We start from the raw sequence: 89,295 nt of genomic DNA, 5'->3' as shown, positions 1-89,295 counted from the left end.
ACCCTGCTCCCGCACCTGCGCACTCATCGCCGCCCGCACCCGAAACCGCGTCCGCAACACCTCCCGCTGCGACTGATGCCCCAACATCAACAACAACGCCCGATGATCCGCACAATCGAGATCGACCGGACCCTCGGCCTCCGGCAGCCACACCTGCACCCCACACACGTGCAGCTGTTCGATCACCCGGCGGGCTTCACCACCGCCGGCGAACGCCCGCTCGAACTCCGCCACCACCACCGCATCAAACCCACGATCCGACGCAGCTACCGCAGCCAGCAAAGCGCCGGCCGCAGGCCGCTTATGCCACGGCAGGCTCCGCGACGCACCCGAATCAAAGAACTCCACCACGATCCGACCCCGCCCAGCCACCAGCCGCTGCGCCGACTCCACCTGCCACGCCCGCGACGACACCGCATCCTGATACTCCGCCGTCGAAATCCGCCCATAAAACGCAAACCGCAGACCACCCCGGGCCAGCGGCCGCATGCGACCTCGCGCCCGCGGTTTCGACGGGTCGGCCTGAAGCCACGCGTCGAACGAACCAGCCGATGGAGTCGAAGACAGGGAAGAAGACGGCATCACAGATCACCTCACACAGAGACGAACCAGCCACTAACCCATCGATACCCGACACCACCGACCACCGTCGCCGCCCGATCGAGCAACCTCACCCCCACCACGCTCACCACAACCACGACACCACTCCCCCGAGCCAGCCAACCGTCTCGGTAACCGTCACGCCGTGCTGCCAGGCGATTTGGTAATGGGATTGGACCGAGACCGACCCGCGGTGAGTGTCGGGCGCGGGGCCGTTTGTGCGTTGAGTAGAGCGTGCCCGGCCGCAGCCCCGAAATCGTCGCCAGGATAGAGGTCTTTCTCGAGCGCATCGACCGCGCGAGTCCAAGACTCAAGGTCCTCCAAAGGAGGCAACGGGTCGGGGTTGCGCCCGTGTAGGACCTCGCAGATCGCTCCGTAGGCCTCCAGTGCGCCAGCAATCACCTGCATGCGCCGTACCTGGCCTTCATGTGAAAGACCGGCTTCACCAATGCTGAGATAGAGGCGCCGCTCGACCATCGAGATGTCGGGCTGGGCCGCGATCACCGTCCGCGGCAGGCGTGCGGCGGCCCGTTCGATTCGGACGCGCAGGACGATTGCTGCGAGAGCTGTCTTCTCGGCGGGTCTGCCCGGCCATCGGTTGTATGCGGCCTGGAGGTCACGGATATGGATCTCGGGATACGTCGCCATGTCAGTGCCTGATCTCCTGGACCGTCTTGATGAGCCGCCTGGTCTGGCGGACCCACAGTTGCGGGTCGCCCTGCGGAGCGCGCCCGTGTGAGGCGCCGTTGAGCGCGTGGACGGTCGGAGTGAAGCTGTCGATGTTGATGGGCCGATGGCCGACTCGGCCGGCGTAGTTGTTGAGCAGTGCCAGTTGGTCCAGGGTCTTTCGGGCTCTCTTCAGGTCGGCCACGACGGTGGCCTCGGGCAGCCCGATGCGGCGCCCGAGGATTTCGATCTGAGCGACGGCTTCCGTGTCGACCGCCTGTCGGCAGATGGCCAGCGTCATGGCGGTGACGGCTTCCGGTGTCCCGATCGACGCACCCCGCTCGGCGCCAAGGATCTTCTGGATGTCATCGAGGCGCTGGATTCCAGGGCTGGCGACGTGCCTGACCCGCACCTGCGGCTGCCCGTCTCCGTGTCGGTCCATCCGGATGTGTGTCGGCAGGGCCCCGTGGGCGCGTAGCTCGCGCCAGAGCCGGTCGTCGTGGGTAAAGACGACCACTTGGAAGCGTTCGGCCAGGGTCATCAGGTGTTTGGCCAGGTACCGCACTCGGCCGGTGTCGAACGCGTGGATGGGGTCATCGAGGATGAGGAAGCCGAATGGGCTTTCCGGTTGGGTAGCCCGGGGCAGGTAGGTGGCGAGTGACAGCGCGTTGCGTTGGCCGGTGCTCAGCACTGCGGAGCTATCCTTGCCTGTGGGTAGTGCCATGCTGCCGTCAGCGAGATCGAGCGTCACGGTCCGCCGGATCTTCGTGCCGCCGGCGAGTGCGATGCCGTTGAGTTTGAGGTCCGCGTCAGGGTTGAGGACCGACCACAGTTCGGTGACCTCCTTGGCGATCGGGGCGAAGATCTCCTCTCGCGCGGTCTTGATCCACTGGCTGACTCGGCGGTCGAGGCGCTCGACGACGTTAAGGCGGGCCAGTGCTGGTCCTTGTGCGTCGCTGGTGTCGAGCCAGGTGCCGATGTGGGTGCGGACGGTTGCTTGAGCGGCGATGAGGTCGTCGCGTCGGGCGAGGAGTCCGTCGCGCACTTGTCCGTACCAGGTAGCCAGCTCGGCGCTTTCATCGAGCAGATTGCTCAGCGTGGTCGCTGAAGGGATGCCGGTGAGGAGGTCGGCCGCTGCGTGAACCAGCCGGTCCCACTGTTTGACTCGGACGGCTGCGACCTCGCCGCCCTCTGATTCAAGGCGTCGGCGTAGAGAGCTGGTCAGCGGGGCGGGTAGACATTGATGCAGGTGTCGGATTGCTGTGCTTGCTGCCGTTCGGGCGTCGCGTAGTTCCTTGGTCGCTCGGGTCAGCCGGCCGGCCTCTTCGATGGCGTGCTGCACCCAGTCCTGTCCGATGGTGCCGCAGACAGGGCACTCGTCCTGGCTTCTCAGTTCGTCGAGCCGGGCATCGTTCTGAACGAGCGCCTTCTGCAGGGCGGTCAGCAGATTGCTGGACATGGCAGCGTCAGACTCGGCGGCGTGAGCCAGCCGTTCGAGGGCCGCGCCGGCCTTCGCCCGGATCTGCTCGTTTACGGTCCAAGAGTCCACGAGGCCGAGCGGTGGCGGAGCGGCTGCCGGCAGGGTTTCGGACAGCGTGATGATCCGCGTGCGGGTTGCCGTGTCGGGGCAGGGTCCGCAGTCTTGCAGGATGGCAGCGAGTTCGTCATGGCCTGCCTTGAGGACTCCGTCGACCGCGGCCTGGTGTGCGGTCTCTACTGTCCGCCGTGACGCCTTGCCCTTGCTGCTCTCGGCCTTGAGGATGTTCTGGAGCTCTTCGAGTGCGGTGAGCTCCAGGGCGTCCTTCAGGAAGGCATGCAGATTGCTCGGGTCCTGAATCACCTGGGACATTTCTGGATACAGAAGCACCGGCATGTAGCGGGCGAATGCCTCCGTCCATTCGGCTGGCGGTTCGCTGAGGATGCCCTCGGGTGAACGCCACTGCACGGTTTCGTTCGGTCCGCAGACGATCTCAATATCACGAGATCCATTGCTCACCGTGACCACAATGTCGCGGTGTGGATAGTGAATGTTTTCAGCCAACACTTGATAGGACCTCTTGCTGCCGCCCCCAATGACGTGCCTAATACCGTCGGCGACACTCGTCTTACCCGTGCCATTACGGGCGGTGACGATGGTGAGACCTTTGGCCTGGCTCAGCGGCAGGTCGACGGCGTCCGCGCCGACACCGATGTGACCTCGTACATGTACCGCACTGACATACCACGGCCCCTCGGCCGTGGTCACACTCGTTGCCGTCGAGGGGTTGTGCGCCTCGACCAGCTCCAGAAGCAGGTCTCGCATGCCCGGTTCGAGCCTCAGCGCCTCGTCGGCGATGTCCGCCCACGTCAGCAGGACACGTTGCGGAGAGTGTTCGGCGACCACAAGAATCCCATCGGTCTATCGGCCGTGGACAGTCGCCGCGTTTGCCTCGTGCCGAACAGCGGGTTAGCGGATCGCGATACGACCCAGCAGCGAGCCGCACAACGTATCGCACAGCGCTGCTACGCAACAACAAGAATCCCCGAAGGGATTAGCACCCGAGACCATACGGGTGTTCTAATTAGCAGGCCAATGGCTAAATATGAGGCTGAAACACATTGGGTAGTTCATCGCGTGTAGCGCCGCCACGCTGCGCTTCCCGGGAAGCATCGAGGGAGCCGTCGGAGGACTGACCCCCGCCTCCCGTGACCTCAGCAGCATCGTCGGAACGCTTCGCTTGTCGTGAGTCAACTGCCATGAGGCACCTGGTCTTGGTAACGACCAGCACGCGCCGGTCCTCGGGCTTGAGTAGGCCGGTGATAGTTCCAGATTAGGATCGCTGGGTGAAGCCGATGACAGATCTCCCTCGCTACTGGATGGAGCGCGAGAACGGCATCCGTGATCCGGAGCTGGCACGCCTTCAGGGTGAGGCTCGGATGGGTCTCGCCGATGCCGTTACCGGTCGCTGCACGGTTCTGCTCGCACCGCCAGGGGCCGGCAAAACAACAGATCTAAACCGGCTGGTTGAACGATTCGGGGAGCGGGGGCGGTGCATCTCGCTCGGATCGTACGGGGATCTTTCCGCCAAGATCGCTCTTGCATCTGGCGAATTGGGGCGAGTTGCCCCTGGCGGGTTGCTGGCGCTGGATGGCGTGGACGAGGCAGCCATGCCGACCACGCAGTTGGTCAGCCTCATTCGGGAGGTCGCGCAGCAGCTACCGGACGGTATTCGCTTGGTCCTTGCTTGTCGTACGGCGGGCTGGCTGCCCGGGGTCGACCGTGCTCTGCGTACTGCTTTCGACGACAAGGTTCGTGTGCTGGACTTGCTGCCCTTGACGGATGGCGACGTGGTCGCCTTCGCCTACGCGGTAGGCGTCGACGGCCAGGCCTTCTTCGAAGCTGTCAGGACGGCCCGAGCATCCGAACTCACGCGCTACCCGAAAGAACTGGAGCTTCTCCTCGCCCAACTCACTGATCCTAACCAACTGGAATGGCCATACGGCCGCTGGCACACCTGGGCCGCCAATAGAAATGACCTGCACCCACATCGCCTGAGCTCACAGCCGGTCAGGCTCTTGAACGGATGAGATTCAGGCGATCTCGGCCAGCCGCTCTCGCCCGGTTGCGCAGCTCGTCCGCGGAAACGCCCTCCGCTAATGCTTTGATGTCCTCGTCCTGACTGCGCTTCTCCCCGCTGAGGAACCGCTGAGCGGGAACGAGGCCTTCCAAATGAAAGGCAGCGTTGCGGGCAGCCATCGAACAATCCTCGAGATTAGCCGGCGTGGGTTCGGCCAGCACACCGAGACCAGAATGAAGGACCAGCACCGAACCCAGCCCATAAAGGGGCAGTCCGCTCAGCTCGTCCGCCATGGTCATCTCATGGGCTTCCTCGAGGCGCGCCATGCGCACACGAACATCCTGCGGATCGACGGCCCCAGGACGCCACAAGAACTCCAGGGTCTCAACATAGATCGCCGCATCGCCGGGTCGGCTATCGAGCGCCGCCGCCCACGAGGCGATATTGATGGCACGCTCCGCGCAGGCCGCGACGAAGATTGCAGCCAGCACCGACGACCCATCAGTCAACAACCTGTCCAGAATCATTTGCAACTATATATCCTCGAGCCGACCCAATAGAAGGTTCTGGTCTGCCAGCCGCTCTCGTTATCGTAAGGGTTTGCCCTGGATCGAACCCTCGGTTCCCAGGATGAGACTGTCGCACAGACCTTTGCCCTTGCAGACACTTCTCGAAGCAGCCCCCGCAATGGGAACTCCTCCGGCATCGTTGATCGCTAGAAGAATGTTGTGCTCGGCATGGGTCAGGCCCTCCCTATTGTGTTCCACGGGGATATGACCGAGCTTCTTCGCGAGCGGCAACTGGGAGACGGTCATGCCCGCGTCGCTGTTACCGACGAAGGTCCTCTCGACCCATCCACCCTGCCCATCGGGAACCCTGGCCGAAATCGTCGCCGCAGTGACCTTTCCATTCTGAACCTGCCACTCACTTCCGCCAATCTTGCCGTAATCCTCAGCAGTGGACCGCATACTGTCGACGAGCTTGAAACAGCTCCATTCCGTCGCCGCAGTTATGAACCAGGACCGGCGTAAGGCCGACGAGTACATAGTACGTGTGCCATATTCACGGCCAAGACGGATAGTTACCTACGTTGGCATGCCGTTAACCTGGATTTTCATCGGCCGGATCCGCATCAACCCTCGACCGAGAGAATCGGCAAGATCGCCGCCGCCGCGCTGGCCGTGCTCCGCATCGAGCACGACCGCACTACATGACGACCGGCAGTAGTCAGAACTTTGCGCGGAATTGATCAATGGGTTATTGAACCAGCAAGATCGACACAAATCAAGTACCTGCAGAACTTTCCGGAAAAATTCGTTGCAGCTCTTCAATCGATGGATAGGTATGAAAAGTTGGATGATTCGAAGGAAAATCCGGCGGAAAGAAAGGCATCCGGAAGCCTTCCAAAAAGACCGCCGTAAGGAACTTCGAAATACCACCCGAGAAATCGATCCATTCACTCCTGCCGGCATTACTCACGGTCAAGTTCCACCTCGCCGGAGAATCGACCGGCTGCATCACCCAGCAGATGACGTCTCCGTCTTCCGTCCTTGCAACCGGCAAAAGATCCTCCGGATCGTATGGCAGATCTCGCCCACTTTCCCGCTGAGCAAAAAGACGCTTTCGATAAGCCAGCGAGAAGGAAACAAGCCGAATGGCCTCAAATCTTGATTTCGGTTGTTGAATATGAATAAATTCGTCAAATACGCCCGGCCCGAAGGTGGCCACGAGTTGCCGATAATCGGGGGGAACCGCCACCCCGAGACGGCGCTCAAGCTCGCTCCATTCCCGAAAAGGAACCAACTCCTCCGATGGCGGCTTGACTGCGCCTCGAAGCCTCTCGACGTCGCTCATCACCAATCCTCATCCCCGACCCCGAACATGCCTGCCGGATTCTTCAACTCAAACGGATCAATCTTGAGGGCGTTAGGTCCGGTCCCGTAGGCACTGATCCGCAGAGCCCTCGGAACAAGCGAATCACCATCATAAAGCGGCTCAACGATGTATTGCACCTTTTGCCCACTCTTAACTGCATCATAGACGGTCTGCTCGATCCCGTCCCGCATGATCGGCGAATTGAGAGGATCTTGCGTGATGGCAGCGAGATTGCTCTTATTACGTTTTCCTCCCAGGCGATCCGCAAGAAGGTGGCCCCTCGCAAGATTCTGAATAGTCCCCTGCCCCTTGGGAAGGCCCTTGATCGTCAGCCCTCTTGCAGGCTGCCCTTGGTCCAGCATGTCTTGTGTAACAGTCGCCCACATGCCGGTGGGACGTCCGAGGTGATCCAGCTTTCCATATCTGACCTGACCACCAGGCCCACTGGTGCTATCCCCGAAATCGTAGAAGTCGAGTTTGCAGTTGTTGTAGTTGTGAACTAAGACTGGGGCGTTGCTGGCGATTACATAGTACGTGTGGATGTCGTCGACGGTGAGGTCGCGCATCACCTCGGCGCCGGTGTGGTTCCGGACCTTGGTGACGTACTGGATCTCGCCGGCTGGGCCGATCAGCGTGGATTCGCCGGGGGTCAGTTTGGCGGCGTTGACCCAGGTGCTGGTGGTGACATCCCAGAAGGGATGGTGTGCCGTGGTCTTCAGTACCGAGGACTCGGTCGGGCCGCGGGTACTGCGGTCGCCCTTGCCCTCGTTCACCTGCTTGGCCTCGGTGTCAGCCGGCGCGGAGGTGACGGTGACGTCGGTCAGTTCCCGGTCGAGGTTGGCGTGCAGCAGCGTGACCTGCCGGGCACCTTCCTCCCCCGTCTCCGGGTCGGTGGCCAGGACCTCGTCGCCGATGGTGATCTCGGAGATCGCGCGGGTACTGCGGTCGGCCATCAGCACCCTGGTGTCCGGGTCGAAGCTGTGTTTCGGGCACCCGGCTTCCACCGGCTGGTTGTTGTCCGGCTCGACGACGTTGCGTTCCGGCCGTTCCAGGTCCTTGCGTTGCTGGCCGCTGTTCTTAGACTCCGGTGACTCCGGCTTGGTGGCGCCCTTCGGCCGGCTCTGCTCCTTCGGATCGGTCCGCGGCGCCTTCTCCCTCGCCTGCTTGGACGCCTGCGGCTTCTCCTCCTGCTTCTGTTTCGACTCCTGGCGTTTTTGTTCCTGCTTCTGCTTCTTCTGTTTCTTCTCCGGCGGCTTGACCTTCTTCTTCGGCATCTTGGGCTTGAACGGCACCTTCGCGACGATGTCGTTGAGGTGCTTACGCGCCGCGTTCAGTACGCCCTGTGCTTGCCGCATCGCGGCCTGCGCGCCCTCGACGATGCGTTTCCACGTGCGGTAGCCCGACAGTGCCCGGTCGACTGCCTTGATCAGCGAGCCGAGCATCTTGGCCGCCTTGAACGGGCCGAGACCGTTCAAGGCCAGATCGACGCAGTCCATCAGGGCGCCGCCGATGCAGCCCATCAGGGAGTTGTAGCCGATCATGTCGAGCAGCATCCCGATGCCGACCTGCAGCAGGATGTCCAGCAGCGGGGTGTTGCTCTCGCGCTCCGCCCGCAGATACTCGGCCTCCTGTGCCGCGATCTCCAGGCCGACGGCCTTCATGTCGCGGTCGCGCTGTTCCATGGCGGCCGTGTACAGCTTCATCGCGGCCTGGTACTTCTTCAGCTCGCAGGCGTAGTCGTACTCGCCGCACTTGCCGTCGACGGCGTTGCCGGTGGTGTCGGTGTTGGTGACCGGGTTGCCCTCGGCGTATGCGAACCGGTTGGACGCACCCGATGTCGGCGTCGGGTTGTTGTTCGCCGTGTCGCGGGTGTCGAAGGCGCCGGTCTCCGGGTCGTACCAGCGCGACCACATGTTGACTTTGCCGGTTCCCTGGTCGGTCCATTCCTGCTGGTAGCCCAGCTTGCCGACCATCCCGCCGCCGGCCAGGATCTTGCCCCACGGGTCGTACGACACCGAGCCGGTCAACGCAGCACCGGTGGCGCCGAACTCGCCGACCACGTCGGTGTGGATGTCGGTCCATGCGTATCGCTTGTTGCTGCCGGAGGCGACACCGACCAGGTCACCCGCCGGATCGCGGACGTAGGCGGTGGTGCCGTCGGCGGCGAGGTCGTTGCCGAGGCCGGTGAAGGTCAGCCCGGGCTGGATCATCCGGCCGAGGCCGTCGTAGCTGTAGGTACTGGTACCGCCGGTCTTGGTGCCTTGGTGGATGACCTGGTTGAACGCGTCGGTGCGAGTTTCGGTGGTCTGGCCGGCGAGCGTCGTCGAGGCCAGGGTGCCGCGTGGCGTGTATTGGTAGACGGTTCCGGCCGAGTCGTCGACGAGCTGGTTGCGTTCGTCGTAGGTGAACGTCTTGGTTCCGGCCTGCAGGCGGTTACCGGATTGGTCGTAGACGTACAGCACCGGGTTGGTGCCGTTGTTCCACTCGGTCAGTCGTCCGGCCCAGTCGTACTTGTAGCTGTTGGACGAGGCTCCGTTGAAACCGGTGGTGACCTTTGAGTTGAGGGTGCCGCTAGTGTTCCAGCCGTAGGCGATCTTCCCGACGGTGGCGCCTGTGCCTCCGTTGGTTTTCAACTCGTCCGACACCAGACGGTGAAGGCCGTCGTAGCCGAACTGGCGGACGTTACCGCCGGTCGCCCCGTACCTGATCGACTTGACCTGATTCAGATTGTTGTATTCATAGGTCATGTCCACGCTGGCGGCCGTGTTAGTGGTCGATTTCAAACGGCCGAACTCGTAGAGGTACGAGGTGGTGCCAGCGCCGTCGGTGCGGCTAGCGAGCGCGCCGTCCTCGTTGTACGTGTACGCCGAGTTGCCGGAGACACCGGTGATTTTCTCGGGAAGACCACGGTCGTTGTATTCGATGGTGTTCGTACCGGCCGAGCCGCTGAACTCGGTCATCCGGCCGGCTTTGTCGAACTTGTAGGTCCGGTCGGTGGTGGCGACCTGCGCGCCGCTGCCGATGCTGCGCTCGAGGCGGCCCATGTTGTCGTATCGCGACTCGATGGAGACGCCGCCGGGTGAGTCGAGGCGGGCCAGTAGCCCGGCCTCGTTGTAGGACATGGTGAACGTGCGATCGGTGGGGTTGGGCGTGGCGGCAGTGGCCGGTTCGATCTGCTTTTCCGGCAGGCCCCAGCTGTTGTACTCGGTGAGGAAGTCGTGGCGCCGGCCGTCGGTGAACTTGGTCCGGTTGCCGGCGGCGTCGTACCTGAACGAGGTATGGATCGTCTCGGATGCGCTGACCGGCTCGTACTGCTCGGTGAGTCGGCCGAGCACGTCGTACTCGAACGTGGTCTCGTGTTTGGCGTCCGGTGATGCCGGGTCGTTCAACCCCGGTTTGTACGCGTTGGTGATCCGCACTGGGCTGCCGGCGATGTCGTAGGTCTGTTCCTTGCGCCGCAGCTCAGCACCGACATCCCCCGCTGTCGCGGGCGCCGCGTGGTCAGACTGCCGGACAGCACGGCCGGCGAAGTCGTAGGTGACGGTGGAGTAGGTGCCGTCGGCCGCGAGTGTGGTGACCGGACGGCCGAGCAGGTCGTAGGTGGTTTTGGTGGAGTTGGTGGCGCCGTCGATCGCCTCGATCGGTTCGCCGGCGCTGTTGAACTTGACGGTGGAGACGACGAGTTTCGGGCTCGTCACCGACATGCGCCAGTCACTGCCGTCGCCGTAGGCGTAGTTGGTGGTGTATCCGGCGTTGTCTTCGCGTACCGCGGTGGTGCTGCTGACGGTGCGGCCCAGGTAGTCGTAGGTTGACGCGGTCACCGCACCGTTGGGGTCGGTGAGCTTCAGCAGGTCCCCGCTGTCGGCGTACTCGTATCTGGTCTTGCCGGTGTCGGGCGCTGTGATCTCGGTGGTGCGGCCGAGTTCGTCGTAGCGGTATTCGGTGGTGTAGCCGCGCGGGTCGGTGCTGGATGTGACCTGTCCGACCTCGTTGTAGACGACGGTCCGTTTCGCCGTAACCGTGACTTTGTCCGGCCTGGTGTACGACGGGGCTTGCGACTCCACCAGGCGGCCCACACCGTCGTACCGGTTGACCGACTTGTTGCCGTTGGGGTCTTCCTGGTCGGTGACCTCCCCGAAGGTGTTGTAGCCGATCTTGGTGGTGGGCAGCACCGAGCCGTGGCCCTCGACGTGGACCTCCGGCTGGAACGTCTTGACGGCCCGGCCGATCGCATCGTTCTCGATCCTGGTGATCCGGCCGTGCGGGTCCGTCACCGAGGTGACCGAACCGTCGGTACTCAGGTCGAAGGTGGTACGGCTGACCTGGCCGGAGGCTTCCAGTGTGCCGGCGCGGACCTGGCCGATCTCGGCGGCGGTCAGGGCGCTCTGATAGAGACGGACGTCGTCGATCGTGCCGAGGAAGGTTCCGGTCGAGTCGGCGGCCGCGCCGATGCGCAGGTCGGTCGCCCGGTTGTTCAGTGGTTCGGTCGTCGAGATGCCCGCCTTACGCACCCCGGCGACGTACAGGTCGGCGGTGCTGGTGGCGCCGGCCTGAGTGGCCGGGTTGACCGCGACGGCCAAATGCGTCCAGGCGCCGGTGGTGGCCGGGACCTTCTCCTGGCTGGTCAGCCAGTCGATGGTGCCGTCGGCCTTGCGGTACGACATGGCGAGCTGCCACGACGCGGAGTCCTTGTGGTACAGCAGCTTCAGTGCCGAACTGCCGGTGTCGCCGTTCATCGACGCCACGTACCGGTCGCTCTGGCCGGTGGTGCTCTCCAGGTTGGCCCAGGCAGTCAGGGTGTAGGGCCGCTGGATGTCCACGGCTGGCTGTCCGATGATTCCGCCGGGCGCGGTGCCGTCGAATCTGGCGGCACGGCTGTTCTGTGCGTCGGCCGCTGTTCCGGCGTGGGCTTCGGACCAGGTGACGCCGCCGGTCACAGTGCCGTGGTTGTTACCGGCGCTGTCCGTAGCCGTGGCACCAGCTGTTTCGTTGAGCTTCCACCGCGCGACCGGGGTCTGCCCGGCGGACAGGTAGGTGGTCTGCTGCTGCCGGCGTCCGAGCCGGTCATACGCGGTGTCGGACCGGCTCAGGAGGGTCTTGTCGTTCCAGGCCTGCGTGCTGAGGACCTCGTCGTCGGGCGAGTAAGTGAAGGTTGTCGTGCGGTAGGTGGTGGGCTTCCCGGGCTCGGTCACCTCGAGGATGGAGCTGATGTTGCGGCCCGCGTTGTCGTACGCGCGGGTGGTCTTCGTCCGGTTGTTGTTGGTGAGCTGGACCTCCACCTTGCCGGTCTTGTCGTAGCTGTTGTGCTCGAGCACGTAGGACTGCGGGGTGCAGGACTGCGGCGATTTGTCGGTGCAGACGCTGGTGCGGGTGGTCGTCACGAGCAGGTTGTTGTCGGTGTATGTGTAGCTGGTGACGCCCATCGTGTCGGTCTCGGAGGCGAGCCGGCCGGCCGGGTCGTAGGCGAGCTTGCGGACGGTCAGGTCTTTCTTGTTACCCAGCTCGTCGCGCGTGCCGTTGACCACGATGGTGGCCGTCTCGTTGCCCGCGGCGTCGAACTCGGTCTTCACCACGCTGTCGTCGGCGTGGATCTGCTCGACCACCCGCCCGTACGCGTCGTATTTGAGCCGGGTCGTGTCGTTGTTCTCGTCGGTCTCGGAGATTCGACGTCCCTTGCCGTCGTAGCCGTAGCTGACGGTGCGGGACGCGTCGCCGCCGCGCGCGTCGGAGACTGTCTCCGACTCCATCAGCCCGTCGACGTTGTAGACGACAGTCGTGACGGGGCGGTGCCTCTCGCCGTTTACAGCGTTCGCCACTTCGGGCGCTCGCACCTCGACGACTCTGTCCAGGGCGTCGTGGGCGTAGGTCGTCGTGGCATCGGTGCTACCGGGGACGCCCGGATCGGCGAGCTGAACCTCCTCGACGGTACGGCCGAGGCCGTCGTACCTGTACCGGGTGACGGCACCTGCCGGGTCGATGACCTCGGCGACGTCACCGTTGCGGTGGTACCGGATCGTCTGCATGCCGCCGTCGGGTTTGACGATCCGCCACGGCAGGCCGGCCACGGTCTGCACACCGTCGAAAGCACCGTTGGCGCTGTTCGCCGTGGTGTAGGTAATGGTGGTTCGGCGGCCGATGGGGTCGGTCTCGGTGAGCCGGTTACCGGTGACGGGGTCGTACGTGTACGTCGTCAGGTAATTCGATTGGGTTGCCGATTCTGAGCCCGGGCCTCGTTGTTCGATCAGTCGGTCGTTGCGGATGTGGGTCGGGTCGCTGGTATCCAGGAAGTACTTGGAGTACGACGTCGAGCAGTTGTCGGCCGACCGGTCCTGACACGTGGTCACCGATACCACGTTGCCGCGGTCGTCGTGCTCGTTGATCGTCATGTTGCCGTTGGCGTCGGTGACCGTACGCAGGTGGCCCTTGCCGCTGTAGCCGTAGCGGGTCTCGTTCCCGCGCCCGTTGACGTCGGCGACCTTCCGCCCGTAAACGAGGTCGTTGACCGTGGTGGTCTTGATGCCGTCCGGCCCGGTGATCGTGTAGTCGACCTGGCCGAAAGGGCCCTTCTTGGCGGCGTCACGTGCCTTGAACTGATACGACGCCTGCGTCGCGTCGATCTCCGAGGAGTAGAACGCAACCTCGGCGATGCTGCCGGAGAAGTAGCTGGTTGCGGCGGAGTCGACGTAGTAGAAGTTCGCCGGTGCACCCTCGACGTATCCGGCACCGAGGGTGTACCTCGCCGTGGTGTTCGGGTTCATATCAGTCGAACCGGTGGACGACTGTGCCTTGGCGCCGTCGACGTACAGCGTCTGGTTCTTACCGTTGGTGGTCAGCACGGCGTGGTGCCATTTGTCGTCGTTCACCTTGGTGTTGCTGGTCAGCGACGGCAGCCAGCCCTGGGCGACGGTGGTGTTGCAATCCCACAGCGTCAGATCGATGCCGTTGTTGCCGGACCCGTTGGGGATGTCGAGGCAACGCTGGGATTTCAGGTTGTAGAGCCGGCCGGCCGACGCCTGCCACTGCTGAGACGTGTCGCCGTTACAGGTCCAGAGCGTCAGCTTGGTGCCGTTCGCGGTGGCGCCACCGGCCGGAGTGAGGCACTTGTTGAACGCCCGGATCGTGTACTTCGAGAAATCCGTGCCGACCGGTACGAGCTGCCAGTTCTGCGCGATGCTGCCGTTGCACGCCCAGCTTTGGACGGCGGTGCCGTCAGCGCTGGCACCGCCGTTAAGGTCGAGGCACTTGCCCGCGACCTGGACGGCGTTGATCGGGCCGGTCGGGGTGTTCGAGGGCGACAGGGCGCGCAGCTTGCCGTCCGGGGAGATCCACATCGTCGGCCGGTCGTAGCGGGTCGCACTCTGGGTGGAGCTGTACTGCATGCCGAGCAGAACGGTGCGGGCGGTGCTGGACGTCTTGAACCACATCGACACCGAGCTGCTGTTCGGTGGTGTCACTCCGGCCGGCAGAGCCAGGTATGAGCTGTCCTCGGCCCTGAAGGTGGGGGCCGGGTTCTTTCGTCGCCCTGGGAATATCGGATCCGGGGCGTCGAACGGGCCGGCCTCGCGGCCGAGCAGGACGTTGTTGTAGTTCGCGTCGCTGCCGTTGATCTCGTTCTTGGCGATCTGAGTACCGGTCTCAGCCATCCGCCAGTAGTTGGTCGGAGCGCCACCGAGGACGGCGCTCTCGTAGACCTGGGTTGTGCCGGTTACCGTCGGAGGCTCTGGCGTCCACTTCTCGCCGTTGCCGTCGGTGACCTCGCTGACCCTGCCTGTGACGGTGTTGTAGGTGATGCTGGCACTTGCCGCCTCGGACGGGCGGGCCACCCGGGTCAGTAGCTTCGTCGCCGGCTTCGTGAATGTCTGGGCGGCCCACAGCTCGGTGACCACCTTCGAGTCGACCGCATTGTCGAAGACGGCCACCTCGCCGATGGAGCCTTTGAAGTGGTTGCGGGTCCCCTTGTTGTCGTGATTGCTTTGGATGCCGCCGTTCGGCCAGCCGCCGCCGAGGAATCCCTTGCCGAGGAAGGCGCTGCGCGGGCCGATGTCCTGGATCGTGATCCCGGTCTGGTAGTCCACCGGCGTGGGATTGCCGTCGAGGTACATCTCCTGCTTGTTGCCCGACGTGGACAACACGACGAAGTGCCACTTGCCGTCCACGATGTTGACGCTGGACGCGAGCGGGTCATGCGTGCGGGGAAGGATCGTCTGGTCGAGCGGGCGGTCCTTACCGCACGCCATGATCCGCATGGCGGCGCCAACGATGTTCTCCAGCTTCACGCTGACCGACGAATCCATGCAGGCGTACGAGTAGAGGTGCACGATCTGACCGTTCGCCCGCACGTCCCAGCGCTGGTACTCGGAGTTCGGGCTGCAGGGCCGGGTGACGATGAGGGTTCCGTTGGTGGTGTTCTGGTCCTCGGGCTCCAGGCACTTCGTCTCGCCGCCGGTGTCGACCTTGAGCTGGCCCACCGTTGTCCAGGTGAACAGCTGGTTGTTTGCGCCGTTGCAGCCGGTGAGCTCGACCATCGTGTCGTTCGCCGCCGAGTTGCCCTTGACTGCGAGGCACTTCCCTGTCGCGGCGACGGTGAGCGGGGTCTTCTGGTCGCGGCTGAGGGCTTTGGGGAATGAGCCCATCAGGCGGCCGTCCCAGCCGACGTACAGGGTCGGGTTGTACGCCCGGTGGGTTGTCGTCGCGGTGGAGTTCGCGTCCTCCCCGGACTGGCTGAGCAGGACACCGGTGCCGGCGGTCGCCTTGAACCACATGGCGACGGCCTGATTCGAGGCGTCGTTGGCGATGCCGGCCGGCAAGCGGACTTGCGAGGAGGTGCCGTCGAAGCCGGCCACGGTGGAGGTGGTCCCGGCCATCGGGCCGGCTTGGCCGAGAGCGACGCTGTTGTTGTAGGTGCCGACGTCGGCACCGCCGTTCTCCAGCGTCGTGCTCTCGGCGCGGGTGCCGGAGGTCTCGTTGAGCCGCCAGTACGAGCTCGGCCGGGTATTGGTGACCGCGGTCGGATACAAGGAGCTGGCGGTGCCGTACTGGTAGGTGTGACACTTGTCCGGGTTCACCGGCGGGCAGACTGCCGTCAGGTTGTCACCGGTGTACCGGTACGTCCACGTGCTGACGCTGCTCGGGTTCTCCGGGAAGGCAGGGTCGGTCGAAACCGTGGACACCCGCGGCGGTGTGGTCGTCGTCCACGCCAGATGCAGCTTGCGTCCCGACGCCGACTCGATCGACGTCAGCCGGTTGCCGGTGTAGTGGAACTTCTGCTGCCTGCCACCGTTGTCGGTGATCGACAGGAGCACGAGCTTGCCCGCAACCGGCTTCCTGGAGAAGCGATAGGTGGTGCCGTCCTTCTCCCGCAGCAGGTATCCGTCCTCCTGGGCGGCTGGAATCGCGGCCAACGTCAGGCTCTTGCCTGCCGGCGAGGAGTACGAGCCGTCGCTGTTACGGCCGAAGGCCAGCTCACGCCCGGTCGGGTAGGTCACCACGACCGTGTTCAGCACTGTCGAACCGCTGGTCGTCTGCGACTTCTCGACGACTTTCGCGTCGGCGACGCTGGACCAGCCGGCACCGAAGGCCTGATCGGTGCGCGGATCGATGCTGTTGTACGAGCGGACGATCTCCAGCGGCGGGCCGACCGTGTTCACCATCGCATCACGGGCGGAGGTCGTGTAGTTGCCGATCACCGGGTCGAATCCCTGCCCCGAGTTCTGTGACAGGCTGGAGGTGACCGAGGGCTGCGGAACCGGCGTCACCAACAGGTGCTTCGTGGCGTACCTGGAATTGTCGGCCAAGCCGTCGCGGACCAGCACGGTCCAGTAGTACGACTCGTTCCACTGCAGTTTCCCGGCCGGTACGACCCAGGATCGCTTCGTGGTCCAGTCAGTCTCGGCGATCGTCGTCTTGTTGTCCTTGGCGTAGACGATGAACTTGTACTGCAACGACTTCGGCCAGTTGTCCGGGTCTAGCGCGTCCGCGATCAGTTCGGGCGTCAGTGTCGTGGTCGCCGCCCCATAACCCGGGTACTGCTCGTTGACCTGCGGTTCGGCGTTGTAGTCGTAGGTCAGTTCCAGGTAGGGGTTGGTCGAGGTGCCGTAGTTGGCCGAGGTGAATCGCTTGAAGCCCGCCGACTGCGTCTCTGACGCGGTGAGGGCCAGTCCGAAGTTGGACAGGGTTCCCAGGGACCAGCCGTTGAAGATGTGGATCGGCAGATCCATCGCCACCCGGGTGCCGTTGCCGGGATTGCTGCCGGTGTTACGGCAGGCGGCGGTGTCGCTGTTGATCGTCTCGGCGGAGATCGGTGTCGAGTACGAGGGGCCGGATGCCAGCGTGCCGCCGGCGGCGACGATGTCCGCGACCGTCCAGCTCTGGGTCACCCGGTGGACGTAGACCGGCTCGGTGTTGGTGCAGTTGTAGGACCACGAGTGCCACAGGCTCAATTTCGCCGACATGATCTGCGTGCCGACGAGCTTGTCGTTGTCGAATCTGTCGAAATGGATGAAGGACCGCGACCGGGTGCTTCCGCCGTCCCAGGTGCCGACCGGTAGATCGTCGCCGTTGTGGTTACCGGTCGTGCTGGTGTCGTCGACAAACACATCTCCGGTGTCGGCCGTCTGCAGCGTGGGGTCCACCCGCACCGGATACTGCCGCACCGGATCGTTGAGCCAGGCAGCGTCGGCCGTCACCTTCAACGCCGGACCACCGTCCACGGTGATCAAGTCGTAGCGCACCTGCGACGACTCCGCCGGGGCGCCCGAGCGCGGGTCGACCTTCGAGTCCTCCATCCAGCCCCGCGGCACCAGCATGGCCACGCTGCCGTCGGCGGCGAGCAGGTGCAACGAGCCGTCGGCCTGCTTCTTCGCGGTCAGGCCCTCGAGTTTGAGCGGGAACACCCACTCGTTGCCCGCCGCCGGCGACTTGAGGATCAGGGTTTCCTTCAGGCCGTTGTTCAGCGACCGCAGTTCGAGGTCGGTGTGCGGCAGGATGTCGCGGTAGGTGGCCGTCTCGCCGTCCACAATGGCGGGGACTGCGGCCGCGCCGGCCAGGTCGTAGGCGATCGTCCGGCCGGACGCCGTCACTGACACCAGCGCCTCGTCGGCGGACTCGACCCGCTCGGCCGCCGGGAGGGACGCGGTTTCCGGCGAGGCATCCGTCGAGGCCGGAGACGGACCAGTGCTGGCCAGAGGCGATTCGGTGGTGGCTGGAGACGGCTCGGTGGTGACTGGAGACGGCTCGGTGGTGGCCGGTGCCGCCGCGTCCGCGCCCACCGCGCTGAGACTGACGTCGATCGAATTGGCACCCGCCTCCAGGCGGTCACCCTGCGGGGTCAGGGTCGCGTCGATCGGCTGATAGGTGCCGTCCGACGCCTTGTAGTTGACCGGCGAGTCATAGATGTGGCGGGTAATCGACCCGTCCTCGTTGCGGAACTCGTCATAGGTCGCCGACGACTTCTCCGGCAACCGCTCACTGGTCGCCTCGTCGAAGCTGCTCTCGTCACCCAGTTTGGGAGGCGTCGTGAACGGCTTGGCCTCCGGACTGGCCGGTTGACCCGGATCGGTCGTCTCCGGCGCCTTGGTGGCGCCCTTGCCCGGGCCGACGTCGGCGCTGGTCGCGGCCGACGACACGGCATCACTGGCATCTGCCGGGTCACCGGCGGTCACCTGCACCGGCAAGCCGGTCACGGCAGCCAGCGCCGGTGGCTGCCGCAGCACCGACACCAGACCCGACAACGGCCATCCGTCGCCCTCCGGGACCACCTCGGGAGGCACACCCAGGGAAAGACCGACAGTAAGCGCAGTGACGACAGCGATCCGCCGCCTCATAGTGAGCCCCGCTCTCACAGAAACTTCATAGGCGAGGCGAAGCCTGCGGGAGAATGATCAATCTCTGCAAGATCTTGATTACCGCCTGTTCACATGCATACCCTCCAGCCGTGTCCAAGAAGTCAGTTTCCGCCGGTCCAAAGTGGCGCGAGTCACAGTCGTCGATGACGACGGCTCAACTCGCCATGCGGCAGACCATCGTCCGGCACCCCTGGCGGGCCGGCACCGCCGCCGGCATCGGACTCGCGGCCGTCACTGGACTCCTGGCCTGGGCACTCTGGCCGGAACAGCCGCGTCAGCGGGAGTACCTCGACGCCACCGCCTGCCTGCTCACCGACAACAACGGCCTCACCACGGCACCCGCGGACTCGGTCTGGCCCACCATGCAAGACATCTCCGCCACCACCCTGGTGCGCGTCCAGCACCAACGCACCGACGGACCGCAGACCACCGAGAACGCCACCACCCACCTGGCCACACTCGCCTACACCGGGTGCCAGACAATTGTCGCCACCGGCAAAGCCCCGATCGACGCCGTCACCGCACGGGCCGGCTCCTACCCCAAGGTCACCTTCATCACGGTCGGGTCCGGAACGCCGGCGGCGAACGTGCAGGTCGTGGACGCCACCGGCGACGCGGTACGCTCAGCCATCACCGATCAGCTGACCGCGCTCGCCGAGGACGCGTCCTAACACGCCCTATCAAACCTATTCCGGGCGCGCCGTCTCACGATGTCGTCGACCATGTTGCGTAGGTCGGCCCGCTCCTCAGCCACGGCAGCATGATGGCACAGCACAGACGAGCCGGTGGTGATCGCTGCATCCAGAGAATGATTTGTCGATCCTTGATCCTGCTGTGATCGGGTGCGCACACATCGGCACGACCGAGCGCCGCCAGCAGCGGTCAGCCGCGGCGCTGGGTTGCGAGCGGATCGCGGCATGAGAATGCGTTGACCAGCGGCTAAGCCGTTGTCTGGTATCAAGGTGGCGTGACGGATCGCGGGCTACTCGACATGATCCATGGCACCCCGTGGATCATTGACCTGCTCACCTGGTTCGACTTCGAGGTGGCACGGGCCGCGGACGGACCGATCCAGCCGGTGACGTTGACGAGCGGAGAGCCGTTGGAGGCGATCGCCGGCGACGGTACCGGCGGATGCTTCCTCCTCGTCGGGACCGGGGATCTGCGGCCAGTGCTCTATGTCGGCTCGGAATGCGAGGGCGGCCTCGTCGCGAGAAGTCTCCGTGACGCCCTGGCTCTCGTCGTCGGGGTCTCCAGCCTGCACGACGCCACCACGATTCCTGCTGAGCAGAACGACGGCCGGGACTTACGCGACTTCCTCGGTCGCACCGACTCCGAGATCCGCGAGGACCACCCGGAACTCGACGCGAACCGTGACCGCCTGCGAAGGGCTCTCGGGCTGCCTCCGGTCGAGGACACTCTTCTCCGATCATTGCAGGCTGCAGCCGCAGACTTCCGCTATCGACCCCTCACCGAGCAGGGCGTCCGACTGCGTCCAATGCTGACCTGGCTGGAGAAAGCCGAGGAAGCAGCACACCCAACGGTTGCAGAACCTCCCGTGGCAGTGGCGCCTTCGTCACCGCCGGACGAGCCGCTACCGGGCCAGATCACGTTGTTTTGAACCCGCCAACACCGGCCTGATCGCGGCCAGAGGGCGCCTCGCGAGCGGCTGGCGTTTCAGGGCGCAAGAAGCGCTTCGTCGCGCCACACATCTTCGTACCCGGGTGCCAGAATCACGCCGAAACCGGGTGGCAGCGTGAGATACGGAAGCAACTCGGGAAAGCGACGTCTCGCGTGCTCGATGTGCATGGGGCTGAAGAAATCATCGTCGTCCTGCGGGATCTGCCCACCTCGCCACACGTACCAGCCGTTGGACTGCCCGACGGGCGGATGGCGAACCGCGTTCAACGGCTCCATGTCCGCCGGCCGCCCCAGCGCGACACCGATCATCGTACCGGGCCGGGGCCGAAGCGAGGCGACGCCGAACCGGCGGCACATCCGACGCTGTGCCAACAAGATCCGCACGCCGAATAATCGCATGGCCGCCGCACGTCCGATGAGGCGCCGGGTGAAAGCGGCCCGGGCATCTGCGGCGATCGGCCACGGGCGCCATCAGCGGCAGATCCGGATGTCGGCTGCGATGATCCAGTCCATGAAAGTTCGAGTCGCTGCTGTGTATGCCGGCGTGCCGACGATGGTGGACGCGATGCTGGCGGGTACCAGGGTGACGGCGGAATGGGTCGGTCCTCGGCCGGCCGCTGGCGATGTCGCTGACGTGGAGCTAGGTATCGATGAGGCTCTGAAATGGGGGCACTCGATCGCCGTTGACGACGATCAGTTGACTCTTCGGGAAGGCCCGCGGCTACGTGGCACCGTCGAGATGCAGAAGCAAGATCTCCTGACGATTCGCATCGCCGAAGGCCTTGCGGAGGTTGAGGTCGATGATCCTTCGATCGACGTGCGTCACGGTACCGCGGTTGCTCTGGTCGTCGGCCCCGTCAAGCTGTACCCGACCGGCACATGACCTTGACGCTCCTGTTGCTTCATCGCGGCAGACATCCCATGTTTTTCGTTGTCAAGTGGTTGGCTGCAGATGGGCCCAGGCGGTGGCTTCGTCGTAGGAGGTCTTGGTCTTGAGGCAGCCGTGCAGAATGCCGACCAGGCGGTTGCCCAGCTGGCGCAGGGCGGCTTGGTGACCGATACCTCGTCCGCGTAGTGCCTGGTAGTAGGCGCGGGCGCCGGGTGAGCCGCGCATGGCGCAGAACGCCCACTGGTGCACGGCGTCGGCCAGGCGCCGGTTGCGGGCGTAGCGGGCCAGCACGACCCGGCGACGGCCCGACGCGCGGGTGATCGGTGAGGTCCCGGCGTAGTTGCGGCGGGCTTTGGCGTCGGTGTAGCGGTGCGGGTCGTCGCCGAACTCGCCGAGGATCCGGGCGCCGAGCACCATGCCGAGGCCGGGCAGGCTCAGATAGCGCTCAGCGTCCCGGTGCCGGCCAAAATGGTCGGCCATCACCCGACCCAACTCGTCGATCTCGATGTTCAAGATATTGATCAGCTGGACCTGGCTGGACACGATCGCGGCGTAGGCCGTCTGGACTGGCCGCGGCTGACGCAGCTGCTGTTGCTTGAAGATCTGCTGGAGTGTGATGGCCCGGCCGTCGAGGTCACGGCGCCCGGCCCGGCGCAGCACGGCGACGACGGTCAACCGGGTGAGCCGGGCGGCCTGGTCCGGGTCCGGCGCCCGGTCCAGCAGTTCGAGGGCATCGCTGGCGGCCAGGTCGTCGAAGGCCTGCAGGGCGGCGGGGAAGAACTCTCGCAGCACCGACCGCAGTCGCAGGACCTGCCGGGTGCGGTCCCAGACCAGACTCTGATGGGCTCTGGCCAGCAGCTTCACCGCTTCGGCCGCAGGGCTGTCGCCGGCGACCTGCCGGTGATGGTCGTGGTCCAGGCGCACGATCTCGGCCAGCACGTGGGCGTCACCGGCGTCGGACTTCGCGCCCGAGGTGGAATGCCGTTCCCGGTATCGGGCCGACGACATCGGATTGATCGCATAAACTTGGTAACCGGCCGCGAGCAGGGCCTGAACCCAGGTGCCGCGATCAGTCTCGATCCCGATCCCGACCTGCCCCGACGCCTGCACCGGGTCCAGATCGGACCACGAATCCGGCAGGTGCTCGGCGATCAACGTGTGCAGCCGGGTGATGCCCTCCAGCCCTTCAGGCAGCCTCGCCCGGGCCAGCCGGTGGCCGCCCTCGTCGAGGATCTCGATGTCGTGGTGGTCTTCGGCCCAGTCGTCACCTATCCAGATCATCTCGCACCTCCGACTCCGGAAACTGCCTGGTAGCAGCGTGGAGGAGACGCCAGCGATCTAATAGTCAAGTGCTCACCACGACCGCGGGGCACGTCATCTCATCAGCTATCTCATCTCCTCACGACCAGCGGGCGCACGGTCTGCCGCAAGACCTCAACAAGGGTCCGAAGAGTGGAGTGCTGACCCGCCAGCCGCTACTGGAGCCATCCTGCACCTACAGGCTGACGAAACCTATTAGGAGAGTGCGTTCGCTGACCGGAAGCAACGCCATGTTCTGGCAGCTATGCTGGGAACTTCCATGAGGTTGCCACCGGTAGAAAGAATCCAAAGCGCTGCGGAGCTGCGGATGTATGGAGCGCTTTGCGCCGTGCGTTTAGCGCAGGTGGGAGCACTGGGCGATTTCGCGTATCGAGAGCCGCTTGATCATTATCTTGATGGGCTGTTCAACGAAATTCCCAGAAGTCCTGATGATCGCGAGTGCCTGATTCGGTCCAGGAGATTTTTCTTTGGAGACGACGTCACGCGGATCAAGTTCTATCAGAGCAAAGCTATCGGAATTGCACTGATGGTCGGCGGTGACGAGCTATCGCGTCCCCTAAGTGCACGTGGCATCATGTTCGCGACCTCCAATGCATGGTCGAGCCTCGATGAACTCTGCCGTAGCTCCACCTCGCTCGCGTTCGAAGAAGATCACTTCCGAGGTCAAGAGATGCAACTACAGGGTGACGATGTCATGGACATCGTCCACCCGCCCCATGGGGTCGATCACTGGACCCCGTTAAGGGACAGGGCGCGAATAACTGGCAAGAGCGTAGCGGCATCGCTACTCAAAGTTTCTCAAGAGCTGCACTGGAAAGACGAACTCGGGATACCTGGATTCCGCGGCAAGACCGCCGAAGAGGAGGAAGGAGATCGGCTATCATCACTCGTCGAGAGTGATGCACCTACCGACCATTGGTAGAAGTCTTATCGTCCCTTAAAACGCACTCAACTCGGCATGACAGTAAGTTGGTTCCGCGCCAACCAGCAATCGTCAGCGGACACAGCCGTTTCCGACGGCCCACCCGAAAAGGCGTTCGCCGCACATAACGTGGAGCATCTGACGCTAGTGGTCCGTCCGCCCCTCGCCCCGCGCCGAGGGCGGAGCGGGTCCGCGCTTCGCGACGGCGTTGGTAGGTCCCTTCCAGGGCATCCGCCGGCCCGAGCCGCGGGCCTACGTGATCAGTGTTCCGCCATGGCCGGCGTCGTCCTCAACACCGACGCCGTGTTCGCCAGCCTCGATTGCTCGGAAGCACGCCGCTGGTTAATCCACTCTCGGCACCCGGGCGCAGCCTAGCCAGTCGACACTCGGCAGGCCCTGACGCACGCTCTTACCGGATGCCTACCACATTGACAGGAGGGACATAACTCTCACTACGGAGCTGGCCGCCCCGGACTCACCCGCATCGCACCTGTTACGCGACCTCTTTCCCAACAACGACGCCATCACCAGCGACTGGCGCTCCCAGGTTCAGGCGCTACGCCCGGTCGTCGCCGGTCTCGCCGGAGACGACCGGACCAAAGTCGGCAGCGCCATCGAGTGGTGCATCAGCCCCAGCCTGGCCGACACCGTGCCGTACGCCGATGTGTTCGAGCTGATCCCCCGCGACGAAGCGGCACGAATACGCCTATCCAAGCTGCCCCTCTGTGACCGCAACATGAAGGAACCCGTCCGGGTGAATTTCTCCCGGACGGGTTCCTCGTGAACTATGCGAGTGGAATAGTGCTAGATAGCAGTATGCTATTGTGGGTATAGGTGCGTGTCGATCCTCGGACACGTAAACCCCTACGGGGTTATGGATTTCTTTTAGTGACCGACCTCGCCGTTATACGGCGAGGTCTTCTTTTTGTCGGGCGGCCTATTTTCGGTAGCGGGAAACGACCAAATCCTATCGGATTGCCTCCCGCATCCCCTGTCACGCCTGCCAGATCTGCGCTGCTGACTCCGATGACGTCCGGAATGACGAGCTGTACGTTTTCAGGCAAAGGCCCGACCAGCGCGACAATGTCGCGTGAACAGCGCAATGTCACCTGCCGTGCCCGCAGGAAGCCGGACAAGGCCACACGGTCCCATAGCGTCTGGGTGTCACCGGTCACCCTCTCCAATTCGCTGGCGGCCGCGGCCAACAGTGCATCTTCGCGCGCGTAGAACGGCAGTGGCGAGTTGGCGGGACGAGCGGTTCGGTAGCCGTGCCGGCAGCGGTACGCGGCTTTGCCGTGTACCCACAGCGGTTCCGCTCGGCGCTCGCAGACATCGCAGATGATGAGACCGGTTATCAGGTAGTGACGTTCCTGCCCGTCGGCTGGCACAGCGAGGGAGGAGATCCGTTGTGCTGCGACGAAAGTCGCCTCGTCGATCAGGGCCGGATGTGCCAGTACACCGGAGATCACCCACTGATCCTTGGTGCTGGCCCGCCGGGTGGTCGTTCCGCCGGTGTCACCGCCGCCGGGCCGGGTCTCATGGTGGAGGATCTTCTGCCGGTCCCACACCTGCCGTCCGGTGTAGCGCGGATTTGCCAGGATGCCGTCCACCGCCCGTGTCGCCCAGCTCTTGCCGTTGCGATGCGGGTTGCGGCCGGGGTCGGCTGCGGAGGGGCAGGCGACGCCGCGGTGGGTGAGCATGGCCGCGATCGTGGCGGGGCTGTTGCCGGCGAGGCGCTGGGTGAAGATCCAGCGGACGTGCGGGGCGGTGGCCGGGTCGGGTTCGAGGCGCTGGAGTCGTCGTCCCCAGCGGGCGTGTGCCGGGTTGGGGTGCGGTCCGGCGTCGGCCAGGTGGTAGCCGTAGGGCGGACGGCCACCGAGGAACCGGCCTCCGTCGCGGGCGAGAGCGCGCATCGCTGTGAGGGTTCGGTGCCGGGCGCGCAGGACCTCGCGGCGGGCGTCGTTGCCGAGGAGGGCGATGAGCGCTCTGTGGGTGGGGTTGCCGGGGTAGAGGGGGCCTCCGAGTTCCGGGAGCCAGAGTGTGATGTTGCTATGGGTCAGGGTGGGGAGGAGTTGCTGAAGTTGGTTGCCGCTGAAGGCGCGGTCGGATTCTCCGACGATGATCGCGTCGAACTCGCGCTTCGGGTTGCGGATGGCATCGAGTAGGCGGCTGGCCTGAGGGCGGTCGTGCCAGGGGAGGCTACGGGAACAGCCGATGTCGAAGTAGTCGCACACGATGGCGCCGGCGGTGCCGACTGCCTGGGTGGCGGCCTCGCGCTGCCACTGGTGTGAGGCGACGGGATCTTGGTGGTTCGCGGTGGAAACGCGGCCGTAGAAGGCGAACCGTAGACGACTTTGTGCAGGCGGGGGCGTCTTGAGGCCGCGACGGCGAGGGCTGGGCTGGTCTTGGAGCCATCGGGCGAGGCCACTGGTGTCGTGCGCTGTGGCCACGATGGAGTTGTACCTTTCGGCCAGGATGTTGGTGAGCACCGTATCGGGCTATTGATCTTGTTCGCGTTGCGGGGTGCTCGTCCTGTCGAGAATTCCGTCGTGTGTGTGCCAGGAGACTTGGTGTGGCCTATAGAGCGGCGTCCTGCTCGCGCGCGCAGCATCATTGGCTGGACTTGCCTTCGGTGTGGTCGGGTGGATGGCGCCTTCGAAGCCCAGGACTCCTTACTTCAGGTTCGTGCCGGGCCACGGGGCGCCGCGGTTATGTGTAGGCCAGAAGGCTGCCAGCGACCGTGACACCCGCCCACGACGTCAGGGAGACGACCGCAGCGGTTCGGGCGGCCGCAGGCGATGGCTTGCCCAAGTCCCAGTCGGACACACTGCGGAAGGTGCGCCGGTGGAAGATCAGGACGTTCAGACCGGCGATCAGCAGGAGGCCGAGCTTGAACGGAGCGCTGCCACGTTCCGCCATGACGCTCGCGCCTGGCACGAACATGAGTACGCCGGTGACGGCCGCTATCCCAAATCCGAAGCGGGACAGCGGGAGGAGATAGCCGGCCACGGTAGTCACCGGCAACTTCTGCTGCCCGAGCCCCAGCAGCCGAAGGTCGAAGGCCGCAGCCGGGCCGATGAGCAGGGCGATACCCAGGATGTGGAGGCTCCCGAGCACCGGATACAGGTACGCCGTGCCACGGATGGCTTCGGCGAGCGGGCCATCCTGGAGCCAGGAGAAGACGTCGTCCATGACTAGCGCTCTCACGCTCGGCGCGAGCGTGAGCGCAGGTACAGCGTTCCGCCCACCACGCCGAGCAGCAAGACGATGCCGGCTGTGCCCCACACCAGGATCGGCGACGTACCGTCGGAGTTCTCCCCAGCCGCTGTCGCATCCTGGTTCCGGTCGGCTGTCGACGCGTCGCTGTCGGGGTACGGGACCGGCAGCGGCCGCGCCGGCAGTTCGCTGCCGAGCACCTGGTTGACCGGCTGTCCGTTGCCGTACCAGAAGACGACGGGACGGAACTCGTCGTCGTGACTCCTGCCGATGTAGCCGACCGCTTCGACCCGTTCGCCGTCGGCGAGCGGGCGGTCGAGACCCCACCGTCCCGTGTAGGCCGGCGGTGCGATGACGACCTCCAGCTCGTCATGGGAGCCGCTGTACGACGGGGCATCGTTGATCGGGCCGCTGTCTTCGGGGGCTTGGAGCTGCTCGGGCAGGGCCAGTTCGGGCGTGTCCGCGGGGCGGTCGCTTTGCAGAGTGAGATTGAAGAAGGAATGCGGGTCGCCCCAACGGACCTCCGAGACGGTGCCCGAGATGTAGTACAGGCGGTCGGTGTCGAAGTCGTCGAATCCGTGGTGGGCCTGCGCGGGAGTCGCGGGAGCCACGATGAGCGTCACAGCGACGGCGAGGGACGCCGCCGCAAGCCTGCCGACGCGGGTGCGTGTGGTGGAGCGCATGTGAAGTCGGTCCTCTCGGGAAGGTTCGGGGAATCCGCAGCCGCGGACCCCATCTCGCTGGGGAACGGGAGTCCCGGCGGCAGGGGTCCTGACAGGGACGTCTTCTTCTGCAGGGGTTGGATCGCGCTCAGCTGAGCGGTATCCCCGTGCGTTCGGTGAAGGCGGAGACCAAGGCGTCCTGCGCTGCCTCGTCGTACACGGCGGTGAACGCGGTCCTCCGGTTTTCTTTGGAAGAGGAATTGCCCGGTGACTTGGCCTCCTGAGTTCCTTCTCTTTTTGCGGGGGGTGTGGCGGGCAGCTGCTGGGCCTGCGCTTGCGGCTGGTGGCCGTGCCGCCCGCTGGTTATCAGCAAACCGCGTCAACCGGCGGGCGGGGAGTTTCTGATGGTGGGTGTACTGGCAGGGCATCCCTGTCTGTCGCGCCGGGCTGGACCGGGCCGCGGAGGTGGTGTCGCCCTCGTGCGCGAACTCACCGGCGGCGGGCCTCCAGGGCGCTGGAAGTGGTCGGGGCACCGGCATGCCTCGATCAGGCCGTCGGCATCATCCGTGGGCGCGGTGTCACCAGTCGCGGCGGCGCACCCCGGTACGAGCAGGCGTCCGTCAGCTTCGCCGGCCTGTTCGGCCGTAACCTCACCTTCGACGGCGGCCTGGCACCCGTGCGGGCCTGCATCGCCGAGCTGCTGCCGGGCGTTGTCGACGCCGCTGCCGCCTCGACGATGTCTTCGCGGTCCACCCGGGTCATGGGCGGCCGCGAAGACATCGAAGCCCTTCATCGAGTTCTGACCCGCGATCTTCGCGGATCTCACCGCTGACACGGCGTGGAAGTTCCCACGCCGGAAATGTCAGTGCGCCACCGGATCGGTAGACCCGTGACTTCGCGTGCTCCGGCGGTGTGCTGTGTTTACCGCAGGGGGTTGCCGGTGGGTGGCGGAGTCGCTGCGGTGGGGTCGGCTGCGGGCAGCCAGAGCACGAAGGTGCTGCCCAGTCCGATCTCGGAGAATGCGGCGATGTGGCCGCCGTGGGATTCGACGATCTGCCGGACGATGGCCAGGCCAAGGCCGGTGCGCCGTTGCTGGGATGTGCCGTTGCCGTTGGGGCCACGCCAGAATCGGTCGAAGACCCGGGTGAGGTCGTCGGGGCCGATTCCGGGGCCTTGGTCGGCGACGGCGAGCCACAGCCAGGATCCGCTGCGGCCGGTGGCGATGGTGATGGTGGAGTCGGTGGGTGCCAGGCGTACGGCGTTGGAGAGCAGGTTGCCGGCCGCGCGGCGCAGCGCGTCGTTGTCACCGATCATTCGCAGCCCGCGGGTGGTCTGGTAGCGCAGGTGCAGTGGCCGGTCCGGCAGGGGTGATTCTTCGCCGGCTTCGTGGGCGACCGTGGTGAGGTCGAGTTCGGTCTCGTTGAGTGCGCCGGCGTCACGGCGGGCGGTGGCGAGCAGGTCTTCGACGAGCCGGGACATGCGAGTGGTGGCCCGGTCGACGACGGCGACGGCGCGGTGGCGTTCCTCGGCGGTGGCGTCCGGGGTGGTCAAGGTGGCGTCGAGGTGGGTGCGGATGATCGCGAGTGGGCTGCGTAGTTCGTGGGAGGCGTCGTCGATGAGTTGGCGTTGGGCGCGGAACGCCTGATCGAGGCGGTCGAGCATGGAGTCGAGGGTGTCGGCGAGGTCGCGTAGTTCGTCGTGCGGGCCGTTCAGGTGGATACGGCGGGTCAGGTCGGTGGCTTGGATGTCGCGGGCGGTGCGGGTGATCGCGCCGACCGGGCGTAGGACGCGCCCGGACAGCACCCAGCCGATGCCGAGGCTGGCGAGGAACAGCCCGCCGAGGGCGATCATCGAGTAGGTGCGCAGGGTCTGCAGGGTGTTGTAGTTGACCGCGGCCTCGATCTGGCTGACGTCGGCGACGGTCATGGTGCCGACGTACTGCCGGTTGTCGTTGTAGACCTTCGCGGTGCGTTCGGTGATCTGCTGCGGTGCGGTCGACTGGGCGACCGCGAGGTAGATGACGGCGAGGGTGAGCGCTGCCAGGGCGAACAGCAGGGTGGAGTAGATGACGGTGAGCCGGAACCGGATGGACCGGAACACTTCGGGGCGTTTCACGGCGTCTCCTGCGACAGCCGGTAGCCGCGGCCGACGACCGTGTCGATCCAGCCGTCGCCGAGTTTGCGGCGCAGGGTGCCGACGGTGACCCGGACCGTCTGGGTGAACGGGTCGGTGTTGGCGTCCCACACGTGCTCGAGTAGTTCCTCGCTGGACACCACATGGCCGGGGCGGGTCATCAGGTATTGCAGGACGCCGAACTCCTTGAGTGTCAGCGCCAGCGGTGCGCCGTCGAGCGTGACCGTGTGGCGGGCGGTGTCCAGCACGAGGCCGTGGACGCTGAGGGTCGCGGTGGTACCGGTGGTGTCACGGCGCAGCAGCGCCCGTACCCGGGCCAGCAGTTCGGCGAGGTGGAACGGTTTGACGAGGTAGTCGTCGGCGCCGCCGTCGAGGCCGCGGACCCGGTCGTCGAGGCCGCTGCGGGCGGTGAGCATGAGTACCCGCAGGTCGCCGTTGCCGGGGGTGTCCACCTCACCGTCGCGTAACTGCCGGCACAGGGTGAAGCCGTCGCCGTCGGGCAGGTTGATGTCGAGCAGCATGAGGTCGTACTCGTTGAGGGTCAGATGGTCGTAGGCCTGGGCGGTGTCGGCGGCGACGTCGACGGCGTAGCCGGTGCGGGTGAGCCCGACGCGCAGGCCTTCGGCCAGGTCTTCTTCGTCTTCCACGACGAGTAGGCGCATCTGTCGACTATCCACGGCTGATCAGGGTGGCGGCCACCTGCCGGGCCCGTTCGATCGGTACGGCGAAGCCGATGCCGATGTTGCCGCCGCCTTCGAGGGTGGCGATCGCGGTGTTCACGCCGATCACCTCGCCGCGGGCGTTGACCAGCGGGCCGCCGGAGTTGCCGGGGTTGATGGAGGCGTCGGTCTGTACCGCGGTCTGCCGGGTGCTGCCGCCGAGGCGTACCGGCCGGTCGGTGGCGCTGACGATGCCGGCGGTGACGGTGCCGGACAGGCCCAGCGGGGAGCCGACGGCCAGGACCGGCTGGCCGACCTGCAGAGTGCGCGGGTCAGCGAGCTCCAGCCGATTCGGTGCTGCCGCGCTGGGTACCCGCAGGACCGCGATGTCGTTGCCGGCGTCGGTGCCGATGATCTCGGCGGTGATCCGGTGTCCGTCGGCGCCCACGATGCTCACCGCGCCGCCGCCGCGGCCTGCCGCGACGACGTGGGCGTTGGTGACGATGTGCCCTCGGTCGTCGAAGACGAACCCGGATCCGGACGCTCCGCCGGAGCCGGTGCGGACCTGTACCGAGACGACGCCGGGCAGGGCGCGGGCCGCGGCGGCGACCAGGTCGGCGGGCACTCCGGCGGGAGCGGGTGCCGGGGCCGCGTACGGGGGCGCCTCGATCGGGTTGTCGCGGCCGGCGGCGTAGCCGGCGACGCCGCCGGTGCCGGCCGAGACGGCGATGACCGCGAGGCCGCCGGCAAGCACCCGTGTCCAGCGCCGGCCGGTTGGGGCTTGGACGGGGTGCGGGTCGGGAGCCGGCTCACCGGGCGGTCGCTGCCCGGGCACGGCAGAAGGCACGGGAGGCTGAGAGGCAGAGATTGACGGCGGCAGCGCTGGAGCCGGTGTGGAGGACAGGGCGGGAGACAGGAATTCGGGGCCGCGAGGTGCCGTACCCAATCCGTTGTTGATCATGGCGGTTGGCCTTTCTATGGCAGGCGGGCGAACCAGAACAGGGAGGCCAGGGCGGCCAGGACCGCGAGGACCAGGCCGATGCCGATGAATCGGGCCGACACGTCTTCGACCTCGGTCTGGTAGCCGACCGAGCTGCCGATGTCGGCGTAGGCGGCGCGCAGCTCATCGGCGCTGCCGGCCTCGAAGTAGTTGCCGCCGGTGGTTTCCGCGACGGCCTGCAGCGTCTGACCGTCGACGGGCACGGCCTGTCCGCCCTCGATCGTCCCGGCGGCGGTGCCGAAGGAGATCGAGTCGACCGGCACGCCGAGTTCGGTGGCCAGCCGGGCCGCCTCGTCCGGGTTCTGGCCGGCGGTGTTGGCGCCGTCGGAGAGCACGACCACCCGCGCCGGTGGCACGTCCTCGCCGGCCTGCGCGTCCAGCGTGCGGATCGCGTCCAAAGACGTGGCGATGGCATCGCCGATCGCGGTGCCGCCCGGCCCGGCGGCGCCTTCGGCGAGCCGGTCGACACCGGCGTTCACGGTGACCCGGTCGGTGGTCGGCGGCACGAACACCGACGCGGAGCCGGCGAACCCGACCAGGCCGACGTTGAACTGCTCGGGTAGTTCGGCGACGAACTGGCGTGCGGCGTCCTTGGCGGCGGTGAGCCGGTCGGGGGCGACGTCGGCGGCGAGCATGGAGCGGGACACGTCCACGGCGACCAGGACGGTGGCGCGTTCCCGCGGCACTTGCACCTCGGCCTGCGGCCGGGCGAAGCCGACGACGAGCAGGCCGAGCATGGCCAGGAACAGCCCGGCGGGGACGTGCCGGCGCCAGCCCGGCCGCTTCGGTGCGACCCGGTCGAGCAGTTTGAGGTTGGTGAAGCGGACGGCGTAGCGGCTGCGGCGGCGCTGGGTGATCACGTAGGCGACGGCGAGGGCGGCGACGGCGGCGAGCAGCCACAGCCGTTCCGGGGAGAGCCAGGTCATGCGGATGCTCCTGGTGGGGTCATGGGTCGGTGGGTGCCGCGGGCGAGGCGGCGCTGGGCGTACACGTGGCGGACGATGTCGGCGATCCAGTCCCGGTCGGTGCTCAGGGCGAGATGGGCGGCACCGGCCCGGCGGACCGCGTCGGTGACGTTCTGCTGCTGGCGGCGGGCGGCTTCGGCGTACCGCTGGCGCAGTTTGCGGCTGGCGGTGTGCACCTCGCGGCGCCGTCCGCTTTCCGGATCGACAAGAGCTAGCAGGCCCACATCGGGGAGCTCCTGTTCGCGCGGGTCGGTGACCTGCACAGCGAGCACCTGGTGCCGGGCCGCCAGCCGGCGTAGCGGACGTTCCCAGTCCGGCGCGCCGGGGCCGAGCCCGTCCTCGTCGAGGCCGTCGAGGAAGTCGGAGACGACCACCATCAGGCCGCGGCGCGGCACGGCCCGAGACAGGCCGTCGATCGCGTCGGCCAGTGGGATCTGATCGGTGGCTTCGGCGGCGCGGGGCGCGGCCAGCAGGGTGCGCAGCATCCCGAGCAGCGGGGTACGCCCCACGCGTGCCGGATGCCGCCGGACACCGTCGGCGGTGAGCAGATGCGCGCCGAGCCGGTTGCCGCCACCGGTGGTGAGGAACCCGACGGCGGCGACCGCGGCGACGGCCAGTTCGCGTTTCTCGTATTCGGCGGTGCCGAAGTCCATGCTGGCGGTGGCGTCGACGAGCACCCAGGTGGACAGTTCCCGGTCGGCGTCGACGGTGCGCACGTGTGGCACGGTGGTCCGGGCGGTGACCGCCCAGTCCATGCGCCGCACCTCGTCCTCGCCGGCCCGGTATTCGCGGCTGCCGGCCCGGTTCGCTGCCCAGTCCGGGTAGCAGTCCCAGATGGGAGCCGTGCAGCAGGCCGTCGAGGCGGCGGGTGACGACGAGTTCGAGGCGCCGCAGCCGGCGTTCCGGTGCGAGTTCGTTGATCGACGCGCCGGTGTTCATGCGGCGGCTCCGAGGCCGAAGCCGGTGTTCTGCTGGGCCGGGGCGATCACCGGTGGCGGCACCGCCTCGAGCAGGCGGTGCACGATCGTTTCGGGTTGCACGCCGTCGGCGACCGCGTCGAAGGCGAGCACCAGCCGGTGGGCCAGCACATCGGGTGCGATGTCGATCACGTCGCCGGGCAGCACGTAGTCGCGGCCGCGCAGTAGCGCGAGCGCGCGGGCGGCGGCGACCAGGCCCAGTGTGGCGCGCGGGCTGGCACCGTACGCGAGTTGCCCGGCGGCCTCCGGCACTCCGAACCGGGCCGGATCGCGGGTGGCGACCACCAGCCGGACCACGTACTCGGCCAGCGCGTGATGGACGAACACGTCCCGGGCGCGCTGCTGCAACGCCTCCAGGCGAGCGGCGTCCAGGATCGGCCGGGCGGTCGGTCGCCGGCCGCCCATCCGGTAGAGGATGCCCAGCTCGTCCTCGTCGCTGGGGTAGCCGACGACGACGCGCATCAGGAACCGGTCGCGTTGCGCTTCCGGCAGCTGGTAGACGCCCTCACTCTCGATCGGGTTCTGGGTGGCCAGTACCAGGAACGGCCTGGGCACCGGGTAGGTGTGGCCACCGATCGAGATGTGGCCCTCGGCCATCACCTCCAGCAGTGCCGACTGCACCTTGGCCGGCGCCCGGTTGATCTCGTCGGCGAGCACCAGGTTCGCCATGATCGGGCCGAGTTCGACGTCGAAGGTCTCCTGGCTGGGCCGGTAGATGCGGGTGCCGAGGATGTCGGAGGGCACCAGGTCCGGGGTGAACTGAATGCGGTGGAAGGCGCCGCCTACCGCGATGGCCAGGGTCTCCGCGGCGAGGGTCTTGGCAACACCCGGCACACCTTCGAGCAGGCAGTGCCCACCGGCGAGCAGCGCGGTCATCAGCCGCTCGACGAGCCGGTCCTGACCGACGATGACCTTCTTGACCTCGAACAGCGTCTGCTCCAGCAGCCGCGTGTCGGTATCTGATGCGGTGGTTGTCATGAGTCTCCCTTGAAGGCTTGCGGCAGAGCTGGCAGGGCGAGCGCCCGGGCTGGGGGGAATGCACCGAGCGCCCGCCCCGGACTCTCATGACAGCAACCGGCACCGAAAGCCGGGCGAAGCCGCGACCGGGTCGAGCTTCGAGGGATTTTCGGTGCCGGCTGGTCTGCTGGTCGCATCCGACAGTGCGAAAGTCAGGAGCGAGAAGATGCGCATGAGAACTGTCATTGGGTTGGCCGTCGCGGCCGGTGCCGCCGCTGTCGCGGCCGGCGTCGGGGGAACCGCGCTGGCCGCGGCACAGACCGAAACGTCGGTGCCGGTTGTTGCCGAGGTGAGCCCAGCCGTGCCGCTGGGCGACGGCGGTACTGCGTCCACGAGCGAGTGGGACTGTCCCGAGAAAAGCGGCAGTTCCGGTTCTGCGGCCGCTGACGAACCGGCCGCAGCAACGCTCTGACGCCATCACAGTGGAACCAGGCCAGGTCGATCACGACCTGGCCTGGTTTTGTTATCGGACGCAGTCGCCCCGCTCCCCCGAGGGCAATGATGGCAATGACTCCCGCATCCCCGCCGTCAGCGAGCGGCGAAACGCAGGATCCGGTCGTCGCCGTCGCGGACGTCCCCGCGGCCGTCGGTGTTGGACGTCGTCACCCACAAGGCGCCGTCGGGGGCGACCTGTGCGGTCCGCAGCCGCCCGTACTGCTGCAGCCGAGCGACCGGCTCCCCGACGCCCGGGCCGTCCAGCGGCAGCGTCCACAGACGTTCCCCGCGCAACGCGGCGACGTAGGCGGTGTTCCCGGCGATCGCCATGCCGGACGGCGACGCGTCACGAACCTGCCAAGTGACCAGCGGATCCGTGAATCGTCCGCCACCAGTGCCACCTCGCCCCTCGACCTCGGGCCAGCCGTAGTTGCGGCCGGCTTCGATCAGATTCACCTCGTCGAGGTCGTTCTGGCCGAACTCGGTGGCGAACAACCTGCCGGCCGCATCCCAGGCCAGTCCCTGCACGTTGCGGTGACCCAGGCTGTAGACCGGCGACCCGGACGTCGGATTGCCGGGCGCGGGATCGCCGTCCACGGTCAGACGCAGAATCTTGCCGTTCGGGCTGGCCGGGTCCTGCGAGCTGGCGGTGTTGCCGGCATCCCCGGTACCGACATAGAGCAGACCGTCGGGGCCGAACGCGATGCGCCCGCCGTTGTGGTAACTCGCGTTGGCGATGCCATCGAAGACGACTTCGAAGTCGCCGCCGTCGAGCCGGAACCGGCCGATGCGGTTGTCCTGTTCGGCGGTGAAGTACACGTACACCAGATTGTCGCGGGCGAAGTCCGGCGAGACCGCCACCCCGAGCAACCCGCCTTCGCCGACGGCAGCCACCCCGGGCACCTGGAACACCGGCCGGGCCTGGCCGGAGCCCGCTGCCAACCGCAGCACCTGGCCGGAGTCGCGTTCGGTGATCAATGCGTCCCCGCCAGGCAGGAACGCCAGACCCCACGGCACGTCCAACCCCTCAGCCATAACCTCGGCCGCGTCGAGGTCGGGGCTGCCGGTGGCAACACTGGAGGCTGGGCTGGTCGCGACGGTGACCGCCGGCACGCTGGTGTCAGATCCGGATCCGCCGGATCCGCAACCAGCGACGGTAGTCACCGCCAGAACAGCTGCCAGCAAGGTCCGTCGTCGACGCATCATCGGTGTCTCTCCTCGGTCACTACGGCCCGTTCGCGATCGCGGGTCGGGTCCAGCGTTGACAGCATCATCTGCCGGCGAAAGCCGACAGAAAGAAGACGCAGCGCTGACCATGACGGTCTTCCGGCAACCCATGCCACTCGATGAAAGAGCGGACGGTCTCCGCCCGGATGCGGCAGTAGTCGTGGAATTTCTTGGCGACCACAGGAGAGGACCGAAAGTGAAGGTCGGCAGGATATAGCCACGTTATCGGTCTCAGCGCCGGTCGACCGTCGCGCCGCCGATCCACAGCCCGGGCTGCGCCGAAGTGCGGCGACGAGTACCCCAGCAGTCACATCATTCGCATTGACATCTGTGGTGGGGTGCCCTGTCAGTACACCTTTCGAGAGTGACTTCTTCGTTCGTCGGCTTGGGCCTTGACTTAATACGAACCGAACGCCAGGTGTTCGCTGAAAGGAACATCCCTCATGCCTCTGCAGTCTGATGGTTACACCTTCGTCCTTTCCGACGGCGTGACCCGTACGCCCGTGCGGTACCGCAACCGCTACGGCATCGAGATCGCCGCGGACCTGTACCGGGCCGCCGACCTCGACGAGTCCGCCACGCACGCGGCGCTGGTTGTCGGCCCGCCGCACGGCGGCGTCAAGGAGCAAGGCCCCGGCGTGTACGCCCACGAGCTCGCCCGCCGCGGCTTCGTCGTCATCGGCTTCGACCCGTCCTACAACGGCGAGAGCAGCGGCGAGCCCCGCCACATCACCTCCCCCGAGATTTTCACCGAGGACTTCAGCGCCGGCGTCGACTTCCTCGGCACCCTCGGCTACGTCGACCGCGAACGTATCGGCGTGATCGGCATCTGCGGCAGCGGCGGCTTCGCGCTGAGCGCCGCCTCCGCCGACCCGCGGATCAAGGCCGTCGCCACCTCGGCGATGTACGACATCAGCGGCGTCAAGCGCAACGGCTGGATCGACAGCGGCACCGCCGAGGACCGGCAGAACACCCTCGCGAGTATCGCCGAGCAGCGCTGGGCCGACGTCGACGCCGGCGAGCCGGCCCTGAGCCCGACGTTCCCGGCCGAGATCCCGGCCGAGGGCCTCGACCCGATCACGGCGGAGTTCTTCGAGTACTACGTCGCCGACCGCGGCCGCCACCCCCGGTCGATCGGCGGATTCACCATCACCAGCGACGCCGCGCACATCAACTTCGGCGAACTGCGGCACCTCGCCGACATCGCGCCCCGGCCGATCCTGCTCGTCACCGGCGACCAGGCGCACTCGAAGTGGTTCAGCGACGCCGTGCACGCCAAGGCCACCGGTCCCAAGGACCTCGTCGTCGTGCCCGGCGCCCGGCACATCGACCTCTACGACCGCACCGACCTGATCCCCTTCGACGCCCTGGACACCTTCTTCACCAAGAACCTCGCGAAGTAACACCGCAGCAGCAGCGACCAGCGCGGTGGGCTTGAGCGACAGAGTCGCGGCCCGCCGCAGGTCTGCGGTCCCCCGTTTGCACTCGCCGGCACCCGCGCCGTGGCCGGCGCAGACCACGAGCACATCCCGGACCGATCGGAGGCAACCCATGAGAAGAGCACTCGCAGCACTCGCCTTGCCGCTGCTGGTTCTGGCCGGCACTCCGGCGGCCGCCGTAGACAAGGAAGACCGCAGGAAGAAGCAGACGATCACCCGCAGCCAGGACCAGACCTCCACCGCCGGCTCGCCGACCACCTTCACCGGCGAGGTACGCGTCGACACCCTGTTTCCCGCGAACGAGACCGCGCCGTACTCAGGCGCGTACGTGACGTTCCAGCCCGGCGCCCGATCGGCGTGGCACACCCACCCCGCCGGGCAACGCCTCGTGGTGACCGAGGGCGTGGGCCGCACCCAGCAATGGGGCGGCCCGCTTCACGAGATCCGCGCCGGGGACGTGGTGTGGTGCCCGCCGGGCGTGAAGCACTGGCACGGCGCCGCCCCCGACAGCGCCATGACCCACATGGCCCTGACCGGCGTACGTGACGGGCAGAACGTGACCTGGATGGAACACGTCTCCGACCAGCAGTACAACGGGCAGGTAGCCGACGACCAGCAGCAGACCGGCGAGCTGAGCGAACAGCACGCAGCGGTAGCCATGATCGGCGCGTTCACCGCGAGTGGCGACCTGCCCCGGCTGACCACCGCGCTGAACAAAGGCCTGGACACCGGGGTGACGGTCAACCAGGTCAAGGAAGTGCTGGTGCAGATGTACGCCTACGCCGGCTTCCCCCGCAGCCTCAACGCCATCAGCACCTTCATGGCCGTGCTGGAGCAGCGCAAGGACAAGGGCATCACGGACGAGATCGGTCCGGAACCGGCCCCGCTGCCCGAAGGCACGGACATCCTCAAGCTCGGCACCGACAACCAGACCGAGCTCACCGGCGCCCCGGTCACCGGCCCGATGTTCGACTTCGCGCCGGCGATCGACGAGTTCCTCAAGACGCACCTGTTCGGCGACATCTTCAGCCGCGACAACCTCGACTGGCGCAGCCGTGAGGTGGCGACCATCGCGGCTCTGGCCACGCTGAAGGGCACGGAATCACAGCTGCGGTCGCACTTCGCCATCGGGCTCAACACCGGCCTGACCGAAGGCCAGCTGCGTGGTTTGGTACAAGTCCTGGGCAACGAAGTGGGTTCCCGGCAGGCCGCCGACGCCGGCCGGATCCTCGACGAGGTCCTGCGCAACCGCTGATCCGGCGCGGTGGCCCGGGGTGCCGGCCGGGCACTTCGGGCCACCGGCTGAAATCGCGACCTCTCACCGGCCGATGCCGCGAGCCGGCAACGGGCGCGGTCGACGCCGTCATGAGGCGAGGCCAGGATCCGAACCCACCCCTGCTGAGTACTTCAACCATCTGGCCGACGCCAAGCGGGCGCACGCCTGCTCCCTACACAGGAGGATCCCCGTATGACGGGACGACCGGACAGTGACGACGGCACTGACGTCGCCACTAAACCTGAAGACGCCCTAGACGCCCCGGGTAAGGCTGCACCTGCCCGCCCCCGACGTCGACGGCGCTGGGTACGCCGGGCCCTGGCCGTCATCGGCGCCCTGATGGTGATCGCCGTAGCCGGTGGTCTGATCTACGTGCGCACCGCACCGTTCGGCGCGTCCCCGTCGGGCGACCGGCTGGCCAGCATCGAACGGTCACCGCAATGGAAAGACGGCGAGTTCGCCGATCCTTGGCCGCAGTGGATCTCGCCCACCGCGTCGATCCCCGGCGGCGGCAGCGACACGAGCAGCCCGGATCAGCCCCTGAGTATCGCAGCAACCGATACCAGCCGGCTCGCTGTCGCGCCGACGCACGGACTGCGTGTCACCTGGTTCGGTCACTCCTCGACGCTGGTGGAGATCGACGGTCTGCGGGTGCTGATCGACCCGGTATGGGGAGAACAGGCCGGACCGTCCAGACTGCTGGGCACCAAGGCGTTCTATCCGCCGCCGGCGGACCTCGCCGACCTCGGCCGGATGGATGTCGTGCTCATCTCGCATGACCACTGGGATCACCTCGACTATCCGACAATCCGGGCCATGGCGGGCTGGTCAGCCACCACGTTCGTGGTACCACTCGGAATCGGGGCTCACCTGGAGCGATGGGGCATCCCGGCGGACCGGATCCGTGAACTCGACTGGTGGGACAGTGCCACTGTCGGCTCTGTGGAGCTGGTTGCCACACCGGCCCGGCACTCGTCCGCCCGGGACCCGCTGCGCAGCAGCGAAACCCTGTGGTCCGGGTGGGCATTGCGGGGCCCGCAGCACCGGATGTGGTACTCAGGCGACACCGGGTACTTCGCCGAGCTCGCGCAGATCGGGCAACGTCTCGGCCCGTTCGACGTGACCATGATCGACTCCGGGCAGTACGACCCGAAATGGCCGGACACCCATCTGAGCCCGGAGCTCGCCGTCGAAGCGAACGCCCTGGTGCGCGGTGAGCTGCTGATTCCGGTGCACTGGGGACGGTTCAGCCTCGCCCCGCACAGCTGGACCGAACCGGTCGAGCGGGTACGAGCCGAAGCGGCATGCCGCGGGCAGCGCTACCTGGCACTCGTGCCCGGGGTGCCGACCGAGCCGACCGAAGATGCGGTCGCCGCACAACAGCCGTGGTGGCCGGCATTGCCGTGGCACACCGCCGCGGAAGCCCCCATCTACCCGACGGTCAACGGCGATCCGGACCAGCGAGTCGACATCGCCCCCTGTTCGACCGGCGGCCGGTAGGACGAGCCGGATACCGGTACGGCAAGGGCAGAGTCACCCGTTTCACTTCAACGTTGTCGCGGTGTAGCCGGCCAGCGCATCGAGAAGCCCGGTCTGAAAGGTGACGTCGCGGGCCGCCGTATGCGGTTCGCGGCGTTGCTGGTGGTGCCAGTAGCCGCCGCTGGTCAGCGCCGCCGGGTCGTCGCTGGTGGCGAGCCACTCCTGCGTGAGGTGGCCCAGCCGCAGATCATCGGGGGCGCCCAACCCGCCCATTCGGGTGGGTACCCAGCCCGGGTCGACGGCGTTGCTGTGCACATCGGGCCAGAGGCGCGCCACCGCGAGGGCGAGGGTGGCGACGAACAGCTTGCTGTCGGAGTAGGAGCCCGTCGGCCGGGTACCGCTCCAGTCCAGCCCAGCCAGGGTGTCGCGTCCGCCGTGGTGCATGCCGCTGCTGAGGTAGATCAGCCGTCGCGGCCGCTGGATCAGCGCGGTGAACAGGTACGGCGCGACGACGTTGACCGGCAGGACCTGCGCGCCGCTGTAGACCCCCGCGTTATGGATCACCACGTCGGCGGAGCCCAGCCGGTTGACCTGAGCGGCCACGTCACGGGTCTGCCCCGCGTCGGCCAGATCTCCGACGACTGCCGAAGCGCCGCGATGGACGAGATCTTTCACCGCGGCCAGCCGCTCGGTGTTGCGCGTGTGCACGATGACCTCATGCCCTTCGTGGAGAAGGGTGTCCGCAGTGGCTCGGCCTAATCCGTCGGCCGAACCGGTGATGAAGACGCGAGCCATGGTCCTGCTTTCCCCGGCTCGAGCTAGCGCTGCGATGTGGCAGGGGTGCTTTCGTTGGTGGCGGCCCAGGACGCGAGCAGTGTGAGGGCCTGTGCGGTGGGTGAGCCCGGTTCGGCGGCGTAGATCGTCATCCCGGCTCCGTCCTCGGCACGCAGGTCCATCGTCTCGTAGGCCAGTTCCAGGTCACCGACGACCTGGTGGTGGAACGTCTTGGTACCGGTGCCGTGGGTACGGACGTTGTGGGCGCTCCAGCGGCGGCGGAAGTCCTCGCTGCGGGTGGACAGTTCACCGACCAGGTCGTGCAGTCCTTTGTCGTGCGGGTCCTTGCCGGCGGCGGTGCGCAGGTTCGCCACGGTCATGTCGGCGGCGAGGTTCCAGTCGGGGTAAAAACGGTGGGCGGTGCTGTCGAGGAACGTGAACCGCCCGAAGTTGGGCACGCCGTTGGCGTTGGTGTAGACGTCGCTGTACATGGCCCGGCCGAGCAGGTTGGCGGCGAGCAGGTCCTGCCGGTTGTTCACCACGATCGCCGGGGCGGTGATCGTGTCCAGCGTCCACTGCAGGTTGGGCCGTACGGTCCACTGCTTGGGCCGGCGGGTGGGCCGGACCAGCGCGCTGGTGCCGCTGGCCTCCTGCGCCAGGCGCATGAGATGGGCTCGTTCGGCCTCGTCGAGTTGCAGGGCGCGGGCGATCGCCTCGAGCACCCCGGCGGAGACACCGGCCAGCGATCCGCGTTCCAGCTTCGCGTAGTACTCGACGCTCATGCCGGCCAGCGCGGCGACCTCACTGCGCCGCAGACCGGGCACCCGGCGCTGGCCTGCGGCGGGCAGTCCCGCCTGTTCCGGGGTGATCTTCGCGCGGCGGGTGGTGAGGAAGTCGTGGACCTCGGCTCGATTGTTCATGTCTTCGACGGTACGACGCGGACCGCTCACCTGGAATGTACTGCTGGTACACCCATCGTCGGTGACTTCCTTCCACCGCTCGAGTCCGGTGTTCTTGACGCATGAGTGCAGTTCTCGTCGAACAGTCGACGCCTGATCGGGTACGGCGTCAGGCACAGCTGACGACCACACTGATCGCCACGGTGATCTTCCTGACCGCGATCGCGCCGCTGGCCACCGACATGTACGTCCCCGCGTTCCCGGAGGTCGCCGATGACCTGTCGTCGACGGCCACGCAGGTGCAGCTCACCCTGACGACGTTCTTCGTCGGCATGGCGCTGGGTCAGCTGATCGGCGGGCCGGTCTCCGACCAGTACGGCCGGCGGCGGCTGTTGCTGGCCTCGGTAGCCGTGATGGCGGTGGCGTCGGTGGTGTGCGCGCTGACGCCGTCGATCGGCGTCATGATGGCCGCCCGGTTCGTGCAGGGCTTCGCCGGTGGCTGGGCGATGGTGATCGGCCGGGCGGTGATCGTCGACCTGGCACGCGGCGCCCAGCTCGTCCGGGTGCTCAACGTGATCGCCGGCGTCGGCGGGATCGCGCCGATCGCCGGCCCGCTGCTGGGTGCCGCCATCCTGCAGCTGTCGGGCTGGCGGATGTCGTTCTGGGCCGTCGCCGCTCTGGGCGTGGCGATGGTGGCGGCGGTGCTGATCGCGGTGCCCGAGTCGCTGCCGCCGCACCGGCGGCACGGCGGCGGCCTACGAGCATTCGCGGTCGCCGGCCGTCAGGTCCTCGCCCGGCGCCGGTACGTCGGATACGTGCTGGTCAGTGGCTCGGGAATGGGTGCGATCTTCGCGTACGTGGCGACGTCGGCGTTCGTGTTGCAGTCGATGAACGGCATGTCGCCGGTCGCGTACTCGGTCGACTTCGCCGCCAACGCCGCCGGCATGACCCTCGCCGCGCTGGTCGCCGCTCGGCTCGCCGGCCGGGTCGCCACCCGCAAGGTCATCCTGGCCGGGCAGGTCGCCGCGCTGGGCGCCGGTGTGGCGATGCTGGTGGGCGCGCTGTGGTTCGGCACGCCACTGCTGCTGGTGATCGTCTGTTTCTTCGTGCTGATGACCGCGCAGGGCCTGATCGGCCCGAACGGTGGCGCGCTGGCATCGGCGGAGGTGCCCGAGCATCCGGGCACCGGGTCGGCGATGCTCGGCTTCGTGACGTGGGTGGCCGCGGGTGTCATCGCGCCGATCGCGGGCCTCGGCGGCCAGGACACCGCCGTACCGATGGCGCTTCTCATGATCGGTTGCACGGTGCTGTCGGTGGCCGGCCTGGTGCTGGCCCGGCCGGCGAAAGCGGCGTCCACCGCATCGCACTGACGGATCGCCCGGCACTACCGCGTCGACACGGTCAGCCGTGGCATCAGCGATTCGTCCGAGCTGGGACACGCTGGCGGGTCGGCCCGGATGGGCAGGTGCCCGGCGCGCAGGGGCTGCCCGGTGCGGCCGTGGTCCAGGGCGACAAGCTCGGCGAGGATGGACAAGGCAGTCTCGCCGATGCCGGCCCCGCCGAGATCGAGGCCGGCCGGACCGCGTAGCCGGGCAAGCCCGGGCGTGCCGTCGAGACGGGCCAGGCGCTGCCGGTGGGTAGCGCGGCTGCCCAGAGCGGCGACGTAACGAGCCGGTCCTGGTAAGGCGGCGCGGAGGGTCCGGTCGTCGATGCGGGGGTCGTGGCTCAGCGTGATCACGGCATCGTTCTCCTCGAGCGGGTGATGTCGCAGCCACTCGTCCGGCCAGGAGCGCACGAGCACGGCGCTCGCCGGAAACGCCCCGGAGCCGAGGTGCCCGGCCCGCGGGTCGACGATGACGACCCGCCGGTCGAGACCCTCGGCTATGTCGGCGATCGTGGCAGCCAGATCGGTGGCGCCGACGAGCACGAGACGCCGCCGCGGCCGCAGCCGCTCGACGAAGGCGCCCGCGGCCGCGCTGAGCCGCCAGTCGTGCGGGGACTCCAGCGCCGTGCCCACATCCAGGGCCTCGTCCGTGTCCAGCGCCGCGGTGATCGCCGTGTGCACCGCGGACGGTGGCGCCGGGGTGATCAGAACCCGCAGTTCCCCGGCACAGGCCGGAGCCGGTTCCCACGGCATGAGCTCGCCGCCCGGCGACACCGGGATCAGGCACGCCGGTGCGCCGGCCAGGACCGCGCGGGCGTGGTCGATGACGATGCCCTCGACGCAGCCGCCGGACAGCGAGCCGCGCCACGTGCCGTCGCCGGCTACGGCCATGACGGCGCCGATCGGCCGGGCGCCGGGGCCGTCGCGCCCGACCAGGCGGGCCAGCACGACAGGCCGGCCCGCCCGGTGATGCGCGTCCACGAACGGCCACACCTCGCGCAGCCCGCTCACTGCAACGCCTCCACGGTGATCGGCAGGGAGCGCACGCGGCGGCCGGTGGCGTTGAACACCGCGTTGGCGATCGCCGGGGCGACGCCGACGTGCACCACCTCGCCGAGGCCCTTCACACCGAGCGACACCATGTGCGGGTCCTCGCCGTTGAGGTAGACGGCTTTCAGGTCGGGGACGTCGGCGTTGACCGGCACCAGGTAGTCGGCGAGGTTGGCGTTGACGATGCGGCCGTCACGGACATCGGTGACGGTGTGTTCCAGCAGGGCGGCACCGATGCCACCGACCATGCCGCCGATCGCCTGGCTCTCGGCCAGCCGCGGGTTCACGATCCGGCCGGCGTCGTAGACCCCGACGAGCTTGCGGATGCGGATCAAGCCGAGGGAGGCGTCGACGGCGACCTCGGCGAAGGTGGCCGCGTAGGCGCTCATCGAGAACCGCTGTCCGGCGTCGTTGGGGGTGTAGGAGCCGACAGCCTCGAGGTGGTCGCGGTTGTTGCGGGCCAGCAGCCGCTCGTAAGTGTCGGCCCGGCCGGGCTGATCCCGCACGGTGAGCCGGCCGGCGCGGACCACGATCTTGTCCGGGGCCGTGCCGTACAACGGAGAGTTCCGGTCTTTGACCGCAAGGTCGATGGCCTGGCGGCGTACGGTGTCGCTGCCGTTGAGCACGGCCGTACCGATGCTGGCCATGGTCATCGAGCCGCCGTGCGGAGGGGTGGGCGGGTACAGCGAGTCACCGAGCCGCATCTGAACGGTGTCCAGGGTCAACCCGAGCGCGTCCGCGGCGACCTGCGTCATCGACGTGTAGGTGCCAGGACCCATGTCACTGCTGGCCGTCTCGACGAACGCGGTGCCGTCGGCGTTCAGCCGGACACGGGCCTGGGCCGGCGCCGACACGGTGTGGTAGTTGCCGGCGGCCATGCCGATGCCGATCAACCAGTCGCCGTCGCGGCGGGTTCCCGGTCGGGCCCGGCGCTGCCAGCCGATCTCGCGGGCGCCGGTGGTGAGGCACTCGCGCAGCCGGCGGGTGGAGAACGGCAGCCCGCTGCCTTCGTCCTTCTCGGGCTCGTTACGCAGCCGCAGCTCGACCGGGTCGACGCCGACGCGGTGCGCGAGTTCGTCCAGGGCCACTTCGATGGCGAACGCGGCGGTGGCCGGCCCTGGTCCGCGTTTCCAGATCGGGGTGTTGACGTCCAGGGCGACCGACCGGTAGTCGATGCGGACGTTCGGCATGCTGTACAGCGATTCCCCGGCCGCGGTGACGGCTTCGCGGAAGTCCTCGTAGGAGGATGTCTCGGCCCGGATGGTGTGTTCCATCGCGGTCAGCCGGCCGCGGCGGTCGGCGCCCAGGGTGATCCGGTAGTCGTAGGCGGGCCGGTATCCGGTGCCGAAGTACAGCTGGCGGCGGGTGAGGACGAGCTTGACCGGGCGCCGCGTCATCCGCGCCGCGAGCGCCGCGATGATCACATGCGGCCAGGGCCGCAGCGCACTGCCGAAGGCACCGCCGACGTACGGGTTGACGACACGTACCTGGGCGCGGGGGATGTCGAAGACCGACGCGAGTTCGGCCTGGGTGGCGTTGATCCACTGGGTCTTGTCCCACACGGTGACCCGGTCGCCGTCCCACTGCGCGACGGTGGCGTGCGGCTCCATCGGGTTGTGGTGGGTGCGCGCGGGCGCGTACGCCATGGTCATCCGCACGTCGGCGGCGGCGAGGGCGCCGGTGGTGTCGCCGCGCGCGTAGCTCTCGGCGGCGTTGGGGGTGCCCTCGCCGAGCCCGAGCGCTGGTTGCTCGGCGGCGTAGGCGACGGTGACCAGGCTCGCGGCGTGCTGAGCCTGCTGCAGCGTGGCGGCGACGGCGACCGCCACCGGCTGGCCGAAGAACCGGACCCGGTCGTCCTGCAACGCCTGCAGCCGTTCGCCCGGCGGGTGGTTGGAGTTCGGGTTCTCCCGGTACGTGAGCCGGGTGGCGTTGAGGTGGCTGATCACGGCGACGACTCCGGGCTGAGCCTGCGCGCGGGTGGCGTCGATGCCGGTGATGCGGCCCCGGCCGACGGTGGCGTCGACGATGACGGCGTGCAACATGCCGTCGATGTTGTGGTCGGCGGCGTAGCCGGCCTGGCCGGTGACTTTGAGGCGGCCTTCGACCCGGGCGTGGCCGACCCCGACGGCGTTGCGTGGCTGGGTCATCGGGTGCCTCCTACGACGCGCAGCTGACGCTCGACGGTGCGTTCCAGCAGGCCGAGCTTGAAACGGTTGTGGGCAAGCGGGCGGGCGCCGTCCGCGGCGTGCCCGGCGGCTCGGGCCCACAGTTGCGGTGTCGGGCGCCGGCCGACCAGCTGCCGCTCGACGGCGCGCAGCCGCCACGGGACGGTGCCGACGCCACCGGCGGCGACCTTCGCGGTCCGGATGACGCCGCCGTCGATGTGCAGTGCCACCGCGGCGGAGGTGAGGGCGAACTCGTACGACTGCCGGTCGCGGACCTTGAGGTATCCGGAGGACAGCGGGCGCGGATGTGCCGGGATCTCAACAGCGGTGATCAGTTCACCCGGCCGTAGGGCGTTCTCGCGGTGCGGGGTCGCGCCGGGCTGCAGCAGGAAGTCGCCGAAAGCGACCTGGCGTGTCCCGGCGGAACCGATCAGGTGCACGGTGGCGTCCAGCGCGGTCAGGGCGACGGCGAGGTCGGACGGGTGGGTGGCCACGCACGCCTGGGAGGTGCCGAGGATGGCGTGCGTGCGGTTCCAGCCTTCGCGTGCCGCGCAGCCGGAGCCCGGCTCGCGTTTGTTGCAGGCGGCGCTGATGTCACGGAAGTAGGTGCAGCGGGTGCGTTGCAGGATGTTGCCGCCGATGCTGGCCATGTTGCGCAGCTGCGGTGAGGCGCTCAGTTCCAGGGCTTGAGAGATGACCGGGTACGCCGTGCGGACCAGCCGGTGCCGGGCGGCGTCGGTCATGCTCACCAGTGCCCCGATGCGCAGGCCGCCGCCGCGGGTCGCGGTGACGCCGCCCAGCGGGAGCCCGGCGATGTCGACCACGCTGTCCGGCCGTTCCACGGTCTCGCGCATGAGGTCGACCAGGGTGGTGCCGCCGGCGATGTACCGCCCGCCGCTCGCGCCGGCCGCCAGGGCCGCCGGTGTGCTGGTGGGCCGGGTGTAGGTGAAGGGGAACATCGGTCATCGCCTCCCGGCGGCCTGGTGCACCGCTGTCACGATCTTGGTGTACGCGCCGCAGCGGCAGATGTTGCCGCTCATCCACTCCCGGATTTCCGCAGCCGACCCGGTGTGTCCCTCGGCGATGCAGGCGGTCCCGGAGACAATCTGTCCCGGCGTGCAGAACCCGCACTGGAAGGCGTCGTGGTCGATGAACGCCTGCTGCAACGGGTGCAACTCGTCGCCGTCGGCCAGGCCCTCGACGGTGGTGACCTCCGCGCCGTCGAGGCGCCTGGCGAGGGTCAGGCAACCGTTGACGCGGCGGCCGTCGACCAGCACCGTGCAGGCCCCGCAGGCGCCGGCGTCGCAGCCCTTCTTCGTTCCGGTCAGCCCGAGCTGCTCGCGCAGCAGATCGAGCAGTGACGTGCGGTTGTCCACCGTGAGGGTGTGCTGATCGCCGTTGATACGTAGCGACACCTGGCCCGAGGTTGCTGCGTCGACCGCCGGCGCAGGGCTCGCCACGGCGGCCGGCGCTACCAGAGTGTTGGTGGCCGCTACGCCGGTGAGACTGGCCGTGCTGGCGAGCAGGGTCCGCCGTGACACGGATCCTTTCGGTAACTCTTCGGACATGTTTCCCATCCTCACGGTATGAAGGCATTGGCCGACGTCGAGATCTGAGAAGCAGATCAGCAGCGCCCGAAAATAATCCGAAAGTAACCGGCCGCAGTGCGGGGTGCATTCGAGATACGGATTTCGGATGATGTCAACCCATCAGGGGTTCCCTGTTGATACACCCCTCGACAATGACTTCCAGACGATGACCGCTGCCCATAGCGTTGCGCAAATGCGAGTGCTGGTGGTCGAGGACGAGCCCGATCTGGCCGAAGGTCTGCGCGTCGGTCTGACCCGTGACGGCTATGCCGTCGATGTCGCGCTGGACGTGGCCGAGGCATACGAACGGCTGACGGTCAACGAGTACGACGTGATGCTGCTCGACGTCAATCTGCCCGACGGCGACGGCTTCACTCTCTGTCGCGACCTACGTCAGGACCGCATACCCGCGCTTGGTGCGGCAGAGTTGCGGGTGCTGATCCTCACCGCCCGTGGTGGCCTGGACGATCGGGTCCGGGGATTGGACGGCGGCGCCGACGATTACCTGGTCAAACCGTTCCACCTGCCTGAACTGCTGGCTAGGCTGCGAGCGCTGCTCCGGCGGGAGAACCGCCACTCGACTGCGACGCTGGTCGCCGGCGACATCGAACTGGACACGGCCCGCCATCTGGTCAGCCGCGGTGGCACCGCGTTGAACCTGACCCGCAAGGAGTTCGGGGTCCTGCGGTACCTCATGACCCGTCCCGGCGAGGTCGTCTCGGCCGAGCAACTGCTCGAACACGTCTGGGACGCCCATGCCGATCCCTTCACACAGACCGTACGGGTCACCGTCGGCACGCTGCGCCGCAAGCTCGGCCCGGAATCCATCGAGACGGTGGTCGGTCGCGGATACCGGCTGCGGCAATCCGCGACGTGAGTACATTGCCGCGCGACGAAACAGGTACTGACAGGGCACCCTTCGCCCGGTATGGAAACGAACCGGCTGGGAATTCGGCATCATCGCAGCGACCATTAACGAGGAGGAAATAATGCGCGGTGCAGTCATGTACGCGCCCGGCGACGTCCGCGTGGAAACGCTGGACGATCCGCGGATCGAGCAGCCGACCGACGCGATCATCCGGCTGTCGGCGGCCTGTGTCTGCGGTTCCGACCTCTGGCCGTACCGGGGCATCGAGAAACTGCAGGGGCCGACCCGGATGGGCCACGAGTACGTGGGCATCGTCGAAGAGGTCGGCAGCGCTGTCACCAGCATCAGGAAAGGGCAGTTCGTCGTCGGCTCGTTCTGGGCGTCCGACAACACCTGCGACATCTGCCGGGCCGGCTACCAGAGCGCCTGCGTGCACCGCGTACTGATGGGCACCATCGGCTCCCAGGCCGAATACCTGCGCGTACCTCTGGCCGACGGCACCCTCGTCGCCACACCAGAGTTGCCGCCGGCCGACCTGATCCCCAGCTACCTGGCCGCCTCCGACGTGCTCGGCACCGGCTGGTTCGCCGCGGTCGCCGCCGAGGCAGGCCCCGGCAAGACCGTCGCCGTCGTCGGCGACGGCGCGGTGGGACTGCTCGCCGTCCTCGCCGCCAAGCAGCTCGGGGCCGAACGCATCATCGCGATGAGCCGCCACGAGCCTCGGCAGAAACTGGCCACGGAGTTCGGCGCCACCGACATCGTCACCGAACGCGGCGACGAGGGCATCGCCCGGATCAAGGACATGACCGGCGGGCTCGGCGCGCACTCGGTCGTCGAGGCCGTCGGCACACAGGAGTCGATGATGCAGGCCGTGCACTCGACCCGCTCCGGTGGGCACGTCGGCTTCGTCGGCGTCACCCACGACGTCAGCCTGCCCGGCATGGACATGTTCAACGCCCTGGTGCACCTGCACGGCGGGCCCGCACCGGTACGCCGCTTCCTGCCCGACCTGATGCGGCTGATCGGCGACCGCACCATCGACCCGGGGAAGGTCTTCGATCTCACGCTGCCGCTCGATCAGGCCGCCGAGGGCTACCGGGCGATGGACGAGCGCCGCGCCATCAAGACCCTGTTGCAGGTGTGACATGCGACCGACCGCAGTAGCGGCAGCATTGTTCCTCGCCGCCGCAGCACTGTTCGCCGTCGGGCCCGGCGCGACCACACGCGCCGCATCGCCGGAGGCGGGATCCGGGCTGATCCTCGTCATCGAGCCGGGCAGCCCTTCGCCGAACTCGGTGACCACTTGCCCGTACGAGCCCACCGTCGTCGGCGAGTGGGCCGGACTGAGTTGATGGCTGCCGCACGACGGCGGGCAACGATCTCGCGGGTACCCGGGGGCCTCCGGGTACCCGCGACTCTCAGCGCCTCGAAGCCGGTCAAGGGTGCTCTGTCAGTACACGCTTTGTCAGGAACTCCCCCACGCCCCAGGTTTCCGATCCCATGGAGGTAAGCCCGGAACGAGCGGGCACAGCGGAAAGGAATTGTCATCATGGCCGACTGGTCGCCTGAGGAACTCCCCGCGATCGGCGGGGCGGACGAGTTGCGCGTCGTCACCGCCGGCCAGAACGGCAGCCCACGCCGAGTCGTGCCGGTCTGGGTGATCGCTGACGGCGACGACCTGTACCTGCGTTCCGCCTACGGCACCAGCAGCGCCTGGTACCGCCGGGCACTCACCCAGCGACAGGGCCGCATCGATGCCGGCGGTATCGACATCGAGGTCACGTTCACCCCCGTCGACGACGCGGCGATCAACGACCGTATCGACGCGGGCTACCGCACCAAGTACCGCCGCTACGGCGCGAGCTACGTCGACCGGATGGTCGCCCCGCAGGCCCGTCACGCCACGCTCAAGATCAGTCCTCGCCAGGAGTCACGCGAGGCCGACGAGCCCTCGGCACCCAGGGAACGTTCGACGGCAGAACGTTCTCGCCCCGTCTGAACCGATCGAGGCGATGTCCGTCGCCAAGCGATCTTCACCACCAAGGAGAACTGACATGCGTCAGGTTGTCATGCACGCCCCCGGCGACGTTCGCGTGGAGCAGCGCGACACACCGGCCATCCTCAAGCCCACGGACGCGGTCATCCGCGTCGCCGCCGCCTGTGTCTGCGGCTCGGACCTGTGGCCGTACCGCGGCATCGAAGCGGTCAACGGGCCGACACCGATGGGCCACGAGTACGTCGGCGTGGTCGAACAGGTCGGCACCGAGGTCCGCGACATCACGCCCGGCCAGTTCGTGATCGGCTCCTTCTTCACCTCCGACAACACCTGCGAGATCTGCCAGGCCGGCTACCAGTCCCGCTGCCCCCACCTGGAGTTCATCGTCGACGAGAGCGGCGGTGCGCAGGCGGAGTACCTGCGGGTTCCGTGGGCCGACGGCACCCTAATCGCCACCCCTGAGCTGCCGGACGCCGATCTGATCCCGTCGCTGCTGGCCGCCTCCGACGTCCTTGGCACCGGCTGGTTCGGTGCGGTCGCCGCCCAGGCCGGCCCGGGCAAGACCGTCGCGGTCGTCGGTGACGGCGCCGTCGGCCTGCTCGCCGTGCTCGCCGCCAAGCAGCTCGGCGCCGAGCGGATCATCGCGATGAGCCGGCACGCCGACCGGCAGAAACTCGCCCTCGAATTCGGCGCCACCGACATCGTCACCGAGCGCGGTGACGCCGGCGTCACCAAGATCAAAGAACTGACCGGCGGGTACGGGGCGCACTCGGTGATCGAGGCGGTCGGCACCCAGGAGTCGATGATGCAGGCGATCAACTCCACCCGCCCCGGCGGTCACGTCGGCTACGTCGGCGTCGCGCACGGTGTCACGCTGCCCGGCACGGAGCTGTTCTTCTCCGGCGTGCACCTGCACGGCGGGCCGGCCCCGGTCCGGCGGTTCCTGCCCGAACTGATCGACTTGATCCTCAAGCGCGAGATCAACCCGGGCAAGGTGTTCGACCTGGAACTGGGACTCGACGAGGCCGCCGCCGGATACCAGGCGATGGACGAACGACGCGCCATCAAGGCCCTGCTTCGCCCGTGATCGTTCCCGGTGGCCGGCACGCCCGGTGTCGGCCACCGTCCTTGCGAGGAGACCGTCATGCACCTTCAGGCTGTGCAGCCCACCGTCAAGATGCCACCGCGAATGTTCACCGGTGACGTCTACATGACACCGGTCTACAACGGCACCGGACCGTCGCGGATGACCGTCGCCCTGGTCCGGTTCACCCCCGGCGCCCGCACCAACTGGCACTCCCACGCCGTCGGCCAGACTCTGCACGTCACCGAAGGCGTCGGCCTCGTCGGCACCCGCGACGGCTCGGTGCTGCATATCCACGCCGGCGAAACCGTGCTCTGCCCACCCGGCGAGGAGCACTGGCACGGCGCCGCCGACACCACGTTCATGAGCCACCTCGCGATGCTCGAAGCCAAACCCGACGGCGGCGACCCGACCACCTGGCTCGAACCGGTCACTGACGAGCACTACCCGAGCGCCAACCAGGGTGCCCGACTGTGAATCCGACCTACGACTTCACCGGCCAGGTGGCCCTGGTCACTGGCGCCGGTTCCGGCATGGGCCTGGCAACCGCCCGCGCCTTCGCCGCCTCCGGTGCCGCGGTCGCGCTGACCGACATCAACGCCGACGCACTCCACACGGTCACCACCGAGCTGACCGACGCCGGGCACCGGGTGCTGGGCGTGCCGTGCGATGTCGCCGACGAGGCCAGCGTCGCCGCCGCCGTACACGCCACGGTCGAACGGTTCGGACGCCTGGACATGGCGTCCAACAACGCCGGCATCCAGGTGCCGCCCAGCGACGCCGCCGACGAGAGTGCCGACGTCTTCGACCGGGTCAACGCGATCAACCTGCGCGGCGTCTGGGCCTGCATGAAACACGAGCTCGCCCAGATGCGCACGCAGGGCAGCGGCGCGATCGTCAACTGTTCCTCCCTGGGCGGGCTCGTCGGCCTGCCGGGCCGGGCCGCCTACCACGCCGGCAAACACGGCGTCATCGGCCTGACCCGCAGCGCCGCCCTCGAATACGCGCCCCGCGGTATCCGGATCAACGCGGTCTGCCCCGGCACCATCGCCACCCCCATGGTCACCGATATGATCGACAAGGGCGAACTCGACCGGGACGAGGCGATCGCCGACCAGCCCATCAACCGGCTCGGGGAACCCGAGGAGATCGCCGCCGCCGTGCTGTGGCTGTGCAGCCCGGGCGCCGGCTTCGTCGTCGGCGTCGCCCTTCCCGTCGACGGCGGCTACACCGCCCGCTGAGCCCAGACTGTGTACCAACAGCCGGCGAAGCGGCGGCCCTCGCATCACACTGACCGATCACCGGCCTTACCGCGTCGACACGTCTGGCCCGGCGTGGACGCACGGCGCGCCGTCAAACCCTGCTGCGCCATTGCCCGAACCTCGACACAACGACTGGAGCATCGATGCACACACGAATCCTCGGCCAGGGCCTGCGGGTCTCGGCCATCGGCCTGGGCGCCATGGGCATGTCCCAGAGTTACGGGCCCAACCCGGGCGACCGCGACGCCATGATCGGCGTGCTGCGCGGCGCTGTCGAACGCGGCGTCACCTTCTTCGACACCGCCGAGGTCTACGGCCCGTACGTCAACGAGGAACTCGTCGGCGAGGCCCTCGCGCCGCTGCGCGACCAGGTCGTGATCGCCACGAAGTTCGGGTGGCGCATCGAAGGCGGCAAGTCGGTCGGGCTCGACAGCCGGCCCGAGCAGATCAGGCGGGTCGCTGACGCGTCGCTGCGCCGGTTGCAGGTGGACACGCTCGACCTGTTCTACCAGCACCGCGTCGACCCGGACGTGCCGATCGAGGACGTCGCCGGCACCGTCGGCGAACTCGTGAAGGCCGGCAAGGTCCGCCACTTCGGCCTCTCCGAAGCCGCCGCGGACACGATCCGCCGCGCCCACGCCGTGCACCCGGTGACCGCAGTGCAGAGCGAGTACTCGCTGTGGACCCGCGACCCCGAACCCGAAGTGCTGCCGACGTGCGCCGAGCTGGGTATCGGGTTCGTGCCGTTCAGCCCGCTCGGCAAGGGCTTCCTCACCGGCACCGTCACCGCCGCCACCGAATTCACCGCCGGCGACATCCGCGCGAGCATCCCGCGGTTCACCGGCGACAACCGCGCCGCCAATCAGGCACTGGTCGAGCACATCACCGGACTGGCCGGCGCCAAGGACGCCACCCCGGGGCAGATCGCCCTGGCCTGGCTGCTCGCCCAGCACCCTTCGATCGTGCCCATCCCCGGGACCCGGCGCCGGGAACGGATCGAGGAGAACGCCGCAGCGGTGCGGGTGCCGTTGTCCGCCGACGAACTCGCCGACCTCAACGAACTCGCCGCCCGCATCGGCGTGCGGGGCAACCGCTACAACGAGCAGCACATCTCGCTCGTCGGTCGCTGATCACCCGGACGCCGGCTCGGGCCGCGACCTGCGACTCCACCACTTCGACCTCGCCGGTCAGGTGGACGACGTGCGCGAGCCGGTGACCTGGCACAACCGCGTCCAGAAGCCGGCGTCGGCGACGGGGCTTAAGCATCCCGGAAGCTGTCGACCGACCGCGGCCTGTCAGCCATCGGCACGTGACGGGAGGGGACCCTGTCTCCGGTGTTCGGATCGGCTCACGGTGACGCCGAGCCGAGCACCGGAGACGAAGTCCGGCAGGCCCATGGTCAGTGCCGGCTGCGAAAACAGGCCGAAAGGCAGCCACATAGCTCAGACGGTTTGGCCGCCGTCGACGACCAGGGCGTGCCCGATGGTGAAAGCAGCGCCGGGCGAGCACAGCCAGAGCACCGCGGAGGCGATCTCCTCTGGTCGTCCGAGGCGGCCGATGGGTTCCTGGGCGATCATCTGGGCGTAGCCCTCGTCGGTTCCCCCGCTGACGCGCTCGATCATCTTGGTATCGATGATGCCGGGGCAGATGGCGTTGATGCGTACGCCCTGGGCGGCGTACTCGAGCGCGGCGGATTTGGTGAGACCGATGACGGCGTGTTTGGTCGCGGCGTAGGTGGCCTGCTGGGCGATGCCCATGACACCAGCGCCGGAGGAGGTATTGACGATCGCGCCGCCCCCACCGGCGATCATGAGGGGGAGCTGGTGTTTGAGACAGAGGAACACGCTGCGCACGTTGACCGTCATCAGCTTGTCGAAGTCCGCCTCGGTCGTGTCGGCGGTGGTGGTGTGGCTCTGCTCGATGCCGGCGTTGTTAAAGGCGAGGTCGAGGCGGCCGTAGACGGCGACGACCTGGTCGAGGGTGGCCTTGACAGCGTCGCTGTCGGTGACGTCGAGGCCGAACGCCATGGCGGTGCCTCCGTCAGCCTGGATCTGGGCGGCGACGGCGTGCGCGCCGGCCTGGTCGAGGTCGGCCAGGGCCACGGTCGCACCGGCGGCGGCGAACGCTCGCGCGGTGGCCTTGCCGATACCGCCGGCGGCGCCGGTGACGAAGGCGACTTTGCCGGTGAACGTCTGTTCGCGGGTGGGGCCTGTGCTGGTCATGTCACGTCCTTTGACGGCATCGGTTGATGCGGGCGGTGTCCGCGGAGCTGGGTGGGAGCCGGCTTTGCGGCGTCCGTTGACATGTCGGGGCGCCGCTGATGGCTCCCGTTGAGGTCGGGCGTGGTGGGTTCAGGCGGTGCGGGGTTCGACGGTCGCGGTGACGGCGCCGTCCATGTCGGCGATGCGGCTGGCGGCGTCGCCGTCGAGGCGGCCGAGGATCACGATGCCGGGGTAGTAAGACTGGTCGCCGTAATAGAGGACGAGGTCGTTACCGGGAGCGTAGTAGCCGACATCGCCAACGTCGGGGTCCGCACCGTCCGGCTGGCCGTCCAGTGACAGCGGTGCCGGCAGCGGGCCGGTCTTCTCCACCGCGCCGTGGTCGGTCATATCGACGGTCAGCGGCAGGTGGGCGAGCAGGTCACGGCCGGCGGCACTGTCGAAGATCGTGGCCTGCAAGCGCTGACCGTTGATGGTGATCTGGATATTCATCTGTTCCTCCCGGGGCGCGGCCGTGTCGCTCGGTGGTGCCGTCGCCCTGCTGGCGCTGTCGGGCGATGTCGTGGACGTTGCAGTGGGCGTGGCACCGGCCTGGCCGTTGCCGCCGCAGGCGGCGAGAGCCAGGCCGAGGATCGCCGACAGCGCCACGCGGGCGATGGTGCGTGAGGTGGGCATGGCATCTCCCCGTATCGGGTTAGGGCATCACGTCAGAAGGCGAGAAGGACCTTGGTGGCGATGCGCTGGTCCATGGGCTTGTACGGGACAACCTGAAGCATCGTGGCGTGCTCCGTTCCCTTCGATCGAGAGCGACCCCACCGAGGTCCACGGCACCTAGTCAACGTGCCCGCGCGAGGACGAAGAAGTCCTTGTTAATGGGTGTACCGACAGGGAATCCCTCATCGGTGTCGTACGGCCTACGCTCGACGCATGGCCAACCGGTCAGGAGGACGCGACCTTCTGGCCACACGTTGGCCCGGCCGGCGCACAAGGCAGTTCGGCTGAGGCGCCATCACCACCGGCCGCTCCGAACCTCCGCAGCCGGGACTAGCCGAACCAGCGCGTTCGGACCGCCCGGCACGCGGGAGAAACAGCATCCAGCAGTGCGTGGCCGCACCGGTCGGTCGACGAAGCCTGCAGGACAACGTCTCTGCGAACTCAGGGAATCGACACGGCGCCGATGTCTGCGCCGTTCCCACCAATCGAAAGATGAGGTTCACTTCCATGGAACGTCGCAAAGCGCTCGGACTGATCGCCGCCACCGGCGCGGCCGCCGCCTTCCCGGCTCTGCCCGCCTTCGGTGCGGAGACCGGCCGCGCCGCCGTTCCCGCCGGGCAGGGCAGGGCCCCGGGCAAGGGCGACTACACCTTCACGCTGGACAAGAACGTCAAGCGGACCTCGGTGCGGTTCAGGAACCGCTACGGCCTCACGGTCGCCGGCGATCTCTACGTACCGAAGAACGCCCGGGGCAAGCTGCCCGCCCTGGTGCTCAGCGGCCCGTTCGGCGCGGTCAAGGAGCAGTCCTCCGGTCTTTACGCCAACGAGTTCGCCCGCCGCGGCTACGTCACTCTCGCCTTCGACCCCTCCTTCACCGGGGAGAGCGGCGGCCCGGTGCGCGACGTGGCCTCGCCCGACATCTACACCGAGGACTTCAGCGCCGCCGTCGACTTCCTCGGCCTGCAACGGATCGTCGACCGCGAGCGGATCGGCGCGCAGGCCGTCTGCGGTCTGAGTGGTATGGCGCTCACCGCGGCGGCTGCGGACAGCCGGATCAAGGCGGTCGCCACGGCTTCGATGTATGACATGTCGCGCAGTATGTCGCGCGGTCATGAGGATTTCTACTCGCGTGAGCAGCGGCAGAAGGTCGTGGACCACCTCAGCCGGCAGCGCTGGATCGACGCGGAGAAGGGCACCTCCGCGCGGCTCTCCCACGAGGTCCCGTTCGACGCCGACGGCAATGTGGCCCCCAGCAACCGCGTCCTGCCCAAGACCCTCCCGGCGAACGCGGACCCGGTCCTGGCGAGCTTCTTCGACTACTACCGCACCGAGCGCGGCTACCACCCGCGGTCGATCAACTCCAACACCGCGTGGACCGCGACCACGCCGATGTCGTTCTTCGCCTTCCCGCTGATGACCAACATCGACCTGCTGGCGCCCCGCAAGGCCCTGCTGGTGGCCGGCGCCGACGCGCACTCCCGCTACTACTCCGAAGACGTCCAGGCGATGGCCCCCGGCACCGTCGACCTCGTGATCGTCCCGGGCGCGGACCACGTCGACCTGTACGACCGCAAGGACCTCATCCCCTTCGACCGGCTCGACGAGTTCTTCACCCAGAACCTCGCCTGACCTGACGTAAGCGCTGTTTCAGGAACGTCTCGGCTCGCGGTTCCCCCAGAAAAGTCGTTCCGCTCGGTCCGGGTCGTTGACGATCTTGCATTGGGCGTCGATCCACATCGTGGCGCGGCTGGTCAGAGTGTAGGCGGGCCAGCGCGGCACGTGCGGCGCGTTCGGGTGGCTGTCGCGGGCGAAGCCGGCCCACAGTGCGCTCATGTGCCGGGCGGTCGCCCGCTCGCCGGCCGGCTGGTCGTCGGGAGTGTTGGCGAATTTGAGGGGGATGTCGGCGGCGTGCGGTGAGCCGAGCGGGAAGTCGGTGCCCGGCACCAGGGTCGGGTCCTGGTAGGCGAGCTGGTACATGTACACCGGTGCCCGGCGCTGCGCGGCCTTGGCTTCGGCGATCTTGATGGCGTCGCGCCAGATCGGCGACGTGGTGATCGCGAAGTAGAGCTGTGCCGGGGTGGCTGCGGGCCGCGACGCGCGGAACGTGGCGATGATCCGGTCGAGTTCGGCACCCTGGTAGGTGCGGCTCAGTTCCCGGCGCAGGCCTGCGTCGTCGATGCGGAAGATGTCGGGCGGGCCGAAGAGGCTGAAGAACACTGTCTCGTCGCGGGTGGTCCCGACCATCAGTGGCTTGCCGGCGGACCAGGGAGCGGCGCCGTCGGCGAACGGGTGCCGGGGGATGATGCGGCCGTCGACGAAGGCGCCGAAGCCGGGCAGCGGGTCCGGGTCGCCCCACGGCGCGACCCCGTTCGCGGCTTCGGACTGCTGGATCTCCAGGAGCCGGCCGGCGGGGATGTCGTGCAGCTTCGCGATGTCCGCGCGGGTCAGGCCGAGCAGATGAAGGGTACGTTCGGCGCGGGCGGTGGCGCCGTCGCGGGTGGGGAACCGCAGCGGCGCGGCACTCTCGATCGAGGCCTTGTGGAACAGCGGCGCGGCGGCGGGCATGGTGTAGACGGCAGCGGTCTTGGCGCCGCCGCCGCTCTCGCCCCACACCATGATGTTGTCCGGGTCGCCGCCGAAGTTGTCGATGTTCTCGGCCGTCCAGCGCAGCGCGGCAAGGATGTCGAGCATGCCCTGGTTGGCGGCATAGTCAGCGCGGGTGAGGTCGTCGAGGAACAGGTAGCCGAGCAGGCCGAGCCGGTGGTTGGACTCGACGACCACCACGTCGTAGAGCTTGGCCAGGCGGCTGCCGTCCTGCCCGGTGGCCGAACCGGAGCCGATCATGTAGCCGCCGCCGTGGTTGTAGAACATCACCGGCCGGCGCCGGCGGTCGGCTGCCGGGGTCCAGATGTTGAGGTAGAGGCAGTCCTCGGAGGGTGCCGGCATCCGGCCGTTGCCGTTCGGTCCCATCTCGCCGCCAGGGGCCTGGAAGGCTGGGTTGGGAAAGTCCACCGTGTCACGCACGCCGGACCACGGCCGGGGTGGCTTCGGGGCCCGGAACCGGAGCTTGCCCAGTGGCGGGGTCGCATAGGGGACGCCGAGGAACTTGACGATGCCGTCCTCGCGCCGCCCGCGCACCTGCCCGTAGCGGGTGGCCGCCACGTCGCGTCGTCCGCCGTCGGCGTGTGCTACCGCCGGCATGCTCATCGCGGCGGCCACGGACAGCGACCCGCCGATCAAGGTTCTCCGGGTCATTCGCGCGTCCATGATCAGACCTCATTCTTTCGGCGGAGCATCGCTCTTCGCGGTGCTTTGTAACGTTTCATCCAGCGGGGGTGCGGTGCGGCGGTCATCGAACATTGATTGACGCACGCAGCCACTGTCGCGGACGCCGTATGGGCTCGTCCCCGGACAACGTTTCTCGCGCGTTACGCCGAACATAGACATCGATACCTCAGCGGTCAAGGTCGATATTTACAGGCAGATAGCCATATCCCCTCATTCACTTCCCCGGGAGGGCGAGCGATGAGGTACGGATGTATCGCTTGACGCGGATAACGTTTTTCATCCAGCATCATCGATGTTTTGCGATCGAACCGACGGCTGGCGAGTAGCCGCAGCCACTCTCGAGGAGGAGCCCGATGACAGACGAGGACCGCACGCCGTCCGCGAACCGGCGGCCATCGATCACGCTCGTACGACGAGCATTCACCGCGATCGCCCTCGCCGCCGGCCTGGTCGCCACCACAGCAGCGCAGCCCGCCTCTGCCGCAGCGAATCCGTACCAGCGCGGCCCTGCCCCGACCGCCGCCAGCGTGGCAGCGGTGACCGGACCGTTCGCCACCGCTTCGGTCAGCGTGCCGCGCGGCAACGGCTTCGGCGGCGGTGTCATCTACTACCCGACCGACACCAGCCAGGGAACCTTCGGCGGCCTCGCCATCTCCCCGGGCCTCAACGGCACCTGGCCCGGCATCGCCTGGCTCGGCCCGCGACTGGCCAGTCAGGGCTTCATCGTGTTCGGGATCGAAACGAACAACCTCAACGACAGCCCCACCAGCCGCGGTACGCAACTGCTCGCGGCGCTGGACTACCTGGCGCAGCGCAGCTCGGTACGCAGCCGCCTCGACCCGGGCAGGCTTGCTGTCGCGGGACATTCCATGGGCGGCGGCGGCGCGCTCGACGCGGCCCTGCGGCGTCCGTCCCTCAAGGCCGCCATCGGCAACGCGCCGTATCTGCCCTCGAACAGCCTGGCCGGCGACCGGGTGCCGACGCTGATCTACGCGATGCAGAACGACACCCTCGTCCCGCCGTCCCGGCTCACCAGCCTGTACAACACCAACCCGGCCACGACCGAGCGCGCTTACCTCGAGATCACCGGTGCCGGCCACAACTACATCGGCCAGCCGAGCACCACTCTGGCCCGCACGATGATCCCCTGGTTGAAGATCTTCGTCGACAACGACACCCGGTTCAGTCAGTTCCTCTGCCCGCTGGCGGACCAGTCCGGCATCCGGCAGTACCGCAGCAGCTGCCCCCTGGTGCCGGCCACGGCCCGCGCCCTGATGACCACGGCGGGGTGACAGCCCCAGTCGGCCCGGCGATCGGAGCGTCACGGCGATGGCGTCCGTTCGCCGGGGTCGGGCAGTGCGTCCAGGCGTCCCGTGCGGGCGAGCCGGGCGAAGGCGTACGCGCTGGGTTTGGGCGTACGCGAGAAGTCGTCACCGACGGCGATGAGCCCGAACTTCGGCCGGTAGCCCTCGCTCCACTCGAAGTTGTCGAACGCGGACCAGTGCAGGTACCCGCGAACGTCGACGCCTTCGGCCCGGGCCTGGGCCAGCGCGGCCAGGTGGGTGGTGAGGTACTCGAGGCGTTCGGTGTCGTCGGTGGTGGCGATGCCATTCTCGGTGACGTACAGCGGCAGGCCGGTCTTCGCAGCCCGGTGCAGCATCTGGCGCAGGCCGTCGGGGTGGACGGCCCAGCCCATCTGGGTCAGCGGCGTGCCGGGCGGTGGCGGGGCGAACAGGGTGGGCGACGCCGGGTCGACCCATTGTTTGCGGTAGTACTGCACGCCCACCCAGTCGCCGGCGTCGGGTCCGGTCAGTTCGTCGAGGTGGCGGTCGACGATCTCGTACCGGATGGCCCGGAAGCCGGCGGTCTCGGGGGCCGCGTCGGCGGGTTCCAGCAGCGGCAGCTGCACGGCGAGCCCTACCCGCGCGTCGCTGGTGGCGCGGACTTCGCGGACGGCGGCGAAGTGGGCGTCGAGTAGGACCCCGCCGACGCGGCGCCACTTCATCGGGTTGGTGACGCCGGGCGGGTGGTAGCCCTCCAGGTAGCCGTGCAGGGCGACCATCTGCGGTTCGTTGACGGTACACACGAACGGCATGAGGTCACCGAGTTCGGCGGTCACGTGGCGGCAGTAGCGGGCGAAGGTGTCGACCGAGTCGGGGGCGAGCCAGCCACCGCGGGCGGCGAACCAACGAGGCAGCGTGAAGTGGTGCAGCGTGACGAACGCCGTCATGCCGGTGCCCCGCAGCGCGGTCAGGACCCGCCGGTAGTGCAGAAGCGCGGCGCGGCTGAACTCGCCGGGCGCCGGTTCGATGCGGGACCATTCGATCGACAGCCGGTGGGTGTTGTGTCCCAGCGATGCCAGGAGCGCGAAGTCGTCGGCGTACCGGTGGAAATGGTCGATGCCGTCGCCGGACGACGCTCGCGCGAGCGAGGCGGGGTCGTGTTCGAAGTCCCACCAGTCGTTGTTGGTGTTGCCGCCCTCGACCTGGTGGGCCGAGGTGGCGCTGCCCCACAGGAAGTCGTCGGGGAAGTCCACGTGGTGCCTCTCGCCGTGACCGGCCCGGCCTCCGCGGACGGTGCGGAGGCCGGGCCGGGTCTCATCGGGTGGTGAAGGTATAGGTGCCGGACGGCACCTGGTATTCGGCGTAGCCACCGTCCGTGCGCAGGAACTTCGCCCGGCGCGGGGTACCGGTGACCCGGCCGCCCAACGTCGGCACCTGGATGAGGGCGGCGGTGTTCGGCGGGACGGTGACGGTCAGCCGCAGCCGGTTGCCCTCGCGCTTCCACTCGGAGCGGGCGGTGCCCTGCGGCGTGGTGTAGTGGCCCTTGACGAAGGTCAGGTCACCGACGACCTTGGGCTGGACGACCAGCTCACGGTAGGCGGTGGTGCCCTCGGCGGCGCGGATGCCGGCCAGGCCGGCGTGGAACCACTCCTCGATCTGGGCGAGGATCATGTGGTTCTTGGAGTCGCCGCGGTTCCACCGCTCCCCCATGGTCGTCATGCCGCCCGGGTTGGCGACGGTGGACTCCATGAAGTAGCCGTAGCTGGGCTGCTCGTCCTCTTGGATCAGGTCCCAGAGCACGTCGTCGCGGCCGCCGGCCGACAGTGCCCGCACGATCGGGGCCATGCCGATGGTGCCGCCGCTGAAATGCGGGCCGTCACCGTTCGGGTGGAACGCGTAGATCATCGCCACCAGGCCGTCAAGGACCGCCTGCCGCTCGGGCTCGGGCACGAGACCGGCGTCCAGGGCGAGCGCCTGCGCGGACTGGGAAACAGCGCCGTTGTCCGCGTAGAGGCGCCGGGCCGGGTCCCAGAAGGCGTTGTTGAACGCCGTCTTGATGTCGCCCGCGAGGGTCGTGTACTTGGCAGCGTCCGCCTGATGTCCGGTCAGGCGGGCCAGCTCGGCCAGCTCCCTGATCATCAGGTAGTAGCCCCACGTGCCGGTGATGCGGCCGGAGACCGGCTCGGCCGACACCCAGTCGGCCAGGGCAGCGTCGACGATGTTGCCGACCGCCTTCTGCCGGGCGATGTAGTCAGCGAACCGCACCATCGGCTCGTAGTAGCGGGCCGCCGTCTCGGTGTCGCCGTACAGCTGGCGCAGGAAGCCCGGCACCAGAATGATCGCGTTACCCCAGTTGATCTCGTCGCCGAACCGGCCGGTATAGCCCCAGTCGTAGACCGGGATCTTGAGCGCCACGTTGCCGGCCATCGGGGTGTCCGCGACCGACTGCCCCTCGACCAGGTGCCGCTCGTGGGTGCGCAGGTAGGCGGACAGGTCAAAGTTGCGGTGGATGGAGCCCATCGGCATCGTGTAGTCGGCCGGGTAGGACAGCTTCTCCCGGCCTGGGCAGTCGGTGAAGACGCTCATGATGTTGCCGGCGAACGAGTACCAGGCCATCTTGTGGATCCGGTTGACCCGCGCGTTCGACGTGGTCACCGCGCCGGCGATCGGCGTCTCGGCTTGCACCCGCAGCCCGGTGATCGTGTCTTTGGCCGGGACGTAGTCGAGAGGCAGGCCGGTGACCTGCACCCATTGCATGCCGAAGTAGTTGAAGTCCGGCCGCCAGGTCTCCCCGCCGCGCAGCCCGGCCGTTGTGTAGGTGTTGAACAGGTCGACACCGCGGCTGCCGCCGCCACCCTTGAGTGACGCCTGGTCCACAGTGCCGTCGGCCGCGAGGGATTCGGCCGGTGAGATGCGGATCGTCGTGCCGGCCGGCACGCCGCTGGTGAGCTTGAGCAGTGGGAACCCGACGATGTTCTGGCCGAAGTCGAACACCCACGTGCCCGGCACCGGGTTGGTGATCTTCACCGGTTCGTACCGGTCGGCGATCGTGATCGGCGGTGCGGTGCGGCCGCCCAGCTTCGTGGCGAGGTTCGGCGGCGGCGCGATCCCGGCGGTGATCCACCCGGTGGGCGTGCCGTCCCGCCGCTTCCCGGCCGCCGACAGGTCAGCACCAGGCTGATCCCAGCCGGGCTGCTCACGCCGGGCGTCGAAGTCCGAGCCCGAATACCAGGCATCGGTGATCAGCGGGCCCAGCGCGGTGCGCCACTCACGGTCCGAGACGATCACCGTCTCCCGACCATCGGCGTACGTGATCTCGAGCCGCGCGATGAACCGGGGTGTGACGGCCGCCCCGGCACTGGCATCGCTCGCCGCGACGTTGTTGCCCGAGCCGGTGACCGTGGCCCCGGCCGGGTGCGGCTTGGACAGGCCGGGCGTGAAGGTGATGCTGTCCGCGCCGATCGCGGTGATGACACGCGACTCGAGGTTGACGCCGCCGTCGCCGGTGTCGACGTTGATCGTGCCGCCGACGTGGTAGCCAGTTACGGCGCTCAGCGTGACAGTGGTGGCGCCGGCCTCGACGTCGGTGGCCAGGGTGCCGGCACCCTTGAGCTGGCTCTGCCACCAGGAGTACGGCGCGGTCCTGCCGACGGCCGGGTTGGTGACGCTGCGCCGGACGTAGGCGGGGCCGTTGCCGAGGCGTACCCCGACGGTGTTCTTGCCCTTCTGCAGATCGCCGGTGATGTCGTAGACCCGGTACTCGCTGGAGAGCTGGTAGTTGGAGTAGCCGGGCGCCAACACCTCATCGGTCAACTTGCGGCCGTTGACGGTAGCCAGGTGCATGCCCACGCCGGAGAGATACAGCCGGGCCCGGGCGACCTTGCGGCGCGGGTCGGCGGTGAACTGCCGGGCGAAGATCGGCATCGGCTGGGTCTCGGCCCGTCCGGGGTGTTCGATCCAGCGGGCGGCACCCCAGTCGGCCTGGTCGAGCAGGCCCATCTCCCAGGACGAGGGCGCGCTCCAGTCGGTGGCATGCCGGTTGGCGTCCCAGGCGCGGACCTGCCAGCGCAGCCGCTGCCGGGAGGTGAGCGGTTTGCCGCCGTAGCGGACGCCGGACTGGACGGCGGAACCGACCTTGCCGGAGTCCCAGAGCAGCCGGTCACGGCCGGCGTCCCAGACCCGGATCTGGTAGGCGGTCTGCCGGTCCGCGGCAGCCGATGAGGTTTCGGCGAACCGCCAGCTCAGCACCGGAGTCACGCTGTCGAGCCCGAGCGGCTGGTCGGCGCGGCCGTCGACGCGCAGGCCGACGACTCGCAAGCCAGGGCCACGGCTGGTGCCGGTCGCCTCGGCGGGGCTGCCGGTCAGCAAGGTTGCGGAGGGCACGGCGAGGGACAGTCCGAGTGCTGTACGTCGTTTCACGATCCCGCCTTGTAGTCGGTGTCCATGTCCTTGAGGACCTCGTCACTGGTGGCCTGGTTGCTGAAGACCTCCTGCAGGCCGCTGAGCATGGTCTGCTGCACCTTCGCGTTCGGCCAGAGCTGGTCCATGAACGGCACGGTCCGGTTGTCCTTGACGAACGTCGTCAGGTCGGTCAGGCCGGGGTCGACGGTGGTGCCAGCATCCGGCAGGGTCGGCAGGCTGCCCTGCGCCTCGTTGAAGATCTTCATGCCCTCCGGCGACATCACGAAGGTGACGAACTTCAGCGCCAGGTTCTTGTTCTTCGCCTTGGCGTTGATGCCGTACCCGGCGCCGGCGGCCGCGGGCATGATGAACTCGGCCGGGTTGTCGGTGGCGGGCAGGGCTCTCATGGTGAACTTGCCGCTGGGGTTCTTCTGCTTGAGCAGTCCGATGATCCAGTTGCCCTGGATGATGCCGAGCGTCTTCCCGGTAGCCGCCAGCGTTTGACTGGCCTCGTAACTGGTGCCCAACGGGTCCTTCTGGAAGCAGCCAGCGCTGTTCATCTCCTGGTACTTGGCCATCGCGGTGGTCCACGGCGAGCCGGCGAAGGTGGCCTGCCCGGCCGCCATCTTCGTGTCGAAATCCTTGTCGGCGCCGTAGACGGTGGTGGCCGTCAGCGCGTACAGGGCGATCTGGGTGACCCAGTTGTCCTGGATGCCGAGGGCGAAGGCGGGAGTGCCCTTACCGGCCGCGTCCTTGCAGAACTTCAGCAGGTCGGTCCACGTGCCCGGCGCGGTCAGGCCGGCCTTGGTCATGGCCTGGTCGTTGTAGACGGCGCCGATGCCGTTGAGCCCGAACAGCGCGTTGTAGGTCTTGCCCTCGTACTGGGCGACCTTCTTGAACGCCTCCGGCAGCTGCGCGGCCCACGGCTGGTCGGACAGGTCGAGCAGGTAACCCGGCTTGGCGATGACGTAGGTGGCGCCCGGGTTGCCGTTGCCGGGCCACACGGTCATCACGTCGGGCGCGGTGCCGGACGACAGCTGGGTCCGGATCTGCTGCTGGTACTGGTCGGCGCCGCTGGTGGTCAGGTTGACCGTGACACCGGGGTTGGCGGCCTTGAACGCGTCGACAACCTTCTCGACGGAACCCTGGTCGACCGACGCGATGGTCAACGTCTGGTTGTCACCACTGTCGCCGGAGTTGGTCCCGCTGGAGCAGGCGGCCATCAGGGTGGCGGCGGTCATCGCGGCGGCGACGGCCGTCATTCTGCGTGTGCGCATGGGTTCTCCCACTGTGGAGATGGATCAGACGGGGGTGGTGGAAGCGGTGAAGGTGTAGCGGCCGGACGTCAGCCGCAGGGTGAGACCTGCGGCGGACGGTTCGGCCTGGATGACCCCGGCTGTTTCGGTGGCGGGCAGGTCGTTCTCGCGCACGCTGCCGGGGTCGGCGGTCGGGATCTGCAGTACGGCGGTGCAGCCCGGCGGCACCGTGACAGTCACGGTGAGCCGGTCGTCGTCGCGGGACCAGCCGCAGGCCACCAGGCCGCGGGCGGTCTCCTGTTCGGCGCTGGCCCAGGTGAGGAGCCCGCCCGGGGTGGGGCGCAGCAGCAGCTCGGCGTAGGCGACCGAGTCGGGGGTTTGGTCGATGCCGGCGACCCGGCCGTAGAGCCAGTCGCCGACGCTGCCGAGGCTGTAGTGGTTGAACGAGTTCATCGCCGCGGACTGGAAGCCGCCGTGGTCGGTCCAGCCGTCCCAACGCTCCCAGATCGTGGTGGCGCCGTGCCGGATCGAGTAGCCCCAGGACGGGTATTCCTCCTGGTGCAGCAACGCGTAGGCCAGATCGGCGCGGCCGTGCTCGGACAGCACCGGGCACAGCAACGACACCCCGACGAAGCCGGTGGTCAACCGGTTTCCGCGGCGCTCGATGTCGGCGGCCAGGTGACCGACGGCCGCGTCGACCATGGTGTCCGGAAGCAGGCCGAACGCGAGCGCCAGCAGATACCCGGTCTGGGTGCTGCCCTTGACGCTGCCGTCGTCACCGACGAACGCGTCCTGGAACGCCTCCGTGACTGCGGCGTGCAACGACCGGTACCCAGCAGCCGGGCGGCCCAGCACCTCGGCGGCCTGGGCCACGATCTGTGTGCTGCGCGCGAAGTAGGCGGTGGCGAGGACGTCGCGCGGCGTCTCGGCGTCGACCTGCAGCCAGTCGCCGTAGGAGTTGCCGGTGCGGTTCTCCCAGAGCAGGCCGGGGTTGTGCCGGTGGATGTGCTCGACCCACCGGGCCATCGCGTCGAAGCTGCGCTCGAGGACGCGCCGGTCGCCGTAGGTCTTCCAGAGCAGCCACGGGATGATGACGCCGCCGTCGCCCCAGGCCGGGGCGCCCTCCCGCTCGAACGCGATGATCGGGGCGACGTCGCGGAACGCGCCGTCGTCGTTCTGGCCGTCGACGACGTCGCGCAGCCACCGTGCGAAGAACGCGGACACGTCGGCGTTGCGGGTGGCGGTCGGCGCGAACACTTGCGCGTCGGCGAGCCAGCCGAGTCGTTCGTCGCGTTGCGGGCAGTCGGTGGGTACGGCGACGAAGTTGCCGCGCTGCCCCCAGCCGATGTTGGCGTGCAGCTGGTTGACCATCGGGTCGTCGCACTCGAACCGGCCGGTCCAGGGAGTGTCGCTGTGCAGCACCCGGGCCACCGCGCCGGGTGCCTCGGTGCAGCCGGTGACCTCGGCGTACCGGAAGCCGTGGAAGGTGAACCGCGGTTCGAAGACCTCGGTGTCGCCGCCGGCGGTGAGGTAGGTATCGGTGGCGGCGGCCCGGCGCAGGTTCGCGACGTAGAGCTCACCGTCCTCCAGCACCTCGGCATGCCGGACGGTGATCCGCCGGCCGCCGGGCATTCCCGGCAACGTCAGCCGCACCCGGCCGACCAAGTTCTGCCCAAAGTCGATGACGAACCGGTCCGGCGCCCGCCGGTCCACCGCGACGGCCGGCAGCTCGGTGACAACCCGGATCGGCTCGTCCGGCTCAGCGACCAGCGGTCCGACCGCGGTGTCGAGCACAGCGACCGGCCGGTTGCCGGACACGGCGCGGCGGGCGTCGACGTACTGGCCCATCATCAGGTCGGCGGCCCGGATCGGGCCGTCGCTCTCGGTCCAGTCGCTGCCGGTGGCGATGGTCTGCTGGGATCCGTCCGGGAGGTCCACCACCAGTTGGGCGAGGAATCCGGGTGCGTCGCCGTAGTGGCGGGCCGGGCGGCGTGGATCGAACCCGACGTAGCCGCTCCACCAGCCGTCGGCGACGACCGCCGCGAGGGTGTTGTCGCCGGCTCGCACCTGCTCGGTGACGTCGTAGGTCTGGTACTGGATCCGGTGGTGGTACTCGGTCCAGCCAGGCGCGAGTTCCCGGTCGCCGACGCGGGCGCCGTTGAGCTCCGGTTCGTAGACGCCGTGGGCGGTGGCGTACAGCCGGGCGCGCACCGGGCGTTCCGGCAGCTGGAACTCGTGCCGCAGGTACAGCGGCGCCTCCTCGGGGCCGGGCGCGAGCAGGTCCTCGTCGGTCGGCGGGTCGACGGGCGGCAGGGCCACCGGGTCCCGGCCGATCCACACCGCGGGCCAGTCCTCGCGGTGCAGCAGGCCGGTCTCGAACCATGTCTCGGCGGTGCTCCCCGCCGTACCCGTCTCGTCCCAGATCTCGACGCGCCAGTGATAGCGGGTCGCCGAGCGCAACCCCGCGCCTTCCCAGGGAATGAGGATGGTGTCGGCGGATTGCCGCCGCCCGGTGTCCCAGACCGTCTCGCCGTCGGCGGTGGCGGTGATGCGGTAGGCGCTCTGTGCCGCGCCACGCCGGTCGCTGCGCAGCTTCCACGACAGCCGCGGTTGCGGTTCGCCGAGGCCGAGGGGTTCGATGCGCTGTTCTGTCTGCAAGCCGTAGGGGATCATCCCTTCAGCCCTCCCGCGAATCCGTTGATGATGCTGCGCTGCAGGGCCAGGTAGACCGCGAGGACCGGGACGATGCTGATCAGCAGGGCGGCGAAGATGAGGTTCCAGTCGGAGACGAACTGGCCGACGAAGCCGGCGACCGCGACGGGCATGGTCTGCTGGTCGCTGCCGGACAGGTAGAGCAGTGGGGTGAAGAAGTCGTTCCACACGCTGACCGTGTTGAGCACCAGTGCAGTCACCGTGATCGGCTTGAGCATCGGCAGCACGACGTAGCGGAACGCGGTCAGCGGCCCGCAGCCGTCGATGGTGGCGGCCTCTTCGAAGTCGCGGGGCAGCGCCCGTAGGAAGCCGACGTCGAGGAACGTGGTGAACGGGACCTGCAACCCGGAGTAGAAGAGGATCAGCGACCAGACAGAGCCGAGCAGGCCGAGGTCGCGGATGGTCTGGTAGAGCGGCAGCGCGGCGAGCTGGAACGGCAGGATCAGGCCGAGCATGATCACCAGGAAGGTGCCGCGGGACCAGTGCGCGGTGGAGCGTGCGAGGGGGTAGGCGGCCAGCGACGACACGGCGAGCACGATCAGGACGCTGACCGCGGTGACGATGACGCTGTTGATCAGGGCGCCGCCGAGACCGCCTTCCTGCCAGGCCTGGGTGAAGTTGGCGAGGGTGGGTGCGGTGGTGGGGCTGATCGGTGACGAGGTGTCGGACGGTGCCCGGATCGCGAGGTTGACCAGGACGTAGACCGGGAAGGCGAAGACGATCGCTACCGCGATCATGAGCATTTCGAGCGCGAGGGTACGCCGGGTGTAGCGGTTCATGACGCGGCCTTCTCGTTGCGGTTCAGGACGGCGTACTGGCCTGCGGAGATGATCGCGACGATGGCGGTCAGCACGACGGCGAGGGCGATGCTGTAGCCGAACTCGCCGAGGGTGAACGCGTCCTTGTAGATGAGCGTGGAGATGGTGTCGGTGGCGTGCCCGGGCCCGCCGCCGGTGAGCGCGTAGACCTGGTCGAACAGCTTGATCCCGCCGATGATCGACAGCATCAGGTTGATGGTGAGGGCCGGCGCCAGCAGTGGGCGGATCACCGACCAGAAGCGGCGGATCGGGCCGCTGCCGTCGATGGCGGCCGCTTCGTAGATCTCCTTGGGGATCGATTGCAGGCCGGCGATGAAGATGACCATGGAGTAGCCGGCGTACTGCCAGACCACGACGAGCACGATCATCCACAGGGCGAGGTCGGGGTCGCCGAGCCAGTTCTGCCGCCAGGAGTCCAGACCCACCGCGCTGAGCAGACTGTTCACCGCGCCATCCGGGCTGAGCAGGTTGCGCCACAGGTAGGCGGTGACGATCTGAGCGATGACAGCCGGGGCGAACAGCAGCGCCCGCAGGAAGTTGCGGCTCTTGATCATGGTGTTGACGCCGAGGGCGAGCAGCAGGCCGAAGCCGTTCTGCAGGACGGTGATCGCCACCGCGACCAGCAGGGTGTGCCAGATGGCCTGCAGAGCGTCCGGGTCGTCGGCGATGGCAGTGAAGTTGTCCAGCCCGATGAACGCGAGGTCCGGGTCGAGGCCGTCCCAGTCGGTGAAGGCGTAGTAGACGCCGCGGGCGCTCGGGACGAGCACGACGAAGGTGAACAGCAGCAGCGCCGGGACGGTGAACCACCAGGGTGGCGCGGCACGTCCCCGGCGGGACCGGGTCGCGACCGCGGTCCGTTCCGGGAGTCGTTTTTGCAGTTCGGTTGTCACGGAGAACCCACCTTGCTGAATCGTTTCATGATCAGGTGGACGGCCGCGGCACCGACGCCGCATCGGGGCGGCCACCACGGCGCCGGAGTGATGTGGGTAACGTTTTCCAAATGTTTCGCCGACCTTACGAGCGCGTGCCGAACAGCGTCAAGAGGTTCGCGACCACGAATCTGAGCACTCGCTGGCGGGACCCGTTCGCAGAGCTTCAGCTTCCGCATGGCCACGATGATCTCTATGGTGGGTAACGTTTCACTAAGCAGGGAGAGTGCATGCATCAACAGCCCGCGACCGCCCGAAGGGTGACGATCGTGGACGTGGCGCGGCAGGCGGGAGTGTCGACCACCGCGGTGTCGAAAGTGCTGCGCGACGCGTACGGCACGAGCCCGCACATGCGCAGCCGGGTCCGCGCGGCCGTCGACGAGCTCGGCTACCGGCCCTCAGCCGCCGCCCGGGCCCTGCGCGGACGCACCTGGACCCTCGGCGTGATGCTGCCCGACGTGCGGAACCCGTTCTTCGCCGACATCCTCGACGGCGTCGGCGAACACCTCGACGACACCGAATATCAGCTGTTCATGACCTCCGGCTGCAACGACGCGACCAGCGAGGCCCGGGTCACCGAAGCGATGATCGACCGCAGCATGGACGGCCTCATCCTCATCGCCCCCGTCTCGCCGCCCGCCCACCTCGACCGCCTCGCCCGGACCGTGCCGACCGTGGTCATCGGCCGGCACAGCCACTCCCCTCGCTTCGACACCGTCAACGACGACGACTTCACCGGCGCCGGGCTGATGGTGGCGCACCTCGCCGGCCTCGGGCACCACCGCATCGCCCACATCGAGCACCACGAAACCGACCGGATCCGGCTCGCCGAAATGCCCAACGCCCTGCGCGCCGACGGCTACCGCCACGCCATGCACCAGCACGGCCTCGGCGAGCACATCGACATCGCCTCCACCACGTACACCCGCGACGGCGGATACCACGGCGCCCGGATCCTGCTCGACCGGAAGAACCCGCCCACCGCGATCTTCGCGGGCGCCGACGTGGTCGCCCTGGGCGTCCTCGACGCGCTCACCGAGGCCGGCCTGTCCGTGCCCGGCGACGTCTCCGTCGCCGGCTACGACAACATCACCCTGGCCGGGTTCCGGGCGATCTCGCTGACGAGCGTGGACCAGGCCGGTCACCGGATCGGCAGTACGGCGGCGCGGCTGCTGCTCGAGCGCATCACCGATCACACCCGCCCGGCAGCTCAGGTGAAACTCTCTCCCACCGCCGTCGTACGGGGCACGACCGGGCCGCCACGCTGATCAGTACGCTTTTGCTGGACCCCGAGCAATCTTCACTCACCCCAAGGAGACCAGGTGGACAAGCCCGCGACCCGTCGCGTCACCATCGTCGACGTCGCGCGCCACGCCCAGGTGTCCACCACCGCCGTGTCCAAGGTTCTGCGCAACGCGTACGGCGCCAGCCCGGCCATGCGCACCAAAGTGCAGCAGGCCATCGCCGAGCTCGGTTACCGCCCGTCCGCCGCCGCCCGCGGCCTGCGCGGGCAGACCTACACGATCGGCGTGATGCTGCCGGAGTTGCGCAACCTGTTCTTCGCCGACATCCTCGACGGCATCACCGCCCAGCTCGGCGACAGTGATTACCAGGTGCTGCTCGCGCCCGGCTGCAACGGCGAGAAGGCCGAGGCCCGGGTCATCGACGCGATGATCGACCGCAGCATGGACGGTCTGGTCCTGATCGCCCCGGTGTCGGCCAAGAGCCGCCTAAATGAGGTCGCCCGCAGCGTGCCGACCGTGGTCGTCGGCCGGCACGGCACCTCGCCGGCCTACGACAGCGTCACCGACGACGACCTCGCCGGTGCTGCCCTGGTCGTCGACCACCTCGTCGAGCTCGGCCACCGCCGCATCGCACACATCGAGCACCACGAGACCGACCGGGTACGCCTCGCCGAGATGCCCAACGCGCAACGCGCCCACGGCTACAGGGAAGCGATGATCGCCCACGGCCTCGAAGCCGAGATAGACATCGCGTCGACCACATACACCCAGGACGGCGGATACCTGGGCGCCCAACAACTGCTCGACCGCCTGGTGCGGCCCACCGCCATCTTCGCCGGCGCCGACGTCGTCGCCCTCGGAGCGCTGGAGGCGATCGCCGAAGCGGGCTTGTCGGTGCCCGGCGACATCTCCGTGGCCGGCTACGACAACAGCGCCCTCGCCGCGTTCGGCCCGATCTCCCTGACCAGCGTCGACCAGGACGGCCGGCAGATGGGCGCCAACGCCGCCCGCCTGCTGATCGACCGCATCGGCCAGCGGGACCGCCGCACCGCCCAGGTCAAACTGTCACCGACCCTGGTCGTGCGGCGCACCACCGCAGCCCTATGAGCATCACGATCAAGAACCGCCGGATCGACGGCCCGTACGGCACGATTCCTATTCGCGTCCACACCACTGACGGCGACGCCCGCGCCGGTCTGGTCTGGGCGCACGGCGGCGCCTTCTTCGGCGGCGACCTCGACATGCCCGAAAGCGACTGGGTCGCCCGGCAACTCGCCGAACGCAGCATCGCGGTCGTCACGGTGGACTACCGGCTCGCGCCGATCATGGACTGGACGACCGGCGAACAGGCACCGGCCCAGCCCGGCGAGCGCTTCCACTACCCGGTCGCCTCCGAGGAACTCACCGCGGCTTTCTCCTGGGCAGCAGCCTCAGACATCCGCGTACCGGGCTGGGCCATCGGCGGAGCCAGCGCCGGCGGCAACCTGGCCGCCGGCGCCACCCTCCGGCTCCGCGACAACGGCTTGCCGCTACCCAGCGCCGTACTGCTCGTCTATCCGGTGCTGCACAGCGAGCTCCCTCCGATGTCCGCCGAGCTGCACGCCAAGGTGACGACCCTGCCGGACCCCGATCTGGTGGGCGCCGACGCCATCCACCGGATGAACCTCAACTACGTGCGAGACCCCGCCGGCCTGGGCGAGCCCTACGCCTTCCCCGGCGGCCACGACCTCACCGGCCTGCCACCCACGATGATCCTCAACTCCGACATAGACCCGCTGCGAGCCTCTGGACAGCAGTACGGCGCCGAACTCGCCGCCGCAGGCGTCGACGTCCTCATGATCCGCGAAGTCGGTGCCCACCACGGCCACCTCAACGAACCCGACAATCCGGTGGCCGCTCACAGCATCAGCCGCATGGCCGATTGGCTGCTGTCAGGTCTTGGTTTCATCTGAATGAGTGCTTGAGAGGACTGTTATCGGGCGTACCGAGTGTCCGGCGGCTCCCGGGAGCGGCAGGTCGGCCGCGGGCGAGGCAGCGGGCCCTGGTGCTGATCACGGCCCAGCCGATCAGCACCGCGGAGACCACGGGGATACGCCATGTGACGGTTCGCCGCTATACGCGGAGCTTCCTGAACAGTTCGATGATTGGCCCCGCGGCTCCAGCTACTTGTCAGCCCGCCTCGTCCGTCTCCGGATCCGAGATGAATGCCAAGAATTCGCTGGCCAGCGGTGTCGTCGCTGCCGCCCAAAGCCCGGCTGCGGACATCACGCCACTCAGCGACTGCGCGATCAGGCCAGAGCTGCTCAACGCTGCCGCATACCGATCGATGAGGTCCTTACGGCTCGCGAGTTCTGGCATCCCCGCTTCAATGATCACGGACTTGCCGCCCATCGTCACGTTCGGCCTACTGATGTCGTGCCGTGCGAACCATCCGGGCGGGTCCGACAGCAGCGTGAGCAGCCGTACGTGGGTTGGTGTGAACCGGTCCAGCATGTCGAAGAACAGCTGCTGAGTATCGTCGTGCGGCGCATCGGGCAGAACGGAGTTCACAACGGCATTGCGCAGCAACTCCAACTTCGCTGCCCGCGACGTCCTGTCGGCGATCTGCGACGCCGTCGTCACCGCATCCATGAACGTGTCCTGGTCGAGGAGGTGCTCGAAGTCGCCGATGCGGCTCTCGAGACGATGAGCTTTCTGAGCTAAGTCGTTCAACCACTGGGCCCGCCGATCAGCCAAACGCCGGCCGGCAGCTTCCTGGAAGGCGATCTGCAGGGGTCCGCCGACGCCCGGCACCGCTGCGATCCCCATCTCGACGACCTTGGTGATGCCCTGCCGCCGATCGGTGTCTTCGGGATAGCTGTTCATGGTCAGACATCATGGCGGGCCGTGACCAATCGCTCGCCGCCCGCACGGCGATACTGGAGAGCAATCGTCCCTTATCCATCGATAGCGAATCGGCGCCCGGCTGGCGGCCGGATACTTCCGGCCGCCAGCCGGGTCACCGTTCAAGCAGCGGCAGGATCCGGCCGCGTCGGCGTGAACGCTTTGTCCAGATGGCACTGCGTGCAGAGATGACGTCGGTGCATCTCAATCGACGCCCTCCCCAGAGTCAAGGTGGCATAGTTCGGCCCTGCCGCGTCGATACGCGCGATGCCCGGACTTATGAGCGCGAGCGTCTCCAGGTATTCCGCGATTCGGCCGGGCTGTAGTCCGTCACACCAGGTGAGCACCGACGGTGTGTCCGGGGCCGGTGAACATGCCAGCTGAAGGTGCCTGGCCCAGTTCCCCGCACTGTGGGTGGGGCCTGCGGGATCATGCAGGAACACCGGCTGGATGCAGAACAGGGCGCTGGTGATCTCAGTGTGGGGTTGGAGCTGCCAGACCGATGCCCACCGCTGCTCGAGTCCGGTAAGTGCCGGCTCACGCCAGACCGGTCGGAAGGTGCGCTCTTCTTCGCCTCGATGCATCCGGCGTTCGGTGCGGAGAACCTCCTCGCGGAAACGGGGCGAACAGCGGCTCTGATCGTCGTGGATCTCGACCGGTGTATTGGTGGGAAGGTGCACCAGTTCGTAGCCGTAGGTGGTGTAGGCACGGAGCCGAAGCCCGGGAATTCCGGCGCAGCGCGGGTGCTGCTCATCCGGATCGGTGTACGGCAGCAGGTAGCCACACAGCCGGTGGGCTACGGTCGCCGCCATGACCACCCGGTCGGGCTGGGGAGAGATCCAGGTGCCGTAGTAGTCGAAAAGCCCCGCAAGACGGCGGCCACGCAGCGGATCCCAGGCGTGCTGGCCTTGATTGGCGAAAACGCGCATCAGCGCACTTTGCAAGGCCTTCTGACCCGGGCTCATGGCAATCGTCTCGTTGCGTGTGGGCAGACCGGTCACGGCGAGGCGAGCCGGCTCCCCGGTGATGTTGCAGCGTTGCGCACGGCGCCGCCGGTCGGAGGTATGAGGCATGAGCATCTCCAGCTGAGCCGCGTCCCGGACCGCGGCCGCCAGGGTGCGGACGCGACAGCCTTGTGGCCTTCGTCAGTACGGTCGTTGAAGGGGATCGGGCTCCAACCCTTGTCGCCGAAGTCACTGTTCCGGGACAGCGCTCTGCAGGGCGACAGACCTCACCCCTGGCCTGCCGGATCAGCGTACGACCAACCAGTTTCGCGGAACGGCGAGGCGCTCGGCCGCGGCGTGTTTTCATCGCACCCGGTCCCCTGCAAGAGTGACTGCGGCTCCCACTCCTGAAACCCAGAGTCACTCCGCGCGGAGGCAAACGGCGCTTCTCTCACACATCACCGTCAGGTGGTGACATCGCAGGCAGTCAGCGACGGACACTTCAACGCCGTCATCACCCCATCCGGCGACGCGCAGAGCATGGCCGATCTGTTGCAGCAGCCGGTCCTCCCGCCAGTAGAGGGTGGTTGGTCGGCCCGTTGAGGATGTGCCGCTGATCCGGCCGTGACGGCATCGATAGCCGGGGCGGCTATGTGCCCAGTGAGACTCCATCCGGCGATCGCACAACCCGCAACGCACGACACCGACCAACTGGTAGCAGCGACGGTTCCCGTCGACAGGGCCGGGAAGGGCGCTGATCGTTTGGGCAGCGACGAAGTCGGGTTCGCTGACCAGCCCCTGGTGGGCGGGTTGGTCGGAGATCACCCAATCGTTGCGAGACACCCTCCGGCGCTGCAACGTAGTGCTTCCGGGGTTGGTGTCGTCGCGGTAGTGGCGGGGTTGGCGATTCCACACCTGCCGGCCGGTGTAGCGGGGGTTGGCGAGGATCGCCGCGACCGTGGTGACGTTCCACGTCGTACCGGTGCGGTGGGCGTTGCGGGCACGGTCGTGGGCTGACGGCGACGGGATGGCGCGGTCGTTGAGGGCGCGGGTGATGCCGGTCATGGACCGGCCGGCGAGCCGCTGGGAGAAGATCCACTGCACGTTCGGCGCGGTTACCGGATCCGGTTCCAGGTGTTGCTGCTGCCGACCCCAGCGGGCGTGGTCGGGGTTCGGATGCGGACCGGCGTCGGCGAGCCGGTAACCGTACGGCGGCCGCCCGCCGAGGTAACGGCCCTGGTGCTGGGCCTGGACGCGCATCGCTTCCAGCGCGCGGTGCCGGTCGCGGGCGATCTCACGCGCGGACCGGGCGCCGATCTCGATGATCACCGTCCGGTGTACCGGATCGGCCAGGTCAACCGGGCCCAGAGTCTCCGGAAGCCACAACCCGATGCGGTGCTCGTTGAGCAGGGCAACGATGTGGAAAGCCTGCCGGCCCCAGAAGGCTCGCTCATACTCACCTACCACCACGGCATCGAAGCCGGCGTCACCGGACGATGCGGCGGCGAGCAGGGCCGCGGCTCGCGGCCGGTTGAACCAGGACCGGCGGCGGCTCACCCCGACATCGAGGTACTCGCTGACGATGACGCCGTGGCCGTCGATCACGCCGACAGCGCAGTCCCGTTGCCAGCGGTGTGACGTCTCGAGGTGCTGATGCCGCACGGTGGAGAAACGGCCGTAGAACGCGAACCTCAGCAACCCGGACGGCTCTCGTTCGCGCTGGCCGCGTTGCCGGGGCAGCACGCGGGCGTCGCGCCACTGTTGCAGCGTGTTCGGCATCTGCCCCTCGTTGCCCACCGTCCACCTCACACCATCCGGTTCCTGCTTCCAGGCAACTGCGGCTCGAAGGCCTCTGCCCACCTCCGGCGTGGGCATTCACCGTGAAAGGTGAGCCGAGTTCACCCCGTCGGGCGTCTCCGGCACCGGACGCCGCGCACCGTGGACGCCGGTGCCGGGTTCCAATGAACGGCGGCGCGGAGCACGGTCATGGGTCGGGCATCGCGAGCGGGTGCGGCGGGTCACCGTCAGGGCGGCGAGGGCGTGAGCGACTTTCCGCAGGGCCGCTCTCGTGGAGAAACCGGTGGTGGCGCAGTCTGTGGAGTCGGTGTGCCGCGCCTACAGGTGGGCGACCGCGGACCCGGACTACTGACGGCCGAACGGCGCGCTGGTAGATGCCGCCTACCGCAGCGAAGAGGTGTACGGCTGGGGAACCGTCTTTGGAGGGCGGCAGCGGCCGTCGTTCCGGACTCTTCTCTGACGTTCAGAAACTGCCTAGAGTGTAGTCATTTCGTCACTTCGGGTGACGCATCTCCGCCGCACTGCGAGACAGAGTAAGCCGATCTTGGGGGTCTCATGGGCAGTTCGATCTCCGGTAAAGCCTTCAACCTGAACGCACTGTTCGAGAAACCCTTCTACCAGATCGACTACTACCAACGCGAGTACGCGTGGTCCGCCGACGACGTCCGGACACTGGTCACCGACCTCTTCACCGCGTTCGACGAACACTGGCAGGACGGTCGACGGCGATGGCAACGCACCGAGCCTGAACACTTCTTCCTTGGGCCGTTCGTCTACGTCGAGGAATCCCGCGGCGTCCGGTTTCTCGTCGACGGCCAGCAACGCTTCACCACCCTTCACCTGCTCTTCATGCATCTGCGCCGCATCGCAGACTCCTACCGGCAGCCCACCACGGTAGACAAGTTGAACAGAGTCATCGGCGAGTTCAACGGCAACCGGCTCCGGTTCCGCATCGACATCGACGAACGCCGTGAGTTCCTCACCCGCCTCTACAACGGCGTCCGCTTCGAACTCGACGTCGGCGCGCCGATCTCAGTCCGAAACATGTCCTTCCGCAGCGGCCTGATCAAGGAACTACTCGACCAGCAACTCACTGCCGAATCGTGCGCCCCATTCGTCGACTGGCTACTGAACCACGCTGTGCTCATCGGCATCAAAGCCGGCAACAAGGCCAGCGGCTTCAAGATTTTCGAGTCGATGAACGACCGCGGCGCCCGTCTCACCTCAGCCGACCTCGTCAAGAGCTTCCTCATCTCCCAAGTCGGCGCGCACCAGGACGAACTCAACGAGCGCTGGCGCAAGATGCTTGCACGGGTGACGACCGACCGGGAGGACGCCAACGCGCCCAAGGAGTTCTTGAAAGCAGCGCTGATCGCCCACTACGCCTCGATGGGCGACGAAAGCAGCGCTGACATGCGCGAAATCGAAGAGGCACTCAACATCTGGGTGCGCAAGAAGGCGGAAGCCCGCGTCGGCCTCAAGACCAGCGAAGACTACTTCACCTTCGTCAACGACCTCATCTATCTCTCCGAGCACTACGTCCGCTTCAAGAAAGCACTGTCGAAGCCCTACCTGAGCGACAATCTGGAGGCCGTCTACTACAACGCGGTGAACGGCCTGACCAACCAGCTGCAGCTCGTCCTTGCAGCAGTGCGACCGAGAGACACCGCAACCGACGCCAAGAGCAAGGCTCGCCTGGTCGCCAACTACCTGGACCGCCTCTACGTCTCTCGCATGCTCAGCGACCAGCCGCTCGGCGCCCGGGACTTCGAGGCCGAATACCGCGTCCTCATCCCGCAACTGCGGATGTGCGAAACCGAGCCGCAGGTTGCCGAGACCTTGGCCGCCGCACTCCCTCCGGAGAGTTTCCAGGCGATCTACAACTTCCAGCTACGAGGCAACAACAAGGCCCAGGTTCGATACCTGCTCACCCGCCTCACCGCCTACGTCGAAGTCGGCTGCGGCAAACATGACCTGAGCGCCGAGTACCTCAACGAGGATCGCGCCTGGCAGGTCGAACATCTCTGGCCAAATCATCCCGACTGGTACAACCACGAAATCCCTGAACGCGGCGACTTCCTGGTCCTGCGGGCCAGGATCGGATCCCTCGTGCTGCTGCACCGCAAGGACAACGCCAGCCTCAACGACATGCGCTTCCACGAGAAGATCCAGCGGTATGGAAGACAGAACAACCTCACGGCCGTTCTCGACCCAGGCCACCGCCGCAACAACACGTTCATCCGAGACTTCGTCAACGACAAAGACAACAAAGACAACGACCTGGGCGAGCACTTCCACGACTTCGGCACTGATCCTAAGATGCAAACGGTCGTGGCCAGCCGGACCGAACTGTACCGACGGCTGTGCCAGATCATCTGGAAGCCGCAACGACTCGGCTTCCCCACGTTCGAGCCTCCTGAACTGGCAGAACCGGCACGCCAGAACGAACCTGCGCCACCGCCACGCCGTCGCCCCACACCGAACGCCCGAACCGCGATCGCGCGCATGATGAAACACGGCATCCTCCCGGACGGAGTACCGATCTTCGCTCGCGCCAGCAACTATCGCGCCACGATCGACGGCGACGGGATCATCTGGCTACCCACCGGCGACGCATTCGTCAGCGTGGACGAAGCGGGCAGAGCGGTCTCCGGACTCGACAAATGCGACGGCCTCGACTTCTGGCAAGTGACCGGTGAAGACGGCGCCACGAACAGTCTCCGCATCATCCACAACAACGCAAAAGCCGACGGCCGCCTCGCCTCCACCCAACGCCGACGGTGACCGGGAGCACATCACACGCTTGCCGTCCGCCCCGCCGAGGCAGGCGAGGTTGCCGATGCTGATGGCGGGTGGTTACGGCATCCACGCCGTACTCGTCGAAAGAATGCTGCCAGGTCGCGCCGTGGGGTAACGGGGGTGCGTTCGACCCAGGTGGGGGTGGTGTGGCGCAGCCAGTGCGCGGACATGCCCTGGGCGGTCACCCACGGCAGAGTCCGGCCGATCCGCACGAACAGCCCGTCGGAGCGGCGCCGGCCCCACCGGACCACCGGTCAGATAGCGCAGCAGCTGCTCGTCCGGTAGTGCCCCGCGCTGGTGGAGGTGGTGCAGCAGGAAGGTCGTCAGCGTCGGTGAGACCGGCTGGCGGCGGAACGTGTTGCCTTTCTCCCGCAGCATCACCAGGCACTGCTGTACGTCCAAGTCCATCGGCCGTACTTTCAGCAGCCGCGCGGCTACCCGCGAGAACCTGCTATTAATTGATGCCTACCGCTGGGTGAGGAGCCACATGACCCTTACCGCGGAGCTGGCCGATCCGGAGTCGGCCGCCGCTCGGTTATTGCGCGACCTCTTCCCTGCCAGAGACGCCATCTCCGCTATCTGGGGTTGCGAGGTTGAGCGTTTAGCTCCTGTTGCCACCGGACTCGCAAGCAGTTCTCGCGCCGCGGTCGGTGGTGCGATCGAGTGGAGTATCGGCCTCAGCATGGCTGACACGGTGCCGTACGCCGACGTCTTCGACCTGGTTCCCCAGGAAGAGGCGGCACGAATCCTCCGCGGTGCCGGCCTCCGGCCCAACGCCGAGAGCCCGACCGGAAGCACCAGCCTCGAGGCGTGGCATCGGCCGACGCCCTGGGCACCGGCAGAACCCGATCCCAGGCTCCTTCGCGATTCGTGGACTCTTTCTCAGTACGCCGGCATTCTGCGGCGGGTGAGGACCCCGGACCCGGAGCAGTGGCGTCAGTCGTACCAACTGTGGCTGACCATGTTCGGCGATCAGATGTACACCCCGGAGATCGAAGAGGCGCTGAAGACGCTGTGGCACGCCTATGTCACGCGCGGCCACGCCGCTCTGGTGGCGTTGGGCAGCCCGCGTGTCGTCCGCCCGGTCTTTGATGACGCGTTCGCTATCGGTGATCTTGTTGTCGGAGGCGTCTTGGTGGACGTGAAGGCGTACCTGGATCCGAGTCCCTCGATCGGTGCCTTTGTGGATCAGCTCTTGGGCTACGTACTGTGTGATGTCGACGATCGCTTCGAGATCCAGTCGATCAGCGTCTATTTGGCATGGCAAGGAGTGCTACTCCACCTGCCGTTAACCACGGCCTTGACGCTCGCGTCCGGCCAATCCTCCTTCGACCTGATGGCCGCACGCCAAGCGTTCCAGCATCAGATCGCCCCGGCCGTGGAGAGAAGCCGCTTCTACAAACACGGCCACACCGCACCAGCTCCCGACCGCGACATTTGACCCACCGGCGGGAGGCGCTCCAAGCCGGCACGCCACCTTCACGGGTCGACTTCAAGACGTTCCCGGCTACGAGCGACTCTAACGGCGTACTGCATCCCGTTCACCGCCTCCGGGGCCGGTAGTCGGGATGATGGTCGACCTGATTGCCCTCGAGGACCGCGTCCCGAAGGACGGTGCTGCCGCCGAAGCTGTTCAGCGTGGTGTCGGTGGTGATCAGAATAACGGTGATACCGGCGGCGGGCCCTTCGACGGCAATTCGTTCGAGGATCGCCACCAGGCCGGGTGCCGCATGCAGGAGGCTGTCGGCGTCATCGATTCCGATGAGGGTAGCCGGGGTATCGGCGGAGGGCTCCGTGAAGAGTTCTTCGTCATTGAGGGCGACGAGTTCGTCATGAATTCGTCGGAGCCGGTGCTCGACCGCCGCAGGGCCTTCGGTGGCTTCTAAATGGCGGCCCCAGGTTCTTCGGTCCCGCGACGACCAGGCGTGTCCCGTCGGGATGATCCTGAACCGGCGGCTGCGTGCGGCAACACTGAGGAGGAACCGCAGCAACGTGCTGCGCCCGCTGCGGCCCGGTCCGTGGATGACGCCGTTGAGGAGGCCGATACCTGGCTGATGCAGCCGCCAGGTGCGGACGGCTCCGGTGAGATCCCGGCCGATCTCGAGGCGGCCGCTCATGACTTCGTACTGGCCTGCGGGCACCGAGGGCGTCGCCCTGAAACGAAACCGATTCGTTTCGATCATCCCTCGGTGCGCTGCGAATGATATTGCCGCATGGTCTCGGATCTCGATGTCTGCGCGGGTTTCGGGATGGTCAGGGCCGTAGACGTGGGTATCGATGTCTATTGCCTCGGCGAACGCTGTCGAAGCGCGGTCGGGGAGCCCTAGCCAGGTTGCGACGTGCCCGATATGGACCAGGACGGCAGGCAGAAATCCTTGCTCGGGTTCACCCGCTGCGCGTAACGCCGCTGCCGCCGCTTCAAGGTCGGACAGCGCATCCTCGAAATGGTCGCGGTGCAGGTTGAGCCGGCCGCGGATGGCCAAATGTTTGGCGTACTGAGTGCTGTCGACACCGAATACCGTTCGCGCGAGTTCCTCGAACTCGGTCAGCAGCTCGATGGTGGCTTCGAGCTGACCGACTTCCAGTGTGGCATCGGCGCTGGAGTGGAGGGCATGCATCATGCGAAGGCTGACGCGTTTACCGGGCATGGTGCGGTAGTAGTCCAGAACCGCCATCTCGTGATGCAGGCGGGCAACAGGGTCTCGCATGTCACGGGCCAGGGTTGCTGCACTGTCGTGCAGGTCGGCGATCAACCGGGGCGAAACGTTCCCGTCAGCGATGGCGGCATCGAGGGCAGCCGCGTTGGTTGATGTGGCTTCTTGGGTGCGTCCGAGCAGGCGCAGCAGCGAGGCGCGGATGTGACCGGCCGATGCCCACATGTCCGGGCCCATGTCGAGTTCTTCGGTGAGGGCTTCGTCCAGTGCCGCCAGGATGTCCGGTGCGAGTTCGCGGCGCGGTGTACTCACGACGATGGCACCGAGGTCAAGCAGCACACCGAGAGTCAGTTTGCGGGCATCAATTGGGAGGGCGGGACTTGCCGAAATGATCTCTTTTGTTCGTTGGAGCTGTTCGATCGCGGTGTCGATCCGACCGGCACGCTGCAGCAAGGCGGCGGCCGCCTTCCGGTATCGCACCACCATCCACATCGGCGCCAGGTTCCGCTCCTCAAGACCATCCGTCATGGCGAGCGTGTTCATTGCGAACTCGGCAGCCGCCTCAACGGTGTCGAGAGGCGGGATGCCGCTGCGGTTGGCCAGATACCGGCAGACGGCGATACTCGCGACGATCACCGCCGGCCCGGAGTGCCCGTGTTGCAGGGCGAGCAACACTAGCGCGACAACATGATCCATATCCTCGTCGAGGGCTGCCGTCAGATCGTCGGGCTCGTCCAACAGCATCTGGTCCAAAAACAGGCCCAGCCCGAGTTCGATCCAGGTCAGCGGCTCGCTGTCACTCTGACGCACGACGGTGGCGATCAGAGGATGCACTGTCAGATTGGTACCGGCGCGACGTACCAGGGTGCGTTCCACCAGGTTGTCGACCGCTGTTTCACGTGCAGCATCGTCAGCCAGCTCGGCCGAGATTCGCTGCACGTGTTTCGAGATCTCGGCAACGATGAAGCGATCCGCCAGCGGGCGTCCGGTCGTTTTGGCTTTCAGTCGCGCCCATCGCGACACCTTGACGTCTTGCAGGTAGGGCGTTGCCACCAGCACGTAGGCGCCGACTCGCTGAAGCAGTTCCTCCCGGATCGGCTCGGGGCCCAGGTGCGCCAGCAACATGAGCAGGTCGTGTCCGACCTCATCGTTCTGCCGCAGCAGACGCAGGTGAAGCTCGATAGCGGATACCAGGCCGGCGGGATGGCCAGCCACCTTGCCGCGCTGCAGGGCGATGTCCGGCTGCCGTTTGAGCCGGGCCAGGAATCCGCTGATCGGACGACCGGATGCGAGGCAATAGTTGACAGCCTGTGACACCGCGAGGGGATGATGCCCGAGAGAGCTTCCCATCGATGCCGCATCCGACGGCGTGGCATCCGGCAGTATTGCCCGGATGAAGCGTGATGACTCGGTCGGGCTCCAGGTGGACAGTTCGATCCTGTGAAATCCGTGGTCGATTTGCCGGACGGTGCTGGTGATCAGTACCCGGCACAGCGATCGGCGCGGGATCAGCCCGGCGATGGCGGAGGCGTCTGTCACGCCATCGATCACCAGCAGCAGAGCGGCGCTTCGCGGCAGGGCAACCGGTAGATGCTGGTCCTGGTCCTCGTCGATCGAGTCAGCATTGACCACGGAGCCCACCACAGCCGGGTTCTCGCCGGCAGGCACCGAATTCCCCGGTGGGTGCAGAAGACGAGCTACGGCGCGTTGTACAGCACTACGTGACGTACCAGGGATGACCACCGCTCGCAGCGAGTCATTGTGCAGGGCAGCGAATTGAACCGCCAGGCTGGTCTTCCCAGCTCCGACCATGCCGCACACCAGGACGGGTGCCACTTCATGCGGATCGCCGGGCCTGAGCGCCCGTTCAAGGTCTGCCAATTCAGCAGCCCGGCCGACGAAGTGCGGATCCACCTCCCAACGGGTACTGCCCGAATCCACCCGTTGCGCCGACAATCGATCATGGGTCCGCAGAAGCAGATCGATCGCCTCGGCGCGGCTGATGTACTCGTGACGGATGCGCAGGCTGTCGCGGCGTGCCGTTGCCCGCGCGAGCGTCGCCGCCCGCGCAGCACGTTCGGTACTCCGGGCGGCCGTATCCGTGCTCGCCTCACGTATCCGAGCACGAAGCGCCTCGAAACACGCCGCGGCAGTTCGGTCCGCATCACTGCGTAACGGCCGCAGAACATCAGCGGTCCGTCGTACCGCGACGTCCTCCATCTCCTTTCGCCGCGGCAACGGCTGTTCCGGCAGGTGCAACGCCGCGAGGAAGTCGCGGGCCTCGGCCAGCGACACACCCAGATACCGGCTGACCTGACTCAACAGTTGTGGTGAGGGCTCGTCGCGGTGCGCGCAGACTTTCCACAGTTCGTATGTCGCGTCCGCGAACCCGGCACTAGACCAAAACGCCAGAGTGGCCTTCTTCTCGTACATCAGCCACTTCGCATGGAGGTCGGTCAGGACGTTGTCCTTCTGCAACGCCGCCCAGGTCCAGGCCACGGTGCCGCTACGGTTGGATTCGCGGTGTTTGATCGAGACCAACTCGGGATCGCCGACCGTAGGCACCAGTATCAGATCCGTGGCTCGTTCAATAACGACCGCCTCGAGTGCCGCATCGCCGAGATGCCCCAGCAGGACCAAGGCCGCACAGTCATCCTGGAACTGGAAATACGCCCGCACTTGTGGTGCCGGATTACCCCGATCGACCGGGAGGTCGACGAGGCGCTCAGGCCCGCGTCGCACACTCTCCGGAGTCGACTCGTTACGCACATCGTCCATCGATAGCGGACTCTAGCCCATGGGACCGACAATCCGGCACGACGCCGATCCTCGAGAACAGGCAGCAAGGCCGATCTCCGCTGGATCGATCTCGAACCTTGGCATTACTATCTGCAACATGGAGGTCGCTGAAAGTTCGGTGCGGGCGGCGGCGTCACTCGGGCGGTCCACGCGCTGAACCAGCACCACATGATCGGATCGATGGGCCGAGTCGGTGCCGCCGGCGACAACGCCGCCATGGAGTCCTTCTTCGGCCTGCTGCAGAACAACGTCCTCGACCGTCGAGCCGGGCCGGGCCGGGCCGGCAGCAGTTGAGGACGGCAATCGTCACCTGGATCGAACGGACCTACCACCACCGCCGACGCCAACGATCGCTGTCCCGGTTGACGCCTATCGAGTACGAAACCATCATGACCTCACCGGACCGTCAGTCCGCGTGACTTGATCTGTCACCTATCGATGCAGCAGACCTCCGCCAAGATGACCGCGACCACCAGGAGTACGGGTCGTACGGCGCCGAAGTCCGACACCGGCCACTCACCGGTCCGGCTGCCAGGGTTGCTGTATGCGCTGAGGAACACGACGAACTGCACCACCATGTGCAGCCACCACCCCCGGCAACTGACCATGCCTCAATCCGGGGGAACCTACCGGCGTCAGATTGGATCAGCGGTCTGCACGCCCGACGGCCACAGTGAAGCCCGACCGCAAACCATCGAGTTGTGAGCTCGCCCTGGTCGGTGGCCCTGCCCGGTCGTCTACGAGGCCAGGACCTCGGACGCTGGTTCCAGGGCTGGTCTACCGTCTTTATTCTCGGATCATGGCGCGTGACTATTCCTGGCTCCCCTCTCACCAGCAACACGTTGCCTTCACCGTGGCACACGCCGACGCACTGATCGCCCAGATAGGTGAGGTCCTATTCGGGTACGCCTCACCACCTGGGCCGCTCACCTTCACCAACATCGGTGATGGCCACCTTGCCCATGTGACTGTCACTGCTGTCGCCCCGCTGCCATCCGCGGTATCGCGGAACGCAGCGGCCGCTCTCACTCAGCTCCGTGCCGCGATCGAGCACACCCTGTTCGCCGAGGTGGAACAACAACTCGGCCGCCCGCTGAGCGCCGGCGAAGGCCGGCGGATCGAGATGCCTACATGTGCTCGTGATGCTGACTTGATCGCATGGGCGAACGACCGCCGCCGAGCCTCCATCACGCCGCTACACGTGGGCGCACCGCTATTCGAGCGCATCCGAAGGCTGCAGCCCTACCAGCATCCCCGCCCTGACGACCACCCCCTGCGAGTCCTGGCCGAACACACCAACCTCGCCAAACACCGCACACCCGCCGTAGCCGCGACCCTACTCGGCGCTGTCATCCCTGACAGGCGTGCATCTGACCTTGTCCTAGCCTCCGGGCCGGACAAACCTCTCCAAGCAGGAGACGTCCTGGCAACAGGTCCCCGCTACCAGCGGATCCCCCTCTCCATTTGGCCCAAGATATCGATCCAAAGGCCACACACTGGGACCTGGCACGTGGCCATGACAGAACTGGGTGAGATCGAGACCTGGGCACGCACCATCGCACTCCCCGTCCTCATCGCGGGTCGAACCGACGTGACACCGCTACCTCCTCAGCTCGACACGAGCATCGGATACGACGACACCTACGCGGCGCTGTCAGAGGCAGGAACAGTCCCCGCCGCGCAACGGATGAGCCGACGAATGCAAGCCGCAGTAGTTCGGCTCGGTATCGCCGACACACTGGCACTGCACCCCGAATCACCAGATTCGGCTACCGTGTCCGGCTGGCTCGACGCCCTCGACGACGAACAGGTTTTCAACAAACAGATCCAGCTCAGCCACGCGGCGCGCAGCGGCAATCCGCTGCTGCTCGACGGCACGGTGCGTCAACTAATCGCCGAGTCCATCCAGCACGTTACTGCAGCGTAATGTATTCATCGGAACCGTACCGCACGGCGGAAGCGCCGAGCGGCCTCCATCCGTACCAGCTTTGGCCCGGCGGACCACGAAACAAGCTGGACAGGCGATGCAAATCGAGTTCCCATGTCTCCGCAAATTCTGAGCATCAACTAGAGCGGGAATATCAGTGATCCAATACCACGACGGAATTGCCCTCCTTCCGTGGCGACTAGCCGTGCACCCCGAAGTTCTCGGTGCGCAATTCACGATCCACGTCGAGAGGCGCCCGATGTGGGTGATCTTTCCGTCGTTCATCGACGGCGAGATGTCTGCGCCTCTCGATGAATTCGGGCAAGAGCTACGAGAGCCACGAGGCCGTCAACCTGCTCTGTCTTGGGGCTTTCGCGCTAGGAACGACCTGTACAACATCAGATCGCTACGGATCCGTTTCTTCCAAGACTTCGGTTCAGTGCAGGATCAACTTACGGAACTGTCCGCAATTGCCGACACGTTGTTCGAGTCGCTTCACACCGTCCAGCAGTGGGGTGCGATCCTCGGTGGACAGCTGTCCGCTGACCCCGGCGACGTCCTGTCACGCGGTACTACCCTGCGGATCGCCACTACCCTGCACCCGGTCCAAAGCGGGTTCGGTGGAGTGCAGCATTCATTATCGTTGGGCGGCATCGTCGGGCTCAAGCGACACCAAGTCGCTGAAATATTCGATCGGGTGTCGACAGGCCAGGGCATACCGCCAGAGCGCCAACTCTTGCTGTCGGCCCGAGCCGGGCTGTTTGAGAACGATTTCCGCCGCTCGGTCATCGACGCCGGGACCGCCGCCGAAGTAGCGCTCGCAACCTCGATATCTCGCCAACTGAAAGCCCGCGCCGTCAGCACATCGTTCATCGAGTCAGCGATCATCAACGCCAACGGCGTTGCCGGACTGACGGCACTGGCTATCTCTCTCGGTGATGCTGTTCCTGTTTCGAAGAACCGGGTCGCCGATCGCCTCGCGAAGGTACGCAATCGCGCAGCCCATGGCGGCGTCGTTCCCAGCCCCGACGAGGCGCACAGCGCCTACGCACTCGCACGGACCTTGGTTGACCACGCATGCCCGCTAGATATCCCGACGGACCAGTAGCCAAGAACGGCCTCGACGTCCCGTTACTTTCTTCGAGATGCGGTCAACTTTCGCAACCGGGGCGCAGTGCTGCTGCGATGAATCTAGAAATGCTCATCGCAGCAGCGCCTATTGCCTATTCCTCCATTCGGTCAGTGAGGGCTAGCGGGAGCGGCTCGCCGGTCAGTCCGGCCAGTGCGGTGGCGATTTCCTGCAAGGTTGCCTTGACGTAGCGGGCGGTGGTGCCGGTGTTGTTCAGCTTTCTGCGTGTCCGGCATACGGGAGCGCCACGCTGTAGCCGAGCTGGGCCGCGACCGGTCCCGGCCGATGCGCCGCGACTGGGAACGGGTCAAAGACGACGTGATGCGCCGGGCTGTGACGGCCAAGTTCACCGCCCGCGCCGACATCCGCGAATCCGGGCATGGACCCCGAGGCTGGTGTCTGGCCAGTGGCGAGCCGTCGAGTGGTTCGGAGCGGCACCGTGATCCAGTCCCCGTGGACTTCACCCGGACCGCCGCATCCTCAGAACACCTGGTGCGGGTGGGGGTCGCCTATCACCCCCCCCACCCGCACCATCGCTCCTACTCTTCCTGCTCCGGCAAAGCCAGCGGGTGCGGCTCCCCGGTCAGACCCGCCAGTGCCGTCGCCACCTCCTGCAAGGTCGCCTTCACG

General features: G+C 67.3%; 65 protein-coding genes and 2 pseudogenes. 29 read left to right on the top strand and 38 right to left on the bottom strand.

What is annotated here, in order from left to right:
• The 3 genes from CLV67_RS46380 to CLV67_RS46375 all read right to left on the bottom strand — a co-directional run.
• On the bottom strand, positions 1–489 hold a 489-nt coding region (locus tag CLV67_RS46380; protein WP_170154256.1), incomplete at its 3' end, for a recombinase family protein.
• A 249-nt stretch (positions 490–738) separates the two neighbouring features.
• Positions 739–1,248 carry a hypothetical protein gene (locus tag CLV67_RS51520; protein ID WP_146169585.1) on the bottom strand — a complete coding sequence of 170 codons (510 nt, stop codon included), beginning with the start codon at positions 1,246–1,248 and terminating at the stop codon, positions 739–741.
• Between the two features lies 1 nt (position 1,249).
• Entirely contained in the window at positions 1,250–3,649 is a 2,400-nt protein-coding gene (locus CLV67_RS46375) for a hypothetical protein (RefSeq protein ID WP_106330368.1), read from the bottom strand.
• A 440-nt stretch (positions 3,650–4,089) separates the two neighbouring features.
• Here CLV67_RS46375 and CLV67_RS51515 point away from each other — a divergent pair, with 440 nt between their 5' ends.
• Positions 4,090–4,833 carry an NACHT domain-containing protein gene (locus CLV67_RS51515; RefSeq protein ID WP_146169584.1) on the top strand — a complete coding sequence of 248 codons (744 nt, stop codon included), beginning with the start codon at positions 4,090–4,092 and terminating at the stop codon, positions 4,831–4,833.
• On the opposite strand, the gene CLV67_RS46365 is transcribed toward CLV67_RS51515, so the two are convergent.
• The 4 genes from CLV67_RS46365 to CLV67_RS46355 all read right to left on the bottom strand — a co-directional run bounded on the left by CLV67_RS46365 (position 4,814) and on the right by CLV67_RS46355 (position 18,427).
• The gene (locus tag CLV67_RS46365; protein WP_106330366.1) at positions 4,814–5,350 is read right to left on the bottom strand and encodes a hypothetical protein; all 537 of its coding nucleotides are present in this window, start codon (positions 5,348–5,350) and stop codon (positions 4,814–4,816) included. The two genes, CLV67_RS51515 and CLV67_RS46365, sit on opposite strands and share 20 nt — an antisense overlap.
• Before the next feature lie 60 nt (positions 5,351–5,410).
• Entirely contained in the window at positions 5,411–5,791 is a 381-nt protein-coding gene (locus tag CLV67_RS51510) for a pilus assembly protein PilP (protein WP_146169583.1), read from the bottom strand.
• Positions 5,792–6,107: 316 nt separating this feature from the next.
• Positions 6,108–6,677, bottom strand: a complete 570-nt coding sequence (locus tag CLV67_RS46360; protein ID WP_146169582.1) for an SMI1/KNR4 family protein — start codon at positions 6,675–6,677, stop codon at positions 6,108–6,110.
• Entirely contained in the window at positions 6,677–18,427 is an 11,751-nt protein-coding gene (locus CLV67_RS46355) for a LamG-like jellyroll fold domain-containing protein (RefSeq protein ID WP_170154255.1), read from the bottom strand. Before CLV67_RS46355 ends, CLV67_RS46360 begins: the two co-directional genes overlap by 1 nt.
• 203 nt (positions 18,428–18,630) lie before the next feature.
• Between CLV67_RS46355 and CLV67_RS46350 the strand changes: the two genes are divergently transcribed.
• Positions 18,631–19,212, top strand: a complete 582-nt coding sequence (locus CLV67_RS46350) for a hypothetical protein (RefSeq protein ID WP_146169580.1) — start codon at positions 18,631–18,633, stop codon at positions 19,210–19,212.
• 296 nt (positions 19,213–19,508) lie between these two features.
• Positions 19,509–20,162, top strand: coding sequence for a hypothetical protein (locus CLV67_RS46345; protein WP_106330362.1), 654 nt, complete (start codon positions 19,509–19,511; stop codon positions 20,160–20,162).
• 56 nt (positions 20,163–20,218) lie between these two features.
• Here CLV67_RS46345 and CLV67_RS46340 read toward each other — a convergent pair whose 3' ends face one another.
• Positions 20,219–20,581, bottom strand: a complete 363-nt coding sequence (locus tag CLV67_RS46340; protein ID WP_249037990.1) for an immunity protein Imm33 domain-containing protein — start codon at positions 20,579–20,581, stop codon at positions 20,219–20,221.
• A gap of 28 nt (positions 20,582–20,609) precedes the next feature.
• On the opposite strand from CLV67_RS46340, the gene CLV67_RS46335 reads away from it, so the two are divergent.
• Positions 20,610–21,065: a hypothetical protein gene (locus tag CLV67_RS46335; protein WP_106330361.1), complete on the top strand. Its 456-nt coding sequence runs from the start codon at positions 20,610–20,612 to the stop codon at positions 21,063–21,065.
• A gap of 51 nt (positions 21,066–21,116) precedes the next feature.
• Here the strand turns inward: CLV67_RS46335 and CLV67_RS46330 are convergent, their stop codons facing one another.
• Entirely contained in the window at positions 21,117–22,352 is a 1,236-nt protein-coding gene (locus CLV67_RS46330; RefSeq protein ID WP_106330360.1) for an IS110 family RNA-guided transposase, read from the bottom strand.
• A gap of 298 nt (positions 22,353–22,650) precedes the next feature.
• Here CLV67_RS46330 and CLV67_RS51505 point away from each other — a divergent pair, with 298 nt between their 5' ends.
• On the top strand, positions 22,651–23,313 hold the full coding sequence (locus tag CLV67_RS51505) for a hypothetical protein (protein ID WP_146169579.1): 663 nt from the start codon (positions 22,651–22,653) through the stop codon (positions 23,311–23,313).
• A gap of 872 nt (positions 23,314–24,185) precedes the next feature.
• Here the strand turns inward: CLV67_RS51505 and CLV67_RS46325 are convergent.
• The 3 genes from CLV67_RS46325 to CLV67_RS46315 form a co-directional block, all read right to left on the bottom strand.
• Positions 24,186–25,802, bottom strand: a complete 1,617-nt coding sequence (locus CLV67_RS46325; RefSeq protein WP_239166893.1) for a recombinase family protein — start codon at positions 25,800–25,802, stop codon at positions 24,186–24,188.
• A 220-nt stretch (positions 25,803–26,022) separates the two neighbouring features.
• Positions 26,023–26,505 (bottom strand): hypothetical protein, encoded by a 483-nt coding sequence (locus tag CLV67_RS46320; RefSeq protein ID WP_106330359.1) that lies wholly within the window; start codon positions 26,503–26,505, stop codon positions 26,023–26,025.
• Positions 26,506–26,516: 11 nt separating this feature from the next.
• The gene (locus CLV67_RS46315) at positions 26,517–27,212 is read right to left on the bottom strand and encodes a DUF6152 family protein (RefSeq protein ID WP_203737786.1); all 696 of its coding nucleotides are present in this window, start codon (positions 27,210–27,212) and stop codon (positions 26,517–26,519) included.
• Positions 27,213–27,711: 499 nt separating this feature from the next.
• Here CLV67_RS46315 and CLV67_RS46310 point away from each other — a divergent pair, with 499 nt between their 5' ends.
• Positions 27,712–28,023: a hypothetical protein gene (locus CLV67_RS46310; RefSeq protein WP_106330358.1), complete on the top strand. Its 312-nt coding sequence runs from the start codon at positions 27,712–27,714 to the stop codon at positions 28,021–28,023.
• 89 nt (positions 28,024–28,112) lie between these two features.
• Here CLV67_RS46310 and CLV67_RS46305 read toward each other — a convergent pair whose 3' ends face one another.
• The 6 genes and pseudogenes from CLV67_RS46305 to CLV67_RS46280 all read right to left on the bottom strand — a co-directional run bounded on the left by CLV67_RS46305 (position 28,113) and on the right by CLV67_RS46280 (position 33,903).
• Complete coding sequence (locus CLV67_RS46305) at positions 28,113–29,306, bottom strand: sensor histidine kinase (protein ID WP_106330357.1); 1,194 nt, start codon at positions 29,304–29,306, stop codon at positions 28,113–28,115.
• Entirely contained in the window at positions 29,303–29,986 is a 684-nt protein-coding gene (locus CLV67_RS46300; protein WP_106330356.1) for a response regulator transcription factor, read from the bottom strand. Before CLV67_RS46300 ends, CLV67_RS46305 begins: the two co-directional genes overlap by 4 nt.
• Before the next feature lie 7 nt (positions 29,987–29,993).
• On the bottom strand, positions 29,994–30,944 hold the full coding sequence (locus tag CLV67_RS46295; protein WP_106330355.1) for a S1C family serine protease: 951 nt from the start codon (positions 30,942–30,944) through the stop codon (positions 29,994–29,996).
• Between the two features lie 14 nt (positions 30,945–30,958).
• The gene (locus CLV67_RS46290) at positions 30,959–31,909 is read right to left on the bottom strand and encodes a VWA domain-containing protein (RefSeq protein ID WP_106330354.1); all 951 of its coding nucleotides are present in this window, start codon (positions 31,907–31,909) and stop codon (positions 30,959–30,961) included.
• A pseudogene (locus tag CLV67_RS46285) lies at positions 31,906–32,887 on the bottom strand (DUF58 domain-containing protein). The gene CLV67_RS46290 and the pseudogene CLV67_RS46285 overlap by 4 nt, the downstream one beginning before the upstream one ends.
• The gene (locus CLV67_RS46280) at positions 32,884–33,903 is read right to left on the bottom strand and encodes an AAA family ATPase (RefSeq protein WP_106330353.1); all 1,020 of its coding nucleotides are present in this window, start codon (positions 33,901–33,903) and stop codon (positions 32,884–32,886) included. The pseudogene CLV67_RS46285 and the gene CLV67_RS46280 overlap by 4 nt, the downstream one beginning before the upstream one ends.
• 211 nt (positions 33,904–34,114) lie before the next feature.
• Between CLV67_RS46280 and CLV67_RS51500 the strand changes: the two genes are divergently transcribed.
• Positions 34,115–34,354: a hypothetical protein gene (locus CLV67_RS51500; RefSeq protein ID WP_146169578.1), complete on the top strand. Its 240-nt coding sequence runs from the start codon at positions 34,115–34,117 to the stop codon at positions 34,352–34,354.
• Positions 34,355–34,470: 116 nt separating this feature from the next.
• Here the strand turns inward: CLV67_RS51500 and CLV67_RS46275 are convergent, their stop codons facing one another.
• A complete protein-coding gene (locus tag CLV67_RS46275) occupies positions 34,471–35,583 on the bottom strand; it encodes a PQQ-dependent sugar dehydrogenase (protein WP_106330352.1) in 1,113 nt (370 codons plus the stop codon).
• Between the two features lie 464 nt (positions 35,584–36,047).
• Between CLV67_RS46275 and CLV67_RS46270 the strand changes: the two genes are divergently transcribed.
• The 3 genes from CLV67_RS46270 to CLV67_RS46260 all read left to right on the top strand — a co-directional run bounded on the left by CLV67_RS46270 (position 36,048) and on the right by CLV67_RS46260 (position 39,819).
• A complete protein-coding gene (locus CLV67_RS46270; protein WP_106330351.1) occupies positions 36,048–37,007 on the top strand; it encodes an alpha/beta hydrolase in 960 nt (319 codons plus the stop codon).
• Between the two features lie 148 nt (positions 37,008–37,155).
• Positions 37,156–38,298: a (R)-mandelonitrile lyase gene (locus CLV67_RS54035; protein ID WP_106330350.1), complete on the top strand. Its 1,143-nt coding sequence runs from the start codon at positions 37,156–37,158 to the stop codon at positions 38,296–38,298.
• Positions 38,299–38,511: 213 nt separating this feature from the next.
• Positions 38,512–39,819 carry an MBL fold metallo-hydrolase gene (locus CLV67_RS46260; protein WP_170154254.1) on the top strand — a complete coding sequence of 436 codons (1,308 nt, stop codon included), beginning with the start codon at positions 38,512–38,514 and terminating at the stop codon, positions 39,817–39,819.
• Positions 39,820–39,861: 42 nt separating this feature from the next.
• On the opposite strand, the gene CLV67_RS46255 is transcribed toward CLV67_RS46260, so the two are convergent.
• Together CLV67_RS46255 and CLV67_RS46250 are read right to left on the bottom strand one after the other, a co-directional pair.
• Entirely contained in the window at positions 39,862–40,593 is a 732-nt protein-coding gene (locus tag CLV67_RS46255; protein WP_106330348.1) for an SDR family NAD(P)-dependent oxidoreductase, read from the bottom strand.
• A 23-nt stretch (positions 40,594–40,616) separates the two neighbouring features.
• Entirely contained in the window at positions 40,617–41,492 is an 876-nt protein-coding gene (locus CLV67_RS46250; protein ID WP_106330347.1) for a helix-turn-helix transcriptional regulator, read from the bottom strand.
• A gap of 101 nt (positions 41,493–41,593) precedes the next feature.
• Between CLV67_RS46250 and CLV67_RS46245 the strand changes: the two genes are divergently transcribed.
• Entirely contained in the window at positions 41,594–42,841 is a 1,248-nt protein-coding gene (locus CLV67_RS46245) for a multidrug effflux MFS transporter (protein ID WP_106330346.1), read from the top strand.
• 14 nt (positions 42,842–42,855) lie between these two features.
• On the opposite strand, the gene CLV67_RS46240 is transcribed toward CLV67_RS46245, so the two are convergent.
• The 4 genes from CLV67_RS46240 to CLV67_RS46225 are packed head-to-tail and all read right to left on the bottom strand — an operon-like array spanning position 42,856 to position 47,485.
• Positions 42,856–43,866, bottom strand: coding sequence for an XdhC family protein (locus CLV67_RS46240; protein WP_106330345.1), 1,011 nt, complete (start codon positions 43,864–43,866; stop codon positions 42,856–42,858).
• Positions 43,863–46,052 carry a xanthine dehydrogenase family protein molybdopterin-binding subunit gene (locus tag CLV67_RS46235; RefSeq protein WP_106330344.1) on the bottom strand — a complete coding sequence of 730 codons (2,190 nt, stop codon included), beginning with the start codon at positions 46,050–46,052 and terminating at the stop codon, positions 43,863–43,865. The genes CLV67_RS46240 and CLV67_RS46235 overlap by 4 nt, the downstream gene beginning before the upstream one ends.
• The gene (locus CLV67_RS46230; RefSeq protein ID WP_106330343.1) at positions 46,049–47,029 is read right to left on the bottom strand and encodes an FAD binding domain-containing protein; all 981 of its coding nucleotides are present in this window, start codon (positions 47,027–47,029) and stop codon (positions 46,049–46,051) included. Before CLV67_RS46230 ends, CLV67_RS46235 begins: the two co-directional genes overlap by 4 nt.
• Before the next feature lie 3 nt (positions 47,030–47,032).
• The gene (locus CLV67_RS46225; RefSeq protein WP_239166895.1) at positions 47,033–47,485 is read right to left on the bottom strand and encodes a (2Fe-2S)-binding protein; all 453 of its coding nucleotides are present in this window, start codon (positions 47,483–47,485) and stop codon (positions 47,033–47,035) included.
• A gap of 367 nt (positions 47,486–47,852) precedes the next feature.
• Here CLV67_RS46225 and CLV67_RS46220 point away from each other — a divergent pair, with 367 nt between their 5' ends.
• The 8 genes from CLV67_RS46220 to CLV67_RS46185 all read left to right on the top strand — a co-directional run bounded on the left by CLV67_RS46220 (position 47,853) and on the right by CLV67_RS46185 (position 53,999).
• Positions 47,853–48,536: a response regulator transcription factor gene (locus CLV67_RS46220; protein ID WP_106330341.1), complete on the top strand. Its 684-nt coding sequence runs from the start codon at positions 47,853–47,855 to the stop codon at positions 48,534–48,536.
• A gap of 112 nt (positions 48,537–48,648) precedes the next feature.
• Positions 48,649–49,671, top strand: coding sequence for a zinc-dependent alcohol dehydrogenase family protein (locus CLV67_RS46215; protein WP_106330340.1), 1,023 nt, complete (start codon positions 48,649–48,651; stop codon positions 49,669–49,671).
• 1 nt (position 49,672) lies between these two features.
• Positions 49,673–49,879: a hypothetical protein gene (locus CLV67_RS46210; RefSeq protein WP_146169577.1), complete on the top strand. Its 207-nt coding sequence runs from the start codon at positions 49,673–49,675 to the stop codon at positions 49,877–49,879.
• Between the two features lie 197 nt (positions 49,880–50,076).
• A complete protein-coding gene (locus CLV67_RS46205; protein WP_106330338.1) occupies positions 50,077–50,526 on the top strand; it encodes a DUF2255 family protein in 450 nt (149 codons plus the stop codon).
• A gap of 55 nt (positions 50,527–50,581) precedes the next feature.
• Entirely contained in the window at positions 50,582–51,610 is a 1,029-nt protein-coding gene (locus tag CLV67_RS46200) for a zinc-dependent alcohol dehydrogenase family protein (protein ID WP_106330337.1), read from the top strand.
• Positions 51,611–51,667: 57 nt separating this feature from the next.
• Positions 51,668–52,084, top strand: coding sequence for a (R)-mandelonitrile lyase (locus tag CLV67_RS46195; RefSeq protein WP_106330372.1), 417 nt, complete (start codon positions 51,668–51,670; stop codon positions 52,082–52,084).
• Positions 52,081–52,848, top strand: a complete 768-nt coding sequence (locus CLV67_RS46190; RefSeq protein WP_106330336.1) for an SDR family NAD(P)-dependent oxidoreductase — start codon at positions 52,081–52,083, stop codon at positions 52,846–52,848. Before CLV67_RS46195 ends, CLV67_RS46190 begins: the two co-directional genes overlap by 4 nt.
• Positions 52,849–53,012: 164 nt before the next feature.
• Positions 53,013–53,999, top strand: coding sequence for an aldo/keto reductase (locus CLV67_RS46185; protein ID WP_106330335.1), 987 nt, complete (start codon positions 53,013–53,015; stop codon positions 53,997–53,999).
• Between the two features lie 312 nt (positions 54,000–54,311).
• Here CLV67_RS46185 and CLV67_RS46180 read toward each other — a convergent pair whose 3' ends face one another.
• Both CLV67_RS46180 and CLV67_RS46175 read right to left on the bottom strand, forming a co-directional pair.
• On the bottom strand, positions 54,312–55,091 hold the full coding sequence (locus tag CLV67_RS46180) for a glucose 1-dehydrogenase (RefSeq protein WP_106330334.1): 780 nt from the start codon (positions 55,089–55,091) through the stop codon (positions 54,312–54,314).
• Positions 55,092–55,220: 129 nt separating this feature from the next.
• Positions 55,221–55,763, bottom strand: a complete 543-nt coding sequence (locus CLV67_RS46175) for a cyclophilin-like fold protein (protein WP_106330333.1) — start codon at positions 55,761–55,763, stop codon at positions 55,221–55,223.
• Positions 55,764–56,309: 546 nt separating this feature from the next.
• On the opposite strand from CLV67_RS46175, the gene CLV67_RS46170 reads away from it, so the two are divergent.
• A complete protein-coding gene (locus tag CLV67_RS46170) occupies positions 56,310–57,431 on the top strand; it encodes an alpha/beta hydrolase (protein WP_146169576.1) in 1,122 nt (373 codons plus the stop codon).
• Positions 57,432–57,449: 18 nt separating this feature from the next.
• Here the strand turns inward: CLV67_RS46170 and CLV67_RS46165 are convergent, their stop codons facing one another.
• Positions 57,450–59,057, bottom strand: coding sequence for a carboxylesterase/lipase family protein (locus CLV67_RS46165; RefSeq protein ID WP_239166890.1), 1,608 nt, complete (start codon positions 59,055–59,057; stop codon positions 57,450–57,452).
• A gap of 386 nt (positions 59,058–59,443) precedes the next feature.
• Here CLV67_RS46165 and CLV67_RS46160 point away from each other — a divergent pair, with 386 nt between their 5' ends.
• A complete protein-coding gene (locus tag CLV67_RS46160) occupies positions 59,444–60,382 on the top strand; it encodes a dienelactone hydrolase family protein (protein ID WP_146169575.1) in 939 nt (312 codons plus the stop codon).
• 29 nt (positions 60,383–60,411) lie between these two features.
• Here CLV67_RS46160 and CLV67_RS46155 read toward each other — a convergent pair whose 3' ends face one another.
• The 6 genes from CLV67_RS46155 to CLV67_RS46130 form a co-directional block, all read right to left on the bottom strand.
• On the bottom strand, positions 60,412–61,626 hold the full coding sequence (locus tag CLV67_RS46155) for a glycoside hydrolase family 1 protein (protein ID WP_106330331.1): 1,215 nt from the start codon (positions 61,624–61,626) through the stop codon (positions 60,412–60,414).
• Positions 61,627–61,687: 61 nt separating this feature from the next.
• Positions 61,688–64,792 (bottom strand): alpha-L-rhamnosidase, encoded by a 3,105-nt coding sequence (locus CLV67_RS46150; protein WP_106330330.1) that lies wholly within the window; start codon positions 64,790–64,792, stop codon positions 61,688–61,690.
• Positions 64,789–66,051: an ABC transporter substrate-binding protein gene (locus tag CLV67_RS46145; protein WP_239166889.1), complete on the bottom strand. Its 1,263-nt coding sequence runs from the start codon at positions 66,049–66,051 to the stop codon at positions 64,789–64,791. Before CLV67_RS46145 ends, CLV67_RS46150 begins: the two co-directional genes overlap by 4 nt.
• 24 nt (positions 66,052–66,075) lie before the next feature.
• Positions 66,076–68,703, bottom strand: a complete 2,628-nt coding sequence (locus CLV67_RS46140) for an alpha-L-rhamnosidase (RefSeq protein ID WP_106330328.1) — start codon at positions 68,701–68,703, stop codon at positions 66,076–66,078.
• A complete protein-coding gene (locus tag CLV67_RS46135) occupies positions 68,700–69,521 on the bottom strand; it encodes a carbohydrate ABC transporter permease (RefSeq protein ID WP_106330327.1) in 822 nt (273 codons plus the stop codon). Before CLV67_RS46135 ends, CLV67_RS46140 begins: the two co-directional genes overlap by 4 nt.
• Positions 69,518–70,450: a carbohydrate ABC transporter permease gene (locus tag CLV67_RS46130; RefSeq protein ID WP_239166888.1), complete on the bottom strand. Its 933-nt coding sequence runs from the start codon at positions 70,448–70,450 to the stop codon at positions 69,518–69,520. The genes CLV67_RS46135 and CLV67_RS46130 overlap by 4 nt, the downstream gene beginning before the upstream one ends.
• A 269-nt stretch (positions 70,451–70,719) precedes the next feature.
• On the opposite strand from CLV67_RS46130, the gene CLV67_RS46125 reads away from it, so the two are divergent.
• The 3 genes from CLV67_RS46125 to CLV67_RS46115 are packed head-to-tail and all read left to right on the top strand — an operon-like array spanning position 70,720 to position 73,685.
• Positions 70,720–71,757 (top strand): LacI family DNA-binding transcriptional regulator, encoded by a 1,038-nt coding sequence (locus CLV67_RS46125; RefSeq protein ID WP_106330326.1) that lies wholly within the window; start codon positions 70,720–70,722, stop codon positions 71,755–71,757.
• 54 nt (positions 71,758–71,811) lie between these two features.
• Positions 71,812–72,840, top strand: coding sequence for a LacI family DNA-binding transcriptional regulator (locus tag CLV67_RS46120; RefSeq protein ID WP_106330325.1), 1,029 nt, complete (start codon positions 71,812–71,814; stop codon positions 72,838–72,840).
• A complete protein-coding gene (locus tag CLV67_RS46115; protein ID WP_106330324.1) occupies positions 72,837–73,685 on the top strand; it encodes an alpha/beta hydrolase fold domain-containing protein in 849 nt (282 codons plus the stop codon). Before CLV67_RS46120 ends, CLV67_RS46115 begins: the two co-directional genes overlap by 4 nt.
• A 217-nt stretch (positions 73,686–73,902) precedes the next feature.
• Here CLV67_RS46115 and CLV67_RS46110 read toward each other — a convergent pair whose 3' ends face one another.
• The 3 genes from CLV67_RS46110 to CLV67_RS46100 form a co-directional block, all read right to left on the bottom strand.
• Complete coding sequence (locus CLV67_RS46110; RefSeq protein WP_106330323.1) at positions 73,903–74,598, bottom strand: hypothetical protein; 696 nt, start codon at positions 74,596–74,598, stop codon at positions 73,903–73,905.
• A gap of 140 nt (positions 74,599–74,738) precedes the next feature.
• Positions 74,739–75,689 carry a hypothetical protein gene (locus tag CLV67_RS46105; RefSeq protein ID WP_106330322.1) on the bottom strand — a complete coding sequence of 317 codons (951 nt, stop codon included), beginning with the start codon at positions 75,687–75,689 and terminating at the stop codon, positions 74,739–74,741.
• A gap of 291 nt (positions 75,690–75,980) precedes the next feature.
• Positions 75,981–77,339: a recombinase family protein gene (locus tag CLV67_RS46100; RefSeq protein ID WP_170154253.1), complete on the bottom strand. Its 1,359-nt coding sequence runs from the start codon at positions 77,337–77,339 to the stop codon at positions 75,981–75,983.
• Between the two features lie 573 nt (positions 77,340–77,912).
• On the opposite strand from CLV67_RS46100, the gene CLV67_RS46095 reads away from it, so the two are divergent.
• Both CLV67_RS46095 and CLV67_RS46090 read left to right on the top strand, forming a co-directional pair.
• Positions 77,913–80,141 carry a DUF262 domain-containing protein gene (locus tag CLV67_RS46095; protein ID WP_106330320.1) on the top strand — a complete coding sequence of 743 codons (2,229 nt, stop codon included), beginning with the start codon at positions 77,913–77,915 and terminating at the stop codon, positions 80,139–80,141.
• 502 nt (positions 80,142–80,643) lie between these two features.
• The gene (locus CLV67_RS46090) at positions 80,644–81,597 is read left to right on the top strand and encodes a hypothetical protein (RefSeq protein WP_146169574.1); all 954 of its coding nucleotides are present in this window, start codon (positions 80,644–80,646) and stop codon (positions 81,595–81,597) included.
• A 100-nt stretch (positions 81,598–81,697) separates the two neighbouring features.
• On the opposite strand, the gene CLV67_RS46085 is transcribed toward CLV67_RS46090, so the two are convergent.
• A complete protein-coding gene (locus CLV67_RS46085; RefSeq protein WP_146169573.1) occupies positions 81,698–85,588 on the bottom strand; it encodes an ATP-binding protein in 3,891 nt (1,296 codons plus the stop codon).
• A gap of 171 nt (positions 85,589–85,759) precedes the next feature.
• On the opposite strand from CLV67_RS46085, the pseudogene CLV67_RS46080 reads away from it, so the two are divergent.
• From CLV67_RS46080 to CLV67_RS46075, 3 genes and pseudogenes are all read left to right on the top strand, one after another.
• Positions 85,760–86,028, top strand: a pseudogene (locus CLV67_RS46080) (integrase core domain-containing protein); the annotation flags it as partial.
• A gap of 380 nt (positions 86,029–86,408) precedes the next feature.
• The gene (locus CLV67_RS51495; RefSeq protein WP_146169572.1) at positions 86,409–87,536 is read left to right on the top strand and encodes a hypothetical protein; all 1,128 of its coding nucleotides are present in this window, start codon (positions 86,409–86,411) and stop codon (positions 87,534–87,536) included.
• Between the two features lie 157 nt (positions 87,537–87,693).
• Positions 87,694–88,644 carry a hypothetical protein gene (locus tag CLV67_RS46075; protein WP_106330317.1) on the top strand — a complete coding sequence of 317 codons (951 nt, stop codon included), beginning with the start codon at positions 87,694–87,696 and terminating at the stop codon, positions 88,642–88,644.
• The last annotated feature ends 651 nt before the right edge of the window (positions 88,645–89,295 follow it).

The organism is Actinoplanes italicus (assembly GCF_003001815.1).
Lineage (GTDB): Bacteria > Actinomycetota > Actinomycetes > Mycobacteriales > Micromonosporaceae > Actinoplanes > Actinoplanes italicus.
The sequence above is the reverse complement of the archived record's forward strand: the minus strand, read 5'-3'. Positions and strand labels throughout refer to the sequence as shown.

Bases quoted from the DNA above. Each gene is read 5' to 3' on its own strand.
- CLV67_RS46245 (WP_106330346.1), top strand. From the start codon at position 41,594: ATGAGTGCAGTTCTCGTCGAACAGTCGACGCCTGATCGGGTACGGCGT.
- CLV67_RS51495 (WP_146169572.1), top strand. From the start codon at position 86,409: ATGGCGCGTGACTATTCCTGGCTCCCCTCTCACCAGCAACACGTTGCC.
- CLV67_RS46295 (WP_106330355.1), bottom strand. From the start codon at position 30,944: ATGATCAACAACGGATTGGGTACGGCACCTCGCGGCCCCGAATTCCTG.
- CLV67_RS46195 (WP_106330372.1), top strand. From the start codon at position 51,668: ATGCACCTTCAGGCTGTGCAGCCCACCGTCAAGATGCCACCGCGAATG.
- CLV67_RS54035 (WP_106330350.1), top strand. From the start codon at position 37,156: ATGAGAAGAGCACTCGCAGCACTCGCCTTGCCGCTGCTGGTTCTGGCC.
- CLV67_RS46315 (WP_203737786.1), bottom strand. From the start codon at position 27,212: ATGCGCTCCACCACACGCACCCGCGTCGGCAGGCTTGCGGCGGCGTCC.
- CLV67_RS51510 (WP_146169583.1), bottom strand. From the start codon at position 5,791: ATGCGGTCCACTGCTGAGGATTACGGCAAGATTGGCGGAAGTGAGTGG.
- CLV67_RS46280 (WP_106330353.1), bottom strand. From the start codon at position 33,903: ATGACAACCACCGCATCAGATACCGACACGCGGCTGCTGGAGCAGACG.
- CLV67_RS46290 (WP_106330354.1), bottom strand. From the start codon at position 31,909: ATGACCTGGCTCTCCCCGGAACGGCTGTGGCTGCTCGCCGCCGTCGCC.
- CLV67_RS46360 (WP_146169582.1), bottom strand. From the start codon at position 6,677: ATGAGCGACGTCGAGAGGCTTCGAGGCGCAGTCAAGCCGCCATCGGAG.
- CLV67_RS51505 (WP_146169579.1), top strand. From the start codon at position 22,651: ATGAGGTTGCCACCGGTAGAAAGAATCCAAAGCGCTGCGGAGCTGCGG.
- CLV67_RS46200 (WP_106330337.1), top strand. From the start codon at position 50,582: ATGCGTCAGGTTGTCATGCACGCCCCCGGCGACGTTCGCGTGGAGCAG.
- CLV67_RS46320 (WP_106330359.1), bottom strand. From the start codon at position 26,505: ATGGACGACGTCTTCTCCTGGCTCCAGGATGGCCCGCTCGCCGAAGCC.
- CLV67_RS46220 (WP_106330341.1), top strand. From the start codon at position 47,853: ATGCGAGTGCTGGTGGTCGAGGACGAGCCCGATCTGGCCGAAGGTCTG.
- CLV67_RS46170 (WP_146169576.1), top strand. From the start codon at position 56,310: ATGGAACGTCGCAAAGCGCTCGGACTGATCGCCGCCACCGGCGCGGCC.
- CLV67_RS46340 (WP_249037990.1), bottom strand. From the start codon at position 20,581: ATGCGATTATTCGGCGTGCGGATCTTGTTGGCACAGCGTCGGATGTGC.
- CLV67_RS46210 (WP_146169577.1), top strand. From the start codon at position 49,673: ATGCGACCGACCGCAGTAGCGGCAGCATTGTTCCTCGCCGCCGCAGCA.
- CLV67_RS46300 (WP_106330356.1), bottom strand. From the start codon at position 29,986: ATGCGCCTACTCGTCGTGGAAGACGAAGAAGACCTGGCCGAAGGCCTG.
- CLV67_RS51520 (WP_146169585.1), bottom strand. From the start codon at position 1,248: ATGGCGACGTATCCCGAGATCCATATCCGTGACCTCCAGGCCGCATAC.
- CLV67_RS46160 (WP_146169575.1), top strand. From the start codon at position 59,444: ATGACAGACGAGGACCGCACGCCGTCCGCGAACCGGCGGCCATCGATC.
- CLV67_RS46330 (WP_106330360.1), bottom strand. From the start codon at position 22,352: ATGATCTGGATAGGTGACGACTGGGCCGAAGACCACCACGACATCGAG.
- CLV67_RS46165 (WP_239166890.1), bottom strand. From the start codon at position 59,057: ATGACCCGGAGAACCTTGATCGGCGGGTCGCTGTCCGTGGCCGCCGCG.
- CLV67_RS46145 (WP_239166889.1), bottom strand. From the start codon at position 66,051: ATGCGCACACGCAGAATGACGGCCGTCGCCGCCGCGATGACCGCCGCC.
- CLV67_RS46185 (WP_106330335.1), top strand. From the start codon at position 53,013: ATGCACACACGAATCCTCGGCCAGGGCCTGCGGGTCTCGGCCATCGGC.
- CLV67_RS46140 (WP_106330328.1), bottom strand. From the start codon at position 68,703: ATGATCCCCTACGGCTTGCAGACAGAACAGCGCATCGAACCCCTCGGC.
- CLV67_RS46180 (WP_106330334.1), bottom strand. From the start codon at position 55,091: ATGACCAGCACAGGCCCCACCCGCGAACAGACGTTCACCGGCAAAGTC.
- CLV67_RS46135 (WP_106330327.1), bottom strand. From the start codon at position 69,521: ATGAACCGCTACACCCGGCGTACCCTCGCGCTCGAAATGCTCATGATC.
- CLV67_RS46250 (WP_106330347.1), bottom strand. From the start codon at position 41,492: ATGAACAATCGAGCCGAGGTCCACGACTTCCTCACCACCCGCCGCGCG.
- CLV67_RS46175 (WP_106330333.1), bottom strand. From the start codon at position 55,763: ATGCCCACCTCACGCACCATCGCCCGCGTGGCGCTGTCGGCGATCCTC.
- CLV67_RS46115 (WP_106330324.1), top strand. From the start codon at position 72,837: ATGAGCATCACGATCAAGAACCGCCGGATCGACGGCCCGTACGGCACG.
- CLV67_RS46260 (WP_170154254.1), top strand. From the start codon at position 38,512: ATGACGGGACGACCGGACAGTGACGACGGCACTGACGTCGCCACTAAA.
- CLV67_RS46100 (WP_170154253.1), bottom strand. From the start codon at position 77,339: ATGCCGAACACGCTGCAACAGTGGCGCGACGCCCGCGTGCTGCCCCGG.
- CLV67_RS46105 (WP_106330322.1), bottom strand. From the start codon at position 75,689: ATGCCTCATACCTCCGACCGGCGGCGCCGTGCGCAACGCTGCAACATC.
- CLV67_RS46270 (WP_106330351.1), top strand. From the start codon at position 36,048: ATGCCTCTGCAGTCTGATGGTTACACCTTCGTCCTTTCCGACGGCGTG.
- CLV67_RS46255 (WP_106330348.1), bottom strand. From the start codon at position 40,593: ATGGCTCGCGTCTTCATCACCGGTTCGGCCGACGGATTAGGCCGAGCC.
- CLV67_RS46275 (WP_106330352.1), bottom strand. From the start codon at position 35,583: ATGATGCGTCGACGACGGACCTTGCTGGCAGCTGTTCTGGCGGTGACT.
- CLV67_RS46085 (WP_146169573.1), bottom strand. From the start codon at position 85,588: ATGGACGATGTGCGTAACGAGTCGACTCCGGAGAGTGTGCGACGCGGG.
- CLV67_RS46215 (WP_106330340.1), top strand. From the start codon at position 48,649: ATGCGCGGTGCAGTCATGTACGCGCCCGGCGACGTCCGCGTGGAAACG.
- CLV67_RS46235 (WP_106330344.1), bottom strand. From the start codon at position 46,052: ATGACCCAGCCACGCAACGCCGTCGGGGTCGGCCACGCCCGGGTCGAA.
- CLV67_RS46110 (WP_106330323.1), bottom strand. From the start codon at position 74,598: ATGAACAGCTATCCCGAAGACACCGATCGGCGGCAGGGCATCACCAAG.
- CLV67_RS46125 (WP_106330326.1), top strand. From the start codon at position 70,720: ATGCATCAACAGCCCGCGACCGCCCGAAGGGTGACGATCGTGGACGTG.
- CLV67_RS46095 (WP_106330320.1), top strand. From the start codon at position 77,913: ATGGGCAGTTCGATCTCCGGTAAAGCCTTCAACCTGAACGCACTGTTC.
- CLV67_RS46205 (WP_106330338.1), top strand. From the start codon at position 50,077: ATGGCCGACTGGTCGCCTGAGGAACTCCCCGCGATCGGCGGGGCGGAC.
- CLV67_RS51500 (WP_146169578.1), top strand. From the start codon at position 34,115: ATGAGAACTGTCATTGGGTTGGCCGTCGCGGCCGGTGCCGCCGCTGTC.
- CLV67_RS46230 (WP_106330343.1), bottom strand. From the start codon at position 47,029: ATGTTCCCCTTCACCTACACCCGGCCCACCAGCACACCGGCGGCCCTG.
- CLV67_RS46090 (WP_146169574.1), top strand. From the start codon at position 80,644: ATGACCCTTACCGCGGAGCTGGCCGATCCGGAGTCGGCCGCCGCTCGG.
- CLV67_RS46365 (WP_106330366.1), bottom strand. From the start codon at position 5,350: ATGATTCTGGACAGGTTGTTGACTGATGGGTCGTCGGTGCTGGCTGCA.